Annotated in this window: 96 protein-coding genes, 2 pseudogenes and 1 other annotated feature (1 of these 99 running past the window's edge); of the genes and pseudogenes, 42 read left to right on the top strand and 56 right to left on the bottom strand. The window is 65.5% G+C overall.

Going from position 1 to position 115,343, the window contains the following annotated elements:
• From AB4112_RS24820 to AB4112_RS24795, 6 genes are all read right to left on the bottom strand, one after another.
• A protein-coding gene (locus AB4112_RS24820; protein ID WP_309792206.1) for a lipopolysaccharide biosynthesis protein crosses the window boundary here: on the bottom strand, positions 1 to 1,227 show its 5' portion. 372 nt of this gene lie to the left of the window's left edge; 1,227 of the gene's 1,599 nt are visible here — the first part of the coding sequence; it begins with the start codon at positions 1,225 to 1,227; the stop codon falls past the left edge of the window.
• A 103-nt stretch (positions 1,228 to 1,330) separates the two neighbouring features.
• Positions 1,331 to 2,509 (bottom strand): class I SAM-dependent methyltransferase, encoded by a 1,179-nt coding sequence (locus AB4112_RS24815; protein ID WP_309792205.1) that lies wholly within the window; start codon positions 2,507 to 2,509, stop codon positions 1,331 to 1,333.
• Positions 2,510 to 2,560: 51 nt separating this feature from the next.
• Positions 2,561 to 3,559, bottom strand: coding sequence for a glycosyltransferase family 2 protein (locus AB4112_RS24810; RefSeq protein WP_441723579.1), 999 nt, complete (start codon positions 3,557 to 3,559; stop codon positions 2,561 to 2,563).
• A gap of 213 nt (positions 3,560 to 3,772) precedes the next feature.
• Positions 3,773 to 4,843, bottom strand: a complete 1,071-nt coding sequence (locus AB4112_RS24805) for an NAD-dependent epimerase/dehydratase family protein (protein WP_441723577.1) — start codon at positions 4,841 to 4,843, stop codon at positions 3,773 to 3,775.
• 300 nt (positions 4,844 to 5,143) lie between these two features.
• On the bottom strand, positions 5,144 to 5,881 hold the full coding sequence (locus tag AB4112_RS24800; RefSeq protein ID WP_441723575.1) for a GDSL-type esterase/lipase family protein: 738 nt from the start codon (positions 5,879 to 5,881) through the stop codon (positions 5,144 to 5,146).
• A gap of 70 nt (positions 5,882 to 5,951) precedes the next feature.
• Entirely contained in the window at positions 5,952 to 7,052 is a 1,101-nt protein-coding gene (locus tag AB4112_RS24795) for a LysM peptidoglycan-binding domain-containing protein (RefSeq protein ID WP_441723573.1), read from the bottom strand.
• 707 nt (positions 7,053 to 7,759) lie between these two features.
• On the opposite strand from AB4112_RS24795, the gene AB4112_RS24790 reads away from it, so the two are divergent.
• Both AB4112_RS24790 and AB4112_RS24785 read left to right on the top strand, forming a co-directional pair.
• Entirely contained in the window at positions 7,760 to 9,547 is a 1,788-nt protein-coding gene (locus tag AB4112_RS24790; protein WP_309792199.1) for a calcium-binding protein, read from the top strand.
• 177 nt (positions 9,548 to 9,724) lie between these two features.
• The gene (locus tag AB4112_RS24785; RefSeq protein WP_309792198.1) at positions 9,725 to 11,191 is read left to right on the top strand and encodes a TolC family outer membrane protein; all 1,467 of its coding nucleotides are present in this window, start codon (positions 9,725 to 9,727) and stop codon (positions 11,189 to 11,191) included.
• A gap of 81 nt (positions 11,192 to 11,272) precedes the next feature.
• Here the strand turns inward: AB4112_RS24785 and AB4112_RS24780 are convergent, their stop codons facing one another.
• From AB4112_RS24780 to AB4112_RS24765, 4 genes and pseudogenes are all read right to left on the bottom strand, one after another.
• A complete protein-coding gene (locus AB4112_RS24780; RefSeq protein WP_441723570.1) occupies positions 11,273 to 12,517 on the bottom strand; it encodes a peptidoglycan-binding protein in 1,245 nt (414 codons plus the stop codon).
• Between the two features lie 720 nt (positions 12,518 to 13,237).
• The gene (locus tag AB4112_RS24775; RefSeq protein WP_309792196.1) at positions 13,238 to 14,365 is read right to left on the bottom strand and encodes a calcium-binding protein; all 1,128 of its coding nucleotides are present in this window, start codon (positions 14,363 to 14,365) and stop codon (positions 13,238 to 13,240) included.
• Between the two features lie 517 nt (positions 14,366 to 14,882).
• Positions 14,883 to 15,368: pseudogene (locus tag AB4112_RS24770) on the bottom strand (IS630 family transposase); the annotation flags it as partial.
• Positions 15,369 to 15,418: 50 nt separating this feature from the next.
• On the bottom strand, positions 15,419 to 15,706 hold the full coding sequence (locus tag AB4112_RS24765) for a ribbon-helix-helix domain-containing protein (RefSeq protein ID WP_309792195.1): 288 nt from the start codon (positions 15,704 to 15,706) through the stop codon (positions 15,419 to 15,421).
• A gap of 728 nt (positions 15,707 to 16,434) precedes the next feature.
• Between AB4112_RS24765 and AB4112_RS24760 the strand changes: the two genes are divergently transcribed.
• Together AB4112_RS24760 and AB4112_RS24755 are read left to right on the top strand one after the other, a co-directional pair.
• The gene (locus tag AB4112_RS24760) at positions 16,435 to 17,835 is read left to right on the top strand and encodes a PleD family two-component system response regulator (RefSeq protein WP_309792194.1); all 1,401 of its coding nucleotides are present in this window, start codon (positions 16,435 to 16,437) and stop codon (positions 17,833 to 17,835) included.
• A gap of 805 nt (positions 17,836 to 18,640) precedes the next feature.
• On the top strand, positions 18,641 to 19,837 hold the full coding sequence (locus tag AB4112_RS24755) for a fatty acid desaturase (RefSeq protein WP_309792193.1): 1,197 nt from the start codon (positions 18,641 to 18,643) through the stop codon (positions 19,835 to 19,837).
• Positions 19,838 to 19,846: 9 nt separating this feature from the next.
• On the opposite strand, the gene AB4112_RS24750 is transcribed toward AB4112_RS24755, so the two are convergent.
• The 12 genes from AB4112_RS24750 to AB4112_RS24695 all read right to left on the bottom strand — a co-directional run bounded on the left by AB4112_RS24750 (position 19,847) and on the right by AB4112_RS24695 (position 35,739).
• A complete protein-coding gene (locus AB4112_RS24750; protein ID WP_309792192.1) occupies positions 19,847 to 21,232 on the bottom strand; it encodes a sensor histidine kinase in 1,386 nt (461 codons plus the stop codon).
• Positions 21,229 to 22,425: an FIST signal transduction protein gene (locus AB4112_RS24745; protein WP_309792191.1), complete on the bottom strand. Its 1,197-nt coding sequence runs from the start codon at positions 22,423 to 22,425 to the stop codon at positions 21,229 to 21,231. The genes AB4112_RS24750 and AB4112_RS24745 overlap by 4 nt, the downstream gene beginning before the upstream one ends.
• 520 nt (positions 22,426 to 22,945) lie before the next feature.
• The gene (locus AB4112_RS24740; protein WP_441723566.1) at positions 22,946 to 23,308 is read right to left on the bottom strand and encodes a hypothetical protein; all 363 of its coding nucleotides are present in this window, start codon (positions 23,306 to 23,308) and stop codon (positions 22,946 to 22,948) included.
• A gap of 151 nt (positions 23,309 to 23,459) precedes the next feature.
• Positions 23,460 to 24,665, bottom strand: coding sequence for a class I SAM-dependent methyltransferase (locus AB4112_RS24735; RefSeq protein ID WP_441723564.1), 1,206 nt, complete (start codon positions 24,663 to 24,665; stop codon positions 23,460 to 23,462).
• A 303-nt stretch (positions 24,666 to 24,968) separates the two neighbouring features.
• Positions 24,969 to 25,024, bottom strand: a sequence feature (sul1 is cis-regulatory element that is thought to sense ions involved in sulfur or methionine metabolism; They are found in Alphaproteobacteria).
• A 594-nt stretch (positions 25,025 to 25,618) separates the two neighbouring features.
• On the bottom strand, positions 25,619 to 26,596 hold the full coding sequence (locus tag AB4112_RS24730; RefSeq protein WP_441723599.1) for a DSD1 family PLP-dependent enzyme: 978 nt from the start codon (positions 26,594 to 26,596) through the stop codon (positions 25,619 to 25,621).
• Between the two features lie 84 nt (positions 26,597 to 26,680).
• Positions 26,681 to 28,303: a GMC family oxidoreductase gene (locus AB4112_RS24725; protein WP_441723562.1), complete on the bottom strand. Its 1,623-nt coding sequence runs from the start codon at positions 28,301 to 28,303 to the stop codon at positions 26,681 to 26,683.
• On the bottom strand, positions 28,300 to 28,827 hold the full coding sequence (locus AB4112_RS24720; protein ID WP_309792186.1) for a hypothetical protein: 528 nt from the start codon (positions 28,825 to 28,827) through the stop codon (positions 28,300 to 28,302). Before AB4112_RS24720 ends, AB4112_RS24725 begins: the two co-directional genes overlap by 4 nt.
• Positions 28,824 to 30,278, bottom strand: coding sequence for an aldehyde dehydrogenase family protein (locus AB4112_RS24715; protein WP_441723559.1), 1,455 nt, complete (start codon positions 30,276 to 30,278; stop codon positions 28,824 to 28,826). Before AB4112_RS24715 ends, AB4112_RS24720 begins: the two co-directional genes overlap by 4 nt.
• Positions 30,278 to 31,426 (bottom strand): amidohydrolase/deacetylase family metallohydrolase, encoded by a 1,149-nt coding sequence (locus AB4112_RS24710; protein ID WP_441723557.1) that lies wholly within the window; start codon positions 31,424 to 31,426, stop codon positions 30,278 to 30,280. Before AB4112_RS24710 ends, AB4112_RS24715 begins: the two co-directional genes overlap by 1 nt.
• 23 nt (positions 31,427 to 31,449) lie before the next feature.
• Positions 31,450 to 32,466, bottom strand: a complete 1,017-nt coding sequence (locus tag AB4112_RS24705) for an ABC transporter ATP-binding protein (protein ID WP_309792183.1) — start codon at positions 32,464 to 32,466, stop codon at positions 31,450 to 31,452.
• Between the two features lie 14 nt (positions 32,467 to 32,480).
• On the bottom strand, positions 32,481 to 34,385 hold the full coding sequence (locus AB4112_RS24700) for an ABC transporter permease (protein WP_309792182.1): 1,905 nt from the start codon (positions 34,383 to 34,385) through the stop codon (positions 32,481 to 32,483).
• A 70-nt stretch (positions 34,386 to 34,455) separates the two neighbouring features.
• On the bottom strand, positions 34,456 to 35,739 hold the full coding sequence (locus tag AB4112_RS24695; protein WP_309792181.1) for an ABC transporter substrate-binding protein: 1,284 nt from the start codon (positions 35,737 to 35,739) through the stop codon (positions 34,456 to 34,458).
• A gap of 282 nt (positions 35,740 to 36,021) precedes the next feature.
• Here AB4112_RS24695 and AB4112_RS24690 point away from each other — a divergent pair, with 282 nt between their 5' ends.
• The 6 genes and pseudogenes from AB4112_RS24690 to AB4112_RS24665 form a co-directional block, all read left to right on the top strand.
• Positions 36,022 to 37,269: an ROK family transcriptional regulator gene (locus AB4112_RS24690; protein ID WP_309792180.1), complete on the top strand. Its 1,248-nt coding sequence runs from the start codon at positions 36,022 to 36,024 to the stop codon at positions 37,267 to 37,269.
• A gap of 183 nt (positions 37,270 to 37,452) precedes the next feature.
• Positions 37,453 to 38,600, top strand: a protein-coding gene (locus tag AB4112_RS24685) for an IS3 family transposase (RefSeq protein ID WP_309792179.1) whose coding sequence is annotated in 2 segments (ribosomal slippage) — positions 37,453 to 37,702 and positions 37,702 to 38,600 — 1,149 coding nt in all. Because the reading frame shifts where the segments join, the coding sequence is not laid out codon by codon here.
• A gap of 632 nt (positions 38,601 to 39,232) precedes the next feature.
• Entirely contained in the window at positions 39,233 to 40,057 is an 825-nt protein-coding gene (locus tag AB4112_RS24680) for a pirin family protein (protein WP_441723553.1), read from the top strand.
• Between the two features lie 374 nt (positions 40,058 to 40,431).
• A complete protein-coding gene (locus AB4112_RS24675; RefSeq protein ID WP_309792177.1) occupies positions 40,432 to 41,043 on the top strand; it encodes a 2-hydroxychromene-2-carboxylate isomerase in 612 nt (203 codons plus the stop codon).
• On the top strand, positions 41,040 to 41,747 hold the full coding sequence (locus AB4112_RS24670) for an SDR family NAD(P)-dependent oxidoreductase (protein ID WP_441723551.1): 708 nt from the start codon (positions 41,040 to 41,042) through the stop codon (positions 41,745 to 41,747). The genes AB4112_RS24675 and AB4112_RS24670 overlap by 4 nt, the downstream gene beginning before the upstream one ends.
• A 112-nt stretch (positions 41,748 to 41,859) precedes the next feature.
• Positions 41,860 to 42,429: pseudogene (locus tag AB4112_RS24665) on the top strand (IS3 family transposase); the annotation flags it as partial.
• Between the two features lie 245 nt (positions 42,430 to 42,674).
• Here AB4112_RS24665 and AB4112_RS24660 read toward each other — a convergent pair.
• The 3 genes from AB4112_RS24660 to AB4112_RS24650 form a co-directional block, all read right to left on the bottom strand.
• Positions 42,675 to 43,529: an alpha/beta fold hydrolase gene (locus AB4112_RS24660; protein WP_441723549.1), complete on the bottom strand. Its 855-nt coding sequence runs from the start codon at positions 43,527 to 43,529 to the stop codon at positions 42,675 to 42,677.
• A 481-nt stretch (positions 43,530 to 44,010) separates the two neighbouring features.
• Positions 44,011 to 45,543, bottom strand: coding sequence for a class I adenylate-forming enzyme family protein (locus AB4112_RS24655; RefSeq protein ID WP_441723547.1), 1,533 nt, complete (start codon positions 45,541 to 45,543; stop codon positions 44,011 to 44,013).
• A gap of 173 nt (positions 45,544 to 45,716) precedes the next feature.
• Positions 45,717 to 47,060, bottom strand: coding sequence for an MFS transporter (locus tag AB4112_RS24650; protein ID WP_441723545.1), 1,344 nt, complete (start codon positions 47,058 to 47,060; stop codon positions 45,717 to 45,719).
• A 912-nt stretch (positions 47,061 to 47,972) separates the two neighbouring features.
• Here AB4112_RS24650 and AB4112_RS24645 point away from each other — a divergent pair.
• The gene (locus AB4112_RS24645) at positions 47,973 to 48,134 is read left to right on the top strand and encodes a hypothetical protein (RefSeq protein WP_309792172.1); all 162 of its coding nucleotides are present in this window, start codon (positions 47,973 to 47,975) and stop codon (positions 48,132 to 48,134) included.
• Between the two features lie 233 nt (positions 48,135 to 48,367).
• Here the strand turns inward: AB4112_RS24645 and AB4112_RS24640 are convergent, their stop codons facing one another.
• Positions 48,368 to 49,309 carry an NmrA family NAD(P)-binding protein gene (locus AB4112_RS24640; RefSeq protein ID WP_441723542.1) on the bottom strand — a complete coding sequence of 314 codons (942 nt, stop codon included), beginning with the start codon at positions 49,307 to 49,309 and terminating at the stop codon, positions 48,368 to 48,370.
• Positions 49,310 to 49,360: 51 nt separating this feature from the next.
• Positions 49,361 to 49,837, bottom strand: coding sequence for a MarR family winged helix-turn-helix transcriptional regulator (locus AB4112_RS24635; protein ID WP_441723540.1), 477 nt, complete (start codon positions 49,835 to 49,837; stop codon positions 49,361 to 49,363).
• Positions 49,838 to 50,343: 506 nt separating this feature from the next.
• Here AB4112_RS24635 and AB4112_RS24630 point away from each other — a divergent pair.
• Positions 50,344 to 51,837, top strand: a complete 1,494-nt coding sequence (locus tag AB4112_RS24630; protein ID WP_441723538.1) for a class I adenylate-forming enzyme family protein — start codon at positions 50,344 to 50,346, stop codon at positions 51,835 to 51,837.
• Positions 51,838 to 51,897: 60 nt separating this feature from the next.
• Here AB4112_RS24630 and AB4112_RS24625 read toward each other — a convergent pair whose 3' ends face one another.
• Together AB4112_RS24625 and AB4112_RS24620 are read right to left on the bottom strand one after the other, a co-directional pair.
• Entirely contained in the window at positions 51,898 to 52,296 is a 399-nt protein-coding gene (locus tag AB4112_RS24625; protein ID WP_441723536.1) for an SDR family oxidoreductase, read from the bottom strand.
• Between the two features lie 167 nt (positions 52,297 to 52,463).
• Positions 52,464 to 53,366, bottom strand: coding sequence for a LysR family transcriptional regulator (locus AB4112_RS24620; protein ID WP_441723535.1), 903 nt, complete (start codon positions 53,364 to 53,366; stop codon positions 52,464 to 52,466).
• 237 nt (positions 53,367 to 53,603) lie between these two features.
• Here AB4112_RS24620 and AB4112_RS24615 point away from each other — a divergent pair, with 237 nt between their 5' ends.
• The 4 genes from AB4112_RS24615 to AB4112_RS24600 all read left to right on the top strand — a co-directional run bounded on the left by AB4112_RS24615 (position 53,604) and on the right by AB4112_RS24600 (position 57,442).
• Positions 53,604 to 54,827, top strand: a complete 1,224-nt coding sequence (locus tag AB4112_RS24615; RefSeq protein ID WP_441723534.1) for a serine hydrolase domain-containing protein — start codon at positions 53,604 to 53,606, stop codon at positions 54,825 to 54,827.
• Between the two features lie 32 nt (positions 54,828 to 54,859).
• Positions 54,860 to 55,741 carry an NmrA family NAD(P)-binding protein gene (locus tag AB4112_RS24610; protein ID WP_441723533.1) on the top strand — a complete coding sequence of 294 codons (882 nt, stop codon included), beginning with the start codon at positions 54,860 to 54,862 and terminating at the stop codon, positions 55,739 to 55,741.
• 75 nt (positions 55,742 to 55,816) lie between these two features.
• Complete coding sequence (locus AB4112_RS24605) at positions 55,817 to 56,644, top strand: aldo/keto reductase (RefSeq protein ID WP_441723532.1); 828 nt, start codon at positions 55,817 to 55,819, stop codon at positions 56,642 to 56,644.
• A gap of 489 nt (positions 56,645 to 57,133) precedes the next feature.
• Positions 57,134 to 57,442, top strand: coding sequence for a hypothetical protein (locus AB4112_RS24600; protein WP_441723531.1), 309 nt, complete (start codon positions 57,134 to 57,136; stop codon positions 57,440 to 57,442).
• Positions 57,443 to 57,543: 101 nt separating this feature from the next.
• On the opposite strand, the gene AB4112_RS24595 is transcribed toward AB4112_RS24600, so the two are convergent.
• From AB4112_RS24595 to AB4112_RS24570, 6 genes are all read right to left on the bottom strand, one after another.
• Complete coding sequence (locus AB4112_RS24595) at positions 57,544 to 58,035, bottom strand: CopG family transcriptional regulator (protein WP_441723530.1); 492 nt, start codon at positions 58,033 to 58,035, stop codon at positions 57,544 to 57,546.
• A 26-nt stretch (positions 58,036 to 58,061) separates the two neighbouring features.
• Entirely contained in the window at positions 58,062 to 58,712 is a 651-nt protein-coding gene (locus tag AB4112_RS24590; protein WP_441723597.1) for a type IV secretory system conjugative DNA transfer family protein, read from the bottom strand.
• Between the two features lie 99 nt (positions 58,713 to 58,811).
• Positions 58,812 to 59,366 (bottom strand): cytochrome b, encoded by a 555-nt coding sequence (locus AB4112_RS24585; RefSeq protein WP_309792160.1) that lies wholly within the window; start codon positions 59,364 to 59,366, stop codon positions 58,812 to 58,814.
• Positions 59,367 to 59,580: 214 nt separating this feature from the next.
• Complete coding sequence (gene cydX, locus AB4112_RS24580) at positions 59,581 to 59,721, bottom strand: cytochrome bd-I oxidase subunit CydX (RefSeq protein ID WP_309792159.1); 141 nt, start codon at positions 59,719 to 59,721, stop codon at positions 59,581 to 59,583.
• 16 nt (positions 59,722 to 59,737) lie between these two features.
• The gene (gene cydB, locus AB4112_RS24575) at positions 59,738 to 60,877 is read right to left on the bottom strand and encodes a cytochrome d ubiquinol oxidase subunit II (RefSeq protein WP_441723529.1); all 1,140 of its coding nucleotides are present in this window, start codon (positions 60,875 to 60,877) and stop codon (positions 59,738 to 59,740) included.
• An 18-nt stretch (positions 60,878 to 60,895) separates the two neighbouring features.
• The gene (locus AB4112_RS24570) at positions 60,896 to 62,473 is read right to left on the bottom strand and encodes a cytochrome ubiquinol oxidase subunit I (RefSeq protein ID WP_441723528.1); all 1,578 of its coding nucleotides are present in this window, start codon (positions 62,471 to 62,473) and stop codon (positions 60,896 to 60,898) included.
• Positions 62,474 to 62,625: 152 nt separating this feature from the next.
• Between AB4112_RS24570 and AB4112_RS24565 the strand changes: the two genes are divergently transcribed.
• The 7 genes from AB4112_RS24565 to AB4112_RS24535 all read left to right on the top strand — a co-directional run bounded on the left by AB4112_RS24565 (position 62,626) and on the right by AB4112_RS24535 (position 70,270).
• A complete protein-coding gene (locus AB4112_RS24565; RefSeq protein ID WP_309792156.1) occupies positions 62,626 to 63,915 on the top strand; it encodes an NRAMP family divalent metal transporter in 1,290 nt (429 codons plus the stop codon).
• 116 nt (positions 63,916 to 64,031) lie between these two features.
• Entirely contained in the window at positions 64,032 to 65,627 is a 1,596-nt protein-coding gene (locus tag AB4112_RS24560) for an AAA family ATPase (protein ID WP_441723527.1), read from the top strand.
• Positions 65,628 to 65,633: 6 nt separating this feature from the next.
• Positions 65,634 to 66,089 (top strand): hypothetical protein, encoded by a 456-nt coding sequence (locus tag AB4112_RS24555; protein ID WP_441723526.1) that lies wholly within the window; start codon positions 65,634 to 65,636, stop codon positions 66,087 to 66,089.
• 101 nt (positions 66,090 to 66,190) lie between these two features.
• Positions 66,191 to 67,069, top strand: a complete 879-nt coding sequence (locus AB4112_RS24550; RefSeq protein WP_309792153.1) for a polyphosphate kinase 2 family protein — start codon at positions 66,191 to 66,193, stop codon at positions 67,067 to 67,069.
• A 76-nt stretch (positions 67,070 to 67,145) separates the two neighbouring features.
• Complete coding sequence (locus tag AB4112_RS24545; protein ID WP_309792152.1) at positions 67,146 to 68,147, top strand: zinc-dependent alcohol dehydrogenase family protein; 1,002 nt, start codon at positions 67,146 to 67,148, stop codon at positions 68,145 to 68,147.
• Positions 68,148 to 68,392: 245 nt separating this feature from the next.
• Positions 68,393 to 69,121, top strand: a complete 729-nt coding sequence (locus AB4112_RS24540; RefSeq protein ID WP_441723525.1) for a helix-turn-helix domain-containing protein — start codon at positions 68,393 to 68,395, stop codon at positions 69,119 to 69,121.
• Between the two features lie 180 nt (positions 69,122 to 69,301).
• Entirely contained in the window at positions 69,302 to 70,270 is a 969-nt protein-coding gene (locus AB4112_RS24535; protein ID WP_309792150.1) for an ABC transporter transmembrane domain-containing protein, read from the top strand.
• A gap of 185 nt (positions 70,271 to 70,455) precedes the next feature.
• Here AB4112_RS24535 and AB4112_RS24530 read toward each other — a convergent pair whose 3' ends face one another.
• Positions 70,456 to 70,998 (bottom strand): Hsp20/alpha crystallin family protein, encoded by a 543-nt coding sequence (locus tag AB4112_RS24530; RefSeq protein WP_309792149.1) that lies wholly within the window; start codon positions 70,996 to 70,998, stop codon positions 70,456 to 70,458.
• A gap of 271 nt (positions 70,999 to 71,269) precedes the next feature.
• Between AB4112_RS24530 and AB4112_RS24525 the strand changes: the two genes are divergently transcribed.
• Together AB4112_RS24525 and AB4112_RS24520 are read left to right on the top strand one after the other, a co-directional pair.
• A complete protein-coding gene (locus AB4112_RS24525; RefSeq protein WP_309792148.1) occupies positions 71,270 to 71,935 on the top strand; it encodes a dienelactone hydrolase family protein in 666 nt (221 codons plus the stop codon).
• A 9-nt stretch (positions 71,936 to 71,944) separates the two neighbouring features.
• Positions 71,945 to 73,750: an ABC transporter ATP-binding protein/permease gene (locus AB4112_RS24520; protein ID WP_441723524.1), complete on the top strand. Its 1,806-nt coding sequence runs from the start codon at positions 71,945 to 71,947 to the stop codon at positions 73,748 to 73,750.
• A 15-nt stretch (positions 73,751 to 73,765) separates the two neighbouring features.
• On the opposite strand, the gene AB4112_RS24515 is transcribed toward AB4112_RS24520, so the two are convergent.
• From AB4112_RS24515 to AB4112_RS24505, 3 genes are all read right to left on the bottom strand, one after another.
• Positions 73,766 to 74,194: a universal stress protein gene (locus tag AB4112_RS24515; RefSeq protein WP_309792146.1), complete on the bottom strand. Its 429-nt coding sequence runs from the start codon at positions 74,192 to 74,194 to the stop codon at positions 73,766 to 73,768.
• An 85-nt stretch (positions 74,195 to 74,279) separates the two neighbouring features.
• Positions 74,280 to 74,750: a Spy/CpxP family protein refolding chaperone gene (locus AB4112_RS24510; RefSeq protein ID WP_441723523.1), complete on the bottom strand. Its 471-nt coding sequence runs from the start codon at positions 74,748 to 74,750 to the stop codon at positions 74,280 to 74,282.
• A gap of 288 nt (positions 74,751 to 75,038) precedes the next feature.
• Complete coding sequence (locus AB4112_RS24505) at positions 75,039 to 75,590, bottom strand: YbhB/YbcL family Raf kinase inhibitor-like protein (protein WP_441723522.1); 552 nt, start codon at positions 75,588 to 75,590, stop codon at positions 75,039 to 75,041.
• 345 nt (positions 75,591 to 75,935) lie between these two features.
• On the opposite strand from AB4112_RS24505, the gene ftsH reads away from it, so the two are divergent.
• From ftsH to AB4112_RS24485, 4 genes are all read left to right on the top strand, one after another.
• Entirely contained in the window at positions 75,936 to 77,873 is a 1,938-nt protein-coding gene (ftsH, locus tag AB4112_RS24500) for an ATP-dependent zinc metalloprotease FtsH (protein ID WP_441723521.1), read from the top strand.
• A gap of 12 nt (positions 77,874 to 77,885) precedes the next feature.
• A complete protein-coding gene (locus AB4112_RS24495) occupies positions 77,886 to 78,554 on the top strand; it encodes a BON domain-containing protein (protein ID WP_441723520.1) in 669 nt (222 codons plus the stop codon).
• Positions 78,555 to 78,689: 135 nt separating this feature from the next.
• Positions 78,690 to 79,184, top strand: coding sequence for an NUDIX domain-containing protein (locus AB4112_RS24490; RefSeq protein ID WP_441723519.1), 495 nt, complete (start codon positions 78,690 to 78,692; stop codon positions 79,182 to 79,184).
• Positions 79,171 to 80,028 (top strand): 3'(2'),5'-bisphosphate nucleotidase CysQ family protein, encoded by an 858-nt coding sequence (locus AB4112_RS24485; protein WP_441723518.1) that lies wholly within the window; start codon positions 79,171 to 79,173, stop codon positions 80,026 to 80,028. The genes AB4112_RS24490 and AB4112_RS24485 overlap by 14 nt, the downstream gene beginning before the upstream one ends.
• Before the next feature lie 43 nt (positions 80,029 to 80,071).
• Here AB4112_RS24485 and AB4112_RS24480 read toward each other — a convergent pair whose 3' ends face one another.
• The 6 genes from AB4112_RS24480 to AB4112_RS24455 form a co-directional block, all read right to left on the bottom strand.
• A complete protein-coding gene (locus AB4112_RS24480; protein ID WP_309792138.1) occupies positions 80,072 to 80,404 on the bottom strand; it encodes a DUF1476 domain-containing protein in 333 nt (110 codons plus the stop codon).
• Positions 80,405 to 80,434: 30 nt separating this feature from the next.
• On the bottom strand, positions 80,435 to 81,295 hold the full coding sequence (locus AB4112_RS24475) for a hypothetical protein (protein WP_441723517.1): 861 nt from the start codon (positions 81,293 to 81,295) through the stop codon (positions 80,435 to 80,437).
• A 99-nt stretch (positions 81,296 to 81,394) separates the two neighbouring features.
• Positions 81,395 to 82,984, bottom strand: a complete 1,590-nt coding sequence (locus tag AB4112_RS24470) for an MBL fold metallo-hydrolase (protein ID WP_441723516.1) — start codon at positions 82,982 to 82,984, stop codon at positions 81,395 to 81,397.
• 89 nt (positions 82,985 to 83,073) lie between these two features.
• Positions 83,074 to 83,727 carry a BON domain-containing protein gene (locus AB4112_RS24465; RefSeq protein ID WP_441723515.1) on the bottom strand — a complete coding sequence of 218 codons (654 nt, stop codon included), beginning with the start codon at positions 83,725 to 83,727 and terminating at the stop codon, positions 83,074 to 83,076.
• Positions 83,728 to 83,908: 181 nt separating this feature from the next.
• Positions 83,909 to 84,757: a hypothetical protein gene (locus tag AB4112_RS24460; protein ID WP_441723514.1), complete on the bottom strand. Its 849-nt coding sequence runs from the start codon at positions 84,755 to 84,757 to the stop codon at positions 83,909 to 83,911.
• 106 nt (positions 84,758 to 84,863) lie between these two features.
• Complete coding sequence (locus tag AB4112_RS24455) at positions 84,864 to 87,569, bottom strand: bifunctional acetate--CoA ligase family protein/GNAT family N-acetyltransferase (protein ID WP_441723513.1); 2,706 nt, start codon at positions 87,567 to 87,569, stop codon at positions 84,864 to 84,866.
• A gap of 214 nt (positions 87,570 to 87,783) precedes the next feature.
• Between AB4112_RS24455 and AB4112_RS24450 the strand changes: the two genes are divergently transcribed.
• Positions 87,784 to 90,330: a cation-translocating P-type ATPase gene (locus AB4112_RS24450; RefSeq protein ID WP_309792131.1), complete on the top strand. Its 2,547-nt coding sequence runs from the start codon at positions 87,784 to 87,786 to the stop codon at positions 90,328 to 90,330.
• 43 nt (positions 90,331 to 90,373) lie between these two features.
• On the opposite strand, the gene AB4112_RS24445 is transcribed toward AB4112_RS24450, so the two are convergent.
• The 6 genes from AB4112_RS24445 to AB4112_RS24420 all read right to left on the bottom strand — a co-directional run bounded on the left by AB4112_RS24445 (position 90,374) and on the right by AB4112_RS24420 (position 98,765).
• Positions 90,374 to 91,480, bottom strand: a complete 1,107-nt coding sequence (locus AB4112_RS24445) for an ABC transporter permease (RefSeq protein ID WP_441723512.1) — start codon at positions 91,478 to 91,480, stop codon at positions 90,374 to 90,376.
• A gap of 3 nt (positions 91,481 to 91,483) precedes the next feature.
• Positions 91,484 to 92,605 carry an ABC transporter permease gene (locus AB4112_RS24440; RefSeq protein ID WP_441723511.1) on the bottom strand — a complete coding sequence of 374 codons (1,122 nt, stop codon included), beginning with the start codon at positions 92,603 to 92,605 and terminating at the stop codon, positions 91,484 to 91,486.
• Complete coding sequence (locus tag AB4112_RS24435; protein ID WP_309792127.1) at positions 92,605 to 94,323, bottom strand: ATP-binding cassette domain-containing protein; 1,719 nt, start codon at positions 94,321 to 94,323, stop codon at positions 92,605 to 92,607. Before AB4112_RS24435 ends, AB4112_RS24440 begins: the two co-directional genes overlap by 1 nt.
• Positions 94,320 to 95,333, bottom strand: coding sequence for an efflux RND transporter periplasmic adaptor subunit (locus AB4112_RS24430; RefSeq protein WP_309792126.1), 1,014 nt, complete (start codon positions 95,331 to 95,333; stop codon positions 94,320 to 94,322). The genes AB4112_RS24435 and AB4112_RS24430 overlap by 4 nt, the downstream gene beginning before the upstream one ends.
• Before the next feature lie 147 nt (positions 95,334 to 95,480).
• The gene (gene mgtA, locus AB4112_RS24425; protein ID WP_441723510.1) at positions 95,481 to 98,012 is read right to left on the bottom strand and encodes a magnesium-translocating P-type ATPase; all 2,532 of its coding nucleotides are present in this window, start codon (positions 98,010 to 98,012) and stop codon (positions 95,481 to 95,483) included.
• 33 nt (positions 98,013 to 98,045) lie between these two features.
• On the bottom strand, positions 98,046 to 98,765 hold the full coding sequence (locus AB4112_RS24420) for a CBS domain-containing protein (RefSeq protein ID WP_309792124.1): 720 nt from the start codon (positions 98,763 to 98,765) through the stop codon (positions 98,046 to 98,048).
• Positions 98,766 to 98,919: 154 nt separating this feature from the next.
• Here AB4112_RS24420 and AB4112_RS24415 point away from each other — a divergent pair, with 154 nt between their 5' ends.
• Positions 98,920 to 99,075, top strand: coding sequence for a hypothetical protein (locus tag AB4112_RS24415; protein WP_309792123.1), 156 nt, complete (start codon positions 98,920 to 98,922; stop codon positions 99,073 to 99,075).
• Between the two features lie 618 nt (positions 99,076 to 99,693).
• Here the strand turns inward: AB4112_RS24415 and AB4112_RS24410 are convergent.
• Entirely contained in the window at positions 99,694 to 100,731 is a 1,038-nt protein-coding gene (locus AB4112_RS24410) for a zinc-dependent alcohol dehydrogenase family protein (RefSeq protein WP_309792121.1), read from the bottom strand.
• A 425-nt stretch (positions 100,732 to 101,156) separates the two neighbouring features.
• Between AB4112_RS24410 and AB4112_RS24405 the strand changes: the two genes are divergently transcribed.
• The 4 genes from AB4112_RS24405 (at position 101,157) to AB4112_RS24390 (ending at position 104,628) form a co-directional block, all read left to right on the top strand.
• Positions 101,157 to 102,680 carry a sensor histidine kinase gene (locus AB4112_RS24405; protein WP_309792120.1) on the top strand — a complete coding sequence of 508 codons (1,524 nt, stop codon included), beginning with the start codon at positions 101,157 to 101,159 and terminating at the stop codon, positions 102,678 to 102,680.
• Entirely contained in the window at positions 102,673 to 103,302 is a 630-nt protein-coding gene (gene fixJ / locus AB4112_RS24400; protein WP_309792118.1) for a response regulator FixJ, read from the top strand. The genes AB4112_RS24405 and fixJ overlap by 8 nt, the downstream gene beginning before the upstream one ends.
• A 58-nt stretch (positions 103,303 to 103,360) precedes the next feature.
• The gene (locus AB4112_RS24395) at positions 103,361 to 103,801 is read left to right on the top strand and encodes a response regulator transcription factor (RefSeq protein WP_309792116.1); all 441 of its coding nucleotides are present in this window, start codon (positions 103,361 to 103,363) and stop codon (positions 103,799 to 103,801) included.
• A 191-nt stretch (positions 103,802 to 103,992) separates the two neighbouring features.
• Positions 103,993 to 104,628, top strand: coding sequence for a helix-turn-helix domain-containing protein (locus tag AB4112_RS24390; RefSeq protein ID WP_309792115.1), 636 nt, complete (start codon positions 103,993 to 103,995; stop codon positions 104,626 to 104,628).
• A 46-nt stretch (positions 104,629 to 104,674) separates the two neighbouring features.
• Here the strand turns inward: AB4112_RS24390 and AB4112_RS24385 are convergent, their stop codons facing one another.
• On the bottom strand, positions 104,675 to 105,124 hold the full coding sequence (locus AB4112_RS24385; protein ID WP_309792114.1) for a host attachment protein: 450 nt from the start codon (positions 105,122 to 105,124) through the stop codon (positions 104,675 to 104,677).
• A 311-nt stretch (positions 105,125 to 105,435) separates the two neighbouring features.
• On the opposite strand from AB4112_RS24385, the gene AB4112_RS24380 reads away from it, so the two are divergent.
• On the top strand, positions 105,436 to 106,119 hold the full coding sequence (locus tag AB4112_RS24380; RefSeq protein WP_441723509.1) for a universal stress protein: 684 nt from the start codon (positions 105,436 to 105,438) through the stop codon (positions 106,117 to 106,119).
• A 98-nt stretch (positions 106,120 to 106,217) separates the two neighbouring features.
• Positions 106,218 to 108,608 (top strand): phosphoketolase family protein, encoded by a 2,391-nt coding sequence (locus tag AB4112_RS24375; protein WP_441723508.1) that lies wholly within the window; start codon positions 106,218 to 106,220, stop codon positions 108,606 to 108,608.
• A gap of 552 nt (positions 108,609 to 109,160) precedes the next feature.
• Here the strand turns inward: AB4112_RS24375 and uppS are convergent.
• From uppS to AB4112_RS24360, 3 genes are all read right to left on the bottom strand, one after another.
• On the bottom strand, positions 109,161 to 109,931 hold the full coding sequence (gene uppS / locus AB4112_RS24370; RefSeq protein WP_309792109.1) for a polyprenyl diphosphate synthase: 771 nt from the start codon (positions 109,929 to 109,931) through the stop codon (positions 109,161 to 109,163).
• 357 nt (positions 109,932 to 110,288) lie between these two features.
• Positions 110,289 to 110,846, bottom strand: a complete 558-nt coding sequence (locus AB4112_RS24365; RefSeq protein WP_309792108.1) for a cytochrome b/b6 domain-containing protein — start codon at positions 110,844 to 110,846, stop codon at positions 110,289 to 110,291.
• Complete coding sequence (locus AB4112_RS24360) at positions 110,846 to 111,127, bottom strand: PepSY domain-containing protein (RefSeq protein WP_309792106.1); 282 nt, start codon at positions 111,125 to 111,127, stop codon at positions 110,846 to 110,848. Before AB4112_RS24360 ends, AB4112_RS24365 begins: the two co-directional genes overlap by 1 nt.
• Positions 111,128 to 111,263: 136 nt before the next feature.
• Between AB4112_RS24360 and AB4112_RS24355 the strand changes: the two genes are divergently transcribed.
• From AB4112_RS24355 to AB4112_RS24335, 5 genes are all read left to right on the top strand, one after another.
• Positions 111,264 to 111,554 (top strand): PepSY domain-containing protein, encoded by a 291-nt coding sequence (locus tag AB4112_RS24355; RefSeq protein WP_441723507.1) that lies wholly within the window; start codon positions 111,264 to 111,266, stop codon positions 111,552 to 111,554.
• Entirely contained in the window at positions 111,554 to 112,219 is a 666-nt protein-coding gene (locus AB4112_RS24350) for a response regulator transcription factor (protein ID WP_309792103.1), read from the top strand. The genes AB4112_RS24355 and AB4112_RS24350 overlap by 1 nt, the downstream gene beginning before the upstream one ends.
• Positions 112,216 to 113,574, top strand: a complete 1,359-nt coding sequence (locus AB4112_RS24345) for an ATP-binding protein (RefSeq protein ID WP_441723506.1) — start codon at positions 112,216 to 112,218, stop codon at positions 113,572 to 113,574. Before AB4112_RS24350 ends, AB4112_RS24345 begins: the two co-directional genes overlap by 4 nt.
• Positions 113,575 to 113,580: 6 nt before the next feature.
• A complete protein-coding gene (locus AB4112_RS24340; RefSeq protein ID WP_441723505.1) occupies positions 113,581 to 114,606 on the top strand; it encodes a VIT1/CCC1 transporter family protein in 1,026 nt (341 codons plus the stop codon).
• Positions 114,607 to 115,065: 459 nt separating this feature from the next.
• Positions 115,066 to 115,278, top strand: a complete 213-nt coding sequence (locus AB4112_RS24335) for a hypothetical protein (protein WP_309796765.1) — start codon at positions 115,066 to 115,068, stop codon at positions 115,276 to 115,278.
• The last annotated feature ends 65 nt before the right edge of the window (positions 115,279 to 115,343 follow it).

Below are 115,343 nucleotides of genomic sequence, written 5' to 3'. Positions count from 1 at the left end.
AAGCAGCCCCAGATGCGGCACCAGCTTCCAGGACAGGAAGAGGGCCAGCCCGCCTGCGAGTAGAAAGGGAACGGCGTAGATCTCGTTCTCGGTCGCTCGGGCGAAGGTGAGGATCGCGTTCTGCTGAACGCACAGCACGAACATGACGCCCAGGGCGGTCAGCACCGGAAAGCCCGCGAAATGGTCGGGGCCGACCCACACGCCGATGAGATCCTGACCCACGACTAGAAGCGTCGCCACGCCGGAGACCATCAGGATCAGCGTGATCCGGAGGCTGCGCAGAACGATCTCGTGGATCTCCTCCATCGTGCCGCTATGCCAGAGTTGGCTGACATAGACGCTGGACGTCTGGCCCAGGGCCAGGGCCAGGATCGCGAGGTTGTGCAGCAGCGTGTAGATGGCGTAGTAGGCCGGCACCTGCGCCGTGTCGACATAGAGCGCGATGAAGTACTGGTCCGTCTTGAACAGCACGGCGAAGCCGACGGCCGTGAGCCATGACCGGATCGCCGGCGCCATCATGCCGCGCATCAGCGCCCCATCCCAGCGGCCGGGCACCGAGAACAGGTGCGGCTGCCGGCGCTGGACATAGAGGCGCAGCGAGAGGCGGACGACGACGCCGCCGAGCGCCGAGACGATCGCGAGCCAGAGCAGGCCGCCGCCGGCCAGCACCACCACCATCTGCGCCAGCAGGGTAGCGATCCCGACCGCGGTGGAGGCGATGGTGCCGGCGGCGACGTAGCCCAGGCCGGTGGCCAGCGCCGTCCACAGGCCGGACCAGGCCATGGTTGCGTAGCCGAGGCACAGCAGGATCCAGGCGATCCATGCCGTGGTCGGCGAGACCTGCCGCAGCTCCAGATTCCAGAGATACAGGCTGCCCAGCCCGAAGGTGACGGCGAAGACGCCGATCGACACGAAGCGGTAAGCGATGCGCCCGGATGCCAGCATATCCGAAAGATCGCGCCGCGACTTCTCATCCAGGGGCCGGTCGGGTCCGGACAGGCTCCGACCCGCCACGAAGGCGATCCGCCGGGTGATGGTGGGGGTGAGGCCGGCCTCCATGAGGATGCTGAGGAAGATCGTGCTCTGGCCGAGAACCAGCCATAGCCCGAGCTCCTCGGGGTTCATCGCATGGAACATGATCGGCAGGATCAGCAGGTTGAGCCCGATCCGGATCACCTGGCTGAGCCACGAGGCCGATACGGCGAAGGCGATCTTCCGGCCGATCACGGGCGTTCTCCGGGTGACGACGGCAATGTCCCGGCGGCACGGGACGAGAGGGTGGATGGTCCGGCAGCGCGCTGGCCACCGTCGAACGGGTGGTCGGGCATGGCTAGAGGCACCGGAGCTCGGGGACGCACCCCTGGGCTTGCAGCATCTTCCGGATCTCGTCGCGGTAGACGGAGTTCATCACCACCACCAGGTCGGGCGGCGTCGTAGACAGCTCGTCGGGCGATATGATCTCGTGGCCCGTGGCCGGCAGGTAACGGCCATGGCGGAATGGGTTGATGTCCACGACCGAAGCCACCTCGCCGTCGAGGCCTACGGTGGTCAGGAAGGCGACGGCCTTCGAGCCCGACCCCCAGAGCACCGTCCGCCGGCCCGACGCAGCGGCCTCCATCAGCTGCTCGCGCCAGGCTGCGATCGTGGCCCCGACGCCCTGCCTGAATGCATCGGCCCATTGTCGGGTCTCCGTCACCGCCGCGTGGTCGGCCGGGACCGACACCGGTGCGTTCGCCGGCCGGGCCTCGATCATCAGGTACTGGTCGTCATAGTCGGTCCAGACGCGATCCACAGCGAAGCCGCAGCGTTGGAAGAGGCCCGACAGGCTGTGCGCCGTGAAGTAGGAGCAGTGCTCGTAGTAGACGTCCCAGAACGCCTCGTCCTGCAGGACCAGTTTGGCATTGGGCACCTGGAAAAAGACGCGGGTGCCCTCCTGCCCGTCGAGGGCGCGGCGGACCATGCCAACGAAGCGGCCGACATCCGGGATGTGCTCGAGCGTCATCTTGCAGCACAGGAAATCGCAGGCGATGGGCCCGGTCGTCTCGTCGAAGAGCTCGCGGAGAAACCGGACGCGCCCGGCCGCGGCGTCGTCGAGGCGGCCCGGCACGAAGGTGGGGTCGTAGCCCACCCCTTCATTGTCCCCGAGCCGGCACAGCAGCGCGAGAAACTCGCCCTTGCCGCAGCCAATCTCGATCACGCGCTTGCCGTGCAGGCCATGCCGGTCGATCAGGTGGCGGGCGAGACGCTCATGAAAGGCGTTGAAGGTCGGGGAGAAGCCCTGGGTCTCTTCATAGGCCTCCGAATAAACCGTCCGCGACTCTTCCCAGGCGGCGTTGAAGATGAAACCGCAGCCCGGGCAGAGGCACAGCCGCAGCGGGGCGACCGGAAAGGCCAGCGCCGCCTTCCGATCGTTGATCAGCAGGCAGCTGTTGGTGGGAATCGCGGGCAGGTCGTAGAATGAAGCGCCGACCTCGCCGCCGCAGGCAGGACAAGCGATCTCAACGGTCATGACCGGTTCCTTCAAGCCGGGAGCCCTCTCCGCCGACACGGATGCCGTCCTTCATTTCGGGACTTCGGAGCCGGGCCGGATCCCCGGCGGGCCGAATTCGGGCGTCTTTCGGCCCCGCAGCCAGCCCTTGACCCGTCGCCCCAGGGTCTGGATTCGGGGGTCTGCCGCGGTAAGCGGCTCGATCACTAGCCGAGACAGCGTGTGCCGGGTGAGAACATGGCGCAGCAGCCCGAGATACAGCCCCCGGCGCTCCGTCCGGCTGGTGACATGCTTGCGGATCGCCCGCAGGGAGTGCAACTGAACCTGCCAGGTGGGGCAGAGATCCAGCAGGCGGGCGCGGTCATTGTTGTTCCACCACCGCCAGGATGCGGCCCGGTCGATCAGGACGGCGTGGCTGAAGCGATCAGGATGGTCCCGATTCAGGAACAGCGGCTCGGGCACCAGGGCGAAGCGGCCCAGCAAGCCCAGCTCGATGCAGAGGACGACATCCGAGCAGGAGAACGGAGCCAGCAGGCCGGTCTTGGCCATGATGTCCCGCCGGACGAGCGCGAAGACCTCCCAGCAATAGCGAGGATGGCGGACCAGAGCCGCGAAGCGCTCAGACACGCGCGGCGACGCGGCCGGTTGGAGGCCGTCATCGCTGATGAGCTTGACCGTCCCCTTCGCGTCGATGAGGCCGACCAAGGGTTGGGCCAGGACCGCGTCCGGCTGCTGGTCCAGCGCCGCGACGCAGCGCTCGAGGCATTCCGGAGCCAGCAGGTCGTCATGAGCGAGCCATCGGAAGTACTCTCCCCTGGCCAGTTCGAAGGTGCGGCCGAAATTGGCGCTCGCCCCCAGGTTCTGGGGATTGCGGTGGTATCGGACCCGCGGATCCGCAGCGGCATAACCGCGGCAGATCTCCTCGGTCCGGTCCGTCGACCCGTTGTCGCAGATGATCAGTTCGAAATCCGCAAAGGTCTGAACCAGGACCGAGTCGACAGCTTCGGTCAGGTAGTTCTCGCCATTGTAGACCGGGAGGCCGATCGAGACCCGGCACCTGCTCGTGATCATAGCAATCCCTCGCCTTCACCCATTGAGGGCTGAAGCTGCAGTCGATACATCCTTCATTGCGATATTTTATTGATCTTCTGGTCAAATCATTGAGCAATCTCTTTTGTATTTTTGATGCAAAATATTAGCATCCAAAATCATCCATCCATTCGAAACCCAATGCCTCAGCCCTTCCCAAAGGGAGCGAGGCGGTTTCCGCCCCGCTCGGCCGCGTCACTCGGCGGCGCAAGCGGACGACCCGTGTGCGGCCGTCCGGCCGGCGCGGCGGAGATCGTCACCGATGACCCCATCCGCCATCAGCTTGCGGATATGGCTGATCCGCTGGTAGCGGGGACCCTCGAACTCCTCCAGCGTCAGGCGCGAGCACCGATAGGCGGCATAGAGCTGCTCGGCCCCCCGGTGCACGTCCCATTGCGGCTGGAACTCCGGCAGGACACGGGCGATCTTCTCGAAACTCACCCGGTAGGACCGCTTGTCGGGTCCGGCGTCCGCCGCGATCTCCAGACGGCAGCCGGGGACGACCTCCGCCACGATCTCGGCGATCTCCCGGATGCGGTAGTTGTGTTCGGTGCGGCCGACATTGAACGCTTGGTTGAACACCGCCTCCGCCGGCGCGCGCAGACCTGCCAGGAAGGCGCGCGAGATGTCCTGGATGTGGACGATCGGCCGCCAAGGCGAGCCGTCGGACTTGAGATAGATCAGCCCCTTGGTCACCGCCCAGGCGACCAGATTGTTGAGGACGATGTCGAAGCGCATGCGAGGCGACAGCCCATAAGCCGTGGCCGGGCGGAAATAGACCGGACAGAAGCTGTCGTCGGCCAGGTGGGAGATGTCACGCTCCGCCCACACCTTCGACCGCCCATAGGCCGTCACCGGATTGAGCGCCGCGTTTTCGTCCACCATTTCGTCGCCGGCCAGGCCATAGTTGCTGCACGACGAGGCGAACAGGAAGCGGCCGACGCCCGCCGCCTTCGCAGCCTGGGCAACATGCACGCTGCCGAGGTGGTTGATGCTGTAGGTGATGTCGGGATTGAGGTCGCCCAGCGGATCGTTCGAGAGGGCGGCCAAGTGGATCACGGCCTCGAAGCCCTCCAGGTCGCGCGGCACGATGTCCCGGATGTCCTTGCGGATGTTCGGGACGTCCGCGATGTCGCCCCCGGCCTCGTAGGTGCACCGCTCATAGAGATCGCTGTCGCATCCGGTCACGCTGTGACCCGCTTGCAGCAGCATCGGGATCATCACCGTGCCGATATACCCCCGGTGCCCCGTAACCAGAACTCGCATCCGATGCTCCCTCAGCTTGACGGCGACGGACAGGCCTGTTGCCGGCCAGACGGCCTGAGTTAGAGGCTATGTCATCGGGTGACCCCATTCCGAGAGGTCCGATCGGAGGGCACTTCGCGGCAATCGTTCGTGTTCGCCACCGCCGGATGGAGCGCCCTCCCCCGACAGACAGATGGGGAACCGGTCGGTTGTGAGGACGTCCTCCCCCATCCGGTCGATGCCACCGCAGGTCGACGGCCAAACGGATGAGTAGCTCAGCGGATGGAGGCAGGAGCGGCACCGCCCCGCGCGTCCCGAGCCTCAGCCGCCGGTGGCCTTTACACCAGCCCGGGCGGATCGCAGATAAGCCTCCACCATCGCCGCCCAACGGATATAGGCCGCGGCGCTGAGATGCAGGCCGTCCGTGGTCAGCTCGGCCGGCAGCGCCCCGTTCGGGGCGAGCCCGGCATTGAGATCGAGATAGTCGCTGCCGGTCTCGGTGGCGAGCGCCCTCAAGCCCTCGTTCAGGACGCGGATCTGATCGTTGCGGCGAAAGTCCCAATGGCGCCGGACGTCGGGCCAGGCGTGGTCATCCGTGACGTAGAGGACGGACTGGACGACGACCCCTGCCCCCGTCTTCCGCAGCTCATCGATCAGAGTCCGGAAGGGCTGCAGCAGCGCGGCCGGCGGCGTGCCGTATCCGAGGTCATTGGTCCCGGCCAGCACGAAGACGAGACGCGGCCGCAGCCTGTTGACGGTATTGATCCGCCCCAGGATCTCGCCCACCGTGTCGCCGGATGCTCCCCGGTTGACGACATCGCGGCCGGGCAGCAGTTCGCTCCACTGCGGCGCGGCGGTGATGCTGTCGCCCAGCATCACGATGTCGGCATGGATCGTGGGGTACAGCCGCGACAGCTCCACGGGCAACGGATCCACACGGTGCCGGGGCTGGATGAAGGCGGCATCGGGCAGGAACCGCGCCATGACGCGCTGTGGAAGCTGGGATTCGAGCGCGACTGCGACCACCAGGGCGGCAAGGATCAGGGCCAGGATCTTCATCACCTATCGGCGCGGGATGCCACGTCCCGTGACTGCGACCCCCGCGATTCATCGCGGTGGCGGAGGCCGTTCACGATCTGCTGCCGGTTGCCGCTGACGTCTGGGATGTGGGAACGGTGAGGATCTGGCCCGGATAGATCAGGTCCGGATCGCGGATCTGGACGCGGTTGGCCATGTAGATGATGGTGTAGTGGGTGCCCCGTCCATACGCGCTGTGCGCGATCCGCCATAGGCTGTTGCCCGGCTGGACGACGACCTTGCCCCGGGCCAGGACGAGGTCGGCGGGGGCTGCGCGCCGGAACGGCGTCTCCGTGCGGTCGGTCACCCGGCCGTCGGCATTCAGTTGGTCGGCCCGCAGGCGATAAGTGCCCGGGGCGATCGGCCGGTCCGGCGAGATCCGGAAAGCACCCGCTGCGTCGATCCAGCCTTCGCCGATCGGATCGTCGTCAAGATAGAGCCGGACCAGGGCGGCAGCGGCGCCGTGACCGCTGATGATGACCGCGCCGTCTTCGCCATAATCAATGACATCAATGGACAGGCCGGGCAGCGCCGCGGCGGCCTCATCCGGACCCTGCAGGATGGTGGAGGCACCGCCGGTCTTCGGAACCACGAAGACGAGCGGCTTGCCGTCGCCCTGGCCCGGTCCCGCCGCCATGCCTTCGATGGTGCCGCCGCGTGAAGGGACGATGACCAGCGCGATATCGGTGGACGTCGTCGTGCGACCGTCGCGCGTCGCACTGAGCGAAAGCTGATGGTCGCCGGGCGCGATCGGCGCCTCCGAGACAAAGACCCAGTCGCCATTGGGATCGGCATCGACCGACCCGATCGCCTCTGCGCCATCGAACAGGATGATCTGGGCTCCAGCAGGCCCCTTCCCGGCGATCACCTGGTATCCACTCGAATTGATTCGGATTGCGTCGAACCGCAGGAGGGTCTCGTTCGCCGCATTCACCGCCGCGTCCTGACCGGTCTCGTGCCCGCCCGCAGCCGAAGGCGACGGGAGCTCCAGCGAGGCAACGCCGCCATGACTGCCGGGCAATGGCGGCAGCGGCGGCGTCGACAGTTCGGCCTGTTGCGGATCCGATGACTCGGTCGAAAGCCGGTATAGGATCGTGGATGACGCCGGAAAGACCGCGAGCACGGCGCCATAGATCAGGAGAGCATGTTTCACCTTGGATCCGTCCAGATGAGGCGCCGAACCAGCCGGCTCCGCGCTGCCATTCGATTTCTGCTAAGAAATCCTCAGATCCGGTCTCGCGAGCACCATATTCCCGGTGCCATCTGCAACTACATACGACGAATAACTATCTGACCTTTTCATGATAGAGTGAAAATCGTCAAACACGAGTACCGCTTTTGTATATATTGGCGGCAGGATCGGCGCTTTCTGTTTGATCGGATCAACACCGAGGCGAAGATCACATCAAGGCAGCGGAAAATCACAGCCCTGATACCGGCGGTGCCGGCCATATCCCGACAGGCCCGACATCCCGACAGGCCCGACGCCATCCCTTCTCACAACAGAACAATGGCGAGGAACCTCCGGCAAAGGTCTATCTCGACTTGAAGTCTTCGGCCGATCCTATCCATTCGATGCATGGCCTTCGCAATCCCGCACTCCTCCGGACGCCTGAGGCAGCACATATTTTTAGATTTTCCGCCTTCTTTCTGTCCATTCCGATCGACCCTTATCCGATTTTTGAATGTCATCATACGTCCGAACTGATAAATGGACTAATTCCGTGATTATTTGAGCAAATTGCAATCGATTTGATCTCAGGGCTAGGCCGCCATTCGGATCTGAGATCTTTAGTACCGCGGCATTGGTCTTCTTTCTTAGCCAAATGCGCCGCTCTTATTTCAATCCATGAGGAAACGATGGCAACCTTCCCGACATCAGGCGACGACGTGATCACGGGGTCGAACGGATCCGACACTATTGACGCATTGGCCGGAAACGACATCGTCTCCGGTCTCGACGGAAACGACATATTGGCGGGCAACGATGGCGATGATTTCGTCCACGGCAACGGAGGCGATGACACACTGTCCGGTGGTGCTGGCCTGGACAATCTCGACGGTGGCGACGGCAAGGACACGCTATACGGTGGCGACGACACCGATACCCTGAATGGCGGCGGCGGCAACGACACGCTGGACGGGGGCAGCGGCGACGACCGGATCGATGGCGACGATGGCAATGACTTACTGTATGGCGGTATGGGCGCGGATACGCTCAATGGCGGGACCGGCGATGACCGCATCTGGGGCGGCGGCGACGCCGATGGCCTGAACGGCGACAGCGGAAACGACATCCTCTATGGCGACGCCGGCGACGACGTCCTTTGGGGTGGCACGGGGCTCGACCTCCTGAACGGCGGTGACGGCACCGATCGGCTCCGCGGCGGCGACGATGCGGACCGGCTCAACGGCAATGCAGGCGATGATCATCTGTTTGGCGAGAACGGCGACGATCTCATAGACGGCGGCGACGGCCGTGACGTGATCGACGGCGGCAATGACGACGACACGATCTATGGTGGCCTAGGCGACGACATCATCACTGGCGGCGACGGGCTGGACATCATCGTCGGCGATGCTGGCAACGATAGGCTGGATGGAGGCGCGGGCACCGATCTGCTGAGCGGCTACGAAGGCGATGACCTGATCCTGGGGGGCGCCGGCAACGACGTCCTCGGCGGTGGCCTCGACCAGGACATCCTCGAGGGCGGCGACGGCAAGGACACGATCGACGGCGGCGCTGGCAATGACAAGGCCCACGGCGACGCGGGCGACGACGCGATCTCCGGCAGCCTCGGCGACGACCGTCTGTTCGGCGATGGCGGCCGCGACATCATCCTCGGCGGCGATGGGATCGACGAGATCGACGGCGGCGCCGACAATGACACCATCGACGGCGGCGCCGGAACGGACTGCCTCGACGGCGGTGCCGGCAACGACCTCATCCGCGGCGGAGCCGAGAACGACGCCCTGAAAGGGGGCGATGGCAACGATACGCTCGTCGGCAACAGCGGCGCCGATGTCATGACGGGAGGCGTGGGCGACGATGTCTACTACATCGACAACCGCAGCGACGTGGTGAACGAGAAGGCGGGCGAAGGCAACGACTGGGTTGTGACCTGCTACTCGACGATCCTGGATAGCACGGTGCAGAACGTCGAGAACGTGCAGTTCTTCGGGCTGTGGGGCCTGACCGCCATCGGCAATGCCGGCGCCAACCGCCTCGTCGGCAATGACGGGAACAATGCCCTGGTCGGGCTCGGCGGCGATGACATCCTCAGCGGCGGCCTTGGGAAGGATCTCCTGGACGGCGGCGCCGGCAAGGACATCCTCACAGGCGGGGACGCGGTGGACACCTACCGTTTCATCACCCCGGGCGATTCCGCGGTCGGCGCCAATCGCGACGTGATCACTGACTTCACCGCCGGGCAGGACAAGATCGATCTGTCCTACATCGATGCCGCCGCCGGCGTGTCCGGCAATCAGGCCTTCAGCTTCATCGGCGCCGCCGCCTTCAGCGGCCATGCCGGGGAGCTGCGCTTTGCCGGCGGGATTGTCAGCGGTGACATCAACGGGGACGGGCATGCCGATTTCGAGATCGGAGCGGCTGTGCCGTCGCTGAGCGCAAGCGACTTCGTTCTGTAGCCTCTCGGCACGACGACGGCGCCGGGATGCCGGCGCCGTCCAGCCTCGAACCTCCCGGGATCAGAGAACCATTTCGTCCCGGAGATGCTCGTCCACGAGCTGCTCGGCTTCCCTCGTGATCACCCTGGAATCGACACCTCATGGGCAGGATGGCCTCATGACTGCGGTGTATTGCTGATGACACGATATGGACGGTTCGGACTCTCCACCGCGGTGCTGTCCGCCGCGCTGATGTTGGGCACGGCCTCAGCTTCGGCACAGTCGATGACTGAGGCGCTGGCATCGGCCTATGCCACCAACCCGGACCTCGCTGCCGACATCGCCAATCTGAGGGCAGTCAACGAAGGCGTCGCCCAGGCCCTATCCGGCTACCGGCCGCAAATCACCGCCGATGCCAGCATCGAGAGCCAGTTCACCAACACGACCTCGGATGCCGTCCAGGCCACCGGCCTGATCTCCCAGCTGCAGCCCAGCGGGAAGAGAGGTGATCCCCTGGATTCCGGCGGCCGGGAGGGATACTGGCACGAGGTCAACCCGGCAACGCTTGGCATCACGGTCACCCAGAACATCTACAATGGCGGCCGAACCCAGGCGTCGGTGAACCAGGCCGAGAACACGGTGATGGCAACCCGCGCGGTCGTACAGACCACCGAGCAGACTGTGCTGCTGGACGCCGCCACCGCCTATGCCGATGTGGTCCAGGCCCAGTCGGCGCTCGACGTGCAGCGCAGCAACGAGGCGGTGCTGCGCCGTCAGCTACAAGCGACCCAGGACCGACTCAATGTCGGCGAGGTGACCAGCACCGACCTCAGCCAGTCCGAGGCCAGCCTGGCCAGTGCTGTCGCCGGCCGGATCGAGGCCGAAGGCACCCTTCGCACCAGCCGCGCAACCTTCGAGCGCTTCATCGGCCAGCCGCCGGGAACGCTGAAGACGCCGACGGTGCCGGCCGGCCTGCCGTCCTCGATGCAGGCCGCGATCCAGCAGGCCCAGGCGAACTATCCGGGCATCGTCGCGGCAGTTTTCACCGAGCGCGCCGCGGCCGACAACATCGACCTGCAGTTCGGCGCGCTGCTGCCGTCGATCGACGTGCAGGCGCGGATCCAGCGGCAGTATTCGACGATCTCCCATCCGCGATCGAGCGGAGGGGCGCAGTCGCGTGTCGATTCCGCGGCGATCGTGGCCCAGCTGACCATCCCGCTGTACTCGCAGGGCAACCAGGAATCGCTGGTGCGTCAGGCCCGGTACACACATGGCCAGCGGCGGATCCAGATCGAATCACAGCGCCGCACGGCGATCCAGGGCGCAGTCCAGTCCTGGCAGGCGCTGGTGACGGCCCGGGCGGCGATCAAGTCGTTCCAGGCCGCGGTCGAGGCCGAGCAGCTGGCTGTGGAAGGCCTGCAGCAGGAAGCCCAGGTCGGGTCGCGCACCGTCCTCGACGTGCTGACCGAGCAGCAGAACCTGCTCAACGCCCAGCTCAACCTGGTGCAGGCTCGGCGCAACGAGGTGGTCGCCGGTTACCAGTTGCGTAACGCCGTTGGCACCCTGACGGCCCAGGACATGGGCCTGCCGGTCAAGGTCTACGATCCGGAGCCGGACTATCAGAAGACCCGGGGCCGCTGGTGGGGCACGTCGGTCGACGAGTGAGGGCTCCTGGGACGAAGGCATCGGCGATCGATCAGCGTAGCGATCCTCGTCAAGGCTGTCGGCGGGCTGGATCTTATCCAGTCACTCGCTCTGGGCGACGAGCGTGGCGGCGCGAAGAGCCTCCAGCAGCGTCGCCGAGGGCCGGCGCGTCACCGGCAGGTCGTGGCCCCGTTGGAACGAGGCGATGGCGGATCGCGTCCTACGCCCCATCCGGCCGTCGATCCGACCGACGTCGAGATTCATCTGCTTCAGCAACCGCTGGATCTCGGCGATTCCGGCAGGCGTGACCGGCGGTTCCGGCATCGCTGCAGGCTTTGCTCCGGAGACGCCCACCCCAGATGCCATTCCGGCCTGGGCATGGCTCCGCGGCGCCGATGCCGCCAGCTGTTCGGCCAAGCCGTCCAGAATCCGGTCCGGGTCGTCACCGGTCGTGCCGGCCCGACCCAATGCGAGCAGGTTCGGTCCAAGAACCAAGCCGACAAACCCGATGCGCGGGGCGGGGGAGGCATTGACGCCGGCGAGCGCCTGCAGCTTCGCCAGCGCCTCTTTTGCCTGCTCGTCTCCGGCATCGGCCGCGACGCCGTACCAGCCGGCGGCGGTCCGGGGATCGGACGTCCCGAGTTCACCGCTCTCGTAGAGTCGGCCCACGTTATAGGCGCCGCGTGGATTGCCGGCCTTGCTGGCTCGTAGAAACCAGACCAGTGCCTCCGCCGGATCGCGCACCATGCCGGAACCGTTGAGGTAAGCGAGGCCCAGGGCGTTCAGCGCACCGCCATGTCCGGCCGCTGCGGCGCTGCGGAAGCGGGCCACCGCCGCCTCGGAATCGCGCGGCACGCCGAGCCCCCGCTCCAGCAGCACCCCGAGATTGTAGGAAGCGCCGGCGACGCCCTGGTCGGCGGCCCGCCGGTACCAATAGGCGGCGTGCTCGAAACTTCGCGGCACCTCGATGCCGAGGGCGAAGAATGTGCCGAGATCGTTCTCGGCGTCCGCCTGTCCGGCGGCGGCGTCGCGCGCCAGGCGGCGCAGCTCGGCGGAAGCCTTGTCCGGCAGGCGGAATTCCGCTCCCACCCCCGGAGCCGGAACGGCGGCACCCGGGACCGCGGGCGCGGATCGTGACGGCGAAGCCGTCGCGACGGACATCCGCGGACCGCCGATGATCTCGGCGAGAGGAGCAGCTTCGGCCCGGCGGCTTGCGAACCCTTCCGCGACGAGACAGCCGCACCCGGCCAGGATGAGCAGTGTCGCGACCGCCTGGCGGGCGGCCGGGCTGTAAGCCCCTCTCGCCCCTCGGCCGAGCCTCGCATGGCGATCGCCCGGAGACTTCATCTGACCTCCCTGCCCGCCTGAATTGCGGCCTGCCGGCGGGATCGGTTGGGCATAGGACCGAGCAGACTGCTTCCGTGCGGATGACTGCCTGCCCGGCCCCATGTGGGGGAGCCGCGAGGCTGATCAGCGGGAGACGCCCAGCCCCTTCAATTCCCGAGTGAGATCCTAGTCACCATGGCCTGCTTCGACCTAGATGCACTTCCGGCGGTGCCGCCCACCCGCAACCCATCCTAGGAGGGAGGCGAGCCCATCTGCCGATCAGCGCGCTACCACTTTCCCCCGCTACTCCAGCACCCAGCCTTCGATGGCTTCGGTACCTCTCGCCATGGCTGATGCGAGCGGGCGCCGCGAGTATTGCGGGACCGCGCGAGTTCGGCCGCTGCGCGCCCCGCCTTCAGCGGTATTTATCCGGCCTCACATTCAATTCTCTGGGTCACAAAACAGCAATCGTCACACCGTCGGCCGTGACAGTGCCGCTGTCGACGAGCCGACATCCGCGGCCATCGCGAAGTCGGGCGGCCGTCCAGGCGAGGCACGTTCCCCTTGTGAACAGCCCCATTGAGACGGCGCTCAGATCGTTTGGAGATCTGAATTCAAGCGTGCGACATCGCTCCGCTATTTCTGGTATCGGGGGCCGGCAGACAGCCGGCCCCCGATGACGTTTTTAGCGAAGGAAAGCCTCTCCGTCCGGCCACCGTTGAGCGGTGGGTTTCCTCCGGATCAGAGCACGAAGTCCGAGGCTGACAGATTCGACGTTCCATACAGTTCGATATGGAAGTCGGACAAGCCGTCGCCGTTCACGTCCCCGGCGATCGCCGGATGTCCGTCGCCGTGATCGGCATAGCGCAATTCCCCCGCGTGGTGGCTATAGGGGGCCGTCCCGATGAAGGTGAAGGCCTGGTTGCCCGCCACCCCCGTGTTGGCGTCGATCGCCGACAGACCGATCTTGTCGCCCTGGGCCCGGCTGAAGTCGCGGATCGTGTCGGGCTCGCTAAAGGTCATATGCTGGATCGACGAGAAGCTGAACCGGTCGGCGCCTCCCCCACCGGTCAGCACGTCGGCGCCGGCCCAGCCGTCAAGCACATTCGCCCCGCCATTGCCGACGAGGGTGTCCCGGCCGGCAGAACCGGCGACATTTTCCACCGAGGTGTAGACGTCGTTCGCAGCGTCCCCGCCTGAACCCTTACCGGTCGCGAGGTTGACCGTTACGCCGACGTTGCTGTCGGTATAGGTCACCGCATCGATGCCGTTGCCACCGTCGAAGGTGTCACCGATATAGGTCGACCCTGCGCCACCACGCATGATGTCGTTGCCATCCTGGCCGTAGAGATAGTCGTAGTCGGCTCCGCTGCTGAGCGTGTCGTTGCCCGCCCCGCCATACAGCATGTTGGTACCGCTGTTTCCGGTCAGGGTGTCGTTGTGGGCGCTGCCGTCGATGTTCTGGAAGTTGGAGAAGCGGTCGCCGGTCGCTTCGCCGCCGTTGGCCGTATGGGCGGCCAGGTCGATGGCGACGCCGGCGGGAGAGTTGCGGTAGCTGAGATAGTTCAGAGTGCCCGTGTCGCCGCCATCCATGACGTCGGCGCCGGCGCCGCCTTCGATGTAGTCCTGACCGGCGCCGCCGTTCAGATAATCATCGCCCTTCGCACCGACCAGATGATCGGTTTCGCTGCCGCCGAAAATCGTATCGTTACCGTCCTCGCCCGTCAGATAGTCCTTACCGGCGCCACCATCGATCCTGTCGTTTCCGTCCTGGCCATAGATATGATCGCCGCCTTCCAGGCCGGTGATCGTATCTGCCCCCATCGAGCCCCATAGATCGTCGATACTGTTCGTTCCATTGATGATCATTGCGATCATTCTCCTTGCGAATCACTTAGCGGCGCCCGTCAACAAACGAAGTTCAGAACCCCTCTGCAAATGAATTAAGAATGAGCGCAATTTTCGTCGAATAACTATTTATGCTCTTATGTTGAATAAAATCTTGACGAAGCGAGGCGGCATATATTTTTTCCTCAGCCAAGAGCTGCAGCGGATTATTATCTTTTTCGATTCATGATTCAGGTCTAATTGTCGCATCACTCCGACCGGCAGCCGATGACTGGCTAGATTCCGACCACCGATGTCAGCGACCACAGCTTGTCGCGAAGCCTGCACGGCCTTCGGAGCCGCCGCGGAAAGAAGCCCCCATGGATCTCGGCGCTGCCGCGGCACGTCCCTTCGAGCGCCGTGCCAGGCCAGGTCCGGGTCCGCAACTGTCGGAGGCTAGGCTCTCACGCCGGACACGATCCAGCCGCGCCACGTCTCTGGCGGCGATGATGGCGTCCGGATCGGCGCGCCAGGGGAAGGGCTTCGGCGCGTTGTGCTAGGCGATGAAGCGATCGACGGCGGCCTGGAGATCGGCGGGGGATCGGAACACCCCGCGCTTCAGGCACCTCTTGGCGAACTCGGCGAAGAAGCCTTCGACCGCGTTAAGCCAGGAGCCGAGGTCGGGGCGAAGTGGAAGGCCAGCGCGGATGATGTTGGAGCCATTGCCGCGCCGTGGGGTGCTTTTTGAGCGGCATAGTTGTCCATGATGGCATGGACGATCTTACCGGCTCGTACCGCAGCCTCGACGACGTTGAGGAAGAGGATGAACCCCTGATACCGGTCGCGCCGCATGTTACGGCCGATCACGGCGCCATCGAGCATGTTGAGGGCGGCGAACAGCGTTGTCGTGCCGTGGCGGATATGGTCGTTGGTCATGGTCCCGGTGCCCAGGCTCCATCGCCAAGTCCGGCTGAGTGCGGTCGAGCGCCTGGATCCGGCACTTCTCCTCTGCCGACAGCACCAACCGCATGGCGGGAGGATCGACTTAGAACCCGACCCACGGATGCCCTGCAGCGATCCCTCAGGTGGTCGCCTTCAAGCGTAGCCCCTAGGGACTGTCGGGCGGCGCTTGTGGGCCAATGCGAAAAAGTAGGCCTGGATGAACACGCGGACCGCGCTGGACAGACTGCCGTCACTTCGCTGGGAAGCGCGGATCCGCCCGACAAGGGCGTTCACGGAGATGCCCTCTCGCATCACGATCTCCTCCAGCCCGCGCCAGAACTGCTGCTCCAGGCGGATGCTGGTGCGGCTTCCACCAATTGTGACGTTCCGCGTCCGAGGTTCGAGCGGATTCAGTATCTGGAAATTCGCGGATTGGCCCATTATCGTCGCCATTTCAAATGTTGATGGCGATATTCCTCTCGACTAGCAAAATCACTGAAGCTCGGAATTCGGCTGTTGACTTATCCATTTCGCGGATCGGGGTACTCCTTCTGTTGCAAGCGACCGATATCGACCAGCCTTGGAGGTGGTGCATGACCCGATGGATCACCGCCATCCGTCCGCGATCTTTGGAATGGCCGGGCGGACCAGCTTTGATGCGGGACAAACGGTTGTGGACGTCCATCACCGCCGCGACAGCGATCCCGAGCCCAGCCAGACCGAAACCTTCCCAAACCGACAGGCCCTCCAGCGTCAGTAGGTCCCGCGGCGACGCGAGGGGTCGCGACCGGCAGAGCCTGGGCCACGATGCCCCCCATCAGCGGGATGCAGAAGGCGGACTGCGTCTCCCTACCGGCTGTTGGCCTGTATAAACACGCGCGCGACGATCGAGAGATTGATGCGCTTCCGAAAAAATTACCTAGCGCCCAGGCAAATTTCATTTGGCATAACACAATATGCGGACCCGACGCAGACACACCTAACGATCCTGTACGAGACCGACAATTGTACGGCCAGTCACGAGATAGCTGCATCCCTATGTATGATCCCGATCTAGCATGATATTGTTTGTGGGTGTCAGCGAGCCGGGTGACGAACCCGCACCAACCCAGTGTCCGTCGAGCATAAGAGATATAAGTATCGTTTAAGCGTGGAATTGAGTTGAACTCATGACAGCGCAAGTACTAATTGTTGATGACATTGAGGCAAACGCCCACATCTTGAGCGTAATCGCTTCGGATCAGTACTATACCGTCATTACAGCGGACAGCGGCGCCGGCGCGATCGAGCTTGCACAAAGCTGGCATCCTGACGTCATTGTTCTTGACGTGATGATGCCTGAATTGGATGGATATGAGACCTGCCGCCGTCTGAAAGCGGACGAGCGCACCATGCACATTCCAGTCGTCATGGTTACCGCGCTCAATGGCAGCGCCGACAAGCTTCGCGGACTCGAATGCGGAGCCGACGATTTCCTCACCCGACCTATCGACACGGAGACATTCCTCGCCAGGATCAAAGGCCTAGTTCGTCTCAAGCAGCTCTTCGATGAATGGCGAACTCGACATGAGACGACTCGAGCCCTGGGGCTAGTCTCCGAACCGCTCGGCAGAGTCGAGGTGAGCGGGGCCAGCGCCCTGATCGTCGATGACTGGGATCTCGGCGCCGCGAGCGTGGAAAGCGCCCTAGCCGAGGACGGGATCCTGGCTGTGCGGGCCTCCAGCGAGGAGGAGGCCATTGCCATCAGTGCGGTCCAGGAGTTGAGCCTGATCGTCATCAATCTCTCGATGCCGAATGTCGAGCCGCTCCGCCTGGCGTCGCGATTGCGGGCCAATGTGGCCAGCCGCGACATTCCCCTGCTCCTGATCGCCGAGGTCGATCATCGGGACCTGGTCCTGCGGGGTTTCGATCTCGGCGTGAACGACTGGATCTCCCGGCCATTCAACCCGAACGAGTTCCGCGTTCGGGCGCGCAACCAGATCCGGCGCAAGCTCTATCAGGAACGGTTGCGCAGCGCGCTTGACGGGGCACTGAAGATGGCACTGACCGACCCGTTAACCGGTCTCTATAATCGACGCTACTTCATCCGTCACATGGAAGGAGTTCTGGGGGGAAAGCAACCGACGAATGTCGCCTTGCTCATGATCGACGTCGACAGCTTCAAGATCGTCAACGACCGGTTCGGCCATCAAGCAGGCGACACCGCGCTAGAGCTGCTGGGAGAAAGGCTGCGCCTTGAGGTTCGGCCGGCCGATCTCGTTGCCCGCCTAGGTGGCGAGGAGTTCGCTGTGGTCATGATCGGAGCCGGATTCGACGAGGTCGCCGCCACCGCGGAGCGGGTGCGACGCAACCTCGCAGAGCGGGAATTCAATCCCACCGGAGAGAGTGTCGTTCCGTTGACCGTTAGCATTGGGGGGGCAGTGGCTTTGGCCAGTGATCTCAGCCTGGACGCATTGATGCGGGTTGCCGACCGGGCGCTGTACCTCGCCAAGGCGCGCGGCCGCAATCGCGTTGAAATCACGGATTTGGCAAGCAACGACCTCCAGACGACCTTGAGGGGGCTCAAGTAACTTCGATTAGCTCCGGTCAAGTCCCGCTGCTTCGAGGCGTTATCGGGAACCAGCGGCCAATATCTGGTCAACGCCGCTGGCGATAGTGACCCAAAGCTGCTGACGGTGCGGCAGTGGCTTGCGTCGATGGTCCACCTTGAGAAATCAGGATACAACGCGGCAGAGAGACCTCGCCGGCGCCGAGGCTATGGATTGCGTCGCGGGCTGGATCAGCAGCAACGGCCCCCGCACGATTGGCGGCCAGACGAACCTGCCCGTCTCCAGCTCTTGGCGAACAGGCACAGTTCGGTGAACAGCCGGTTTGCATTCACCCGGCGCCGGCGCGCCACCTCCGAAGCCCACGCGCCAGGAGCACGCGCCCCCTCCAGGAGCAACCGCTTCTCTTCTCGGACCCAACGCCGACGCGCCGATCCCGTCGACTTCACCTTCTTCCCTTCGGGTATCCACCCAATTGGTGGATACCCGAAGGGAAGCCTGACCCTTGCCGACAACAGGCCGCCAGATCACGCGTAGGGTCAGCCGAAGGGGTGACCGGTACACCCGCGTCATAGGCGCCGAGGCAGGGTCGGCGGGAGGATCGTTGACCGTTTGATAACCGTCACTCCGGCGATCGATGGCCGATCAATCCAAAGAATACGTCACATCCTGCACGGGAAGTCCCATTTATACCGGGACGCACTGTGGCCTTCGCAATCCCATGAGTATAAGGCTACTTTTTAGGCAATTTTGATCCTTTGAACCGACCTACGATCCTTCTAAAGCTGATGATAAATCACTGCCACGGCGATGCGGAGGGGAGCGTTCCATGTCTGGCCTTGCTGCCGAAATCGACGATACTGGTGCGCGGGAAGCCTCGGTCACCGTGCGACGCGATCCTCGCCAGGAGATGGCAGCGCGATTGCCCGCCGTCATCCAGCCTTTCCTGTCATGGCTGACCGCCAGGCCGGCGCCGGACGAGAAGGAGATCGTGCGTTCCCCGACACACTTCGTGCATCAGGGCTGTCTTTTGATCGTGGCGGGGCTCACGGCCGGCGTGCTCGCGACCTTGGCTCCGACGATCCAGGCCGACCTTCTCCTGTTCGTCTCTCTGACGCTCACCACTTCCGGCCTCGGGATTTTCCAGGTTGTGGTGTTCCACCACTGCGGCCATGGCACCGTGTTTCGCACCTGGGAGCGCAACCGGCTGGTTGGACGGCTGGTCTCGGCCCTCTTCCTGTTCAAGCATTTCGATCACTATCGAAAGGAGCACATGTATCACCACAGCGCCCGCAAGCTGCTGACGGAGGAGGATGAGTTCGCCGACTTCGTCCTCGGGATGTGCCGTCTCGAGCCGGAGCTCTCGAAACGCGAGCTGTGGCGGCGTGTGCTGGTCAATGTTGTCTTTTCGCCCGGATTCCATCTCCGATTCCTGCTCCGCCGAATGGGCGCCGCAATGCGTTCACACGACCGGGAACACAATGCGGTGGCCGTGGCTGCCCTGGTGCTGCCAGCGGCGGTTTCGGCTATCGCCGGCCATTTTCTCGCCTATCTCCTCATCTGGTTCCTGCCGCTGACCGTCCTCCTGCAATGGGCGACGATCGGGCGGATTCTGTGCGAGCACCGCTTTCCCGCACCGGAGTTGATCGTTGCCCGGGACAAGGAGTTCATTTGTCTGGCGACCGCGGGCGTATTCCCTGGCGTCGTCCCGCCGAGAGAGCAGGCGTGGTCGCCATCGGGCTTCGCCGCCTGGAGCCTGTGGTGGCTGAACATGCTCACGGTCCAGTTGCTGGTCCGCATCATCGTTTTGGTCGGGGACGCGCCCTGCCACGACTTCCATCATCGCCGCCCGTCGACCAAGCTCTGGACTGACTACATCCATGCTCGGCAGAAGGACGTCGACGCCGGGTGCCCGGGCTTTCCGTTGAACTACGGCGAGACCTGGGGCCTGTTCCGCGCCATCGACGAGAACCTCGCGACCTTAACTGCGACCCCCAGGGGCGCCATACCGACATGGCCACGCTGACAGTCCGGTTCAGCGCTTTGCCGTCGGTCTCCCCGCTCGCCCCGGGCTTCCCAGCGAAGCTGGAAAGACGATGCGGACGGTCGTTCCCCGGCCGGGCTCGCTCTCGATCATGACGGCACCGCCATGGGCCTCGACAAGGCCCTTTGTGATCGGCAGGCCCAATCCAGTGCCCGCGATCTTGCGGGTCAGAGCGTTATCGAGCTGACGAAACGGCTCCATCGCGATCGCGATGTCCTCGGATCGCATGCCGATCCCGGTGTCACTGACCGAGATTTGGATCGAGCTTTCCGCTCCGAACTCGATATCGACAGCGATCTGGCCGTCCGGCGGCGTGAACTTGATCGCGTTGCCGATCAGGTTGTCGAGGATCTGGCGGAAGCGGACCGAGTCGACGAGAAGCCCGAAGGCGGGATCGATGGGCGACACCGACAGAGTAATGCCTCGTTCCTCCGCCATCCCTTGTGCCGCCCGGATGGCGCCTCCCACGGCATGTTCCAGGCGGATCCACTCGGGCTGGATGGCCAGATGTCCCCGGGCGATGCTCGAATAGTCCAGAATATCGTTGATGAGGCGGAGAAGGTGACGCCCCGAGCTGGCAATTTCGGCCGCATATGTGCCGGACCGTTCCTCAGTCAGGGCGGAGGATCGCTTCGAGGACATAATGTCGGCTAGGCCGATGATGGCGTTCAGTGGAGTCCGCAATTCATGGCTGAGCGTCGCGAGAAAGGCGGCCTTCGCCTCGTCGGCCTGCTCTGCCGCATGCATCGCCCGCCGCAGTTCCTGCTCCGCCTGCTTGCGCGCCAGCACGTCGATAAAGACCGAGAGGCCGCCCTCGATGAGCTCCTGGTCGCCGGCCTCGAAAGCGCGGCTCACATTCGCCTCGGACCGGTTGCCGATCATGAGGGCATGGCCGGTCGTCCGGTCATACGCCCAGAGCACATAGGGCAGTTGCAGGATGCCGGTGAGCTCATATGCCGGTGGCTCGATGCGACTCTGGGCGGTGGTGAAGAAAAACTCAGGCACGCTCGGAAGCGTGATCGGCGATGCTGCCTTCTCGCGCAACCCGATCGCATGTGTCACGCGGAAGACGCGGCTCCCAGGAACCTCCTCGACTAGAAGAGCTGCGCGATCGCACATCGAGTTGTCGATGACGATCTCCAAGATCCGGTCACCGAGATCCTCCGCTCCGATCACGGTGTCGGCAAGACGGTGGGCCTCGCGGATCAGCTTGGCCAACGTTCGGCTACGCCTCGCCTCGCGAAAGGCTTGGCTCTGCTCTTCCTGCAATCGCAGCAGGCGGGCGCCGAGATCGTTGCATTCCCGCTGATAGTAGGCGAGCTCGCGCTCCAATTGACCGGGCGAAACGCCGACGGCTCCCCGCGAACCGGTGATCATCGGGCGGACAGCACAGTCAACAGACCCGTCCAGTCGAGAGGACGGCTGTAGCCGTTGAAGGGTGCGATCTCGACGCCTGAGTAGAATCCAAGGAACGGGATCGTCGGGCTGAGGCCGTCTGCCACCAGCCGTGCCTCTTCGACCGCGGCGCCGCTGCGAGCACTGGCGCGGCCGGCACAATCGATATAAATCGCCAGAAGTGGCTGTCCGCCGCTTTGTGCGTGGTTGATCTTGCTGATCCCGCTCCGGACACTGTCGAGCATGAGCGCGTTGTCTCGGGACATGATCTGAACTCGCGTGCCGAGATGGAAGTCCTTCTCGAACAAGGTGATCGAGCCTGTGGTCCGATTGGCCCGCAGGATCAGGCGATTGACATAGCTGTTTTCGTCGTAGGGAGCGTAGGGGTCGCCTTGCTTCTCGCCCAGCGTTGCGATCAACGACAGGTCCTGCGACGACGTGTTACCGAGGGTGACGCCCAGCATCTGTTCGATCACGCCCAATGCGGAGCGGCCGTCGAGTTCGAAGACCTCTGCCCCTTCGATGCGCGTGATCTCCATGAAAGTGCTCACCGGTCGACAGCCATGCAGGATGACGGTTTCGTCCTTCAGTTCCGGCGGGAAGACGAGGGCGACGGCGGCATGCTTGGCAACGCTCCTGCCGTCGAGCACCCAGGCGTCAGACAGATTCATGTCGGTCAAAGTTCCGCCGCCGATCAGGCGAATCCGATGTCCCGCGAGCCCCGATTGTATGCCCGCGACGAGATCGCTCGCCGGATGAAGACGGAGCGGTGACTGGTTGGCGACGCTGTCGTAGAATAGCAGGGTGACTGCGTCCTCCGCCGCTCTCTCCCTGAGCTGCTGCCCAAGCGCAAGGCCCGCGGCATACTCGCCCTGCAGCAAATCCCGGTTGACCACGACTTCGGGCAGGAATTCGCCCTCGCCGAAGGCGATGAGCCCCACCTCCAACCCGCTATAGCCGAGGCCGTCCCGCCAGATGACGCCGGCAGCCGAACCGCCCACGATCGGCACATCTTCGCCGAAAGCGGCCCGAAGTGCCTTCACGATCTCGGTGCCGTCGTGCTTGCCGCCACAGAAGACCAGGAGGAGGTGGGGGACCATATCGCCCACCGCCGCGCGACACTGCTCAATCGCTGCCGTGGCCGAGACGCTTCTTCCATGACCAATCGCGACCATCGAGTCCCCCGAGATCATCGGCGCCCGTCACTTGGCGCCAGCAAAATGTCCATTCAACGGCAGGACGATTGCCATCACTCGCCCAAGTGGATGACCAAACCGAATATCTCGGCGACCGGCATGAAAATGCTCGGCGGCATCTCACCGTGATCCGAATGCTGCCTATCCTGGTACGACGTCAGGAAATCCACCTTCTCGGCAGCCCTCCATTCATCCGGGGCGCAAGCGCGTGATCATCCATCTCCTCAAATCCATATCAGCGTCGTCTGCGAGATGCGGTTACAGAAAGCTGCCTGCTGCCGGCGGAGCATACTGGAATATTTCGGAGCAGAGTTGGAGAGCCTGTATCAGAAGTATAATTCAGAAGCGCTGTGGCCGAGAAGCTCCAAATTCTAACACCTGTCGCTCGAGTTGCCGCAATGAGGACGTGCCCCGAGGGCCCACACCTGTGCCCATCTCCGGGCACGTCCCAATGATTACGGTCGATTGCTATCGGGAAATTCTTATCGGCTCGCGACAATCAAGTTCTCGACAGAGGGTTGCCGACACCAACCTGGACCGAGAAACCGAAGATGACCGGGGACATCATGGCCCTGCGCGTGCTGATGAAGAACAGCGCCGAGACCGATCTGCTGCCGAGATGATCGGGTTCGCTGCCCGGCGGCCGATGGGGATTGAGGTGACGGCGAAGACCCGCGCGGCGTTGGACGAGAAGCGCCCGGAGCGGCTGACGCGGCGCGACGGCAACCGCAACTGGGAGAGCCAGTGCGGTTGGAATCGGTAGGGATTTCGTCGCCGCGCTGACGATCAGCAGCTCGCCGTCCAGATCGAGCCGGCCGTGCCGATCGAGTGCCGGCAGCAGCACCGGGATCAACGGCTTCAAGCGCTCGAGCAGAGGCGGCCAGATGCCTCCCACAGCACCAACAGCGCCTCGCGGACCGCACCGCAGTAGCAGACGCTCACCGCTCGGATGGCGGCTTCGTCGGCGTCAGAGAGCACTCAGAACGCCGCTGCACCAGGCGGCTATTTGACCATCATGCTGTAGCCGGCGGCGGCAGGTATCCCGACACGGGAATCAGCTGCACGGCGATATTCAGGTCGCGCAGGGCTCGACGCACCTCTGTTTCGTATTCCGGGTTCATCAGCAGGATCGCATCGGGCGGACTGTCCTTCAGGGCCGCTGGTGGCACGATCTGATGGCCAGTACCGGCCGTAAAGGTTCCCGTCTTCAGTGGATTGATGTCAATGACGTGCTGGACGACATGCTGACCATTCCGATCCAGCAGGTTCAGGAAGGTGATCCCTTTCGACCCACCTCCCCAGAGCGCCAGGCGCTTTCCTTGTCGCCGGGCGAGGTCCATCCACTCACGCCAGGCCGTGACGGTCGCAGTGTAGCGGGCGCCAAACGTGTGAAAATTCTCAGCCACCGCGGGCGAAGACGCAGGATGGCGCGCATCGTGTGGCCCACAGATCGCCTCCGCGATCAGCAAATACCCCCCGAACGCGGGCTCGATCCGTTCGATACCCAAACCTGCCAGCCTCAACATATTGGCGAGCGACGAGGGGGTGAAATAGGACAGCTCCTCATAGAGGAACTCCCAGATACCGAGTTGATCCAGCATGAAGCCGCCGTTCGGAACCTCGATGAATAAAACCTGGGCCGGGCATGAAGCGTAGGCCTTGCGGATGGCACGGAGCAGATCCACGGGGCGGGGCAGGTGCTCCAGCACGTGACGAGTGCAGACGGCATCGGCATGCGGCGCCAGAGCCGGGTCGAAGACAGAGCTGATGAATCTCATCATGGCCCCGTCAACGGAGACGGTTTCACTGGGGCGGCTGGGTTCGAAGCCAATCCCGGTGCGGATCCCCCGCTGGCATAGTATGTGCCGGAACTCGCCCCGGCCACAGCCGATCTCCACGACCGTACGGCCTTTCAGATCATAGGCGGCGAAGAGCCGCTCGATGATGGCGTCTGTGAATTGCCGATAGCGTGGCGACGCCATCAACGAATTTTCGTAGTTCGCCTCATATGTGATCCGAGCCGGATCGAAAACCGCGTTGAAGACGTGTCCGCATCCGCGGCATCCGACCAGATCGATGTCTGCTCTGGCGACCTTCCTGGCCTCACTGGCGCTACGCCAAAGCTGGGTGCAGATGACAGGCACGGAGATGAGCTGAATCAGTCCGACAACATCCGCTCCACCACAGACGATGCAGAACAATTGGCTACGGCTTGGCATTTCTCCTCCACTGCTTTGAGGGAGCAAATATCTGAATAGACTGCGGCAAGGCCGAGCCCGGCAGTGGGATCGCAAGAAATCAGGAGAGTGGTCACAATATCCTGAAGACGGATACTCTGATCTCTATCTACACTTCCGGATCTTGTTCTGATATAGCGTCATCGACGCCGGTTGCGAAGCAACCCAATCGCAGAAGCGAGCACTCTCGCTGGGCCGCATCAGATGCATCCGGTGAACGGGTTCATTCTCATCGCGCCCTCGATCGAGAGCACAATCGATCTGACCGTCGCCACTGCGTCTTAGCGTTGTCCGGCGGATCAGCGGCCGGAATAGCCACCCGGAATCTCACCGGGTCCATGCGAATGTTCTTAGAGTAAGCATCTGCGGCGGGTCTGCAATCCCGTCCGCCCCGCCCAGCACCATCAATTTGTATGCTCCACTGCGGCCACTGGCCTATTCAAAGGATGAAAATACAACAATGGGTTTATTGCGTACCACTGATGGCACCGACTTCGGACTTCCGCTTTCCGCCCTTCACGGATGGTTTGCCCACGAGGATCGCGCCAAACGCTACGCCTGACCTCGCACAGGAGCTGCCAGAACGGGACCGATCCGGCGCTCCGGTGCGCATGGGAACGGCTTCTGCCGAGGTGCTGATGTCGCGAGGGAAATAAGCCTTGGCGACCCCTGGTGGATGAAGATGAGAACTACGTCTTCGCCATAGCCCTATGATCCGCCCGCTGGCGATGGTGATCGCCGCTGGGGATTCTCACCGATGCGACAGATTGCTATTCCACGCTGCCGGTGGTTGCTTTTGCAAGCCATGCTCGCGATTTCACCGTCGCTCTCGCAGTTCAAATCGGGGACACGCAACCACCTACGCTCATGTACGCGACGTGCGATCGTGCACGCCATCGTGACGGTGGATTTGACGAGACCGGAAGACATACCGTTCAAGCCATGGTGCCGCGGGCGGCGACGGGCCACAGGCACTCGGCCCTGCCGTTGCGGATGCCGACATACCAGCCGTAGCGGTCGACGGTCGGGTCACAATGGCCCGGCACCAGGCGCAGCCGCTCGCCGAGCTTCGGCCGGGCGGCGCCGGGCTCGAGCACCAGCCGGCCATGTTCGTCCGACGGACCCTCGTAGCGTATGCCGTCGCGGCCCCAGACCAGGCGCATGCCGCTGTCGGTCGGCAGCGCCTTGTGGCCGGCATCGACCACGGCGGCACCGTCGCGCGGCACGCTCATCACCGCCGCCAGCACGAACAGCGCGTGGCGGAAGGGCGGCGGCGGGTCGTTGCGGGCATAGTCCGCATCCATGAAGGCGTAGGAGCCGACCTGCAGCTCGGTGAAGACGCCACTCACCGCCTCCAGCGCGAAGGTGCCGGTGCCGGCACCGCCGACGATCGGGCAGTCAAGGCCGGCCCGGCGCAAGCCCTCCACCGTTCGACCGGCCGCCTGTGCCGCTTCGGCGATGGCGGCGGCGCGCTCCTCCGGCGACCGGCGGTGCTGGGCCCGGCCGTGATACGCCTGCAGCCCGCCGAAGGCGAGGTGCCGGCTGGCGGCGATGCGCCGGGCCAGCGCCACCGCCGCCTCCCCCGGCGCCACGCCGCAGCGGCCGGTGCCGACATCGATCACGACCAGGACGGCGATCCGCGCGATCCGGGTCAGCGCCCCCAGCCGCGCCAGCTTGCGCGGAGACACCACCTTGTTGCTGACCAGGATGTCCGGCACGCCGCCCCAAGCCAGCACCTCGGCCTCCGCCACCTTCTGGGTGCATTGGCCGACCGCGCCGCGCGCCAGCTGCAGATGGGCGCTCACCGGCGATTTGTGGGTCTTGGCGTGCGGCCGCAGCTTCACCCCGGCCTGCGCCGCCAGCCCAGCCATATCGTCGAGATTGGCCTCGAAGGCGTCGAGGTCAAGGATCAGGGCCGGGTGTCGACCTCCTCCTCGCGCATGCCCGGCTCGGCCGGCGGCAGCTGCAGCGTCGATCAGACTCCTTGAGGCTCGGGCCTAGGCCGCCATCGGTCGGGTCGCGCCCTTCAGCTCGCGGAAATTGTCGCGGATATGGGTCGCCGCCCGCAAGGCCAGGGCCGAGATCGTCGGGGTCGGGTTGACCACGCCGCCGGTGGCCAGGACGCTGCCGTCGACGATGAAGAGGTTCGGCACGTCCCAGCTCTGCTGCCATTTGTTGACCACGGAGGTCTCGGGGTCGCTGCCCATGCGGCAGGTGCCGATCATGTGCCAGGCCGGAGTGCGGTAGACGCCGTCCTTGTCGCGGTAGTCCTGCAGCTTGACCTCGAAGGCGCCGGCGGCGCTGCCGATGTCGACCAGCCGGTCGAGCATGTAGTTCATCATCCGCCGGTCGTTCTCACCCGGCGCGTAATGCATGGTCGCGACCGGGATGCCGTCAGCGTCGCGCTTCACCGGGTCGAGGGCGACGCGGTTCTCCGGGTTCGGCAGGTCGTCGCCGATGGCGTAGACGCCGATGCCGTGGCCGAAATGGCGCTCGAACCAGCGGTGGTGGTCGCGGCCCCAGGGCGCCCGGGTCTCGGTGATCCAGCCGGCGGCGACCTCGGCGGCGGCGGAGGTGCTGGTCAGGCAGTTGAAGTTGAAGCCGTTGACGAAGCCGCGGCTGACATCGGTCTCGGCGAATTGCCGGCTGATCAGCGAGGCGACATAGCCCATATGGCCGTCGATCGGCTCGTCGACCCAGATCTCGGCACCCACCAGCGTGTGGTGCAGCAGGTTGCGGCCGACCTGGTCCGACTGGTTGGCGAGGTTGTCCGACGCCAGCAGCAGCCGCGGCGTGCCGACGCCGTTGGCGGCGACGACCACGATCTCGGCCGGCTGGAACTCGGTGCGGCCGGTCTCGCGGTCGATGTAGACCGCGCCGGTGGCCCGCCCGTCCCTGCCCTTCTCGATCCGCAGCACCCGGGCGTGGATGCGCAGCTCGGTCCCGGCCGACAGGGCCTTGGGCCAGATCGACAGCGAATACTTGCTCATCGACCCGCGCGGGCAGCCGTTGCAGATGCCGCAGCCATTGCAGCCCGGCCGGCCATCATAGTCCTCGGAGATCACCCCGGCCTCGGCCGGCCACCAGTGCCAGCCGAGATGGTCGAAGGCCTGGGACAGGCGGTGCGCCGCCTTGGTGAAGGGCAGTGGCCCGGTCGGGCAGGAATCGCGCGGCGGCATCGCCGGGTCGCCGGCCAGGCCGCTGACGCCGATCATGCGGTCCGCCACCTCGTAGAACGGGGCGATATCCTCATAGGCGATCGGCCAGTTCGGCTGCAGCCCGTGCTCGTCGCCCTTGCGGAAATCGGACGGGCGATAGCGCGGCCAGATCGCGCCGTAGACATTGGTCGACCCGCCGACGCCGTTCCACATCAGCACCTGCGAGCTGTCGGAGACCACCGGATAGTCGTCCGGATGGTGGCGGCGGTTGACGTCGGCGTTCCACCGGGTCTTTCGCTGCCATGACCAGTCGGAGCTGTAATGCGGATGGTCGCCGGCCTCGACCCAGGAGCCCTGTTCGAGGCAGACCACGCTCAGCCCGGCCTGGGCCAGCACCACGGCGGCGAGCGAGCCGGTGGCGCCGGCGCCGATGATCAGGACGTCGCAGGATGGCTTGGTCATCGCTTCAGGCCCCAGGCTTGCGTGCGGTCGTTGTCGAGATCGAGGGTGGAAATGTCGACCGGGCGCACGTCCCCGGTCGCCTGCCAGCGGCCGCGGCCATGCTTCGGCGCGTCGCGTGCCGGGTCGAAACGCTGCAGCGGATAGCCCTTCACATGCGGCCGCAGCCGGTACGGATGGCCCTGGGCGTTGATCACCGCGACCACATAGGGGCTTTCGTAATAGGCGAAGTAGGCGGCGTCGCGGACCCAGCCGAACAGCTCCGGCTCCGCCGCCTCCAAGGCCCGGGCGATAGCGATGCGCCGCTCCTCCGGATGATCGGCGAACGGGCCGCCCGCCTTCAGGATCGCCTGGGCCAGCCGGGTCAGGTCCGGCTCGCCGCGCTCCTCGACCAGGCGGATCGCCAGGGTCGACTGGACGCCGACTGTCCCGCCGGAGGGCCAGTCGGCATCGCCCGGCAGCAGTAGCTCGACGAGGTCGGCCAGCAGCCGCGCCGCGACGGCGGATGAAGGTGTGGTTGTGGTCATTTCCCGGTCCGGGTGATCGAGATCATCTTGAGTTCGGTCATCGCCTCGAGCGTATGGCGGCCGCCGAGCCGGCCGATGCCGCTCTTGGTGCCGGAGCCGCCGCCGAAGGGCAGGTGCAGCTCCCAATAGGTGCTGCCGGCGTTGACGTTGACGATACCGGCCGGGATCGCCTCGCCGAAGCGCAGCGCCCGGTCCAGGTCGGCGGTGAACAGGCCGACGCTGAGCCCGTGTTCGGTGTCCAGCGCCAGGTCCAGCGCCTCGGCATCGTCGTCGAAGGCCAGCACCGGCACCACCGGGCCGAACGTCTCCTCCCGGTTGATCCGCATGTCACGGGTGACCCCGGTGATCACGGTCGGCTCGAAGAACAGGTCGCTGCCCAGGTCCGGACGCGGCTTGCCGCCGGCCAGCACCGTGGCGCCGCGGGCGACGGCGTCGTCGACATGCTCGCGCACCTTGGCCGCGACCTTGGGGTTGTTCAGCGGCCCCATGGTCGTGCCCTGCTGCAGTGGGTCGCCGAGCTTGTGCGACCGGGCGATCTCGACCAGCCGCTGCGCCAGCGGCTCGACGATGCTGCGATGGGCCAGGACCCGGCCGGTGGCGGCGCAGACCTGGCCGGCGTTGAAGAAGGCGCCGCCGGCGGCGGCCACGGCAGCACGGTCGAGATCGGCGTCCGCGAACACCAGCACCGGCCCGTTGCCGCCCAGCTCCAGCAGCATCGGCTTGCCGGCGCCGCGCTCAGCGATGCGCTGACCGGTGGCCGGGCTGCCGGTGAAGCCGATGCCGTTGGTATCAGGGTGGGCGACGATCTCGTCGCCGACCACCGCCCCCTCCCCGATCACCAGGTTGACCACGCCGGGCGGCAGCCCCGCCTCCTCGATCACCCGCATCAGCTCGACCGCGGCCATCGATGTGGTCGGCGCCGGCACCCAGACGATGGTGTTGCCGGTGGCGATGCCGGGGGCGAGGTATTCGACCGGGATGTTGACCGGGAAGTTCCAGGGCGTAATCACGGCGTAGACGCCGCGCGGCTGGCGCAGGGTCAGCACCAGCTTGCCCGGGTCCTCCGCCGGCAGCGTCTCGCCGCCCAGCTGCTTGACCAGTTCGGCCGCCAGCCGGAACCCGTCCGCCGCCTTGCCGACCTCGCCATGGGCCTCCTTGAACGGCTTGCCCTGCTCCAGGCTCAGGGTGCGGGCGATGCGGTCGCGGGCGGCGTCGATCTGGGCGGCGATGGCGAGGCAGGCCTTGGCCCGCTGCCACACCGGCGTCGCGGCCCAGCCGGGCTGCGCCGCCCGCGCGGCGGCGATGGCACGCCGCGCCGTCTCGCGGCTGCTGCGCGGCAGCCGGCCGATCGGCTCGCCGGTGGCCGGGTTGGTCGCCGGCATCCATTCCGGCTCCGCCTCCCAGCGCCCGCCGATGTGGTTGGCGAAGGTCTCGATGTCGTCGCGCTGCATCACTTCGTTCCTTCCGCCGGGTGCCACCAGCGCCCGTTGACCACCACGCCCTCGGCGAAGATCCGCCGGTCGGCGGTCACGATTTCACCGCGCACGTCCTCCAGCGGGAAGGCGCCGTCCTTGAGCGACAGGATGCTGGCGTCGCCGACACTGCCCGGCCGCAGTGTGCCCAGCTCCGGCCGGTTCAGCGCCTTGGCGGCATTCACCGTCGAGGCGGCGATGACCTCGTCGAGCGGCATGCCCAGCTCCAGGAACTTCGACAGCGTCGTCACCTGGTCATAGGCGGGGCCGTTGATGCACAGCGCATGGACGTCGGAGGAGATGGTGTCTGGCTTGAAGCCCTGGGCCAGCATCGCCCGGCCGGTCTTCCAGGAGAACGACCCCTTGCCGTGGCCGATGTCGAACAGCACGCCGCGCTGCCGCGCCGCCAGCACCTCGGGCTTGATCTTGCCGTCGCGGGTGACCGGAGCGTTCGGAAAGGGCCGGAAGCAATGGGTCAGCACGTCGCCCGGCCGCAGCCGGTCCACCACCGCCTCATAGGAGGGCGGCGGCTCGTCGATATGGACCATCAGCGGCAGCCCGGTCTCGTCCGCCACCTGCAGGGCGACGTCGAGCGGGGCGATGCCGGCCGGGCCGCTGGCGATGCGGCCGATCCGCACCTTGATGCCGATGATGACGTCGCGGTTGGCGTCGGCGACCTCCACGGCATCCCGCGCGGCCATCAGCCGGATGTCATGGCTTTCCCCGACCATCACCCGCTCGGAGAAGGCGAAGATCCCGGCGAAGGAGACGTGCAGATAGACCAGGATGCGGATCTGGCTGGGGTCGATCACATGCTTGCGGAAACCCGGGAAGTTGCCGGGCCCGGCGCTGCCGGTGTCGACGCAGGTGGTGACCGCGCTCTGCCGCGCGAAGTCCTCGGCATCGATGCCGAGCGAGGTGCCGCCCCAATAGACATGGGTGTGCAGGTCGATCAGCCCCGGCGTCACGATCAGGCCGGAGAGGTCGCGGACGGCGCCGCCGCCGGGATCCAGGCCGGCGCCGACCGCCGCCACCTTGCCGCCGGCGAAGGCGACGTCGGCGACGCGGTCGATGCCCTGCGACGGGTCGATCACCCGACCGTTCCGGAGCACGAGATCGAAGGCCATGGGATGCACGCTTCCTTGTGGGATCAGACCCGGGCGCCGCTGGCGCGGTCGAACAGGTGGATGCTGCGGTCGGCGGCGGTCAGGGTCAGGCTGGCGCCGGGGCGCAAGCCCCCGGGGTCGCCGCAGGTGGCCTTGACCATGCGGTCGCCGATCAGGACGTCGAGGAAATGGATCGGACCGGCGGGCTCGATCAGCGCCAGCTCCCCGGTCAGGGACAGCGCCCCGTCCTCCCGCCCGGCGGAGGGTGTCAAATCGTGCGGGCGGATGCCGACCACCCGGCTGTCGTCCTGGCCGCCGGAGACGGCGGAGCCCGGCAGGAAGTTCATCTGCGGGCTGCCGATGAAGCCGGCGACGAACTGGTTGGCGGGCTCGCGATACACCGCCATCGGGTCGGCGAATTGCTGCAGCACGCCGTCATGCATCACGGCGATCCGATCCGACAGGACCATCGCCTCCTCCTGGTCATGGGTGACGAAGATGGTCGTCACCGCCAGCTCGCGCTGCAGCCGCTTGATCTCGGTCCGCATCCGCACCCGCAGGCTGGCATCGAGGTTGGACAGCGGCTCGTCCATCAGCAGCGCCGCCGGGTTGCGGACGATGGCGCGGCCGACCGCGACGCGCTGGCGCTGGCCGCCGGACAGCTCGGCCGGCGACCGATCGAGCAGCTCCTCAAGCCCCAGCAGCTCCGCCGCCCAGGCGACCTGCCGCTTGATGGCGTCGGCGCCGACCCTTTGCTGGCGCAGCGGGAAGGCCATGTTGTCGCGCACCGCCATGTGCGGATAGAGCGCGTAGTCCTGGAACACCAGGGCGATGTTGCGGTCGCGCGGCGCCAGGCCGCTGATGTCGCGGCCGTCGAACAGGATGCTGCCGGTCGAGATCTCCTCCAGCCCGGCGATGCAGTAGAGCAGCGTGCTCTTGCCGCAGCCGGAGGGGCCGAGGAAGGAGATGAACTCGCCGTCGGCGATGTCGAGGTCGAGCCCCTTCAGCACCCGGTGCTGGGAGTAGCTCTTGGACACGGCGCGGATGTTGATCGAGGTCATGCGGGCCTCCCGGCTCAGCCCTTGACGGCGCCGGAGAGCGCGCCCTGGACGAGGTAGCGTTGGAACAGGAAGGCGACGAGCACCGGCGGCGCGATCGACAGCACGCTGGCGGCGAACATCGGCCCGTATTCGTAGAAGCGCGCCTGGCTGAGGAAGCCCGACAGCACCACCGGGATGGTCTGCGCGTTGGGCGTCGAGGTCAGGATCAGCGCGAACAGGAACTCGTTCCAGCTGACCAGGAAGCAGAAGATCGCGGCGGCGATGATGCCCGGCCGGGCCACCGGCAGCAGGATCTTCCACAGCATCTTCAGCCGCGAGCAGCCGTCGATCAGCGCCGCCCGGTCCAGGCTGACCGGGATGCCCTCGAAATAGCTCTTCATCATCCAGGCGCTGAGCGGCAGCAGGATGCTGCTGTAGGCGATGACCAGCCCGGTGCGGGTGTCGATCAGCCCCAGCGTCCGGAAGATGACGAAGAACGGCAGCACCAGGGTCAGCGCCGGCGTCATCCGGGTCAGCAGCAGGCCCCACAGGCTGATCCGGAAAAAGCGGGCCTTGCCGTGCCGGGCGAAGGCGTAGCCGGCCAGGGTGCCCAGGGCGACGCTGATTGTGACCACGACCACGCCGACGATGAAGCTGTTCAGCAGCGACAGCGGCACCCGCTTGGCCTGGACGCTGGTCTCGTTGCCGGCCGCCAGCTCCGGCGCCAGCACCGCGGTGAAGTTCTGCAGGGTGAAGCCGCTGGGGATCATGGTGGGCGGTGTCCGGATCAGGTCCGAGGCCGGGGTGATGCTCATCAGCACCAGCGCGATCACCGGCAGCGCCGACCACAGGAAGATCAGCAGCGCGGCAAGGGCGAAGCCGAAGCGGGCCAGGACGGCCTCGACCGGCCGGGGCAGCCGTAGCCGCGGCCGGTAGGGCGGCAGCGTCACCATGGCGTGCCGCCGGCCGGTCCCGACCCGGCCGCTGTCCGGGACGATGCCGCTGGAGGCAGCGGCCGCCCGGCGCTGCCGCGGCCCGAGCACCAGGAAGTAGAGGATCGCCAGGACGAAGCTGAGGATGGTGAGGCCGTACAGGATCGCCGCCCCTTCCCCGAACTTCAGGAACTGGAAGGAGTAGAGGTAGCCGAGCCAGGCGAAGACCGTGGTGGCGGCACCCGGCCCACCGCGGGTCATGATCCACAGGATGTCGAAGGCCATCAGCGAGTTGATCGTGGCGATGATGGCGATGAACAGCAGGTTGGGCTTCAGCCAGGGCAGCGTGATGGCGAAGAAGCGGGCGACCGGCCCGGCGCCGTCCAGCATCGCCGCCCGGTGCAGGTTCCCCGGCATCGACTGCAGCCCGGCCAGCAGCAAGAGGGCGGTCAACGGCGCCTGGTTCCAGACCTGGGTCAGGGCGACCAGGTTGAGCGCGCGGAAGCCGTCGCCGAGCCAGGGCGTGGCCAGGAACCCCAACCCGAGATCGTTGAGCAGCCCGTTCAGCGCGCCATAGTCACCGGCATAGACGAAGGACCAGAGCACGCCGACCGAGACCGGCGCCATGGCCCAGGGCACCAGCATGACGCTGCGCAGGAAGCCGCGGCCGGCGAAGCGCTCGTTCAGCACCAGCGCCATGGCCATGCCGATCACGGTGGTGCCGATCACCGAGAAGGCGGCGAAATAGCCGGTGCGGCCCAGCGCGGCCCAAAACTCGGCGTTGCCGAGCATGCCGGCGTAGTTGTCGAGCCCGACGAAGATCCAGCGCTTGGTGATCGGGTTGGTGCGGTGGAGGCTGAGATACAGGCTGTAGGCCAGCGGCAGGCCGACCACGGCGATCACGATCACCAGCGTCGGCGCCACCGCGCCATAGGCGAAGCCCGGGATCCGGCCGATGCGGCGGCGCGGACGGTCGATGGCAGGTGCTTGCGGAATGGTGATCGTCACCGGGCAGCCCCTCAGACGAATGGCGCGCAAAGGGCGATCACGGCATGGCCGCGACCGCCATTCCTGCTGGCTACTGGTACTGCTGCTTCAGCTCGGCCACCTTCTTGCCGAGTTCGTCGACGATCTGGTCGGTCGACATGGAGCCGCGGATGTATTCCTGCACCCGCTGCATCATGAACAGGTCCCATTCCGGGAACCAGATCTGCTTGGCGATGTCGCGGGAAGTGGCGAGTTCGAGCTGCTTGTTGGTGACGGCGAGGTCGCGCCACTTGCCGAAGCTGGCGACGACTTCGGGATCGGCCATCACTTCCTTGTAGGCGGAGCCGAGGCCGAAATCGAGCGCCCAGCGCTTGATCACATGGTACTGGCCGTCCTTGGACTTGCCGCCGAAGAAGCGCAGCAGGGTCCAGGTCCGGTCGATATCGGTCGGCTGCGCCCCCATCATGTAGACAGCGGTCCAGGCGAAGGTCGACTTGGTCTTGCCCGGCATCAGGGCGTTCTTCACCTTGCCGGCCGCCTTCGAGAGCTTGGGATCGTTGGCGACCTTCTGGTCGTAGTCGTGCAGCACCATGAAGGTGTGGCGGCCGGTGGCGTAGCTGGGCACTCCCTCATTGGGCAGCGTCATGATGTCGGCCGCCACCAGTTGCTCCTTGTACAGGGCCTGGTGCGTCTCCAGCACCTTGCGCAGCGCGGCGTCGTCGACGAAGTCGTTCTTCGCGTCGAAGACCGGCGCGCCTTCCGCGTACCAGCAGGAGAAGATGCTCCAGGACAGCTCCGGCCATTTCTGGCCCCAGGCGCTGTTGTAGGGCGCGTCCGAGATGCCGTCCTTCTTCAGCTTGCGGCAGGCGTCGAGCAGCGAATCCCAGCTGTCCGGCACCTGGAGGCCGGCCTTCTGCAGATGCTCCTCATTGTAGATGAAGGCGTTGTGCCCGGCGTAATAGGGCAGCCCCGCCAGCTTGCCGTTCGGCAGCGACATCGACTTGACGCTGACCGGGAACATGCCGGCCTTCATCTCGTCGACCCCGTCCAGCCCCTCGAGGTCCCGGGTCCACTCCGCCGTGCACCAGCGGGCGATGTGGTCCTCCTCGGCATACAGCATGTCGATGCGCTGGCCGCCGGTCAGCTTGGTCTCGACCACCGGGTGGTAGTCGCCGGTCACCAGCTCGTAATTGACGGCCTCGTCGTACAGCGACTTGAAGGTGTTGACGTTCTCTTCGACGATCTGCGGCTGGAACTGCCAGCCGATGAAGCTCAGGGGCGTGGCCGGCGCGGCGTGGGCAAACCGGCTGCCGAGCCCCGCGAAGGCGGCGCCCGACCCCAGGGCCGCGCCCTGCAGCAGACGACGGCGGGACATCAGATAATGACCCAATAGATCCTTATCCATTCGCCTCTCCTGTGATTTTTTGGGCTTGCTTCCATCCGGCATGGCCGCCGGCGCGGGCTCGCTTCATAGTATGTTTGTTCTAGCTCCAAACATACTTGCCGTCAACGCGGAAACCGTGCAGAGAGCGTTTAAACGGAAGGACGGGGCGAGGAGCGTTCCGCATCGCGCGCCGCCGCCGATAGACTGTCGGGAGGCCGGGCCCTACCCGCGCCCATGGAAGAGCAGGATATGTCGATTGGAAAGATGTCAGGAATGGCGGGCGGCACTGCCGAGGAGGCCGCCCCGCCGTCGGCCGGCGCGCCGAGCGACGGGGTGAAACCAAGGCCCCCGTCCCTGCTGTCCCCATCCAGGATGGGCGACCTCAACCGCGGCCGCTTGCTGCAGTCGCTATTCGACCTCGGCCCGACCAGCCGCGCCGACCTGGCCCGCCATATCGGGGTGAACCGGGCCACCATCACCGGCATCGTCCAGCCATTGATCGACGATGGCATCCTGGTGGAGGGCGAGCCCGCCTCGTCCGGCGGCACCGGCGGCAAGCCGGCCCGGCCGCTGCAGTTCTCGCGCGATGCGCCGCAGATCGGGGCGGTGGCGCTGAGCCACGGCTCGGTCCGCACCGCGCTGGTGTCCTGGTCCGGCGAGATCACGGCCCTCGAACGCGCCGAGTTCCCCACGGATGGCGGCGCCCCCGGCCAGGCGGTCGCGGCCATCGCCGAGAGCCTGGCGCGCACCCTGTCGACCGCCCGGCAGCCACCGCTCGGCATTGGCGTCGGCGCCACCGGCATGATCGATACGGACCGAGGTGTCATCGTCAAGGTCAACCTGGCGCCGGTCCTCTCCGGCCTCGCCCTCGGCGCGGTCCTGGAGGAGCAGACAGGCCTGCCAGTCTATCTCGACCATCACCCGCGGGCGCTGCTGCTGGCCGACCGCTGGTTTGGCATCGGCCGCAGCCTGCGCACCTTCGCTGTGCTGTACCTGTCCGACGTGATCGGCGGCGCCCTGCAACTGGACGGGCACCTGCAAAGCGGGCCGGCCGGCGCGGGCGGCGAACTGGGCCACACCTTCGTTCAGATCGATGGCGAGATCTGCGCCTGTGGCCGCCGCGGCTGCTGGGAGACGGTCGCGACCATCGGCTGGCTGCGGCGCCAAGCGCGGGCCGCCGGCCTGGCTGGGGCCGAGGAGATGACCCCTGCCCTGCTCGCCGGGCAGGCCGACGCCGGCTCCGAGGCGGCCGGGCGGCTCCTGGACTTATATGCGCGCAACATTGCCGTCGGCATCGCCAACCTCCAGCAGACACTGGCCCCCAACCATTTCGTGCTGCATGGCGAAGTGGTCGAGGCCGGCGAGCCGCTGCGGGCCGCAATCGAGGCACATGTCAGCCGCTTGGTCCCGCCGCGCCCCGGCAGTGATCCCCGCGTGCTGCTGACCGACCAGAGGGGCCTGGCCACCCTGAGAGGAGCGGCGGGCATCGTGCTGTCGCGCCGACTGCAGTTCCAACTATAGCGGCGGCCTGACAACCGATCTGGCGTTCCAGATTGACCTTCAAGGGCCGTTCCGACATCCCAACTCGGCTGGCGAGCTTGGAGAGGCTGCAATCCCCGACCGGGTTTCCAACGAGCTCGGTGTGGCCTGCTGCCGGTTTCGTGGACACCGAGATTGGTTGTTTCATGAAGCCGGAGGTGGCGTATGAGGCGAAGACAGTTTGGGCGTGAGTTCAAGATCGAGGCTGTGCGACTGATCAAGGATCGCGGGGTTAGTGTGGCGCAGGCGTCTCGGGATTTGGATGTCCATGAGAACCAGCTGCGCAAATGGGTGAAGCTCTTCTCGGCCGATCCTGTGCAGGCCTTTCCCGGCCACGGTCAGATGAAGCCGGAGCAGCTTGAGATCGAGAAGCTGCGGCGAGAGGTGGCCAAGCTCAAGACGGAGCGCGACATCCTAAAAAAGGCCGCAGCCTACTTCGCGAAGGACGTGACATGAGGTTCACGTTCATTGCGAAGCACCGGGGGATCTGGCCGGTGGCATGGCTTTGCGAAGCGCTGGATGTGTCGCGCTCGGGCTTCCATGCCTGGCTCAACCGGTCACCGAGCCGTCGAGCACGCGACGACGAGGAGATTGGCAACAGGGTCCGGGCGAGCTTTCTTGGTTCGGATCGGACCTATGGTGCCAGGCGTGTCTGGCGGGACGTGCTGGCGGAAGGCATCGATTGCGGCCTGCATCGCATCGAGCGGCTGATGCGTGCCCAGGCTTTGCGCGCCAGGCCGCGTCGGCGCAGCCTGCCCAGGGATGATGGCCAGCGATCGGCCATCGCGCCGAATACGCTCGGCCGGGAGTTCCATGCCGAGCGTCCGAACCAGCGCTGGATCGCCGACTTCACATATATCTGGACCGCAGAGGGTTGGCTTTACGTTGCAGCCGTCATCGACCTCTTCTCCCGGCGTGTGGTGGGCTGGTCGATGAAGGCCGAAATGACCGCCGGGCTCGTGACCGATGCGCTGATGATGGCGATCTGGCGTCGGGGAAAGCCTGACGCCCTGCTGCACCATTCGGACCAGGGCAGCCAGTATGCCAGCGAGCAGTTCCAGAAGCTCATGACCGACAACGGCGTCACCTGCTCGATGAGCCGCTCTGGCAATGTCTGGGACAATGCCGCGATGGACAGCTTCTTCTCGTCGCTGAAGACCGAGCGGATCAGAGGCAGGGTTTACCGGACACGCGACGATGCTCGTGCCGACGTGTTCGATTACATCGAGCGCTTCTACAATGCCGTTCGCAGGCACTCGACCATCGGCTACATCACCCCGGTCGAGTTCGAAAAGAAGGTCGGATTAGCCTAACCGACTGTCCACAGAACCGGCAGCAGGCCACACTGCAGCGCTTGTCGGCGGACTGGTTCTTGCCCGAGCCGTTGACGATGAAGCGCTGTCCGAGGAGATCCTTCGCGAGGTCGCCGAGGGCCTTCGAGCCGGCTTCCGCGACAGGTAGCGTTCCATCTTCATCGGAGTCCGTCCGTCTCTGACTGTGAAAGTTGACCTCCGCGATGCGCGTGCCACGCTCGGTCGGCGATTCCCCTGCCCCGTCAAGCAGGTGACCTTGCTTGCCGCTTGAGCGAGAGCGCCTGAATGCTCATGACAACTTAATGAATTTACAACGATTTGTCGCAAAAATGCGAGTGCCGTCGCCAGTTGTTCAGTTTCACAATTGCAGACGCAACCAAATTGCGCGAGATCTGTCTCGAAAGCGTAACATATCTTCGTGATGCTAATGATACTTCGCGTGGCCGGCGTTGCTTACAAAAGAAGGGCCAGCCGCGTTGCCTTCGAAGGTGCCAAGACCAATTGAGCCGCTTCAGTCATCTGGCCTTAGCATCTAACTCTTCACCTGCGATGGCACTGGGAAATTTCTTTGCCGCAAGATCGTGCTGGAACACATCTAGTTGAAGAATTATCAGGGACACGGGGACGAATCCATGACAATCCGCGGCATCGTTAAGCGATTACATAGTCAGAAGAATGGAAGAATTACTCGCCTTTTTAGCCCGTCCAGTGAGGGCGAGCTTCTAAAGCCGTTTGTATTTCTCGATCACGTCGACAGCGGAGGCCCGGTGGGCGAGGGGACTGGTTTTCCCCTGCATCCGCACTCGGGAATTGTGACATTGGGCTATCTATTTGGAGGCTCCGCGCACGTAGAAGACACGACCGGTGTCGCGCATTGTATTGAGCCCGGCGGAATCGAGTGGATGAAGGCGGGCAAGGGTGTTTGGCACAAGACAACTCCCGATGTCGGCTCACACGTAAGGGGATTCCAACTTTGGATTGCGCTTTCTCCCGACCAGGAACTCGATCCACCCCAAAGCGAGACTTTCCCTGCGGCCGACGTGCAGAGGCGTGGCCCAGTGAGTGTACTACTTGGATGTTATGAGGACGCGCTTAGTCCCATCCCACCATTCGGACCGGTTGATTATTTCGCTGTTGAACTGCGAAAAGGCGAGCAGTGGCGCCATCAGCCGCCTCCGGGGCATGATGTCGCTTGGCTAGCGGTTGCGGAGGGGGAATTAGGGATGCAACCAGTTCTACGAAATGGAGAGGTGGCTGTCTTTGATCGTAGTGACAACGCGATCGCGGTTACCGCAACCAGGAATACAACCTTCATGTTCGGATCCGCGCCCGCACACCCTCACAGTCTCTTCGTGGGAAAGCACTCGGTGCATTGCAGCGCAGAAGCCCTGCATATCGCTGAAGCGGAGATTGAACGCCAACGCCCTGCCGTCACTCACCCCGGTCAGCCTGTTTGATCTGGGACTTCGGAATTCTTGCATGCGGCGGCAGTGCCCCTGGCGTTGAATACGTCCAGGGGCCACCGTCAGTCCGAGCTGCGGACAGATTCTGTTGCACAGACGGTGCTTGGACTCATGCAGCGCGGCCGAGGCCCCCGACCTGGTTCGATATCAGGAGCGCTCTGGTACGAGCGGAGCGGAAGTCAGCGGCGGTGGAGTGATCTCGGCGGCGGGGAAAGAGGTTGGCCATGGGATCTCGCACTGACAGGAAGCGCTTGCCATTTGTAACGGGCGTAGCCTTTCCCCTGTTTTTTGACATCGCCCTGAAATACCGATCGGTCCTGGTTATTCCCGCAAATCTCTCCTCGTCGTAAATGGTCAGGACCAATACCATGTCTCTCGAGTTCTTCTACGACTATCGGAGCCCCTATGCTTATCTCGCCGACTTCCAGTTGCGCGGTGTGCCGATCGCAGCGAAATACAAGCCTCTTGACGCATATCGGGTAATGAAGGCCCTGAACAATCACCCGACTCCGGCATGTCCGGCCAAGCTGAAATATGCGATACTTGATTCAACACGCAATGCAAGGCGTCTCGGCGTTCTATTCACGCCTAATCTCGACCTGTATCAGGCATTGGGAAGCGGCGTGGTCGATCCATCCTTCCTCTCGCGACTGGCGCTGGCCGCGATGGACACCGGCACATTCGATACCGCGCACGGGGCGCTCTTCGAGGCGATGTGGGCAGGGGAGGCCGATCTCGTAACGCCTGAGGGGCGCCAAGACTTTCTGAGCAAGCATGGCCTACCCCGCGATCTGTTCGCGATGGCGGAGAGCGAAGCGATCACTCGGCGCCTTAAGGATCTCGATGATGAGGCGATCGAGCGAGGGGTGTTCGGGGTGCCGATCATTTTCGTCGGAGATGAGATGTTCTTCGGCAATGACCGAATGGATGCGGTGCGCGAGAGCGTTGCCGCCGGCCGGATCGGAGGGGCGGGAGCATGAAGACGGACCGCAAGCTCGCCATAATCTCAGGTGTAGGCCCCGGCACGGGCACCTCCCTCGCCCGGCGCTTTACCTCAGGCGGTTACAGAGTGGCCATGCTCGCGCGCGGGGAGGATCGGCTGCAAGCGCTCGAGCAGGAACTGCCGGACGCGCGGGGATATGCCGTCGATGTGACGCACGCTGGGGAGATCCTTGCCACACTGGATCGCATCGAGGCGGATCTCGGCCCGGCCGAGGTCCTGATCCACAACGCGGTGAGCGCCGTATTCGGCACGTTCCAGGAGATCAATCCGGCCGACCTGGAGCGCAATTTCCAGACCAACGTGATGGCGTTTCTGACATTGGCCCGACGTCTGGCCCCTGGCATGATCCAGCGAGGCCGAGGCGCGATCGTTGCGACAGGAAACACATCGGCGCTGCGCGGCAAATCCAATTTCGCCGGCTTTGCCCCCACCAAGGCTGCGCAACGGATCCTTGCGGAATCGATGGCGCGCGAACTTGGTCCCAAGGGCGTCCACGTCGCCTACGTTGTGATCGACGCCGTGATCGATCTTGAGTGGACACGCCAGCGCCTGCCGGACGCGCCGGATGACCATTTCATCCAGCCCGATGAGATCGCGGACGAGGTGTGGCACGTTGTGCACCAACCGCGAAGTGCCTGGTCATTCAACGTTGAGATCAGGCCCTTCAAGGAGACCTGGTAAGACGGAGGCATGTCCATAGGGCACTCGCAAGCCCAGAAGATCTGCACACGAACGACTTGTCGGCTCGAACCGCCCCGGGTTTGCCGGAGACTAGTGCTGCGACCGCGTCACCATGGCTCGCTGCAACGGCGAGCGGCCAATGTGCCGGATGGGCCTAGCTATCGGGGTGCGCGGCCAGACGATGAAGACCGCCGTCTCCAATGCAGCGGCGCCCTGCCCAGCGGACCGGCTTAACCGGCAGTTCCAGGCTGACCGGCCAAACCGGCTTTGGGTCTCGGACTTCGCCTATGTCTGGACCTGGCAGGGTTTTCTCTACGTCGGTTTCGTCATCTACGTCTTCGCTCGGCGCCCGATCGGCCGGGCCGGCCCCATCCACCACAGCCTCCGCGATGCGCAGTACGTCGGCGAGCGCGTGGTCGAGGTCTGCGTCGAGCCGTCCGCCGGCAGCATCGGCGACAGCCAGGGCAACGCCCTGGCCGAGACCATCAACGGCCTCTACAAGGCCGAGCTGACCTGGCACCGCGGCTCCTGGCGCAACGCCGAGGCGGTCAAGTTGGCCACCCTCGAATGAGTCGATTGGTTCAACAACAGCCGCCGTCGCGAGCCGATCGGAGACATCCCTCCCGCTGAAGCCGAAGCGGGCTACTACACGCGAACCGAGGCACCCACTCTGGCACCGTGACCCAAGCACAATGGCCCTCGACAAACCCGGGGCGGTTCAGGTAGTGGCGCGCCCGATCCCCTGGCCGACACCGATGTCGATGGCGACGGAACTCGTCATGGTGTGTCTGCTCACGATGGTGATGGCAAGCTGGGGGCATGCCCGAGCGGCGACAGTCGGATGATCCCGGTCGCGCGAGCCAGGTGGGTTGGCTCGACGCAGAGGGACGCGAGGCTTAAGGCTCAAGCATAGAGCCATCGGTTGCGTCAGCGGGCGAAAAAGACCCGGATCGCACCGGCGATCTCGGCGGAATGGGTCTCCAGGGCGAAGTGCCCGGTGTTGAGGAAGCGGACCTCGGCATCGGGCAGGTCGCGCTTGAACGCCTCGGCGCCAGCCGGCAAGAAGAAAGGGTCGTTGCGTCCCCAGACTGCCAGGAGCGGCGGGCGCCGGTCGCGGAAATACGCTTGGAATTTCGGGTAAAGCGCAACGTTACTGGCGAAGTCGAGGAATAGGTCAAGTTGCACGTCGTCCGCCCCTGGTCGAGCCAGATAGAAGCTGTCGAGCGAGAACCCGTCAGGGGAGACTACATTGTCGTTAGCCACGCCATTCATGTATTGCCAACGGGTGGCCTCAGGTGTCAGAAACGCGCGCAGGGCCTGGCGACTGGTGCCGCACGGGTCCTGCCAATAAGCCCGGATTGGGTTCCAGCTCTCGCTCAGACCCTCCTCGTAGGCGTTGCCGTTCTGCGAGATGATCGCGGTGATCCGATCGGGATGCCAGAGCGCCAGTCGGAATCCGATGGGTGCGCCGTAGTCGAAGAGATAGATCGCAAAGCAGTTAAAGCCAATGGCTTCAGTGAATCGTTCCATGACCTGGGCGATTCCGTCGAAGCTGTACCGGAAGGTTTCGCGGCGCGGCATCTCCGACCGTCCGAAGCCCGGGAGGTCGGGCGCCACCAAGTGGAACCGGTCTGTCAAAAGCGGGATCAGGTCTCGGAACATGTGGCTTGAGGAGGGAAACCCGTGCAGCAGGAGCAGCTTTGGCGCGCCAGTCGATCCGGCCTCCCGGTAGAAGATGCGGACGCCATGGATATCAACGGTGCGGTATTTGATGTCGCACATTACGAACCACTCTCCCTGTAGATAAGCTGTGTCTGCGTTCAGATTTGCCTGACACACTTCTGTAATCATGCAGATATCAGAAGTATAATCAAATATTGGTAATGTTCAATTCGCGATTTACAATAGAAATTCGCCGGAACCAGCGGAGTACCAGCCCGTTATAAGGTTGTAATACCTATGCAAATCTGAGGAACAGTGATATTCTATTCTAAACAGAAACTCCCAATCGGCCGGGACGCGCGGTGTCGGTCACGCGATCTTCTGCCCGCAATCTCCTTGCGCCCAGGCCCGCAGCTTTGAAGTTCCGGTGCGACCGGCGCGGCAATGTGGAGTTGGTCGCCAGGCAGAAGCGGGAGCATCAGTTCGAAGTCTGGTACCACTTCTAAGCATCTCTTGCGGTGACGGTGGAGCCGCCATTGTAGTGCGAGCGGTGTCTTGCTCGCGCACATGCACGTCGGCGATTGTTGAGCCGTGTCTGGTGTCAGCCCTGCACCATGGCCGAGGCAGCACGGCGGTCGACCTTGCCGAGCGTGTTGCGTGGGATGGCGACCACGATCAAGAGCTTCTCGGGAACCTTGTAGTCGGCCAGCCTTGCGGTTGCGTGATCGAGGATATCCGGCAGGTCCGCTTGGCCGTAGCCGGCCGCCAGCTGCACCAGCGCGCACATGCGCTGGCCGAGAACGGCGTCCGGTACTCCAACGACAGCGGCGTCCCGCACCGCCGGATTGGATTTCAGGACCTGCTCGACCTCCACCGGCGAGATGTTCGATCCGCCGCGGATGATCAGCTCTTTCCTGCGCGAGATGAACCACAGGTTTCCCCTGTCGTCCTGCCGCATCAGGTCGCCGGTGTGGAACCATCCGTTCGATCGGGCACTGTCGATGGTCCCAGGCGCGATCCAGTAGCCGGGGGTGACGTTGGGCCCGCGCAGCAGCAACTCGCCGACCTGACCGGGCCGGACGGGCTCGCCATGGTTGTCGACGAGCCGGTACTCCGCCCGCGGCGAGGGGGTGCTGACCGGACCGTCGACCGGGCCGGGCGCCAGCGAGCCCACCGCCTCCGTCGCCGCCCAGACAGAATGCAGCCGGACGCCGAACACCTCCCTGAACCGGCGCTGCAGCTCGATCGACACGGCATCCCCGGTCGAGACGAAAATGCGGCTCGGGCCGATGTCGTGCTGCCGCGCCTTTTGCGCCTCGACCAGTTCGCTGAACATATAGGCGATGCCGGTCATGTAGGTGCTGCGATGGCGCGCGATCGCATCAAGCACCTCGTCGGCATCGAACCGCCGCATCAGCACGAAGGGCATGGCGACCGACAGAGACCTCACCACTGCCATCAAGCCGGACATGTGCATCATGGGACTGGGCGCCAGCATCCACATCTCGCTGTCCAGGGGCGTTGCCACAAGCATCGCCACGGCGTGGGCCAGCGTGTTCTGGGATTGGACGACGAATTTCGGCTCCGCCGTCGTGCCGGAGGTGCAGAGCATGACAGCCGGCGCGTCGAGGTCGACCGAATTCGCCAGTCCGCCGGCGGTGGCAGGCCTGGTCGCCCAGGCCCGGAGTTCGGCCGCGGAATTGATTGCCAGTCGACGCTTGGGTGCAAGGATCTCGTCATCGATGCCGACGACCTTGCCGTGCAGATCCGGGTGTCCGATGTACAGAGCGGGCCGGAGCCGTCGGAACAGGGCCTCCAGTTCGGCGGTCTTCAGCTCCGCCTTCATCGGCACCGCGACGATCCCCGTGGCGAAGCACGCGTAGTAGCCGATCGCCAGCTCCGGGCTGCTCCTCATGTGAAAGACGATACGGTCGCCAGCTTGCAGGCCAATCGCCAACAGGGCCCTCGCCATATGCTCGACCTCGGCCGCGAGGCGGCCGCGGGTCCAGATTTCGTCGCCGAACTCGAAGGCGACCGCGTCGGGGGCCGCGGCCGCCCTGGCGAACAGAAGCCCGGACAGCCCGCGCGCGTCGGTTCCGGCAGCCAGCGCTGCCCAGATGGTATGATCTGTCATTGTCTTTTTCCTTGGGGCTGCGCCGCAGGGGTCTCACGACCCGCCGCCGGCGGCCGCCGCACGTTACTTGGATGTGGGGCCGTCCCTCAGCGGCTCGACAGTCGATGGCTGCCGGCTGTAAGGGGCCCGGGTTCTAGATCGTGGCGAGGCAGGCTTAGAGACATGGCCTGAATCTAAAGTCGGCCCTTCGATCTCCCCAGCAGCACCAGTCCGACTGTAGTGGCCAAAGCACACGCAAATATCAGGTAATGCATGTGTGCCATTCGATCGATTCGCAGACCATAGGTCACGATGATTGGCGTCATCCCTCCAAATATCGCGGATGCCATGTTATATGACAGCGCGACGCCCGTGTATCTGACAGAAGGTGGGAAGCTATTAATCATCAGATAGGGAACCGCGACAAACACCGAAGAACAGAATCCGGCCAGGGCATACAGAACAAGCAACCAATTCGGATGGTAGAGCATTCCTTCGAACAACACGCATACCGACACACCAAAGCCGATACTGCCAACGACAAGAAACCACTCGCCCCCGACCCGATCGACCACAAACCCCGCGGCGATCGTTGATGCAATGACGACACCGGTTGCCAGAAGGTTGGCTTGCAGAGCAGCGAGTGGGGTGATCGCATAAAGGGTTTGCAGCAGGGTGGGGGTCATCAAGTACAGGACAACCAGGCCGGCTGTCAGAAACGAACCCAAGGCGAAAGAGATCGCGACACCGAACAAATGGCGCTTGAGCACTATCCGAAGCGGCCATTCAGTCGCCAGAGCCCGTTTCCGTTTCAATTCTTCGAATGCCGGCGTCTCGGCAAGGTATCGCCGGACGAACATGGATAGCGCCCCGGCGCATCCGCTCACCAGAAATGGCAACCGCCAAGCAAAGCTCTGCACATCGCTCACTGAAAACCATGAATTTATCGCGATAGCCGTCAGAGACCCGAGAAAAATCCCCATGACGACACTGCTCGACATCATCGCACAGGCAAGCCCCACCCGATGGCGCGGTACATGCTCAGCCACGAAGGTCCAGGCGCCCGGAACTTCCCCACCGACGGCCGCGCTCTGCAGCAATCGAAAGACAAGAAGCACAATCGGCGCCGCGATCCCGATACCGGCGTAGGTCGGCATTGCTGCAATGCCCAACGAGGATGACGTCATGATCGCGATGGTGAGGACGAACATCCTCTTCCGGCCCAGCAGATCGCCATAGTGGGCGAGCACAATTCCACCGAACGGACGCGCCAGATAACCGGCGGCAAAAATTCCGAAAGCCGCAACCTGCGTTACCCAATCGGGAATAGACGGCGGAAAGAATATCTGGCCGATAGTCTTCACGAAAAATACAAATATGATATAGTCATAGTACTCCAGCACCGTCCCGAGGCTCGATATGGCGATCGTTCGATACGGCCTTTCGCCGCGCGAGCGCTTGTGATTCGATCGCTTATTCTCTTGGTCAGACGCATATAGTTCTCGAGGCGAAGGAAGGCTCTGTTCAAGATGTCGCATTTGATACACCTGATGTGGGCGAGCGGGCAGGATGAGCGCGAGAAGGCCGAAGCGAAGATACCGCCACCGCAGGCCAAAGCTCTCTCGGACAAGCCGAGATTTCCCGGTTACCCGTAAGTTTTGGACCTTAGGAGATCGGGGGTGGATCTGCGCAAGGTCACTCGAACTCGGAAACGACTGTTTAGTCATTTCCTTCCTGCCTGACGATCGATGGTTAATATTATTGTATGGCTATTTCAAAAGCATTACTTAACTATATGCTTGAAGCTACGCTTGAAATATTTCCAATATTTAATCAAATTTGATTTTTATTTCTACGGGCCAGCAACATAAGTTCATAGAATTTAGATCGGTGCGACCTTATCGGCCTGCCGATGTGTCATCACGGGGTTTCACCATTTTTGCGAACAATGAAGTGTATATTTAGAATTCGTGTGAATCTGCTGAAAGGCGGTCACGGCTTTGTCTGTGCTTTGCTGGCTTCCCTCCGGGCGAGCTGTAGAAAAGCAAACCGGTCATCACGTCCTCGCCGAACAATGCGAGGCATTGTATCCCCACGACGGCGGGGTCGCCGACACCCGCGAGATGTTCAGATTGGGCGTGCCCGAGCAGGCAGGTGAGTGCGCGCTGACCACCTGTCCGGACACACTGCAGTTCCAGATCTACCTCGGTCGCATGCTCGGCCTCAGATATTCACAGCCGAAACATCGCGACCACGGCCGGCGGCGCGGACTCCATCAGCAGGCTTGCGGCCAACACCGTAAGAGTGGATGCCGGTATTTCGAGACCGCGCGGCCCGGGTACCCCCGCAAGCATCCGTATCTTCATCAACGCTGAAAGCACGAGGCCAACATCGATGCCTTGCGGGAGCAATTGGACCGGGCGCCGAATGCCATACCTGTCCGAGGCAAGATGGCCGAGCATCCATTCGGCGCCCCAAAGGCCTGGACGGGAGCCACCCACTTCCTGACCCGGGTTAGCATCGAGATGAGCCTCCAACTCCTCACCTCCAACTTCAAGCCCGTCGTGTCCATCCTGGGTCTGGCGGGCTTGCTGCAGGCCATCCGCCCGTGACATTCGAACTGCCGAGCCAGTTTCAACGGCCGCACGACGATGAAACCTGGCGGCACCTACCAAACGCGCGTTTCCGCACGACCTCGGAAGATAGCGGATAGGCGAGCGGTGAAGCGGACGGGTGAGCAACGCTGGTTTAACCTCGCATGGCTCACATGGATGCCACCCGACGCCCTCGGCGGTCATGGGCTCCAGCAGCGTCAGTTGCATTGCCGCATGGCTGGCCGGGGCTCTTAGGCCTCGAGGACAAAGTGCGTCCGGTTCGCGTTGATGAAGTCCTCGACGGTCATCAGCGGGCCGCCAATGATCTTCACGCCGATGTCGTCAAGGCCGGCCAGGCGCCCCTCCTGCTGGTCGATGGCCACCGCCTCGAAATGACGACGCAGAGCGGTCTGATTTTCCAGGCCGAGGCGTTCCAGGAAGACCGACACCGTCACGTGTTCGTATGGCAGGTCGACGCCCAGCACGCGGCTGACTTCCGCGGCCAACTCTTCGTGGCTGTATTCCTTCGGACCGTGCAGTTGGTAGGCTTGGCCGCCGTGTCCTTTCGGCTTTTCCAGGATATTGGCGACGATCTTGGCTATGTCCGCTGCGGCCAGCGGCGCGAAACGGCTTTCCCTGTTGTACGGCATTGCGTAGCGCCCACGCTGAATCTGCGAGGAGATGTAAAGCAGCCACTCGGCGAAAAAGGTGATGCGCAGATGCGTGGTCGGGGTGCCCGACCAGTCGAAGACCTGCTCCGACAGCCAGTGGTTCTGGGTCGCCTTGCTGCGCGCATGGGAGCGCGACTGCTTGTGCGACAAGTTCACGATGTGCTCGACATGCTGCTCCCTGGCCGCTTGCGCGAAGATCACGCCGGCTTCCACAAGGCCTTCCGCGAGCGGGAAGCAGAAATAAGCGCGCCGGACGCCGTCCATGGCCAGCCGGATGTCGCGCAGGCTCATCATGTCGCCGTAGACGATCTCGGCGCCCAAGGCAGCCAACTCCTGGGAACGGTCGTCTTCACGGCGAGCCAGGGCCCGGGTCTTGAATCCCTTCTTGAGGAGCTCTTTCACCGTGGGGCGGCCAGTGTCCCCCGTCGCGCCGGTCACGAGAATGGTTGTCATCGGATCGCCCTGGTTGGTTGCGCCGCCGGCGATCGATCTCGCGATCAGCTCGCCATGTTGCATATGCATCATATAATTCCTGATGATGCATATGCAACAGCGGAAGGCGCTTTTTTTGCGTCAGCTGCTCAGAATTTCGTCCGCGACCTGCTTGATTGCGTCCATGCCGGCCTGGCCAAGCACCTTGGCCGCGCGGGCCTGACCCGCCCGCCACGCCGCGATCGATGAGAACAGCAGTTCCTCTCCGAGCCGACTGAGACGCAAGGGACGCTGGCGACCATGGGCCTGTTCGGCAACCTCTTCGATCCAACCCGCCTCAAGCATCACCTTGAGGTTCCGCGTAAGGGTCGAGCGATCAAGGTGGTTGGCGCGGCCGATTTCCGCGCGCGTCGCCGAGCCTTTCCGCATGATCGAGTTGAGCAGAATGTGTTGCGAGGACTGCAGGCCGAGCGGCCGCAATTCCTCGTCGAAGATATTGGTGATCACTCGCGAGATCAGCCTCGTTCGCGCGATCATGCAGGTTTCTTTCACTTCCCGCACCAGCGCCTGCCGCTCGAGCGAGAGAGTCCGCGTGTCCATAACGACAAGGTGGTGCATATACAACACTTCGTCAAGAGGGCGCGAACCCGTGGGGTAACGGTGCCAGGCGATGAGCCGGCTCGTATCAGCGAGCACCATTGGAAAAGCGCACGAGTGGCGCTGTGAATTCGGCGCCGGTCTGATCCTGCCTTCTAGCGACCGTTACGGCATCGAAGCGTTCTGACGGACCCGACCTATGACGTCCTAGGGCTGCCAACAATTCGTTCCGTCGCGCGAACTCGGAAGTGCCCCAGTATTGCGTTCGTCGCCGTTTGATCCCGACTTCGTAACGCTCCGGTAGCGCGCGGCTCCCATCCTGACTCCACTGTCGCGATGTTGGGCACATGAGACACAGGGTTCGGATTGGTCCGTGTAAGCGACCCCGAAACTCACCTCGACTCGGTGCGATAATTCTCGGCCCGGGGCTGAAAACGTCAGATCAACGCTCTTCAGCTTCCGGCGAAGGGATAGCGCGACATTGACGAATATCCGGCCTTGACATCAAGCCAAAAGGAAGATCTGCGATGTTAACTGATGGACTTTATTCGCGGGCAAAAACCTGCCCTGAATCCGTGGCATTTATTTCCAGGAACAATCACTACAGCTATGATTGGTTCGCGTTGAAAGTTAACCGACTTGCGGTCGGGTTGCGGGCTCATGGTATTTGTGCAGGCGATCGCGTTGCGCTGCATATGACCAACATCCCAGAACTACTGGTTTCATACTATGCCTGCTTCCGTATAGGTGCGATCGCAGCACCGCTGAACATCAGGTGCAAGACAGCGGAACTGCGGTCGCTCCTGGAGCGGCTGCGGCCGGCGATCTACCTTGGCGAAGCACAGCTCTACCCTCAGGTTGCGACAGTGGAATCCGAGATTTTGGCAGATGGCGCGCGCTTTGTCGTCGGTATTGGCGAGAATGCGGGCGCTCAAGACTGGGACAGGCTGTTAGATGACACGGGGCTAGGGATGGATTTCAATCATCCTGATGCCGGTGAGCTTGCTGTACTGCTCGCGACCTCCGGCACCACCGGCGAACCCAAGTTCGTGGTACATACGCATGCGACCCTATCAGCATTCAGCAAGATCACTGGACATCTTGGGGTTGATCGAGAAGATGTTGCCATCATCGCCATGCCGTTGGTCCACATCGCCGCTCTTGTCTCCTCCATATTCTGCATCGAGAGTGGCGCTCCGATTGCGCTCTTCGAGCGCTTTGATGCGGATACCGTATTGGCCGCAATTTCGGTACACCACTGCAGTTGGATGATCGGCACGCCCGCGATGTTCGCTCAAATGTTGATTCGTCAGCGCGCTGACAGTCGTGACGTGTCGACGTTACGGAGTTGCCGGAGCGTCGGAGACGTTTGTTCCCTCGAGATACAGCGGGCGTTTTCCGAGGTTTTCGGACTTCCCTTGCGCACTTTTTGGGGGTCGACTGAGACAGGCGCGTTTGCCTACGGTCTTGAACTGGGGCCGGTCAGCCGCATCCCACCGGAATTGGAAGTCCGCGTGGTTGACGACTGTGGCATGACGGTCCCCGATGGAGAGGTCGGAGAGATGTTGGTGCTGGGACCAAGCGTTACTCCCGGATACTGGATCGAACCGGGCCGCATCCAGGATCCTAAGTCGGACGGCTGGTTCCCGACCGGCGATTTAGTGCGGAAGGGTGACGGCGACGACGTGTGGTTCGTGGGCCGCAAGAAGGACCTAATCGTCCGAGCGGGATCGAACATCTCGCCGGTTGAGGTCGAGCAGGTTCTGTTGGGCCACCCGGCCATACGCGATGCCGCCGTATTTGGAATCCCGGACGAGATCGAGGGCCAGAAAGTGGCTGCGCTCATTCATCTCGCCAGCGATGCGCGTGAAAATGCGATCGATGATATCGAGGAATATGCAAGGCGGTCTTTGGCCGACTATAAAATTCCCGAGAGTATTCATATAGTTCACGAGATTCCACGAAACGCTTTGGGCAAGGTCGACCGGAAGGCGCTGCAGACATTGGTTTTGAGCTCCTGATAAGGCAATACCCGGTGCCAGCCAGAATTCCGCGTGACCGATCCGGTCGGATCCGCACTATCAAGTCATTGCAATGCCGCTCCTCCCTTTTCGTGTGTCGTTGGGAAGACGATGCGGTTGAGGTATCTGCGTAGCTGAATCAATCTCCATCGCGGCGTGTCGACAGCGCCCCCTTGATGAAGGCGGTGACGATCGACAGAGACAGGCGGCAGCACCACGCGTAAGCCCAATGCGCCGTTTTGGGATCGAGGCAGCGGATCGCTGCGAAGGTATGCCGAAGGGGATGCGCTGCTCGAACTTGGCCACGAGCACCTCGTCCTGCAGCATGCCCTTGATCTTGCTGGTGTGCGTCAGGCTCGGGCAGACGGAGTTCACGCGGATGTCCCTCCGGGCGAGGCCGAGCGCCAGGGTTCGCGTCAGGTTCACCATGGCGCCCTCGGCGGCGTTATGGGGCCTCATGCCTCAGTCGCCACCCGTGCCGCACCCCGAAGCGGTGTTGACGATCGCGCCCCCGGTCTTCTCCGGATGCGAGATCGTCGCCCGGTAGCCGAAGATCACGCCGTGGCTTTTAAAGATCCGGTTGATTTATTCGCCCAAGATTTCTTGCCACGCGAAAATCAAGCAGATCACAATCCGGTCGCGACCTCCTGGACGAAGTCCAGAAAAACTCTGACCTTTGCCGGGGGAAGATGGCGCGAGGGGTGGTATGTATAGAGCGGATAAAGCTCCTCCGACCAATCCGGCAAAATCCGCACCAGTTCGCCGCGTTCCAAGAAGGGCGCAAGACCCACGGCGACGCTCTGGAACACCCCTTGGCCCGCCACGCAGGCGGAGACTGCGACGGAAGGATCGTCGAGCACCAGGCGGCTTGAAATCTTGACCTCGACGATCTCGCCGCCGCGGTGGAACTCCCACGGGAACGGCAGTCCAGTCTGTGGATCGCGGAAGAGAAGTGCCTCGTGATGGACGAGGTCATGGGGCGAGCGCGGCTCGCCATGGCGGTTGAGATACGCTGGCGCGGCGACCGTCAGGATCGGTGTTTCGAGGAGCTTGCGCACGATGAGCGATGATCCGTCCGGCGGGCCGAAGCGTACCGCGACGTCGACGCCCGCCATCATCTCCTCGCGATAGTTGCTGGTGGACAGATCGACCTGGAGCATTGGATAGCGCGCCAGGAATTGCTTAAGCGTCGGCGCAAGGACCATGCGGGCGAACCAGGGGTCGACCGACACGCGCAGCCGCCCGCGCACGACGGCCGCGGCGCCGGCCACTTCGGCCACCGCCTCGTCGAGACCGGCAAGCAGCGGCATCACCTGCGCATAGAGGCGCCGCCCTTCCTCAGTGAGGCTCACCTCTCGTGGATTGCGGTCGAAGAGGCGAACGCCGACCCGCGCCTCCAGGCGCGCCACCGCCCGGCTCACGCCCGAGGGCGTCAGGCCGAGCGTTTCGGCCGCCCGGGCGAAATTCCCGGCCTCCGTGACCGCCGCAAGGACGCCGACGCCGGTGAGAAGCCGTGTGTCGAAGCCCATTTCATCTCCTCCGTGGCACCGCCGGCGGCCACTCTGCAGCATGGTGATTATAAGTCACAGTAACATTGATCTTAATGCGCATGAATCACGATATGGCGCGGCTTACAACGGCGTCATCGCAACGCCATCGCGGGCAAGCAGCCACATCGCCCTTCCTGCGACCGTCCAAAGGGGCCAGCCATGAACCAGGCGTCACGCAGAACCATTCTCCAGCGCGGAGGCTTACTGACCGCCCTCTTGACGCTCGACGCGGCCGGCCCCGCCTTTGCCGCTAAGAGACCTGCCACGTCCTTGCGGAGCGCGGGAGCGATCGATTCTGCCTTGCGCGGCGGCGTTGCCCGCAACGACGTCGCCGGGGTCGTTGCCATGGGAGCCACCCGCGACGGCCTTGTTTACGAGGGCACCTTCGGCAAGTCGAACGTCGCAACCGGTGCGCCGATGTCGGTCGACACTGTGTTCTGGCTGCTGTCGATGACCAAGGCGTTCACGGCCACCGCCTGCATGCAACTGATCGAGCAGGGCCGCATCAACCTCGATGACGATGCGGCCAAGTATCTGCCCGAACTCTCCGCGCCGCAGGTCCTCGAAGGCTTCGCCGCCGACGGCACGCCGCGCCTGCGACCGGCCAAAGGCGTCATCAAGGTGCGGCACCTGCTCACCCACACCTCCGGCTTCACCTATTCGATCTGGAGCGAGGTGCTGACCCGCTACGAGCAGGTCACCGGCATGCCCGACATTGCCACCTGCAGGAACGCCGCCTTCACGGCGCCGCTCGAATTCGAGCCGGGCGAGCGGTGGCAGTATGGCATCAGCATGGATTGGGTTGGCAAGCTGGTGGAAGCCGTCTCCGACCAGTCGTTGGAAGTCTATTTCCGCGAGAACATCTTTGCCCCGCTCAACATGAAGGATTCCGGCTTTCTGATCGGCAGCGCGCAGAAGAAGCGCGTCGCCACCTTCCACAGCCGGCGCCCCGATGGCAGCCTGGAGCCGGCGCCTTTCGAGATGCCTCAGCGGCCGGAGTTCTTCATGGGCGGCGGCGGCGCCTTCTCGACGCCGCGCGACTACATAACCTTCCTGCAGGCGCTGCTGAACGGCGGCGCGCTGGGCGGTAAGCGCATCCTGCGTCCGGAGACGGTCGCGCTGATGATGCAGAACCAGATCGGCGAATTGAACGTCCACGAGATGCCCTCGGCGCAGGCGCCCTATTCGCGCAGCTTCGACCAGTTCCCCGGCCAGCCGCACAAATGGGGCCTGTCCTTCGACATCAACACGCAGCCCGGGCCGAACGGCCGCTCGGCGGGCAGCATCTCATGGGCGGGCCTTCTCAACTGCTACTTCTGGCTCGATCCGGTCAAGCACGTTACCGGGGCGCTCTTCACGCAGGTTCTGCCCTTCTACGACGAGCGGATCGTTGCCCTCTACGGCGCCTTCGAGCGCGAGCTTTATGCCGGGCTCGCCTGAACCCGCGCGTGCCCCAACTTAGGAGAACCGAAATGTATGCAATCACCGGAATCACCGGCAAGGTCGGCGGTGCCCTGGCGCGCGCCCTGCTTGCCGACAGGCAGCCTGTCCGCGCCGTTCTACGCGACGAGGCCAAGGCTGGACCATGGATCGCACAGGGCTGTGAGATCGCCCTTGCTGAGATGGACGATGCGACGGGCCTCGCGTCCGCCTTCCGCGATGCCGAGGGCGTCTTTATCTTGCCGCCGTCGGAATTCGATCCCGAACCTGGCTTTCCGGAAGCGCGGCGCGTGATCGAGGCGCTGGCCGCGGCCCTCTCGGAGGCGCGGCCAGCCAAGGTGGTGTGCCTGTCGACCATCGGCGCCGACGCCCCGTACGAGAACCTGCTGACACAGCGCACCTTGTTGGAACAAGCCCTGGGTGATCTCGGCCTGCCGGTCACCTTCCTCCGGCCCTGCTGGTTTATGGAGAATGCGGTATGGGACGTTCCCGCCGCGCGTGACGAAGGCGTGCTGCGAAGCTTCCTTCAGCCCGCTGACAAGGCCTTCCCGATGGTCGCGACGCAGGATGTTGGCAGCACGGCGGCGGCGTTGTTGCGGGAGGTTTGGAGCGGAACGCGGATCGTCGAGTTGGAAGGTCCGCAGCGCATATCGCCGAACGACCTCGCTCGGGCCTTCGCCGAGGTGCTGGGACAGCCGGTACGGGTCGAGATCGTGGTGCGCAACGATTGGGAGGCTATCTTCCGCGGACAGGGCACCCGCAATCCGCTGCCCCGGATCCGCATGATCGACGGATTCAACGAGGGCTGGATCGCGTTCCGGGACAGCGGTCGGTCGGCGAAGAAAGGCACCGTGACACTCGAAAACGTCGTTGCGGAACTTGTCGGCCAGAGCCGCTCCACAGCGGCCGGCTGACATCTGCAGCCTGCGCCCGCGAAGCACCGGCGGGGCTGCGTCCCGCCGCAACGTCATCTATGAAAGGACGATATCATGGACGCCATCATCACCAGGGGCGTTGCAATCCCTCGCCTCGGCTTCGGCACCTTCCGCATGCCGGGGGCCGACGCCCAGCCCGTGGTCGAGAGTGCGCTCGCAATCGGCTACCGGCACATCGACACCGCCGCGATGTACGAGAACGAAGCCGCGGTCGGCGCCGCCATCGCCGCGTCCGGCATCCGGCGCGACGACCTCTTCATCACCACCAAGGTCTGGCACGACCAACTGGCGCCGGATGCGTTGCATCGGGCCTTCGACGCCAGCCTGCGTAAGCTCGGGCTTGGTCATGTCGATCTCTACATGATCCACTGGCCGTCGCGGGACATGGACATGGCGGCGACGCTCATGGCGCTGACCTCGCTACAGGAGCGCGGCCTTACGCGCGCCGTCGGCGTCTGCAACTTCAACCTGCCGATGATCCGTCGCGCGGTGGAAGAGATCGGTGCGCCGATCGCCAGCGTCCAGCTGGAATACCATCCCTTCCTGTCGCAGACGTCCATGCTGGGCTATTTGCGCGAGAAGGGCATTCCGCTGACCGCGTATGCTCCGCTCGCGCAGGGTCGGGCGGCGAGCGACCCGACGCTGGCCGCGCTCGGCCGCAAGCACGGCGCCAGCGCCGCGCAGATGGCGGTCGCCTGGCTGCTGGACCAGGAGGGCGTCATCGTCATCCCGAAAGCCAGCCGGTCGGAAAGCCAGAAGGCCAATCTCGAAGCGCGCAGCATCGGATTGGACGACGACGATCGTACCGCGATCGGGGCGCTGCCGAAGGATCAGCGCTTCGTACGGCCACCGTTCGCTCCGGATTGGAATGCTATTGGTTGAGCGCCCACGTGGGCGAACCGCACCGCCGAATATCCATCCATATTAGTCGTTCTTAGTGTCTGACCCGATAAGAGTTGAGTGATATCAGTCGGTTGTGATTCGGTCGCGGTTGCGAGCTACGACGACTGTGAAATAGGGGGGCCTCGAGAAACTGATGCCGGTGACCCGGACGCCACTCGGGAGCGGGATCATCGCCGATCCAGCAAATTCAGGGTAACCACCCGATGAGGACCGCCTTGTGTGACGGCGGTGAAGATCGGAGGTCATAGGGTAATCCTAGGAGTAGCGCTATGACGATGCCGCGAGCTGAGGTGCTGCCTCTGGTGGAACGCCGCCGGCGCTGGTCGCGGGAGGAGAAGGAGCAGATCGTCGCCGCCCAGTCACACTTGTGTCCATAACCGCCCTTGTGGACACTTCTCACCCTCATCTGATCAACGATCCAATCAGGGTCGGTGAAATAAGGCGGTCGAGGAAGGCGGCCTTGCCCGGATGCGTACCATTCAGGACCCGACGCAGCGCCGCGGCATCGACCTCCCGGTCGACCCGCAGTCGGCGCCCGTCTCCGAAATCGATCTCGATCAGGCCGGCCTTCCGCTGCTGACGAAGCGGTGGCCGCGGTTCGAGCCCCGCTGCCGCCTCGACAACCATCGGAGGCGTAATCTCGACTGGTACAAGCCGCTGCTCCGCGACATCGGCCCGCTCGCAAAGCTCCTTCCGGTGAAGGCCCAGTATCGAGACGCCAACACTATGACCGCTTTGGGCGCCGTTCAGTTCGGCCGATTCGGCAGCAAGGCATAGAGAATCGTGGATTCGACGGATGTCCGGTGTCGAGGCGGCGATGCTGTGTCGTCTTTTGGCGCGTTGCGGAAGACTTTCCGAACCAGGGAGCGCCGTAGGGGCTATCTCTGACCGAGCGCCTCTGGAGAAGTTGGGTCGTGATCGTCCGCCGTTGGCTCATCGCCACTCGAAGCCCCGGTATTGCAGCTGGGCGTAAGAATGTCGTTCGGGATCTCCTGCAACAGGCCTTTTCCCTTCGCGAGTCGCCGCCCGAGCGCCTCGACAAATCCCTGATACCGTTCCCGCTCCTTGGCCTGTGCTGCCGATTGGGCGTCGTTCGGCAGGGGCGGCGTGACCGTAAGCCAGAACCGAACGAAGAGTGCGAGTGCTTCGACTGAAATCCCGACATCACGTTCCAGCCGTTCGATCTGCCGAGACAGCCGGTCGAGACGACGGGTAAAAGCCGCCTCGCGCTGATCCGACCCGTCCGGCGACAGGAAGGACGCGACCGCGGCCTCGACGATCGAGGAGCGCGACAGCCGCCTGCGGTCAGCGAGTTCCTCGATCCGCCGCAGCAGGTCGGGCGAGAAGTAGACGTTCAGCCTGGTTTTCATCAGCCGCTCACAGCGCGATGCCATCATCAGGATCCATCGCCGCCTGCCGGGCAACGGTCCGCATTCTCCGCCGCACCGCTCTCGCCTTGACGGCCTCGTCGTCCGGCGTCCTCGAGATCGGCGAACTCCTTGGTCGGCATGGCCGTCTCCGGCGCAATGGCTTCGTGCTCTGGCAGCATGGGCTCGCGCCGGATGCCGCCGTTTACAGGATCCTCTGCGTCCTCCTCGGCTTGCTCGGCGGCCGCCGAATCGCCTTGCGGCAGTATGGCGATCCAGTCGTCGGCGCCGGGAGCGGCCCCTCCTCCGTCCGGCAGCAATGAGAGCTCCGCAGGCGGCGGCAGAACTCTGCGGGTAAAACGCGCATCGTCGTAGTAGCGAACCTTTCTGGCCCGGATCGGCGACATGCCGGAAACAAGCACGAGTTCCTCCGAAGGCGGCAATTGCATCACCTCCCCCGGCGTCAGCAGCGGTCGCGCCGTCTCCTGGCGCGACACCATGAGTTGACCGAGCCAGGGCGAGAGCCGATGCCCGGCATCATTCTTCATCGCCCGGAGCTCGGTTGCCGTGCCCAGTGCATCGGAAACTCGCCGCGCCGTCCGCTCGTCATTGGTGGCGAAGGCGACGCGGACATGGCAGTTGTCGAGGATCGAGTTGTTGGGCCCATAGGCCTTCTCGATCTGGTTGAGCGACTGGGCGATCAGGAAGCTCTTCAGGCAACCCTCCAGTGCTCGAACGTCGCGACTGCGTTCAAGGCATGGCTGAACTGCTGCGGTCGATCAGATCGAGCGGCGCGACACCGGCAGCATTCTTTGCATGACCCCGTCGCGCCGGAAGAATGCGTGATACAGGGCCCCAAGGACATGGAGGCCCACCAAAGCCAGCAACACATTGGACAGCAGACCGTGGAGATCGCCGGCGAACCGGCCGAAGGACGATCCCTTGGCCACCAGATCCGGCAGCGTCATGAGACCGAACGGATTGACCACCCATCCGCGCTCGCCTGCCCAGAGCCATCCGAGCACGGGAAGAGCCAGCAGCAGCACGTAGAGGAGGATCTGGATCGTCTGCGATCCGAGGCGTTGCCACGCCGGCAGATCGTCTGGCAGCGGCGGCGCTGGGCGCAGCAGACGCCAGGACAGGCGCATCAGGACGACAATGAAGATCACGATCCCGAAAGAAAGGTGCAGGCTGATCAGCGTATCCGGCGAGGACAGGCGTTCAGGCGCTGCCCACGCCAAGCCGAACTGGAGGATCAGGAGTGCCAGGGTCAGCCAGTGCAACGCCTGGGTGACCGCGTCATAGTTGGATCGATCGCACTCGGCATCGCGCATGGCGGCCCCCTCATTGGCGGATAGATCAGGCTGTCGCCCGTGATGGTCAGTGGATGCGGTTCGTAAAAGCGCATCCAGTTACAAATCGACAACCAGGTTCGGCGGATGTGCGCAGTGGATCCGAGCGTCAGGCACGCCACGCAGCGCGGGAGATAAACCACCAGCAGCATGCAAAGCAGCCCGGCCGCAGGGAGGTCGAGACTCCTGCCGTCCCTCAATACCGACTGGATCGCCGCAGCTCCGCGTCGACCGGCGCCTTCGCCGCGCTGACTTCGTGCAGCTCGAGCCACATGGCGTTGAGGATGGAGAAGGCGCAGGCGAAGCCGACGCCGAGGATCCAGGCGAAATACCACATCGGTCATCTCCTCCGTTCAGTAGGTGCTGGTGGGATTGTCGGAGACGTAGGCGAGGGTCACGCGGCCCCGCAGCACGCGGTAGACCCAGGCCGTGTAGGTGATGATGAGCGGCAGGAAGACCACGGTTGCGCCCAGCATGATGGCGAGAGTCAGGCGGCTCGACGAGGCGTCCCAGACCGTCAGGCTGGCGTTCGGGTTGAGTGAGGACGGCAACAGGAACGGAAACACGCTGAGCCCCGCCGTCGCGATCACGCCCGCCACGCCCAGCGCACTCGCCAGGAGCGTGAGGCCGGGCCGCCGCAGGCCGGACAGCGCAATCACGCCGAGCGCACCGAGGAAGGCGAGTACGGGCGCGGCCAAGGTCCAGGGCTGCGTCCCATAGTTTGCCATCCAGGCCCCGGGGGCACGCGCCACCTGCTTCAGCAGGGGGTTCGACGGCCCGTCATGCGCCACCGCGCCGACGATGGCATAGCCGTCGATGCCGATTGCCACCCAGAGGCCAGCGACGGCGAACAGCGCAATGAGGACGATCGCGGCCAGACGCATGAAGGTGACCGCGCGGGCTGCCACCGGCTCCGCCGCCTTCAGCGCCAGCCAGGCGCCACCGTGCATGACCAGCATGGCGACGCTGACGAGGCCGCAGAGCAGCGCGAACGGGTTGAGCAGCCCGAACAGGGTGCCCTCGTAGGTCATGCGCAGCGTCTCGTCGAACCGGAAGGGCACGCCCTCCAGGACGTTGCCGAAGGCGACGCCGAAGACGAGCGACGGCACCAGGCCACCAACGAACAGAGCCCAGTCCCAGGTCCGGCGCCAAGTCGGATGATCGATCTTCGATCGGAACTTGAAGGCCACGGGCCGCAGGATCAATGCGCACAGCACCAGGAACATGGCGAGGTAGAAGCCGGAGAAGGCGACCGCGTAGAGCGGCGGCCAGGCGGCGAAGATCGCGCCGCCGCCGAGGATGAACCAGACTTGGTTGCCCTCCCACACCGGGCCGACGGTGTTGATCACGACCCGCCGCTCCGCGTCGGTCCGGCCGACGAAGGGCAGCAATATTGCGGCCCCGAGGTCGAAGCCGTCCATCACAGCGAAGCCGATCAGGAGCGTGCCAAGCAGCGCCCACCAGATCAGGCGCAGGGTTTCGTAATCGAGCATGATGCGGTCCTCCCGGAACTATTCCGCCGCGGCCGGAACTGCGGCCAGATCGGGCTCAGCCGTAAGATCCGATCCGGCCGCCGCGGGACCGACACGGATGGCCTTGACCATCAGGGTGACGTCGATCGCGAAGAGGATCGAATAGAGGGCGATGAACCCCAGCAGCGTGGCCAGGACATTGCCGGCCGTCAGGTTCGACACCGCCAGGTAGGTCGGCAGCACACCTTCGATCACCCAGGGCTGGCGCCCCACCTCCGCCACGAACCAGCCGAGTTCGGCGGCGATCCACGGGAGCGGAAGCGCGCCCACGGCAATCCACAGGAACATCGGGGACGCCTGCAGCCGTCGGCGTGATGCCAGGACGAAGGCGATGGCGAAGAGGCCGATGAAGAGGAAGCCGAGCGCGACCATCAGCCGGAAGCTCCAGAACAGCGGGGAAACCTGCGGCACCGCGGTCCAGGCAGCCTTTTCCACATCGGCATCGGTGGCGGCCAGGATGTCCGGCCGGATCGGCTTGAGCAGGAAGGCGTAGCCGAGGTCTTCGGCATGGGCCGCCAGCCTCGCCCTGGCGTCGGCATCGTTGCGATCGGCCTGCAGCCGCTCGAGCCCGCCATAGGCGATCAGGCCGGAGCGGATGCGCGCCTGCGCCCGCGCCACCAGCTCGTTGATGCCCGGCACCTCACCGTCGATCGACCGGGTGGCAATCAGCCCCAGCATCCAAGGCACCTTGATCTCGTAGTCGGTGCGATGCGTCTCCTGGTTCGGCAGACCGAACAGGGTGAAGGAAGCCGGCGCCGGCTCGGTGTCCCACATCGCCTCGATCGCGGCGATCTTCATCTTCTGGTTCTCGCCGGCGGTGTAGCCGCTCTCGTCGCCGAGCACGACGACGGACAGCGCGGCCGCGAGGCCGAAGCTGGCGGCCACGGTCAGCGATCGCTTGGCCAGGTCGACATGCCGGCCGCGCAAGAGGTAGAGGGCGCTGATCGAGAGCACGAACATCGCCCCCGTCACATAGCCGGCACTGACCGTGTGCACGAATTTCGCCTGCGCCACCGGGTTGAAGATGACGGCCATGAAGTCCGTCACTTCCATGCGCATCGTGTCGGGGTTGAACCGCGCCCCGACCGGATGCTGCATCCAGCCATTCGCGATCAGGATCCACAGCGCCGACAGGTTCGACCCCAGCGCCACCAGCCAGGTGACGATCAGGTGGCCGACCTTCGACAACCGGTCCCAGCCGAAGAAGAACAGGCCGATGAACGTCGCCTCGAGGAAGAAGGCCATCAGCCCTTCGATGGCCAGCGGCGCGCCGAAGATGTCGCCGACATACTGGCTGTAATAGGCCCAGTTCATGCCGAACTGGAACTCCATGGTGATGCCGGTGGCGACCCCCATGGCGAAGTTGATGCCGAACAGCACACCCCAGAACTTCGTCATTCGGCGCCAGACCTCGCGGCCGGTCATGACATAGACGCTCTCCATGATGCCGAGCAGCACCGCGAGGCCGAGTGTCAAAGGCACGAACAGGAAGTGGTACATGGCCGTCAGGCCGAACTGCAGCCGCGACAGCTGCACGACATCCATGGCGATGGTCATGGCGCGGTATCCCCTGGATAGGCGCCGGCATTGGACGCCCCGAAGCGCTGGTATCAACCACGGTGGCCGCGGGCACCTTGATCTGGATCAAAGCCCGGCCGCGGCGGCGTCTGCCATAGGAAAGGCCTTCGAAGCGCAGTCCGGGACGGAAAATGGCCAGCCTCATCGAGACGGACGGTGGCAGGAAGGCCAGGCGGCGATCGCGACCTGGCCTGCTCAGGACTCTGGGCCCCGGCCTGGTCACCGGCGCCGCGGATGACGACCCGAGCGGCATCGCCACCTACAGCCAAGCCGGCGCGCAGTTCGGCTACGGCATGGCCTGGGTCATGCTGTTCAGCTATCCGCTGATGTCCGTCACTCAGTCGATCAGCGCCCGCATCGGCTGCGTCACTGGCCGCGGCATCGCGCAGAATCTGCGCCGGCACCATTCGCGGTGGCTGCTGCGGACCGTCGTGCTGGCGCTGCTGGTGGCGAACATCGCCAATCTCGGGGCGGACCTCGGTGCCATGGCGGCAGCGGCGCAGTTGCTCATTCCCGGCCCTGCCCTGCTGTACGGCATCGGCTTCGCGGCGCTGTGCATCGTCCTGGAGGTCTTTCTCAGCTACGCGCGGTACGCCGCCGTCCTGAAATGGCTCACCCTGTCCCTGCTGGCCTATGCCGCGGCGGTCTTTGTCGTTCATGTGCCGTGGAGCGAGGCGTTGCTGCGGACGTTCGTGCCGCATCTGGTTTTCGATGCCGACCATGCCGAGGTGCTGGTGGCGCTGCTGGGCACCACCATCAGCCCCTACCTCTTCTTCTGGCAGGCGTCGCAGGAGGTCGAGGAGCGGCTCCGGCGCAAATCGCAGCCGCTCTATGTGACGCCCGCCCAGGCAGGTCCGGAACTGGATCGGGTCCGGATCGATACCTGGGTCGGCATGGGCTATTCGAACCTGATCTCGCTGTTCATCATTTTCGCCACGGCGGCAACGCTGCACGCCAACGGCATCACGGATATCCAGAGCTCGGCGCAGGCGGCCGAGGCGCTGAGGCCGATCGCAGGCCCCCTTGCCTTCGCGGTCTTCGCCTGTGGCATCATCGGCACCGGCCTGCTGGCCGTTCCCGTGCTGGCTGGCTCCGCCGCCTACGCCGTCTGCGAGACGTTCGACTGGGTGGAGGGCCTCGACCACAAGCCGAAGGAGGCGAAGGCCTTCTACGGCGTGATCGTCCTGGCGACGGTGCTCGGCCTGGGGGTGGGCTTCACCGGAATCGATCCGATCAGGGCCCTATACTGGAGTGCTGTGCTCAACGGCCTCCTGGCCGCGCCCCTGATGGCGACGATGCTCCTGATCGCGACCGATCGTCGGATCATGGGGTCGTTCATCCTGCCCCGATCGATGGTCGCCGTCGGGTGGCTGGCCACAGTGGCGATGGCGGCCGCATCCATCGCCCTCCTGATCCTTTGAAAGATCAGCAGGGTGCAGCGCTTCGCGCGTCGTCCCACGGATGCTGCGTTTGATCCAGCGCAAGGCCGGCCCCGCCGAATGCCGGCACCATCGTCCTCACCAAGGAGGAGGCATCGATGGTCGACACACCGCAGCAGGACGTGATCGCATTTCTTTCGCAGCCGGAGGCCTATGGCGTGGATTCGGTGCAAAGGGTGGAAACGCACGCTTCCGTCGTCTTCCTCGCCGGCGGACATGCCTACAAGCTCAAGAAGGCGGTGCGGTTCAGCTATCTCGACTATTCCACGCCCGAGCTCAGGCATGCGGCCTGCGAGAAGGAGCTCGCGATCAATCGCCGGACCGCACCGGGTCTCTATCTCCGGGTCCTGCCGGTCTGCCGTGCGGCCTCCGGCGGCCTCACCCTCGGCGGGGACGGGACGATCGTCGACTGGCTCCTGGTGATGCTTCGCTTCGACGGATCGGGCCAACTCGACCAATTGGCCAAGCACGGCTTGCTCACGACCCAGATCATGCGCCGGCTGGCGGACCGCATCGCCGAGTTCCACCAGTCGCTGGCGGGCGAGCCGGACTTCGGCGGTCCGGCGGCAATCGCCGACATCATCGTCGAGAACGACGGCAACCTCTCCCGTTACGGCGCGGATCTGTTCGAGGCGGCAGCGGTCACCGGTCTCACGCGCCGGTCCCTGGATCAAGCTTCCCGACACGAGGCGCTGCTCCATCGCCGGCAGCGTTCCGATCATGTCCGCCGCTGCCACGGCGATCTTCACCTTGCCAACATCGCCACGTGGCATGACGAGCCGACACTGTTCGACGCCATCGAGTTTTCGGACCGCCTGGCCTGTGTCGACGTCCTCTACGATCTGTCCTTCCTACTGATGGATCTTCTGGACCGGTCGCATCGGGATTTCGCGAACGCTGTGTTCAACCGCTACCTCGACCGCATGCCGGACGAGGCCGATGGTGTCGCCCTGCTTCCCCTCTTCATGTCGATCCACGCCGCCATCCGCGCGCATGTCCAGGCAGCAACGGCCAATGGCACGAGCGATGCAGCGGCCGGCTTGGAGGCGCGCAGGCGGGCCACAGCGTATTTCGCCCTGGCCGACGAGTTGTTCCGAAGCCCCGAACCGCGATTGCTGGCCATCGGCGGCGTCAGCGGTACCGGCAAATCGACCCTCGCCGCTTTCCTCGCCCCCTATGTCGGCCCGCATCTGGGGGCCCGGGTGCTGCGGTCCGATGTCATCCGGAAACAGCTTCACGGAGTGGCGCCCGAAGCGCCTCTTCCCGACGGTGCCTATGGCCCGGAGCAGACGGCACGGGTCTACGAGACCCTTCTCACCGAGGCCGATCGCCTGCTGGCGGCTGGCTGCACGGTCATCGTCGACGCCACCTTCCTCGATCACGCCGAGCAGGACGCAGTCAGAGTCGTGGCGCAGCGTCGGGGCGTACCGTTCGCCGCCCTCTGGCTCGAGGCCGCGGATGCGATCCTGGTTCCCCGGCTTTCGGCGAGGGTCGGCGACGCGTCGGACGCAACACCAACCGTGCTCGCTCGGCAGCGTCGAGATGAGATGGGGGCACCGGGATGGGCCGCCTTCACCTCCGATTGTTCGATCCCGACCCTCGCTTTCCGAACCCTTCGATATCTGGGACGGCTCGGCTGGCCGGTGCAGACGCCAGCGGAAACGCCGCTGCTGCAGGCGATGGCCCGCGCCTGAACAGGCTTGCGCCAGATCAAGGTGGCCGTCGCCACGGCGAGCAAAAATAACTGGATCAAGTGTCGATCGCAGGAGAGCAAGATGAGCCTGAGCCGAGTGCGAATGGAACTGGCGCGAACGCCGGAGGCGCCCGCGGGGGCGCCGGATTGCGGCTACGAGCTGATCGCTCCGCTGGATCCGGATGGACATCTCAACCCCGACGCCTGGCGTGCCCAGCGCGCCGAGTGCACCGTCCGTCGCTTCTGGCAGGGAACGGATGACGAACACGGGCAGCTGATCCACACGCGCCAACGGCGCTGGGCCTTCTCTTATGCGCCGGGCGAAGATGACGACGAGCCGATCTGGCGGCTCGACACCCATCGCTTCGTCGAAGGCGAATATGTCTCGGTGACCGAGCACGACGGCGTCACCCGGCCCTTCCGCGTCGTCCGGGTGAGACCCTGGCCAGCGGCCTTTGGGTGATTGACTGCAACAACCAGCGGGATTGCGATGCCGCCGCCCGAAGGGCGGGGCAACTCCGACCGCGGCAATGCCGCCGGGGCGTTCACGGGATGGAGGCGACAGTGCTCAAGCTCGACAAACTCGCTGCATGCTATCGGCTCGAAGACGGAGCCGGCTTCCGCCTGCAGGATTGGGATCCGGGCGACACCGGCGGGCTGAGCAGCGGAGAGGCGGCTCAGGCAGGCCTGGCCCAGAGCGTCGAACAGCTCGCCGAGATGCAGGAGAAGCTCTACGCCCAGGACCACTGGTCTGTGCTGCTGATCCTCCAGGGAATGGACGCGGCTGGCAAGGACGGCACGATCAAGCACGTCATGTCGGGTGTGAATCCCCAGGGCTGTCAGGTCACGCCGTTCAGGCAACCCTCGGCGGAGGAACTCGACCACGACTTCATGTGGCGCACCACCAGGCATCTGCCCGAGCGCGGGCGGATCGGCATCTTCAACCGCTCCTATTACGAGGAGGTGCTGGTCGTCCGGGTGCATCTGGATACCCTCGCCAACCAGCGGCTGCCGCCGAGGCTGGTGGACAAATCGATCTGGACGCAGCGCTACGAGGACATCAACGCCTTCGAACGCTACCTCTCCCGCAATGGCACCCTGATCCTGAAATTCTTTCTCAACCTCTCGAAGGACGAGCAGAAGCGGCGCTTCCTGGCGCGGCTCGACGACCCCGAAAAATCCTGGAAATTCGCCCCCGGGGACGTGGCGGAACGCCAGCGGTGGGACGACTACGCATCCGCCTACGAGGAGATGATCCGGGCGACGGCGACGCCGCACGCCCCGTGGCACGTGATTCCCGCTGACAACAAATGGTTCACCCGCCTGGCCGTCGCCGCTGCCACGGTGAATGCCATGGAGGGGCTCGGCCTCTCATACCCGGCCGTCGGACCGGAGTTGCAGAGCCAGCTGCTGTCGGCGCGGGCTCTGCTGGAGAACGAGTAGCCACGGGCCGTTGCCGCACATACAGCGTGATCGACCGACGACCGTCGTCCCGTGGTCAGGCGAAGGGAAGTGCATCATGAAGGCGATGATCCTGACGCAGCCGGGTGCACCGCTGGAGCCGGCCGATCTGCCTTGCCCCAGCCCAGGACCGACCGAAATCCTGATCCGTGTGTCGGCCTGCGGCGTCTGCAGGACCGACCTCCACGTCGTCGACGGTGAGTTGGCCTCACCGAAGCCTCGGCTGGTCCCGGGGCACGAGATCGTGGGCCGGGTGACGGCAGCGGGAAGCGAAGCCACCCGCTTCAAGATTGGCGACCGTATTGGCGTCCCATGGCTCGGATGGGCTTGCGGCAATTGCGAATTCTGCCGCCGCAGCCAGGAGAACCTCTGCGAAAGCGCGCGTTTCACCGGTTATCAGCTCGACGGCGGCTATGCCGAATTCGTCAAGGCGGATGAACGGTTCTGCGTGCCGATCCCGGAGCGCTACGGCGACGTCGAGGCGGCCCCTCTCCTCTGCGCCGGGCTGATCGGCTACCGCGCCCTCCGACTGGCTGGGGACGGGCCGCGGCTCGGCCTCTACGGCTTCGGCGCCTCCGCGCATATCGTTATCCAGATCGCCCGCCACCGCGGCCAGGAGGCCTTCGTCTTCACCGTGCCGGGCGACGCCGAAGCGCAGGCCTTCGCACGACGCCTGGGCGCGGCCTGGGTCGGCGGCTCCGACGAAATGCCGCCGGCGCCGCTCGACGCCGCCATCATCTTCGCCCCGGTGGGTGATCTCGTCCCCGCCGCACTGAGGGCGATCCGGAAGGGGGGCACGGTGATCTGCGCCGGCATCCACATGTCGGACATCCCGCGCTTCCCCTATGCCCTGCTATGGCCGGAACGGACCATCCACGCGATCGCCAACCTGACGCGCCAGGACGCCGAGGCCTTCATGGCCGTCGCCGCGGAGGTGCCGATCCACACCGAGACCCTGGCGATACCGCTCGATCAGGCGAATGAGGCCCTGGCTCGGCTTCGCGGAGGTCAGCTGACCGGAGCGGCGGTGCTGGTCCCGCCCCGCGACCCCGCCGTTTGACCCCTCAGCTGTACCGGCTCGCCAGCGCCACGCTGGCCGCGAACACGCCGAATGCGGCGAGGATCAGCGCTCCAGGCGCAATCATGATGCCCTCCGATGCATCAAGGGCATCGACAGCAACTCGCCTGCCCTTGCCGGGTTCTTTTTTTCGCTAAGTAGTTTCCCGTACGTATCCTTCACAATGATGCGGCGCATGGCCGAGGCGTAAGACAGCTGCACGTCCACCCGACGGCAGCGAGATCAACATGCAGACGCAGCACGCTTTCTCCGCATCCCGGCCGGCGCCGGGCTTCATCCCCGCCCTGGCCCCCCACCCCAACGACGGCACCGATGACGCCCCGGCCGGCCTCACCGCCCTCGGCGCGGTGGCCACGCTTCGCCGCGGCACCGCCGCCTACCGCGAGGGTGATCTCGCCTCGCACTGGTACCGCGTCGTCTCCGGCACCGGCTGCACCAGCAAGCTGTTGCCCGATGGCCGCCGCCAGATCGGCGCCTTCCTCCACGCTGGCGACTTCTTCGGCTTCGAGGCGCTCCAAGAGCACGGCTTCGCCGCCGAAGCCCTCACCGACATGGTTGTCATCCGTTACCCGCGGCAACGCGCCGAGAGCGCAGGCGACGCCGACCCGACCCTGAATGCTTTCTTGCGCGAGATCGCGTGCCGCTCCCTCACCTGCGCCTATGAGCGCCTTCTGACCCTGGGCCGGAGGACGGCGACAGAACGCGTCGCCAGCTTCCTGCTCGAACTGGCCAGCACCGCGCCGGACGGCAGGACGGTCAGCTTGGCGATGTCCCGCAGCGACATCGGCGACTATCTCGGCCTGACGCTCGAGACCGTCAGCCGGACCCTCGCGGCCCTCAAGCATGACGATCTGATCGACATGGCCGGCCCGCATAGCCTGGTACTGCTCGACCGCCCTGCGCTGGAGGAGATGACCGAAGGCGACGAGCCCGCAGTCCGGTTCGGGCGCGCCTGATCCCGCAGGGTCCCAGTCGCCGATCCAAGGAGCGCGGGAACGCCGGCACCGCAGGTCAGCCAGCTTCGGCCGCGGGACAGGTGCGGCGCTCACACGATGGCCTTGCACCCACGCTGTGATCTTGGCCCGGCGACGGGCCCCACAGCAGACGTCGTGGACAGGCTTGAAAGGCGTGAGGGCATGGGCTTCACCACACCAACACTCGCCGGCGGCTCGACGGTCGACCTTCCGGATACGCTGCTCGGCTTCATCCTGCGGGCCAGCCGCTGGCATCAGCTCGCCCTTGCGGTGTTGTCCACCGGCGTATTCCTGCTGACGATCGCACCGATCGAGCTGCAGCGCCGGATCGTAGACGATACCCTCTACGAGCATGACTTTCGCCCGGTCCTGCTCCTTGCACTGGCCTATGGCGGCGTGGCCATCCTCGAAGGGCTGGTCAAGCTGCTCACGAACATCTATCGCGGGTGGGTCGGGGAAAGCGCGGTGCGGCTGCTGCGGGAGAAGGTCCGGCTTGGGTTGCACGATCTCCCGGCGGCCCGGCATGACAGCATGGCAGACGGCATCGGGCTCTCCATGATGGTCGCCGAGAGCGACGATATCGGCGGTTTCGTCGGCAACAGCTTGTCGGAACCGGTCCTGCAGGGCGGTATCCTGCTGAGCGCCTTTGCATACATGCTCTACATCCAGCCGTTCATGGCGCTTGCCAGCTTTGCCGTCTTCGTGCCGCAACTGGTGCTCGTGCCGATGATCCAGGGCCGGATCAACCGGCGCGTATCGCGGCGCATCACGATGCTCCGGCAGGTCAGCATCGCCGTCACCTCCTCCCCCGTCAGCGCCGGCAGCGAAGAGCAGACCCGCCGGTTCGATTCCATCTTCACGCTGAATGTCGGAGTGTTCGTCCTCAAATTCTCCATGAACTTCCTGATGAACATCTTCTATCACCTGGGCGTGACATGCGCCTTCGGCCTCGGCGGCTGGTACGTCGTCCATGGCGAGGCCGGGATCGGCACCGTCGTGGCCATCATTTCCGGGCTTTCCAAGATCAATGACCCGTGGGGCGATCTCGTGACCTGGTACCGGGACCTGACCGTCACGCAGGTGAAGTACCGCTTGATCGCAGACGCCCTGAGAGCGATCCCAGCGGCATGATCGCCGCGGCAGCAGGCAGGCGATCGGGGCGGCGGGATCCGTGGTCTCACCGGAGCGCCGCCCCGCCTGACTCTCGATGCCGACGACCAATCGATGCGAGGGGCCATCGAACGCGTCGGGCACCCGACCGCGACAGGCGCGGAGGGCCTGCGGACGATGACCACAGGCCCGGGCGTCTCAGGCGTTCACGCCGCCTTCACATCGATCTTCTTCTCGGATTTGATCGCTTCCACCGTCTTCGGAAGAACGACGGTCAGCACACCATTCTTGAAGCTCGCCTCGATCTTGTCCGTGTCGACGTCGGCAGGCAGCGGGAACGCGCGCTGGAAGGAGCCATACCGCCGCTCGGACAGATGATAATCCTGCTTCTGTTCTTCCTTCTCTTCGGCCTTCTCGCCCCTGATCGTCAGCGTCCCATTCGACAGCTTGACCTCGATATTGCGCTCGGCCAGGCCCGGCAGCTCGGCCGTGAGCTGGTACCCCTTTTCACCCTCCGCAATATCCATGGCCGGGACCATGCCCTGCGTCATCGCGCGGGGCCATGTCGGCTCGTCGCCGACCATCGGGCGCCCGAGCGGGAACAGCCGCAGGCCTCGATTGAAGCTCTCGAAGACGTGATCGATCTCATGGCGCAGGATCTGAAGCGAATCCCAGGCGCGCGTGGGCGCCGGCGTTGAGCCAGCAGCGGGCTCGGACTTGACCGGCACCTTGGTCACGACTTGTGTCATCGTCATTCCTCCTTGCTGACGAGGGGTGGATGGCCGGACGAATTCCGAGCTCCACCGCCACTCGTGGGTGAACGCCTTGGCCCGGGCCCCTGAGATCCGAGGCGAGGTCGGCAAGACGCTCCACTACCCTGACGGACTTTTGCTTCGCTGCGCCTTGACCTGAGTCAAATCTGACCTTACGGGCCACGCCGAACCAGGATTGATCCTGATCAACACCCGATCGGAACGGGCTGGATAGGGTGCTGCGGAAAACGCTTACCCGGGACCCGCCATGGATCTCAGCAATATCCGCATCCCACCCGCCGGACTGACTGGCACGCTGCGGCTTCCGCGCCCCACGAAGGCTCTCATCGTCTTCGTGCAAGGCAGCGGTTCGAGCCGTTTCAGCCCACGCACGACGCTCATGGCTGAGGCGTTCCACAGGCGGGGGTTCGCGACCCTGGTGTTCGATCTCCTGACCACGGCGGAGGAGCGCCAGCCGGCCAATGCGTTCGATATCCCGCTGCTGTCGGCCCGGCTCGCCGCTGCACTGCGGTGGATCGCCCACGAACCTGCTGTCGCCTGCCTCCCGCTCGGGCTGCTCGGCACCGGAACCGGAGCCGCAGCGGCGCTGGTCGCCGCGGCGGACGGGCCGCGCATCGGAGCGGTGGTTTCATATGGAGGCCGTCCGGACCTCGCTGGCCAGACCATCGATGAGATCCGGGTGCCGGCCCTCCTGATCGTCGGCGGAGCCGATGACGGCATTCTCGCGCACAACCGGCATGTCTACGCCAGGCTGAGGGGTCGGAAAGACCTCCGGGTCATCGAAGGCGCCGGCCGCTGGTTCTCGGAGCCCGGCGCGCTCGCGGAGGTGGTCGACCACGCCGCGCTCTGGTTCAGCCGATACCTGTGCCCTGAAATGATCGGCACCCAGGACATCATCCCTTCCGACGGCTAGGAGCTTGCCATGCCGCTTCCGCGAGCGACCACAGCAGTTGAGGCCGCTCCGCGACCGAGCCTCGGGGAGCACAGGCCGGCGCAGTTCGGGGTTTTCTTCGACGCGCTGAAGACGTCGGCCGATAGGACGGCGTTGGCCTGCCTTGCCACGGGGATCCTCCTCGTGGTCGTCGCCACGACCCTCGCCCAGATCAGGCTGAACGCGTGGAACCAGCCATTCTACGACGCGCTGGCCCAGAGGAGCGTCGATGCCTTCGTCCGGCAGTTGATGGTCTTTGCCGCCATCGCCGGGACTCTTCTGGTGCTGAACGTGATGCAAAGCTGGCTCCACGAGATGATCAAGGTGCGGCTGCGGGGGTGGCTCACGGGCGATCTGATCGCCCGTTGGCTCGAACCGGGACGAGCGTATCGGCTGGTCTGGGCGGGGGAGGCCGGGGTCAACCCCGACCAGCGCGTCCACGAGGATGCCAGGCACCTGACGGAACTGTCAGCCGACCTCTGTGTCGGGCTTCTCCAGTCAGGGCTGCTGCTCGCCAGCTTCGCCGGGGTTCTCTGGGTGCTGTCGGAAGACGTCGTCTTCTCGCTGCAGGGCCGGCCCCTCGCGATTCCCGGCTACATGGTGTGGTGCGCGCTGTTCTATGCCGCGACCGCTTCCTGGTTCAGCTGGCGTGTCGGCCGTCCCCTGGTGAATCTCAATGCCGAGCGCTATGCCCGCGAGGCCGAGCTGAGATTCGCACTCGTTCGCGTCAACGAGAATGCCGACGGCATCGCACTCGGCGGCGGAGAGGCCGATGAGCGGCAACGCCTCGATCATGAGTTGGGCCAAGTCGTCGCGGTCACGCGCCAACTGGTCAATGCCGGAGCCAGGCTCACCTGGATCACCTCCGGCTATGGCTGGTTCGCGATCGTCGCCCCGATCCTGGTCGCCGCCCCCGGGTACTTCGCCGGCAACCTGTCCTTCGGCAACCTGATGATGGCAGTCGGCGCCTTCCTCCAGGTACAGCAGGCGCTGCGCTGGTTCGTCGACAACTACAGCCGCATCGCTGACTGGCGCGCGACGCTGACCCGCGTCTCCGCCTTCCGCCAGGCGCTGGCAACTGTTGAAGGCCTCGGCGGCCAGTCCGCACGCATCGAGGTTGCGGATCATCCCGCCGCCGGCTTGGCCTTCGACCATCTTGCGGTCACGACCGCTGCGGGCCGGGCGGCGATGACGGAGGAGCAGATCGAGATCGCGCCCGGCAGCCGCGTCCTGATCGTCGGCCGGCCTGGTTCCGGCAAGAGCACCCTGTTTCGGGCATTCGCAAGGCTGTGGCCCTGGGGCACGGGGCGGCTTCTCCTGCCGCCGCGGCACAGCACAATGTTTCTGCCGCAACGGCCCTACATGCCGCTCGGACCACTGCGCGCCGCCCTGACCTATCCCGCCGCCCCGTCCAGCTTCGGAGACAATGCCCTGGTGGCAGCTCTTGAGCGGACCGGGCTGGGTCACCTCGCCCCGCAGCTCGACAGTTCCCAGCGCTGGGATAAGGACCTCTCGATGGACGAGCAGCAGCGGATCGCGTTCGCCCGCCTGCTGCTGCACAAGCCAAAGTGGGTCTTCATCGATGAGGCCATCGACATGCTCGACGAAGACCATCGCCGGATCGTGCTGTCGATCTTCAGGAAGGAGCTGTCCGACGCCGCGGTGATCAGCATCGGCCGCCGCGCCGTCCGCAGCGGTTTCTATGAGCGGATCCTGCATCTGAACCGATATCCGCTAAGCAGGCTGCACACATCGTCATCCGACGCCGCCGTTCCAACGGGAAACGGTACAGGCTGATCCGGATCGGCCCTGTCAGCGGAGGACCAGAACCGGAATCCGAGAATGAGTCAGGACTTTCTGCGTCTCGCTGCCGAGCACGACCGCGGAGATGCCCCGCCGCCCATGCGAGGCCATCGCCACCAGATCACAATCCTGGCTCGTCGCCACATCGATGATGGCGGCGTAGGGCTGCTCGTGTTCGATCGCGATCGCCTCGCATGGCACACCGAAGGTCCTCGCGATCTCGATGCCTGGGGCCAGGAGTTCGCGTCCGTGCTGCTCCGCGTACTGGGCGTATTCGTCAGCTCCCACCAGCGGCCAACTGCTGGCGACATGGAACGGTTGCGTGACCGTGAGCAAGGTCACCTGGGCATGGATCTCCGCCGCGAAGTGAAGGCCCCGGTCGACCGCCTTGTCCGCGAGGGGCGACCCGTCCGTCGGAATCAAGATGTGCTTGAACATCCCTCTGCACTCCCCTGCATGGGCCGCCCGGTGCCCCATCCGAACGCGTCGCAACGGTCCGAAGCGGCAGGCGGCGGTCTCATCATCATCCGCCTGCGTGCCGCAGAGCGGAATCGAGGCGGTGTTTCTGATCGTCGCTCAGCACCCGGTACAGCGCATCATAGGCCGGGCAGATGATCTCGGCCGCCTGCAACATCGCCTCGATCTGCCGATGGATCGCGTCGAGCTCCGTGGGCGATCCCTCGGCGCACGCGCTCCGAACGGTCTCCCGGGCGCGACCAGCGGCCGAGACCAACGCATCGAACGAGCTGCGCTGTGCTTCATTCGGCCTGATGACTCCCCTCATCCAGGCGAGATCCTCCATAACGCCGTCGCCGAGCCAGGAACTGCACGGTGCCCAGCCATGGGGGTCAACGCGGTCGAACGGAACGGCAGTGCCCGATGGCGCTCCGTCCCGCAGCGCTTGAACGGTAGGGGCGGCCGCCGACGCTCCCGCCAGTCCGAGCGCCAACGCCACTGTCAGCAGTGCTCCGCGGGTGCTGTTCGCGTGGCTCATCGTGACGACCTTCGCGTCCCGGCCGCGGGTCCCCGATACCCGATCGGTGCCCCCGCGACGGTCTCAGCCCGGAGTGGCATCCGGATGGCACGGAGCCGCCCGTCCCGCAGCCTGGCAAACAGAGTGACATCGTGGCCGAGCGACCGGCAGAATGCAGCATCATGGCCTGCCAGGCGCAACGCTTCACGGCGCGTCTCGAACCTTCCGGCGGCCATGTGCCCGGACACCACGGTCCAGCCGGCCAACCGGGGCTCAACCACATAGGCGACATGGACGATCTGGGACATGTCAATTCTCGCTGCCTGCGGCGCCCTGCCGGACGCTGGCCGGACGCCGCAGCCCACCCTCGGCGATAGCCGGGTCAGCGGCGTTTGGATGGTTGCGGCCCCCATGGACGCCGATGACCTCGGCCTCGGCGATGGCCAGCCGTCGTGCGGCTCGCTCGACATCGCGGCAACTGGGTTCGCGTGATAGCGGAAGCCGCTCGACCTGGAGGGCGAACAGTCGGAAATGATAGTGGTGGGCCGATCGCGCCGCGCCAAGGCAGGGGCCACCATAGCCGAGATGGCCGAGGTCGTTCATGGCCTGACGCACACCCCGCACGGCATTCACCTGGGGCAGCCCTTCGCAGAGGGCCGCCTGTTCGCGCGGGATATCGTAGACCGCCCAGTGATGGCACGGATGTTCGGCCGCATCGGGATCAGCACAGACCAGCGCGAAGCTTCGTGTTTCCCGAGGCGCATCCCGCCAGGCCAATGGCGGCGAGAGATTTTCGCCATCGCGCGTGCACTCCAGCGGCATCTCGGCGCCATCCGAAAACCAGGCTGAACTGATCTGCATGTGAACCTCCCGGCCTGCCAGGCCGATACAGTGTGGGGCACCTGGACTGCGCGGCCGATCGTGACCTGCAGTTCCAAGGCATGAAATCGAGCCTTGGCGCGGCGCGATCGAGCACCCGGCCCGCGAGAACATCCCTGCCCGATCTTCCGCTGGCCGGGAGTAGCCTCGACCGCGCCGCAACTTGAACGGTATGGCCGGGCAGCCCCTCGCGCATTGACGCAGATCAAGCCTTCGATCGGGAGCCAGATGTCATCGCTGCCTTTTGCGCTGGATCAAGGCCGACTGGGCCCGCACCGGCGATGGTCCCGGCGGCGAGATGCGCCGATGAGGGATCGGAGACGGGTTATGGAGATCAGGAAGGAACATCACATCAATTTCTGGTATATCATCAGCTCGGTCCTCGCGATCCTGCTGCTCCAGGATCTGCTGTTTCCTTCAGGCCGCAGCGAAGTCATCCCGTACAGCACCTTCCTGGAGCTCGTGCGCGATGGGAAGGTGGCCGATCTGGTTGTCGGCCCGGCGAGAATCTCAGGCGCCTATCGCGAGGCGCGCGCCGGGAAGCCGCAGGAATTCTCGACCATACGCGTGGAACCGGGAATCGCGGATGCACTCACCAAGGCCAATGTCGGCTTTTCCGGCGAGGCTGAACCCGGCCTTCTGCAGACGATTCTGGGCTGGTTGCTGCCCACGATCGGCTTCGTCGTCCTCTGGCTCATCCTGGTGCGCCCCTTCATCAGCGGCCAGGGCGCCGGCGGCCTGCTGTCGATCGGCAAGAGCAGGGCCAGGGTCTATGCGGAGCAGGATGTGGGAGTCCACTTTGCCGATGTCGCCGGTGTCGATGAGGCCAAGGAGGAGCTCAAGGAAGTTGTCGCCTTCCTGAAGGACCCGGCCGGCCACGGCCGACTGGGGGCTCGCGTACCGAAAGGTGTGTTGCTGGTCGGGCCACCCGGGACGGGCAAGACCCTGCTGGCCCGCGCCGTCGCCGGCGAGGCGGGAGTTCCTTTCTTCTCGATCTCGGGTTCCGAGTTCGTTGAGATGTTCGTCGGCGTCGGCGCCGCAAGGGTCCGGGACCTGTTCGACCAGGCGCGCCGGAACGCTCCCGCCATCGTCTTCATCGACGAGCTGGACGCACTCGGCCGTGCCCGGGGGGCATTCCTGCCCGGAGGAGGCGGCCATGACGAGAAGGAGCAGACGCTCAACCAGCTCCTCTCCGAGCTCGACGGCTTCGACTCGAGCGTCGGCGTCGTGCTTCTGGCAGCCACCAATCGACCGGAGATCCTGGACCCCGCGCTTCTTCGCGCCGGGCGGTTCGACCGGCAGATCCTGGTGGACCGCCCGGACAAGAAGGGCCGCGTCGACATCCTCCAGGTGCATCTGAGGAAAGTCAAAATCGCCTCCGACGTTCCGGTCGAGGCGGTTGCCGCGTTGACGCCAGGCTTCACCGGTGCCGACCTGGCCAATCTCGTCAACGAGGCCGCCCTTCTGGCAACCCGCCGCGGCGCCGCGTGCGTCACCTTCGACGACTTCACCCAGGCGATCGAGCGCATCGTCGCCGGGCTGGAGAAGCGTAACCGGCTGCTGAATCCGCACGAGCGGACCGTGGTCGCGCATCATGAGATGGGCCACGCCATCGCCGCCATGGCCCTACCCGGAATCGACCCCGTCCAGAAAGTCTCGATCATCCCGCGCGGTGTCACCGCCCTCGGCTACACGATGCAGCGGCCGATCGAGGACCGGTTCCTGATGGACCGGTCGGAACTGACCAACCGGATGACGGTCCTGCTCGGTGGCCGGGCCGCGGAGAGCTTGGTGTTCGGCGAGATCTCGACCGGAGCTGCCGATGATCTGGCCAAGGCAACGGACATCGCCCGGAGCATGGTCGCGCGCTTCGGAATGGACATCGGCTTGGGGCAGGTCGCCTACGAACCGGAGGCTCCATCATTCCTGTCCGGCCCGACCGTGCCGGAGTGGCAGCCCCGCCGCTACAGCGACGCGACGGCTGCAGCGATCGATACGGCGATCCGGGATCTCATCGATACAGCGTTCCGGCAAGCCACAACCATCCTGGTCGGGAATCGTGCCCTGCTCGTCACGGCCGCTGCCGAGCTTCTGGTCAAGGAGACGCTTGCGGGGGACAGCTTGCAGGCGATCGCAACCGCGGTCGTCAAGCCGCATGCGGACGAGCAGCCGCACGCGGATCTTAGCAACGCCGACCGCGGCTTGGTTCGGTTTGATCCGGATCACGGTCACCGGCCGCGCCGGGACGTCGTAACAGCAGCCTAAGGAGTGACGCCGATGGACATCGACAAGCAGTTGAAGCGGATGGTCATGGAGGAGCTCGACTACGAGCCGAGCGTTGACGCCACGGCGGTCGGCGTCTCGGTCACCGACGGTGTGGTCACGCTGTCCGGCCATGTCGCAAGCTACGCCCAGAAGCTGGCGGCCACCGATGCCGCCCAGCGGATCAAGGGAGTGAGCGCAGTCGTGCAGGACATCGTTGTCCGGCCGCCCGGCGACGCGAAGCCTTCCGACGAGGAGATCGGGATGCGGGCGGCGGCGGCCTTGAGGTGGCACCGCAGCCTTCCTGGCGACCGCATCCGCATCGCGGTCGGGCATGGTATCGTTCGTCTGACCGGCGACCTCGACTGGCAGCACCAGAAGCGCGAAGCCGAGCACGTGGTGCAGGGGCTGAAGGGCGTCATCACCGTGATCAATGCCATTCACGTCAAGCCGGCGCACCACATGGCCTCGGTGCCGGAGGTGCGGAACGAGATCGAGGCTGCCCTGAAGCGGAGCGCCGGCATCGACGCCTCGCGCGTCATCGTGGCGGCGTCGGATGGGAGGATCACCCTGTCAGGCACCGTACGCGCGAGCTTCGAGCGCGATGTCGCCGAGATCGCGGCCTGGTCGGTTCCCGGCGTGATCGATGTCGAGAATCGCATCGCCCTGCAGCAGGCGCCATGACCACGGCAACCCCGGGCGCGTGGTGGCGCAGAGCGGGTCGATGAGGACATGCACCAGCTTCCAGCTCAAATGGGCTTGATGCAGTGTCTTGCGATCGGTGGCCTCGCCCGGCCACCTGCTGGAGCAGCCACGCGCATGGCCACGGAAAGTACCGGGATCCTGATGCACAAGCGGCTGGGCGGACGGTTGCTCGTCCTGCTCGTGCATCCCGGCGGGCCGTTCTGGCGCCGTAAGGATCTCGGCGCCTGGTCGATCCCGAAGGGGGAACTGGCTGAAGGTGAGGGCGCCGAGGCCGCGGCCCGGCGTGAATTCTCCGAGGAGCTCGGCGTCGAGATCCCAGGGCCGTTGCGGCCGCTCGGCCGGATCCGCCAGCGCGGCGGCAAGCAGGTTTCGACCTTCACGCTCGAGGGCGATCTTGACGTCGATCAGATCCGGAGCAGCGAGTTCCAGTTGGAATGGCCGCCGCACAGCGGGCGGATTCAGTCTTTCCCGGAAGTCGATCGGGCCGAATGGTTCGACCTGCCAACCGCCCGCGAGAAGATCCTGGCCAGCCAGCGTCCTCTGCTCGACCGCCTGGAGGAGATCAATGTCGCGAATCCTTTCGCCGGATCACTTGATGCCCATCAATGAGAACCTGCTCCCGGCCATCGAGCACCCGGTCTGCCCGGCCGAATTTTCGAGCCCGCGGTTCCTCGACGAGTTGACCGCCCTCGCCTCGCACGCTGCAACCACGATCCTCTCGTTTGATCGATCCCATATCGGTTGGCGAAGCAAACCTGATTCTTCCCCAGTGACCGCTGCCGATGAAGCGGCCGAGGACGTGATCCTTGCCGGGCTGTCGTGTCTTCTGCCGGGAATGCGGGTGGTGTCCGAGGAGTCGTGGGATCCCGCCGGGACGGATTCGGGCGAGGCAGATTTCATCCTCGTCGATCCCCTGGACGGCACCCGAGAGTACCTGGCCGGCCGGAGCGAGTTCACGGTGAACATCGGCCTCATCATCGGCCATGTCGCGACGGTCGGCGTGATCGCCGCGCCTGATCTGGGCAAGATCTGGCGGGGCGTCCTCGGCAAAGGAAGCGATCGGCTCCGTCTTTCGCCGGGCGCCGGCCCGACCCATGGAGGCACGCCCGTTCCGATCCGCACACGGAAGCCCCAGCCGGGGCGCGTCGTCGCCATGGTCAGCCGCTCGCATTTCGACCCCAGGACCGATGCCTTCCTCAGTTCGCGATCGGTGACCGGACGCGTTGCCTGTGGATCATCCCTGAAGTTCTGCCGAATTGCCGAAGGCCGAGCCGACCTCTATGCGCGGTTGGGACCCACATCGCAATGGGACATCGCCGCTGGCCACGCCATCCTGGCCGCGGCAGGGGGCGCAGTGACGACACCGGATAGCGGTCTTCTCAACTATGGGTTCGGGCCCGCCGGTTTTGCCGTCCCAGGCTTTGTCGCCTGGGGACATCAGCCCGCTGGATGAAGGGGAACCATTATCCAAACTAAGCGGATAGTCTGGCTTCTGCCTAGGCCTTATCGGTCTCGCCAACGAGCTGATGGCCGGCGAGCCGTTCCAGGTTATCCAGCTTGTGGTTCAGGCGATAGGTCGACAGCTTGATACCGTGGGCCAGGAGATCCTCCTGAACTTTGCGGACGACATCCCGTTTCTGTGGTTGTTCAACACCTATCGTCACGAGTTCTGCGGCATAGGCATCGGCTGCGGCTCCGACCAGGCCGATCAGTTCGGCCACCCACAAGCCGAGCAGGCGGTTCCGACGCGTCCGAATGCGGAACGCCAGATCCTGGTCGTGCCGGAAGGCCGCCTCGATCGCCTGTTCCCGCGATCCAAAAATCGTCATGGTCGTCTCCATCAGCGTCGTGGCGGCCGGTCAGCTCGACCACAGGACAAGCGTGCGCGCATCCCGCATCACCTCGCGCGTCGTGCCGCCGAAGATCCTCTCCCGCGTCCGGTCATGCGAGTAGGCACCCATGATGAGCAGATCGGCATGGGCCTCGTCCGCCGCCATGATCAAGGTTTCGCCGATGGTCAGGTCGTCCGCCTTGCGAACTTCCACATCCGCCCGAAGCCCATGGAGCGCGAGATAGGCCTGGAGCGGCTGGAGCGGGGGAGCCACACCGTCCTCCTGGACCGCGAGCAGCTTGATCTTCCAGCACCCCTTGAGAAGAGGGAGGGCGCCGGCGACCGCCCTCGCCGCCTGGGGACTGTTGTTCCAGGCGATTACGGCGGACGCGCAATGGTTCATGACATTCCGGCCGGGAACGAGGAGAACGGGCCGCCCTGTCGTCAACAGAGCGGTCTCGAAGATCCGGTCGGCGACCGAGGGTCGTCCCCGTTCCGCCTTCGCCACCACGATCAGGTCGGCGGCGCGGCCGGCTGGCCCAACGGCTTCGCCGAAGGGCAGCGGACACTCCGTCCAGCGGACGGGCCCCGGCGCCGCCGGGTCGTGGCTGTGCCGGCACCGGATCCGGTCCCGTTCGCGCCACTCCTCGAACCAGATCCGGGCGCGGTCGGCCGACGCACGCATCTCCTTGCTCAGGGTCTCAGTGAAATCCTCCGTCCATCCCGGCGCGAAGATTTCGCCGAAAAAGCGGTCGGACCAGTCTGCCGGCCGGCAGAAGTAGAGGCACTCGAGTTCCGCCTCATGCCGACGGGCGATCGCCGCCGCGACATCCAGCATATCGTCCCGCGGCATGCCCGCGAAGGGACACAGTATCTGGCGGATCGACATGGCAGGTCTTCTCCTGTTTGGGCGAGGTGTCGTGGTTCGCCGCTCTCCTCAATTCACCATCTCGCCCCAGCCGGAGCGTTGATCCAGATCAACCGGACCTCAGCTTTCGTCCAAGGCATTCCGGAGATGGCGGAGGACTGCGCTTCGGGCGCGATCGTGGTTGGCCGCCTCGAGGCGGGCATCGATGTCGAGCAGGAGCCGGGCGCGTTCATTGTGCCAATCGAGGCTCGATACAGCCTCCGGCAGGATCCGCGGCCGCTGGGACATGGGAATCAACTCGGGGCCACCGGGCTGCAGCCGATAACCGTCGTCAAGCTGTGGCAGCAGCACCGTCGGCGGCGGATCCACGCCTTCCACGACCCGTTCCTTCATGGCCGCCAGGGCCAGACGCTCCCCGTGCACGAGGAAGACAGCTTGGTGGATCGGTTGGCGATCGAGGATCCAGCGGGCGAGTTCTGGCCCGTCGGTATGGCCGGAATAGTCTTCGATCATGCGGATCCGCGCGCGGACCTGGAAATCCTCGCCCTGGATTCGAACTGCCTTGGCGCCGTCCTGCAGCAATCGGCCAAGGGTCCCCTGGGCCTGAAAGCCAGTCAGGAGGATCGTGGCGGCCGGGTTCCAAAGGTGACGCTTCAAGTGATGCCGGATGCGCCCCGCGTCGCACATGCCGCTCGCGGCGATGACGATCCTGAATCCGTCGATGTCGTTGATCGCACGGCTCTGGTCCGGCGTCTCGGCGAAGTGGATTTGCCTCGACTTCAGCGCCCGGGCGAAGTCTGGGCCGTCCTCCAGCGCCAGATGGTTGCGCAGGAAGACGTCAGTGGCCCGGATCGCGAGCGGCGAGTCGACATAGATCGGTGACTTCGGGACGATGCCCTGGTCCATGAGGCGCACCAAGTCGAGGATGAGCTCTTGCGTCCGCTCGACCGCGAAGGCGGGAATGATCAGCACGCCCTGGGGCGTCATGGCCTTCCTGACTTCGGAAGCAAGATGCTCGCGCCGCGCCTCCGGCGTGATCGCCGGCCGGTCCACGTCGCCATAGGTCGCTTCGCAGACCAGGATGTCGATATCCGCAGGCGAGCGCCGATCGGTCTGGAGCATTCCGACGTCCGGCCCCAGGTCGCCGGAGACGAGCAGGCGGAGCGGTTTGCCGTCTTCGCCGGCCAGCTCGATCTCGATCGAAGCCGACCCCAGGATGTGGCCCGCGTTCCAGTACCGCGCGCGGACGCCGGGCAGCGGCTCGAACCACGTCTCATAGTCGACGGCGCGGAAGGCTGCGAGGGTCGCCTGCGCATCCGCCACCGTGTAGATCGGCGTCACCTTCGGCCGGCCGCGGCGCTGGTTCCGCTGATTGAGCGTGAGCACCTCCGATTCCTGGATGTGCCCTGAATCCGGCAACATCACCCCGCACAAATCGATCGTGCCGCGGGTGGCATAGACCGGACCGCGGAAGCCGTCGCGAGCAAGCTTCGGAATCAGGCCGCTGTGGTCGATGTGGGCATGGGTCAGCAAGACGCAGTCCACCTGGGCCGGCCGGAACGGAAAGCCGATGTAGTTGAGGCCCTTGAGGGTCTTCGACCCCTGGAAGAGGCCGCAGTCGACCAGCATCCGGCCGCGACTGGTCTCCAGCAGCAGGCAGGATCCAGTAACGGTGCCGGCGGCGCCGTGGAAGTGTAGGGCGGGAGCCATGGCAGCAGCCTCGATAGGGGATGCGGGGACGCGCCGATCGCGACTTGGGGACAATCGGCGCGTCGTTGCGGTTGTCGGGATCGCCGCACCTACCCGATCAGCAGATGGTCTTCGACGGCGGTGACACCGGCCGCGGACCAGGCGGCCCGTTCCGCGGCGTTGCGCTCCGCCCAGTTCCGGACGCGGCCGTTCAACAGGACGGTGCCGTCAGCTGCGGAGATCTTGATCTCGCTGGCGTCGAGCGCCGCATTCCGCCGGAACGCATCCTCGATCTTCTGCCGCACATCCGCGGCGCGAACCGCCGGCTTGATCACAATGAGGTTGGTCAGGCCGACGACGCCGCTGAGCTTCTGGACATCGGCCGCCGCCGCACCCCGCTGGTAGTTCCAGTCGACGGTACCGGTGAGGGTCACCCAGCCCTTCTCGACCTTGACCGTGACGCGATCTGCCGGCACCGAGACATCCCATTGCAAGATGCGAACGGCCCGTTCGGCGATCTCGTCGTCCTTCGTCTTCTTGGCAGTGGCCGGCCGCACCTCGATCTCCTCGGCGATGCCATGCACGCCGACGACGCGCTTGGCCGCCCGCTCAGCCGCGATCTTCTCCGCGTAGGTTGCGACGTGCCCGGTGAGGGTCACCACACCCTGGTCGGCCGCGACGCCGATGTGGGTCGCGTCAAACGTCGGATCCCACGCCAGCTCGTTCAGCACGTTCCGACGAAGCTCTTCATTCTTGCCGGTCATCACCAGCCTCCTGTGCAAGGGTTGACAGGAGATTCCTAGGGCCTCCGGCGCGCTTCAGCCTTGACCCAGATCAATAGGATCTCCAGCGAATGGGGGCTTCCGTTCCGGCTCGCTCTCCATGCGAAACGGGCCCTGCGCCGGTCGGCACAGGGCCCGTTCACGGATCGGTCCGCCGGATAAATCAATGTGCCAGGACAACCCCGATCCGGGATTGCTCGAGAATGTCCCGGGTGGTGCCCCCGAAGACCATCTCCCGCACTTTGCTGTGGGTGTAGGCGCCCATCACCAGCAGACCGGCCTGCATGCGGTCCACCTCGTCCAGGATCGCCTGGCCGACGAGACGGCCGTCGAGCGGCTTCGCCTCGGTCTCGACCATGATCCCGTGCCGCTGGAAATAGGCCTTGATCGGATCGAGCTTCACCTCCTGCCCAATCTCGTCCAGGAAGGTGACGATCTTGATCCATTTCCGATCGCTCAGCAGCGGCAGGGCCCCCGCCACCGCCCGCGCCGACTGGACGCTGTCGTTCCAGGCGATCAGGACCGTATCGGTGCGGCTGAGGAACGGCGTGTCGGGCACCATCAGGACCGGCCGGCCGGAGGCCAGCAGCGCGCCCTCGAAGACCTCACGCGCCCAGGCCGTGGCGGTGTTCTCGGGACCGCGGGTGACGATGAGGTCGCACACCCGGCCGGCCGCGCCGATCAGATCGGCGTCGATGCCGGTCTGCTCCCGCCAGGCGAGCGCTGGCGCATCGGACTCGCCACCGAGATGATTTCGGTGACGCCAGCCATCGAAGTAGCGGTGCGCGGCGGTGGTGGCCTCCTGCACCGAAGCTTCGATCGAGGCCTGGTACTCCTCGCTCCAGGCCCCGTAGTCGAATTCCCAGCCGGGAAAGTTGCCCACAACGGAGGGACGCAGATAGAGCAACTCGATTGCCGCGGACTGCTCCCGCGCCATCGCCAACGCGGCATCGAGCAGACTGTCGTCGTTCAGCTTGCCCGTGACGGGCACCAGGATCTTGCGGATCGGCATGGCCATCTCCCGAATTCCAAGCAATGCGCCGCACGGTCTGCCGCAGAGGTGCCGCCGGTCGCAAAGGCATCCTGCCCCGCGCCGAACGGCCGGGCCTTGAGATGGATCAAGCGTCGAGGACAATGGTCACACGCACCAGCCCGGGTTCCTCCGGCACGTCTTCGCGAGCGAAGCCAAGCTCCTCGACCATGCGGAGCATGGTGGTGTTCTCGCGCAGGACCTCGCCGAAGATGCGCGCCAGCCCCCGGCTGCGAGCATAGGCGATGATCTCGGTCATCAGCCGGTAGCCCAGCCCCTGCCCCTTCAGGTCGGAGCGCACCATGATGCCGTACTCGGCGGATATGTTGTCCGGGTCGGCAATGATGCGGACCGCCCCGAGGAGCACGGCGCGACCACCCTCCTCCGCCTCGGCCACCAGCGCCATCTCGCGATCGTAGTCGATCTGGGTCAGCCGGGCGGCGAATTCATGGTCGAATGTCCGCATAGGGCCGAAGAAGCGCAGCCGAATGTCGTCCGGGCTGGACCGCTGCAGCATCTCGCGCATCGCCGACTCATCCTCCGGCCGGACCGGACGCAGCGTGACCGCCAGCCCGTCGTGAAGGGCGAAGCACTGCACCAGGTGCTGCGGATAGGGGCGGATGGCGAAGCGCGGCGTGCCGGGCGGCAGCGGCGGCTGCACCCGGATTCGGGCGTCGAGCGCCAAAACCCCATCGCCGTCGGCGAGCAGCGGATTGATGTCGAGCTCCACCACCTCGGACAGGTCGGCGGCGAGCTGCGACAGCTTCATCAACGTCAGGACCACAGCATCGAGATCGGCCTTAGGTCGGGACCGGTAGCCTTGGAGCAGGCGCCACACCCTGGTGCGCGCCACCAGGTCGTGGGCCAGCACGCCGTTCAGGGGCGGCAGGGCCACGGCGCTGTCGCGCAGCACCTCGACCGCGGTGCCGCCATGGCCGAACAGGATGGTCGGACCGAACAGGCGATCCTGGCCGATTCCGAGGATCAGCTCATGCGCGTCGGGCTTGCGCGCCATCTCCTGCACGGTGAATCCGAGCAGCCGGGCATCGGGCGCGGCCTTTCCGATCGTCGCAAGCATCTCACGCGCGGCAATGCAGACCTGCTCTGCCCCCTGCAGATTCAGCCGGACCCCGCCGAGATCGGATTTGTGAGTGATGTCGGGCGACAGGATCTTCAGCGCCACCGGGCCTGAAAAACTACTCGCGGCCTCTGCGGCTGCCGCCGGGTCCGCCGCGACGCTCCGGGTCCGGATCACCGGGATTCGATAGGCCTCCAGCACCTGCTTGGACTCGGGCTCGGTCAGCATCGTCCGCCCCCCGGCCAGGGCCGCGGCAATCACCGCCCTGGCGGCCGCCGGATCGGGTGCGAAGTCCTGCGGCAACGCCGGCGGCGTCTCCATCAACAGCTTCTGGTTCCGCCGATAGCGGGCGAGGTGCATGAAGGCCCGCGCCGCCTGTCCGGGCGTGGCGTAGCTGGGGATCCGGTGCTCGGCGAATAGCCGTCGCGCGGCTGCGGCGGCACCCTCGCCGAGCCAGCAGGTCAGCACCGGCGGCCGCGCCCCATCGCGCGTCGCTGCGTTGTTCACCGACTGGACCACCGCCCGCGCCGCATCGATCGGGTCGGCCACCGCGGTCGGGCAGTTCATCACCAGCACCGCGTCCTTGCCGGGATCGGCCAGCATTGCATCGAGCGCGTGGGCATAGCGCTCGCCCGTCGCATCTCCGACGATGTCGACCGGGTTGCCGTGACTCCAGGTCGGCGGCAGCACCGCATCCAGCCGAGCCATGGTCCCGGCCGCCAGCTCCGCCATGGTGCCGCCGGACTCTCCCAGCGCCTCCGTCGCCAGCACACCGGCACCGCCGCCATTGGTCATGACCGCCAGCCGATCGCCATCAACATGCAGGCGGCTGGCCAGAGTCTCGACCGCGTCGAACAGCTCGGCCAGGTCGAACACCCGCAGCATGCCGGCGCGGCGGAAGGCAGCGTCGTAGACCGCATCCGATCCGGCCAGGGCGCCGGTGTGGCTGGCGGCGGCCCGCGCCGCGGCCTCGGTGCGGCCGGCCTTGATCGCCACCACCGGCTTGGTCCGGGCGGCGATGCGACCGGCCGACATGAACTTGCGGGCATGAGTCACGGCTTCGACGTAGAGCAGGATCGCCCGGGTGCGGCCATCGGCGGCCAGCCAGTCCAGCAGGTCGCCGAAATCGACATCGGCCATATCACCGAGCGAGACGATATGGCTGAACCCGATGCCCCGATGGGTGGCCCAGTCCAGCACCGCCGTTGCGATCGCGCCCGACTGGCTGACGAAGGCCAGGTCACCCGGCAGCGGCGAGATATGGGCGAAGCTGGCGTTGACGCCGTGGTGCGGTGCCATGAGCCCCAGGCAATTCGGCCCGAGGACGCGCAGCAAATGCGGCCGGGCCGCGTCCAGCACCGCCTGACGCAGCGCCACACCATCTGTCTGACCAGGGCCTGCGCCGAAGCCGGCGGTCACGACCACGGCGGCGCGGGTGCCCCGGGCGCCGAGTTCGGCGATCAGGCCGGGCACGGTCGCCGGCGGCGTAGCGATCACCGCCAGATCCGGCGTCACCGGCAGGTCGGCGACCGACGCATAGGCCAGCGCACTGCCGATCGACCGCGCCTGCGGATTGACCGGCATCACCGGCCCGTCGAAGCCACCGGCGAACAGGTTGCGGGCCAGCACCGCGCCGACAGTGCCCGGGCGCCGGCTGGCCCCGATCAGGGCGATCGAGCTTGGGCGGAACAGGGCATCCAGATTGCGGATCGACATCGCATCCTCTCGTCAGCTGCCGTGCTGAGCCGGGCTTCGGGCAAGATCCCGCGGACCCTCGCCGGCGGGATCCTCACGGTCGCCACCCCGTCCGGCCTTGATGCAGATCAAACACGAAGGTCCCAGGCCGAACGGCTCGCTTGATCTGAATCAGAGCGGTGGGCGCCCCGGCGAACGACAATCCGGCATCATGATCCAGCGAATGGAAGCCGTCATGAGCACCGCCGAATCCGTCGTAGCCGAAGGCCTCACGGCAGCCGAGGCGAAGGCCCGCCTCGAGACGGAGGGTCCGAACGCCTTGCCCTGTGGTCCGCGCCGCACGTTGTTTCGGATCGCGCTCGATGTCGGCCGCGAGCCGATGTTCCTGCTGCTCATCGCCGCCGGCGCCCTGTATCTGGTGCTGGGCGAGCGGACCGAGGCCTGGGCCCTGCTGAGCTGCGTCATCGTCACCATCGGCATGGCTATCGCCCAAGAGAACCGGACCGAGAGGGCGGTCCAGGCGCTCGAGACCCTCGCCACGCCGAAGGTCGACGTGCTGCGCTCCGGCCGGCGCCAGCGCATCGACAGCCGCGACCTGGTGCGCGGCGACGTCTTCAGTCTCACCGAGGGCGAGCGTGTGGCAGCCGATGCCGTGCTGGTCTCGGGCCAGGACCTCCTGCTCGACGAGTCCCATCTGACGGGTGAGTCCGTCCCCGTGCGCAAGCGCCACGCCGATCGGCCGATGCCCATGGGCGAGCCCGGCGGTGACGACACGCCGTTCGTCTTCTCCGGCAGCATGGTCGTGCGCGGCAGCGGGCTGGCGGAAGCCGCCGCGACCGGCATCCGCAGCCGGATCGGGCGCATCGGGCAGGCCCTGACCACATTGGAGGCCGGCACCAGCCCGCTGGCCCGCCAGACGCGCCGCCTCGTGCAGGTCTTCGCGATCGGCGGACTGAGCCTCAGCATCACGGCCGCCCTCCTGTACGGGATCCTGCGCGGGTCCTGGCTGGAGGCGGCGCTGGCTGGAATCACGCTGGCCATGGCAATGCTGCCGGAGGAGTTTCCGCTGGTCCTGACGGTGTTCCTGATCATGGGGGCCTGGCGCATTGCCCGGGTGCATGTGCTGACCCGACGGGCTCCGGCGATCGAGACTCTCGGCGCCGCAACCGTCCTCTGCACGGACAAGACGGGAACGCTCACCCTCAACCGGATGTCGGTCGGCGAGCTTCGTGCCGCTGGCGAGACCTTCCGGCCTCGCGAGGACGATGGAGAAGTCTTGCCCGATGGGCTGCGCCTGGTCCTCGAGACCGCGGTCCTGGCCAGCGACCGCCACCCCTTCGATCCGATGGAACAGGCACTGCAGCGGGCGGAAGGCCGATATCTCCCGCAAGCCGCGGCCGGCCACGAAGGCTGGCAGCCGGCGCACCACTACGGCTTGCGGCCCGACCTCCTCGCTGTGACCCGCGTGTGGCGCGTTCCCGGCGAGCCAGCCTGTCTCGTCGCCACCAAGGGTGCACCAGAGGCCATCATCCAGCTTTGCCGGACCGATCCATCCCTGGCAGCTCGAATCCGGCGGGATGCCGAGGCCATGGCGGCCCGGGGCATGCGGGTCCTGGGTGTCGCCCGGGCCTTGTCCGGCGGTTCGGACTGGCCGCCGACGCCGCAAGGCTTCGCGTTCGAGTTCGTCGGGCTGGTCGGCCTTGCCGACCCTGTCCGCCCGGGCGTCCCCGAAGCCATCCGTGAGTGCCGGCGGGCAGGAATCAAGGTCGCGATGATCACCGGCGACCATCCGGTCACGGCGCAGGCGATCGCCCGTGAGGCCGGGTTCGACGACACCCTCGGCGTGATGACGGGGCAGATGATCGACGATCTGTCCGATGCCGACCTCGCCGGCCGGATCGCCAATGCCGGGATCTTCGCCCGGATCATGCCCGAGCAGAAGCTGCGCCTGGTCCAGGCCTTCAAGGCACGCGGCGAGATCGTCGCCATGACAGGCGACGGGGTCAACGATGCCCCGGCGCTGAAGGCGGCCCATATCGGAATTGCCATGGGTGGCCGGGGCACAGACGTGGCGCGGGAGGCCTCTGCCATCGTCCTGCTCGACGACGATTTCGGCTCGATCGTCCAGGCGATCCGTCTCGGCCGGCGGATCTACGACAATCTGCGCAAGGCGATGGGCTTCATCCTGGCGGTCCACATCCCGATCGCGGGGCTCGCCCTGCTGCCGCTGCTGTTCGGCTGGCCGATCGTGCTCGAGCCACTCCACATCGCCTTCCTGGAGCTCGTCATCGACCCTGTCTGCGCCCTGGTCTTCGAAAGCGAGTCCGAGGAAGAGGACGTGATGGCGCGTCCGCCCCGGCCGGCAGCGGCCCCGCTGCTGTCTCGCGACCTCCTCGCCTGGGGCGTGCTCGACGGCCTCACCGCGCTGCTGCTGGTCGGCGCGATCTACCTGATCGGACTGCACAACGGGCTGGCCACGGCAGACCTCCGGGCGCTGACCTTCGCCTCACTGGTCCTGGCCAATTTCGGGCTGATCCTCGTCAACCGCTCCTTCAGCCCCACTCTCCGCTCCCTGCTACGGCCGAACGTGGCTTTCCGCTGGGTTGTGGGTATCACCATGATGATGCTCGGCCTGGCCGTCTACCTGCCATTCGCCCGCGACCTCTTCGACTTCGGCACGCTGCACCTCGACGATCTGGCCCTCGTCGCTGCTGCAGGCGCCGCTACCGTCGTGGTGCTTCAGTTCGTCAAATCCACCCGGCTGCTCGATCTCAGGCGCTGAACGCAGTGACTGGCGCCCCAATCCGGGGGCAGCCCCCGCTGAGCTACTCGAGCCGCCCACGAAACAGCCAGGTCGCGGTGATGAGCGTGGCAAGGCCGATCGCGGCCATCGGCCAGATCTGGCCGGCCGCGACATCCCAGGCCATGTCTTGCAGGAATACGCCCCTCGCCACGACCAGCATGTAGCGAATCGGGTCGAGCAGCGTGAGTGCCCGGCACCAGCCGGGCATGTTCTCGACCGGGGTGGCGAAGCCGGACAGGATCATCGCCGGCGCCAGGAACAGGAAGACGCCGAGGATCGCCTGCTGCTGGGTCTTGGCGACCGACGAGATCGCCAGCCCGATGCCGATGCCGGAGAGGAGGAAGATGGCAAGCGACAGGACCAGCAGGGCAGCACTGCCGACGAAGGGGACACCGTAGGCGACGACCACCACCGCGACCAGCAGGGCGGCCTCGGAGACACCGATTGCGAAGGTCGGAACGGTCTTGCCGATGACGATCTCCATCGGCCTCATCGGTGTGACCAGCAGTTGATCGAACGTGCCGAGTTCGCGCTCGCGGGCGACCGAAAGCGCAGTCGTCAGCACCACGGTGACAAAGCTGAGCAGCACGACGAGGCCGGGAAGGATGAACCAGCGGCTCGACAGGTTCGGGTTGAACCAGGCCCTCGATACCACCGCAACGCCTCCCGGTCGCCGGGCGAGGGTGGCAAGGTCCTGGGTGTAGCCGTCGATGATGGACTGGGCGTAACTCCCAACGATCATCGCCGTGTTCGACCGCCTGGCGTCGATTATTAGTTGGAGATCGGCGGCCTGACCTGAGAGCAGATCGGCCGAGAAGCGCTGGCCGAGATGCAGGACGGCAGTGACGTGCTGCTCGGTGATGCCGGCGGCGACCTCCTCCGGCTGGTCGTACACCGCAGTGAGATCAAAGGCCGGCGACCGGGCGAAGCGGTCGATCAGTTCGGCTGCCGGCCGGCTGCCGTCTTCGTCCCAGATTCCGAGGGAGACGCCGGCGATCTCGAAGGTTGCGGCGTTGGCGAACAGCACCAGCTGCAGCAGCGGCGGCACGATCAGAACCAGCCGCATCCTGCGGTCCTGCAGCAGAGCCCGAAATTCCTTGACGATCAGCGCGCGGATTCGACCACACATGGCTCAGTCCAGCCGGCGGCGAGTGTTGATGAGCGTGACGGCGAAGAAAAAGGCGGCGAAGCCGCCCATTGCTGCGAGATCCGGCAGCAGCACGGGCCAGACGTCGCCGGCCAGGAACAGTGTCTGCAGGGCATCGACGTAGTAGCGTGCGGCGACCACCCGGGTGACGGCCTGGACCCATCCGGGCATGGAGGCGATGTCGAACAGCAGCCCCGACAGGATCACCGCCGGCATATAGGTGACGATGAAGGCGATCTGTGCGGCGACGAATTGGTTGCGCGCCCAGGTCGAGATCAACAGTCCCATGCCGAGTGCAGACAGCAGGAACACGGCAGAGACCAGGAGAAGGGCACCGAAGGAGCCACGGAACGGCACCTGGAACAGGAAAATGGCGAGCGCGAGCGAGACAGCCAGCCCAGCCAGGCCGAGGCCGAAATACGCGATCAGCTTGCCCAGCTGCAACTCGATGGTGCGCACCGGGGTAACCAATAGCGCCTCCATCGTTCCCCGCTCCCACTCGCGCGAAACCACCAGCGCCGTCAGGAGCGCGCCGATCAGCGTCATGATCAGCGCGATCAGCCCGGGAACGATGAAGTCCGTGCTGCGCAGCTGCGGATTGAACCAGTTGCGCAGCTCCAGGATCAGGGGTGCCGCTGCGGCCCGGCGGCCCTCCAGCCCGCCCAGCCACACCCGGATCGCGCCGCCGGCATAGCCTTCGACCAGCCGCGCCGTGTTGGCGTCCACCCCGTCGACGATGAGCTGGATCCGGGCCGGCTCCTGCAGGGCGACGGCCTGGCGGCTGAAATCCCCTCTCAGCACTGCAAAGCCTCGGATCTCCCGCGACGTCAGCGCCGTTTCCGCCTCTCCGGCAGAGCGGTAAGCCGTCGCGCGCAGGTAGCCGGAATTCGCAAAGGCAGCGTAGAGCCCGGCCGTGTCCGGCGAGGGGCTCTCGATCACCACCCCGAAGGGCACGTCGCGCGCGTCGAGCGACAGGCCGAAGCCGTTCAGGAGCAGCAGTACCACCGGCATCACCAGTGCGATCATCACCGAGGATGGATCGCGCAGGATCTGCAACACCTCCTTGCGCACCAGGCCGGCCAGACGCTGGACGGACAGCCCGGCCATCACGCCGCGACCGCCTGGTCCTGGGCCGTGATCAGCCGGATGAAGGCCTCTTCCAGCGTCGGATCCGGCTGCTCGACCGTCGCGTTCGCCGCCTTGATCGCATCCGGCGACCCCAGGGCCGCGATCCGCCCGCGGTAGATCACCGCCAGGCGGTCGCAATACTCCGCCTCCTCCATGAAATGGGAGGTCACCAGAACTGTGACACCCTGATCGGCCAGGCCCCCGATCCGGCTCCAGAATTCGCGCCGGGTCAGCGGATCGACGCCGCTGGTCGGCTCATCCAGGAACAGGATCTGCGGATCGTGGATCAGCGCGGCCGCGAGGGCGAGCCGCTGCTTGAAGCCGAGCGGCAGCTCCGAGGGCCGGTCATTCGCCGCGGCGGCAAGATCGAAGCCGGAGAGGGACCGATCGATGGCAGCAGCGAGACGCACCCCGGACAGGCCATAGGCTCCGCCGAAGAATTCCAGATTCTGCCGCACGGTGAGGTCGCCATAGAGCGAGAAGCGCTGGGCCATGTAGCCCAGGCGACCCCGCGCCTCCGCCCGCCCACGGCTCAGGTCCATTCCCGCAACCTTCGCAACTCCCTCCGAAGCAGCCAGGAGCCCACAGAGGATGCGGAAGATGGTAGATTTCCCGGCCCCGTTCGGCCCCAGGAGGCCGAAGATCTCGCCGCGCGCCACGGCAAAGCTGACGTTGTCCACCGCACGAAAGTTGCCGAACCGGCGGACCAGGCCCGATGTCACGATCGCCGGCTCGGCGTCCGCGGCCAGGGCTTCGGCCGGCGCCTCGGCGGCAGGCATCGGCCCTCGGTCCCGTTGCCTTAGCACTGTAACGAAGGCGTCCTCGAACCGCGGTGCGACCGGCGCGGCGGCGATGCCATCGGGCAAGATGGCTTCGGGCGCAAGGAGCAGCCGGACATTGCCGCCCTGAATCACTGCATCGAGCACCCCAGGCGCGCGCAGCAGGCGCCGCTGGAGGGCACGCCGTCCCGTCGCCTCGGCCTTGATCAGGAAGCTCCGTCCGACGATCGATGCAGTAAACGATTCCGGGGTTCCAGCCCCGACCAGATGGCCTCCGTCGAGCAGAAGCACCTCGTCGCAGCGTTCTGCCTCGTCGAGATAGGCGGTGCTCCACAGCACCGGCACGCCATCGTCGACCAGCCTGCGGACAATCTGCCAAAGCTCCCGTCGGGAGACCGGATCCACACCGACGGACGGCTCATCCAGCAGCAGCAGGCGTGGCCGCGAGAGGAGGCAGCAGGCCAGCCCCAGCTTCTGCTTCATCCCGCCCGAAAGCTGACCGGCCAAGCGGCTGCCGAAACGTGCCAGATCGGTGAAGCGGAGCAGTTCCTGCACCCGGCCCTCCCGGACCTCCGCGGACAGCCGGTGCAGATCGGCATAGAGCCGCAGGTTCTCATCGACCGTGAGATCCTCATACAGGCCGAAGCGCTGCGGCATATAGCCGATCTCGGCCTGGTTCTCCGCCGCTTGTCGGACACCGTCCCGTCCGAGCACGGTGATCTGTCCGCCATCCAGGCGGATCAGTCCGGCCACCAGCCGCATAAGGGTCGTCTTGCCGGCGCCGTCCGGACCGACGAGACCGGTGAGCCGACGATCCGGGATCCGGGCGGACACCTGGTCGAGCGCGACCACCGCATTACGACCGCGAGAGAAGCGCTTGACCACGGCATCCAGGGTGATGACCGGAGTGTCGTTCACGGCGCGTCCTCCTTTGCGGGATCGAGCCGGATCGTCACCGGCATGCCCTGCCGCAGGCCATCGTCAGGTGCCGTGACGAAGATCCGCAGGCGATAGACAAGCTGGGTGCGGAGTTCGGGTGTCTCGATGCTTTTCGGGGTAAATTCCGCTGTTGGCGCGACGTAGCCGATCCAGCCGTGATAAGCGGTGCCGGGCCGGCTGTCCGTGTGGACGCTCACGCTCCGGCCGGGCACCGCCTGACCAAGCGCAGCCTCCGGCACATAACTGCGCACCCAGACGCGATCGGTCATCGCCAGCGTGTAGACCGGAGAGGTCGGTGCGAGGATCGCCCCAGGTTCTGCGATGCGTGAGAGAATGACTCCATCTGCTGGGGCATGGAGCTTGGTCCGCGCCAGCCGGTTCTCGGCCAGGGCCAGCGCTGCCCGATCGGCCTGCAATGCCGCCCGGGCGCCGTCGATGTCCTCCTGCCGGCTGCCGAGACGCATCACCTCCGCCGCCTTGTCGACGGCCAGTGTCCGGGCCGTCGCTTCATCGAACGCCGCCTTGGCGTCGTCATAGGCCTGGCGCGACCCGCTGGCGGTGCTCAGCAGCTCGGCCTTCCGTTGGAAGGTGATGCGGTCATTCTCCATCGTCGCCCGCGCCGCCGCGGCATCGGCCTGGGCCCGCTCGATATCCTCCTTGCGGTTCCCCGCGAGGGCCTTGTCGAGCGCGGCTTGCTGCGCGTCGACCCGCGCCGAGGCCAGGGAGACGAGGTTCTCGTAAACGTCGGGTTCGAGCTCGGCCAGGAGCTCGCCCGCGCGCACGACGTCTCCCTCCTCCTTCTCGAGCTTGAGCAGCGGTCCTTCTGCGTTGAAGGCAAGGTCGACCTGACGGATGTCCACGTTGCCGTAAAGGATCAGCTCTTGGGCACCACCGCGGTGTTGTGCGAAATACCAGGCGCCGCCGGCGGCAAGGCCGGCGAGCAGAATGCCCACGATCGTTGTGCTTCGGTGTGCCAACTGGCTCTCCATGCCTTGCCATCGAGCACAGGGAGCCAGAAACCCGGCGGGAATGCCCTGATCTGGATCAACGTCGTTGGCGCTGGGGACTGAGGCCGTCGGCCAAGGGTGCAAGCTCGCCACCCTGTGCCGCGAGGGCATGGGCAGCCTTCACACCGATCAGCCCGCCGGATCGCGAAGCAGCAGCCGCTTCGCAATTTCCACGATCCCGAGATAGGCCGGCACGACCACGGCCAGGAACAGATAGAAGACCGATGGCAGGGGCGTCATGCCGAGTATGGCGCCGAGCCCCGTGAATGGCAGGAGGGTCGCCAGGCCGGCGACGCCGAGGGACAGCGCCGAGAGCAGCGGATGTGGCCGGTTCGCCCAGGGCGCGCCACGGGTCCGGATCACGAARATCACCAGCACCTGGGTGAGCAGGGATTCGACGAACCAGCCGGTCTGGAAGGCGGCCTCGTCGCCACTGAAGAGGGCAAGCAGGACGCCAAATGTCAGGAAGTCGAACAGCGAGCTGATCGGGCCGAGCACGAGCATGAACCGGACGACCCGGGCCAAGTCCCAGCGCACAGGGCGTCGCAGGGCCTCAGGGTCCACCCGGTCGAAGGGAAGCCCGAGCTCTGACAGGTCGTAGAGCAGGTTGTTGAGCAGCACCTGGACCGGCAACATCGGCAGGAACGGCAGCAGGAACGCGGCCCCGGCCATGCTCGCCATGTTGCCGAGGTTCGAGCTGCTGCCCATCAGGATGTATTTCGTGACGTTGGCGACGGTGCGGCGTCCCTCCAGCGCGCCCGCATGGATGACGGAGAGGTCGCGGTCCAGCAGCACCAGATCGGCCGCCTCCTTCGCGACATCCGTCGCGGTCTGCACCGAGATTCCGACATCGGCCTCGTGCAGCGCGGACGCGTCGTTCGCCCCGTCGCCGAGAAAGCCGACCACGTGCCCGAGCCGCCGGAATGCCGCGAGGACGCGGCGCTTCTGCTGCGGGTTCACGCGGCAAAACAGATTGACCGTCGCCAGACGCCCCAGCAGCGCCTCGTCCGACATCCCGGCGATCTCGGCGCCGGTCAGCATGCCGATGACGGGAATACCCAGCTCGGCGCAGACATGCTGCGTGACCCGCTCGTTGTCGCCGGTCAAGATCTTGACGGAGATGCCGGCCTCGCCGAGGGCATGGATCGCGGCCGCGGCGTCCGGTTTCGGCGGATCGACGAAGGTGACGAAACCGGCAAAAGCCAGTTCGCCTTCATCTTGGAGGGCCGCATGATCCTGAGTGAGGGCGACCTCCCGGAAGGCGATACCCAGGGCCCGCTGACCATCGGCGCCAATCCCCTCGAACATCGCCGCGAGCCGCCCACGCTCGGCAGCATCCAGCGGACGCGTCTCTCCCGAGGCGGTCACGGCGGTGGTGGAGATCTGCAGGATGTCCTCCGGGGCACCTTTGACCACGAGAAGGCGGGCGCCGCCGCCCACCGGCTCGACCAGGACCGAAACCCGGCGACGCTCGAAGTCGAAGGGCACCTCGTCGAGCTTGCGCCAGGCCGAGACGTCCGGGCGTCCGTGCTCGAGGATGGCATCGTCCAGCGGGCTGCGGATGCCGCTCTCGAAGACGCTGTTGAGGCCGGCCAGGCGCAGCACCTCCTCGCTTTCGGCGCCGGTCGGATCGATGTGCCCGACGAGGCGGATCCTGGCTTCGGTGAGGGAGCCGGTCTTGTCGGCGCACAGGATGTCCATCGCCCCCAGGTCGTGGATCGCGGCGAGGCGCTTCACGATGACACGCCGGGCGGCCATGCGCCGGGCGCCCCGTGCCAGGGTCACGGTGACGATCATGGGCAGCAGCTCCGGCGTCAGCCCGACCGCCAGCGCCAGAGCGAACATCAGGGCTTCTAACCAGGGCCGGTGGAAGGCGAGGTTCACTGCCAGCACGAACAGGACGAGGAACACGGTGAGCCGGAGCATCAGGAAGCCGAAGCGCCGCACGCCGATCTCGAAGGCGTCGGGCGGGCGCCGCCGGCCGAGGCTGGCCGCCACCGTGCCGAGCATCGCCTCCCGGCCCGTCCGGCAGACGAGGGCCGTCGCCGAGCCGCTGACGATCGAGCTGCCCATCGCGACCGCATCCGCCGCCCCTGCTGGACCCTCACCCGTGATCGTCCGATCGCCGGCGTTCTTCTCCACGGGATAGGATTCCCCGGTCAGCAGGGCCTGGTTGACGAAGAGGTCGCGGCTCTCGATCAGCCGGCAATCGGCCGGGACGATGTCGCCGGCTGAGAAGCGCACGATGTCGCCGGGCACGAGCTCGTCGACCGGGATTTCTCGGTCCGACCCATCACGCCGCACTCTCGCCCGCAGCGCGACCGAGCGCTGCAGCGCCTCGACCGTCCGGTGCGCCTGGAATTCCTGCGCGAAGTCGATCGCCACGCTGATCGACAGGATCCCGAGGACGATGACGAAACTGCGCGTCTCCCCCGCCGCGAGGGACAGGCCGCTCGCCAGAAGCAGCAGCAGGATCAGCGGATTCCGCAGACGGTCGAGCAGGAGCGCGGTCACCGAGGCGCGGCGATGCGCCAGCACGTCGTTGGTTCCCCAGCGCTGCCGGGCCGTGGATGCCTGATCGGAGCTCAGCCCGGACGGCGTGACGGCGAGGCGCCCGAGCACTCCTTCAAGCGAGCCCGACCAGTCCTCGGCGCGATCCAACGTCCGCACAGTCCGCGTCCTGCTCACGCTGGATCAGAGCTGCCGTTGGTACACCGGGTCGAGCACCGTTCCGGTGAGCGGCTCAATCAGGAGCATGTCGTCCTTGACCCCCTTCACGCCGGGCACGTTCTCCACGGCCACCCTCAGGGCGTCGCGCACCCATTCGTCGGTGATGACGCCGCCGATCGTCACCCGCCCGTCCTGGCACTCGATCCGCATTCCCTCCACCCGGGCCCACAGCTGCTCGGTCAGTTCGGCGAAGATCCGTTCGCGGATGGCCTTGTCGTCGTGGCCGTTCTCTGCCCGGACATCAAGCAGCCCAGCCAGGAGCCGCAACAGGCTGGCGCGACTGACGAGGCCGACCAGCTTGGTACCACGCAGCACCGGAATGCGCTTGATCCGACGGTCCAGCATCAAGCGCACGATCTCATCGAGTGAGGCGTCCTCGGAGACCGAAACGACGTCCCGCGTCATCAAGTCGGCGACGTTGCGGCTGTGCGACCTCACATACTCCCTGGCAAGCCGGTCGGTTCCAGTGAAGAAGGCAAGCCAGTCCGGCCGGCGCTTCTCGGTGCCGATTTCGGCCCGGCGCAGCAGGTCGCCTTCGGTGATCATGCCGACCATGTCGCCCTCCAGATCGACCACCGGCAGGCCGCTGATCCCGCGGCCAAGCATGATGCGGATGGCGGCCAGGATCGGCAGATCGGACCGCACGGTCACCGGATTTCTGGTCATGACGTCTGCGGCGTTCATCGTCTTTCTCCTCCTTGGTGTGGAGGGAGGATGGCGAGGACAGGCGCCTGCCGCTTTGATCCGGATCAATTCCACAGCCGGATGAGGTTTGAGCTGAATCAAGGAGCGACGCTGCCGATCGCGAGAGGCTGGCCAGGAAACAAGGGAGGTGGGGATGTCGCTTCTGATCCGTCTGGTGCTGGTGGCCGCAGGGCTGATCGCGGCGCTGTTCGTGGCGCAAGAGGCGCCGAACTTCGGCGTGCTCCAGGCCTTTATCGGAATGTTGCTGATCGTCGCGTTGGTCGGCGTCCTCGCCTGGCTGCGGCGCTAGCGGGATCGGATAGGACAGCATGTGGACCTGCGCCTGGATATTGAGCACGGCCGTGCTCTTCCTCTTCTCCCTCGTCGTCGCGACATGGCTGGTGCCGGAGGTGGATCACGCCGGAGAGGATGGTTCCCCGCGATCGGCGCCCGGAGCCGATGGCCGATCGCTGCCCCCCTGAAGCAATGCCGCCGCTGGTTTCCCGGCGACGGCGCTACATCTCCCAGACCTTCGAATTTGCAGGCCAGACGGCCCAGCGACCGCAGGCCTCAGCCCGCTCGCCGACTGCGCGGACGCCCGGCCGGCGTCACGCCTGCCGTAGAAGACTGCTCGGCCTTTGCCGGGCGGGGAATGGACGAATTCCTGCCGTGCCGAGGCTTCTTCGGCATGCGGCATCCAGCCCCGGGGAGCGGCACGTCGACAAAAGGTTGGCCCGGATCGACCGTCCTCGTGTCCGGGCTGTTGGGGTTGCTTTTGGGGATCGACATTGTGTCCTCCTTGTCGGCGGAGGCTGGGCCGCTGACCCACCCGCCGGGTTCATCGGAATGAAAACTGCCGTCGTCGTGCCGGTCGCGGTGCGTCCCGGTTTGTGTTCCTGGTCGGCCTGAGCCTCGACGCCCCCGATCCTCACATCGCGATGATCACCTTCAGCGCCTTGGTGTCGGCGGCGCGGCCGAAGGTTGCATAGGCGTCGAGGATCCGATCGAAGGGAAAGCGGTGGGTGACGAGGCGGGCAGGGTCGATCTTCCCGGACTGCACCGTCTTCAGGAGCATGGGCGTCGTGACCGTGTCCACCAGCCGTGTCGTGATCGTGATGTTCTCCGACCAAAGCCGCTCCAGATGGAGATCGACCTTCTGGCCATGCACGCCGACATTGGCGATGGTGCCTCCAGCGCCGACGATGTCCTGGCAGAGCAGGAAGGTAGCGGGCACGCCGACCGCCTCGATCGCGGTATCGACGCCGCGGCCACCAGTCAGAACCCTGACGTCCTCGGCAACGCCGCCGCCGCGGCTGTTGACAACATGGGTGGCGCCGAACTGCTTGGCGACAGCGAGCCGGTTGTCGTCGAGGTCGATCATGATGATCTGGGCAGGTGAGTAGAACTGAGCCGTTAGCAGGGCGGCGAGTCCGATCGGGCCGGCCCCGACGATCGCGACGGTCGAGCCCGGCGCGAGCTTGCCGTTGAGCACGCCGCATTCGAAACCGGTCGGCAGGATGTCGCTCAGCATGACGAGCGCCTCCTCATCCGCACCGTCCGGGATCGGATAGAGGCTGGTGTCTGCATGCGGGGTGCGAACGTATTCGGCCTGCGTGCCGTCGATCCGGTTGCCGAGGATCCACCCGCCGGTCGTGCAATGCGAATACATGCCGCGGCGGCAGTTCTCGCATGTGCCACAGGACGAAATGCATGAGATGAGGACCCGGTCGCCCGGGCGGAAGTTGGTGACACCGGGACCGACGGAGTCGATGACGCCGACGCCCTCGTGGCCCAGGATCCGGCCTGGGGCGCAAGTCGCGACATCGCCTTTGAGAATGTGAAGATCGGTGCCGCAGATCGTCGTCTTGACCATCCGCACGATCGCGTCGCCCGGGGCCTGGATCTCGGGCTTGGGCCGGTCTTCGACCGCCTTGGACCCCGGCCCGCGGTAAACGAATGCTCTCATGGAATTCCCCTGCAATTCATTGCCCTTGAGGGCATGGCTCGGCTCGACACTCGATGCGCATGTCGGTCGCGCCGGTTCAGAGCAGAAAGAGCCACCAACCCGGCTGCCGCTTTGATTTGGATCAAGCGACTGTTGGGCTTCGGAATTCACGGGGGATCGGAGATGGAGACCGCCCCCTATGATCGGAGTACGAGCGGGCTCATCGATGTCTGCAAATCATCTGATTGCAGCCTTCCGGGTATCCGGCGGCCTCGTCCCGCCACCGCGCCTCCCAATTGCCCGGCCACCGACCCGCTGCTACCCTTGGGATGCACTGGCCCAGGCGGTGGTCGAACGCCTGCCCAAATGGCTGGCGCTGGTCCCGCAGAAAGGCGAAATGAATTGGCGGCCGGCTCTGATGAGCGGGCTTTTTGAGGGGCTGTGTGATGAAATCGTCGCCCGACTTCAAATACCATGGGGCGATCCTCGATGCCCTTCCGGGGCAGATCGCCCTCCTCGACGAGGACGGCACAATCGTCGCGGCCAACCACAGCTGGTCTGTCAACGCGCCACGGAATGCCGTCACGGGAGCAGCGGTCGGCGCCGACTATGTGGCGATGTGCAAGATCGAGGCCGACAGGGGCAATCCGGATGCCGGACGCCTGTTGGACAGGCTCCGATCGATGCTCGACCGCCGCAGCGACAGCTTCGTACTGGAATACTCTTTCGATGGCTCCGAAGGGAAACAGTGGATCCGTTGCACCGCTGCTCGCCCCTCAGATAGCTCGCTGAAAGGCGTCGTCATCCTACATGCCGACATCACCGCCGCACGAATCGCGCAGGCCACGGCGGAAGCCGGCGAGGCCCATCTCCGCTCGATCCTCGAGACTGTCCCGGACGCAATGATCGTCATCGATGCGCAGGGCATCATCCAATCCTTCAGTACCGCGGCCGAGCGCCTGTTTGGTTACACTTCCGAGGAGGTCCAAGGCCATAACGTCAACATGCTGATGCCCTCTCCCTACCGGGGAGAGCACGACGGCTATCTCGGGCGGTATCTGGCAACAGGGGAGCGCCGTATCATCGGCATCGGCCGCGTGGTCGTCGGACAGCGCAAGGATGGCGGCACCTTTCCGATGGAGCTCTCGGTGGGAGAGGTCTCGCCTGCGGGCCATCGGCTGTTCACCGGCTTCATTCGAGACCTGACGGAGCGGCAGGAGACCGAGGGGCGCCTGCAGGAGCTGCAGTCCGAATTGCTGCACGTCTCGCGCCTCAGCGCGATGGGTCAGATGGCGGCCACTCTGGCCCACGAGCTCAATCAACCCCTGACGGCGGTGACGAACTACTGCCAGGCCATGCGGCGCATGCTCAGCGCCGGCGACGCGCCAGACCTATCTCGGCTTCGCGAAGCGGTTGACCTGGGTGCCGAACAGGCCCTGCGAGCCGGACAAATCATCCGGCGCCTGCGCGACTTCGTGGCGCGAGGCGAGACTGAAAAGCATGTCGAGAGCGTCGCCAAGATGGTGGAAGAGGCCAGCGCCCTGGCTCTCGTCGGCGCCAAGGAACATGGCGTTAAGGTGCGTTTGGCGATCGACGCCCGGGCACGGCACATCATCGTCGACAAGATCCAGATCCAACAGGTGCTTCTGAACCTGATGCGCAACGCGATGGAGGCCATGGAGGGCAGCGCCAGGCGCGAGCTGGGGATCGCCGCCGCAGCGCGCAGCGATGCGATCGAATTTTCCGTGATCGACACGGGTCCGGGCCTCACCCCGGAGGTCGAAGAGCATCTGTTCCAACCCTTCATCACGACCAAACGTCACGGCATGGGCGTGGGCCTTTCGATCTGCCGTACGATCGTCGAGGCCCATGGCGGACGGCTCTGGGCGGAGCCGACGCCGGGCGGCGGCGCAACATTCCGGTTCACGGTTCCCTCGGCCGCCACGGATGAGAGCAACGGCAATGGCTGAAGCAGCGATCGTCCACGTCATCGACGACGATGAAGCCATTCGCCTGTCGCTGTCCTTCCTCCTGGAGACAGCTGGTTTCCAGGTCAAAGTGTACGATTCCGCTCTCGCCTTCCTCGACCGTCCCGATCTGCCCCGGTCCGGTTGTGTGGTGACAGACGTGCGGATGCCGGACATGGACGGCCTGACCCTGCAGCGAACGATGATCGAGCGGAAGGTGATGCTTCCGGTGATCGTCATGACCGGCCACGGCGACGTCCCCGTTGCGGTCCAGGCGCTGAAGGCGGGCGCCGCAGACTTCATCGAGAAGCCGTTCGATGACGAGCTTTTGATCCGTGCGATCCACGCGGCCCTGGAGCGAAACAGGCGGGAACGGGAGGAGCACGACGAGGCGGCGGCCGTTGCGGCCCGGCTGTCGGTGCTCACGCCGCGAGAGCTCGAAGTCCTGGCTGGCCTGGTCAAGGGGCACCCGAACAAGACGGTCGCTTACGATCTGGGAATCAGCGCCAGAACCGTCGAGGTTCACCGTGCCCGGGTGATGGACAAGATGCAGGCCAGAAACTTGTCGGAGCTGGTGCGGATGTGGTTGTCGCACCGGGCCCGAAGCGGCGATTCCGGCGACTAGCCGAGGCAAACTTGCGCTTTGATTCAGATCAAGTCGGACATGGCATCGCCAGGATAGCGTGATCGGCCCCACGTCCAACCGACTGGCGCCGCCCGTGCCCACGACCACATTAACGCATCCCCGTCCGACGATCCTTGTCGTCGACGACGATTCGGCCGTGCGCCTTTCGTTGGGCTTTCTGCTGGAGACGGCTTCGTTCCCGGTGCGCCTTTTTGCGTCTGGACAGGAGCTGCTGGCGGCTTCGCCGCTTCCGGAGTCCGGCTGCATCCTGATCGACTATGACATGCCGGGGCTGGGCGGCATGGAGCTGCTGCTGCAGCTTCGGCAGCGTCGAGTTGCGCTTCCCCGCATTCTGATCACCGGCAAGCTTGACGACGGCATCCGACGGGCCGCGATCGCCGCCGAGGCTTCCGCTGTGCTGGGAAAGCCGTTCGACAGCGAGGATCTGATCCACGCAATCCATGCGGCGCTAGCGCCGCTATCGTGGCCGGATACGTAGAGTCCCGTACGTATCCTTCACAATGATGCCGGGGATGGCCGAAGCGTAAGACCACTGCACGTCCAACGACGAAACGACGAGCAGGCAGGGCCATCATGCAGACGCAACACGCCACCAACCGCCCCATGCTTCGGTCCGCATTGGCTCAGCCCCCTGCCGTGGCGATACGCAGCCATGGCGCCGACGATGGGATGATCGAGCTGGCCGCGCTCGGCACCGTTGTCACGCTCGGTCGGGGAACGGCCGTCTATCGTGAGGGGGACGAGGCCCCGCACTGGTATCGGGTGCTCTCGGGAACCGGCTGCACCAGCAAGCTGCTGCCCGACGGCCGGCGCCAGATTGCGGCCTTCCTTCATGCCGGCGACTATTTCGGATTCGAGGCGCTTGGCGAGCATGGCTTCGCCGCGGAAGCCATCACCGACATGGTCGTCGTCCGCTATCCGAAGCTCCGGACCGAGGCCCTGGCCCGTACGGACGGCACGGTCAGCCGCCGCTTCCGCGAGATCGCCTGTCGCTCCCTACTCGCCGCCTATGAACGTCTGATCACGCTCGGGCGGAAGACCGCCGGCGAGCGCGTCGCCACATTCCTGCTCGAACTGGCCCGCACAGCGCCGGACGGCAAGACGATCGGCCTGACCATGTCCCGCACCGACATCGGCGACTATCTGGGCCTGACCCTCGAAACCGTCAGCCGGACCCTCGCCGCCATGAAACATGACGGGCTGATCGAGATGGCGGGTCCGCACCACGTGCTGCTGCTCGACCGTCCCGCGCTGGAAGAGATGACCGAGGGCGACGAACCCGCCCTCCGGGTCGGGCGCGCCTGATCCCGATGCCGCCCGACGGTGTCCTCCGTCGGGCGGCTTCCCCTCGTCACCCGGCCGCCAACAGTCGCTCGATCTCGTGGACCGGATGCTTTGTCAGGTCCTTGCCGATCTCCGCCACCACCGCAGCCGATGCCATCGGGCACAGTGCCCGGCGCAACGCGCCAAGGATGCGAGGCGGGGCGACGAGGATGACAGACTGCGCCGGGTTCTCCCGGGTCAGCCCGTCGATCTTCCGGGCGATCTGCATTGCGAAATTCTGCTTTTCCAGGCGATGCCAGTCGGTCTGCTCGATCGCGCTGGCAGGGCCGGATCGGTTCTGCAGCCGTCCCGGCCGATCGGTTCCCAGATCCGAACTCCGATCGGTGCCGGGGGCCTCGATCTGCTCGACCAGGCGCAGGTCGGGGAAGAACTGGTCGCCGCTGTTTTTCAGGAACAGTGCCTTGGTCGCATCGCAAACGACGACCCAGGCATCATGGGGCAGGCGATATGCGGTCATGGTTTGTCCTCATCTTGAAGACCTCCACCGCACCACAGCCGAGCGGCATCGGCCTTGATCTGGATCAGGACGCCGATGGCCGCGCCGCACTTGATCAGGATCAAAGCCCCGGCGGTGCCGTCCGATCACCATACGGATGCGAGGCCACGGCCCCGGCATTTTCCAGGAAAGGCCAAGACGATGTCCTATAAAGATGTTCTCGTTCATGTCGGTGCCGCCGAGACGCCGGCACTCGCCGCGGCCATCGGCTTGGCCCGCCGCCACGATGCAAGGCTGATTGGCCTTGGTGTCGAGAGCTTTGCGTATCGGGCATGTACGGCGTCGAACCCGTCCCGCCATCGATCGTCGAAGCTTTCGAGGACGCGGCGGCTGCAGAACTGGAGGCGGCCAAATCACGCTTCGACAAGACCGTCGAGCAATACGGCTATGCCGGCAGATCGGAATGGCGCTCCGAGCGCGGCATCCTGGTGGAGAGCATCGGGTTCAACGGGCGCTACGCGGATGTGATCGTCGTCGACCAGACCGATCCCAGCCATAGCCATCCGCCGTTCGGGCTTCCGGCGGAGCTCGCACTCGGCAGCGGCCGTCCAGTCATGATCATCCCGTTCATCGGGACGCGGAGCCCGATCGGCGATCATGTCGCGGTCGCGTGGAACGCCAGCCGCGAGGCCGCGCGGGCGGTCGCGGATGCGATGCCGATCCTCGTAAAGGCCCAGCGGGTCGACGTTCTGGCGGTCGACCATCATCGAGCCGACCGCATGCCCGGCCTCGACATCGCCCGCCACCTGGCGGCCCACGGCGTGACCGCGAACGTCGTCATGCGGGAGAAGGTCCTGGATCCGGCGACGGAGATCCTGAATTTCCTGGCGGAAAATGGCTCCGACCTCCTGGTCATGGGCTGCTATGGCCATGCCCGTCTGCGCGAAGTGATCTTCGGCGGCGTCTCACAGGCCATGCTCAAGTCGATGACGGTGCCCGTCCTGATGTCGCACTGAGCTTGCGGCCCTGCTCGGACAGCGCCTTTGCCCCAAGTCGAACGCCCGAAGATCTGCGGCGTCGCCTGTTTGTCATACAGCAGCCATAGGCTCGAACAATGCCCCAGCATTCCCAGGCCACGGATCAGGACCTGCGCCTCCTTGACGCCTATTGGCGTGCAGCGAACTATCTGTCGGTCGGGCAGATCTACCTGCTCGACAACCCGCTGCTCGAGCAGCCGCTGACGATCCAGCACGTCAAGCCCAGGCTGCTCGGCCATTGGGGCACGACGCCCGGGTTGAACTTCATCTATGCCCATCTCAACCGGGTCATCGCCCGCGACGATCTCGACATGATCTTCATCTGCGGCCCCGGCCATGGCGGGCCGGGCGTGGTTGCCAACACCTATCTCGAAGGCACCTATTCCGAGATCTATCCGGAGATCGCGCGGGACCGCGACGGCATCCGCCGGCTGTTCCGCCAGTTCTCCTTCCCCGGCGGTATCCCCAGCCATGCGGCGCCGGAGACCCCGGGATCGATCCATGAGGGCGGCGAGCTCGGCTACGCCGTGGCCCATGCCTACGGCGCCGCCTTCGACAACCCCGACCTGATCGTCGCCTGCGTGGTCGGTGACGGCGAGGCGGAGACCGGGCCGCTGGCGGCGTCCTGGCATTCGAACAAGTTCCTCAGCCCCCGGATCGACGGCGCCGTGCTGCCGATCCTGCACCTCAACGGCTACAAGATCGCCAACCCGACCATCCTCGGCCGCATGACCGATGAGGAGCTCCTGCGCCTGTTCGAGGGCTATGGCTACGAACCGCATTTCGTCGAGGGATCCGACCCGGCGCTGATGCACAAGGCGATGGCGTCCACCCTCGACATCGTCATCGACCGCATCCAGGAGATCCGGCGGGCGTCGCGCGAAGACGGTGCTGCCTCACGCCCGCGCTGGCCGATGATCATCCTGCGCAGCCCCAAGGGCTGGACCGGGCCGAAGGAGGTCGACGGGCTGAAGACTGAAGGCTTCTGGCGCTCGCACCAGGTGCCGCTGTCGGGTCTGGCCCAAAATCCGGCCCATCTCGCCCTGCTCGAGACCTGGATGCGCAGCTACCGGCCGCAGGAGCTGTTCGATGAATCCGGGCAGCTGATCCCTGAGCTGCAGGCCCTGGCACCCAAAGGCACCCTGCGCATGGGGGCGAACCCGCACGCCAATGGCGGGCTGCTGCGGCAGGAGCTGGTGCTGCCCGATTATCGCGACTTCGCGCTCGACGTGCCCCACCCCGGCGGCAGCAACGGCGAGGCCACGCGGGCGATGGGCGAGCTGCTGCGCGACGTGATCCGGCTGAATGCGGATGCCCGCAACTTCCGCCTGATGGGGCCTGACGAGACCGCCTCCAACCGCCTGGATGCCGTGTTCGAGGTGACCGAGCGGGTGTGGATGGAGGACATCCTGCCCGAGGATGTGCATCTGGCTGCCGAAGGCCGGGTCATGGAGGTGCTGAGCGAGCATCTCTGCCAGGGCTGGCTCGAAGGCTACCTGCTGACCGGCCGGCACGGTCTGTTCTCGTGTTACGAGGCCTTCATCCACATCGTCGATTCCATGGTGAACCAGCACGCGAAGTGGCTGAAGGTCAGCCGCGACCTGCCGTGGCGGCAGCCGATCTCATCCCTGAACTACCTGCTGACCTCCCATGTCTGGCGCCAGGACCACAACGGCTTCAGCCACCAGGACCCGGGCTTCATCGACCATATGGTGAACAAGAAGGCCGACATCGTCCGGATCTACCTGCCGCCGGACGCCAACACGCTGCTGGTGGTGACCGACCACTGCCTGCGGACCTATGACCGCATCAACGTCATCGTCGCCGGCAAGCAGCCGGCGCCGCAGTGGCTGGACATCGACCAGGCCATGGCCCATTGCGCCGCCGGCATCGGCCGCTGGGACTGGGCCAGCACCGAGGGCGACGAGGAGCCGGAGGTGGTGATGGCCTGCGCCGGCGATGTGCCGACGCTGGAGGCGGTTGCGGCGGTCGAACTGCTGCTGGCCCATCTGCCCCGCCTGCGCATTCGCTTCGTTAACGTCGTCGACCTCATGACGCTGCAGTCGAAGACCGAGCATCCGCACGGGATCGAGGACGATCACTTCGCGGCGCTGTTCACACGGGACAAGCCGGTGATCTTCGCCTTCCACGGCTATCCCCAGCTGATCCACCGCCTGACTTACAAGCGGCCGAACCACGACAACTTCCATGTCCACGGCTATCGCGAGGAGGGCACCACCACCACGCCGTTCGACATGGTGGTGCTGAACGAGCTCGACCGATTCCACCTCGCCATCGCCGCGATCGACCGGCTGCCGCAACTCGGCGCCGCGGGCGACCGGGCCCGCCGGCTGCTCCAGGGGCGGCTGGCGGAGCATCGTGATTACATCCGGCAGCACGGCGCCGACATACCCGATGTCGCCGACTGGAGCTGGCCCAGCCGCGGCGCCGCCGCATCCTTCGACTGAGGTCGCGCGATGACGCGGACTCTCCTGGCCCTCAACGCCGTCCTCGATCAAGATCGGCCTGCGTCACGCTCCAGGACCGCCGAGCAGCGAGGCACGCCAGGCCGGTATCGACCTGAGCCGATCCCACCCAGCCTACGGATCGGGCCGTGGCGCATCGTGGCATGCGGCCGTCGACACCCATAACGGCAAAGCCGTGCATGAGGTGTTCGATGGCTGCCTACAGACTCCGGACAGTCGCTTCGGCTGCCCGACATCGCCCTGGCGCAGCATCGGGGGTGCATGGCGGCGACCTGTTCAAGCTCGATCAGCTGGGCCGCGACCGTGGCGCAGTGGCAACCGGCGATCGGGTCGGCGGCGAGATAGGCCGGGGTAACTTCACTTTCCCGTCCAGATGCCGCCAGCGATCAGGACGAATGCGCTCCCGGTGGCAGGAATCGAGGACGCGCAGGACCGGCAGGACGAGGAGCCCGCCAGCATGCCATTCCTTAGGCACTTAAATGGATCGGCTTTCGTGCCGCATGCGGACGTCCCGGTGACGCATGTAGGCGGCCGTCAATGCCCGAAGCGGCGCGATCGTTGCTGAAATGCGCGGACCGCTCGCAGGAAATCGACCTTGCGGAACTCCGGCCAGTTGACGTCCGAGAAATAGAACTCGCTGTGGGCGCTCTGCCACAGCAGGAAGCCGGATAGGCGGATCTCGCCACTCGTCCGGATGATGAGGTCTAGCTCGGGTAGCCCGGCCGTATACAAGTGCTCGTCAATGGCCGACGGGGTGATCGCCTCGACGATGGCGTCGATGCCAGCCCCGCGCCGCGCTCGGTCGCGGATCAGATTGCGAACGGCATCGGCGATCTCCTCGCGCCCGCCATAGGCAATCGCGATGGTAAGTGTCAGGGCATCGTGGCCGGCAGTGATCTCCTCGGCGCGACGGATCACGGCGGCGGTCGAGGACGGCAGAAGATCGAGGCGCCCGGCAGCCTTGACCCGGATGCGGTGCCTGTGGATTGTGGGATCCTGAGCCAGAGCCCCGATCTTTGCCTCGACGGCCGCCAGGATGGCCGCCACCTCGACCTGCGGCCGCCTCAGATTGTCGATTGAGCAGACCCAGAGCGTGACGGCCGGAATCTCGAGTTCGGTGCACCAGGCGAGCACGTCGTCGAGCTTCCCGGCACCCAGGTCGTAGGCCTTGCGCGGGTCGACGACCCCGAGCTTGCGGGCATGCCTACGATTGCCGTCGAGGATGATGCCGACATGGCCAGGAACCGATTGCCGCCGGATCTGGCGCCGCAACCGGCGTTCATACAGCCTGTAGAGCAGGCGCAAGATCTATCGCCCGGATCAAATCATCGCACCAGTCACGCCAACATATCATGATGATGCTCCACAGGTTTTGGTGCGGTCCAGTCAACTCCGCTCCTCGGCCCGAGCGCAGCGATAGGAATGCTGTCGATCTCATTCAGAACGCGGCATTGCCTGCGCCGCCCGACCGGGAACTCATCGGCGCCAAGTCGGTCATCTGAGTCTCCAGCATACAGCGAACCCGGTCCATCGCATCTGGGCGAACGATCTCGATGGCATGATCATCTCTGCCGTGGCGGAACATGATCGAGGTGCGCGACCCGCTGAGGGCCGGGAAGGCGGCAACCCCGCCGGGTCAGAACGCCCGGCGGGGTTCGGCGCCTATAGCCGTTTCCGGCCGGTGATCATGGCCTTCACCAGGTTCTCCCGGTGTTCGAAGCTGGCCACGGCGACGCCGGCGAGATGCAGCCCGACCAGCAGGATCAGGATGTTGGCGGCCGCCTCATGGACATCCTCCACCCACTCGACTCCCCAATAGGCGTCGGTCGTCATCATGAACCCCGTGGCGCAGGCGACCACCAGCCCGGAAAGCAGCACCAGGATCATGGCGCCACCCGCCGGATTGTGGCCGAGGTAGCGTCTCGCCCTCAGTCTCACGATATCGCGCAGGTAGGCCGCCACCGTCGAAGGCCGGTAGATGAAGTCGGTGAAGCGGGCGTGCTTCGTGCCGACGAGGCCCCAGAGAAGCCGGACCGACAGCAGGCCGATGATGACGTAGCCGCTGGCCAGGTGGACGCTCTTCACCTCGTCCCCGGTCAGCCAGGAGATGGCGAAGGCGACCACCAGGGTCCAGTGGAAGATCCTGATCACCGGATCCCAGACCCGGGTTGTGGCAGGCTGGACTTCGGACTCCGCTGCCACGTCGTCGATGGCCGTCATCAGTCCTCCTTGGAGGTGCCGACGACCTCGCCGCTGACCGGGTGGAGGAAGACCTCGACCTTCGCCCCGGTCTTGTCGACGGCGTAGGCCTCGTAGCAGCCATTCTCCGGCTTGACCCGCCGGACCTCGTAGCCGAGGTCCTTCAGCTTCGTCTTGGCCGCGTCCTGGCTCATCCACTGAGCGCGGGGCGCATCGCCGCAACTCGGATCATTGTCGGCGAAGGCCGGGGCAGTGCCCACCAGGCAGAATGCGATCAGGCCGGCCGTCATCAGAAAGCGCATGGTTTTGATCTCCAGCAAGGCGCCGGGCGATCGCCCGGCTACGATGGCAACCGTAGAGGAGTGGTGCTGACCGAACCCTGACGGGTCGTGTCAGCGAGTTGTCAGCCTGGAAAGGGCAAGCTCGCGTGCGATGATTTTGATTCGCTCCATCCTGGTTCTGTTCATCGTCTTGGCGCTGCCTCCGGCCGGCTTCGGCGACGACCATGATCGCGCGCGGGCGGCGCGCGAGCGCGGCGAGATCCGGCCGCTGGAGGACATCCTGCCGTCCGTGCGGCAACGCTTCCCCGGCGACGTGGTGCGGATCGAGCTCGAGAACGAGCACGATCGCTGGATCTACGAGATCAAGCTGATCTCCCCGGACGGCCGGCTCGTGGAATTGGACGTCGACGCCGGCAGCGGCGACGTGATCGAGGTCGAGGGGGAGTGATGCGTGTCCTTCTGGTCGAAGACGACGATCGGATCGCGGGCGACATCACGGGAAGCCTAGTCAGGGCCGGCTACGCGGTGCAGCGGGCGACGGATGGAGAGGAGGCGTGGTTCCGCGGCGAGACGGAAGACTTCGACGCGGCGATCCTGGACCTCGGACTGCCGAAGCTGGACGGCCTGACCGTCCTGAAGCGCTGGCGCGCAGCCGGACGCGGCATGCCGATCCTGGTCCTGTCCGCCCGCGGCACCTGGGCCGAACGGGTCGACGGCATCGATGCCGGCGCCGACGACTACCTGCCGAAGCCATTCCGGATCGAAGAATTGCTGGCGCGCTTGCGGGCGATCATCCGGCGGTCCGCCGGACGGCCGGGCCCGGTCCTCGAGAACGGCCCCGTCGTGTTGGACCCTCGGCAGATGAAGGTGACGGTCGACGGCGTTCCGATCGCCCTATCGCCGCAGGAATATCGCCTGCTGTCCTACCTCATGCACCACGCGGGGCGGGTCGTCCCGCAGCTCGAGCTGACCGAGCATCTGTATGCCCAGGACTACGAGCGGGACTCGAATGCGATTGAGGTGCTGGTCGGACGCCTCCGGCGCAAGCTCGGGATCGACTTCATCGAGACCCGCCGCGGTTTCGGCTATCTGGTTCCCGAGCCCACCGAATGACCCGCAGCTCGCTTCGCCTGCGGCTGCTCGTGGCCGCCGCCCTGTCCATCAGTGCGGCCCTCGTGGTGGCGGGCTTCGGGCTGGTGCTGCTCTTCGAGCGGCATGTCGAGCGCCGGATCGACGCCGAACTGGACAATGATCTCCGCCAGTTGGCCGGCGCGATCGGCTTCGATGCCGCCGGCAGCCTCGTGCTTGCGCAACGCCCTGCCGATCCGCGTTTCGACCAGCCGCTGAGCGGGCTCTACTGGCAGATAGCCGACGAGACGACGAGGCTGGACCTCCGCTCGCGCTCCCTCTGGGACACCTCGCTCAGCCTGCCGGCGGACAGTCCCGATCTGACGACCGTGCATCGCCATGTCCTGCAAGGGCCGGCTCGCGCCTCACTGATCCTGCGCGAACGTCGCGTGGCGATCCTCCAGAGCGGCCTCCAGCACATCTTGCGGATCGCTGTCGGCATCGATCAGGCCGATGTCATCCAGGCCAGCCATGACTTCGCCGGCGACATCACGCCCTCCCTCGCACTGCTCGGGCTGGCCCTGCTGGCGGCAGCCTGGGTCCAGATCCGGATCGGGCTGCGTCCGCTCGAAGCGGTGCGACGGGGTGTCGAAGCGGTCCATGCCGGCCGGCAATCCCGCCTGCCGGCGACCTATCCGGACGAAGTCCTGCCGCTGGCGAACGAGATCAACGACCTCCTCGACGCGCAGGATCGGGCAATCGCCCGGTCCCGCTCGAGCGCGGCTGACCTCGCGCACGGGCTGCGCACACCGCTCACCGTTCTGAGCGCCGACGCACGCAGGCTGCGGGAGCGCGGCCAGGAAGATGTCGCTTATGAGATCGAGGCGCTGGTCGAAACCATGCGTCGGCACATCGAACGGGCGATCGCCAAGGCCCGGCTCCACCCCCATCGCGGCGCAGCGGCCTCCCCTCGGGTGCTGGTCGATCGTATCGTAGGCATCGTCCGGCGGGCTCCGCGAGCGGCCACACTAGCTTGGGAAAACGAGGTCCCGGAAGGCCTCAAGGTCGCTTTGGACGCGGACGATCTCGCGGAACTCCTGGGGAACCTGATCGAGAACGCCGCCAAATGGGCGCATAGACGAGTCCGCGTTTCGGCGACGGCGCGGGACGGAAGCCTCGAACTCGCCGTCGAGGACGACGGACCTGGCATACCGGCGTCGCAGCGGACTTCGGTGCTCCGCCGGGGAGTTCGCTTCGACGCCGATCGAACAGGACATGGACTCGGCCTCGCGATCGTCGGCGACATCGTCGAGACCTACCGGGGAGCGCTGCGGCTGGACGACAGCGCTATGGGAGGGCTGCGCGTCACGGCGACGTTGCCAATGCGCGAAAGGGGATGAGCGGGGATGGACAAGAATGCACGGACTCGATGGACGGAGGAGATGACCTCCGCCTGGCTCTACGGAGCGGTGGCGGAAGCGGAAGGAGATCCGCGCCAACGCGCCCTGTTCGATGCGCTTCGAACGGCGGCCGAGCGACAGGCCGCCGTCATCGCCGATGGCGGGTTCCCTCCCGCGTTCGAGCCGAGCCGGCGTGCCCGCATCGTCGCCTCGCTGGTGCGGCTCTTCGGTCCGCGCCGCATGCTCCCGGTTCTGGCTGCGATGAAGATCCGCGGCCTTTCCGCATATGCCAACCGCGGGCAGGCCGACGGGCACGCAATGCCCATCTCGGTCGCCGACGTCGGGCGCAGCCACGGAGGCACCGGCGGAGGCACGTTGCGGGCTGCGGTTTTCGGGGTCAATGACGGCCTTGTCTCGAACACCTGTCTGATTATGGGCGTCGCCGGAGCGGCCTCCGACCCGTCCTTCATTCTGCTGTCCGGCGTCGCCGGCCTCCTCGCCGGAGCGTTCTCGATGGCGGCCGGCGAGTATATCTCGGTCCGGTCGCAGCGCGAGATGTACGAATACCAGATCGCACAGGAGCGAGATGAGCTGGCGCGGTATCCGACCGAGGAGGCCGAGGAACTCGCGCTGATTTATGCGGCGCGCGGCATCCCGGCCGACGACGCGAGACGCATGGCCCGGGCGCTCGTGAGCCGGCCGTCCCAGGCGCTCGACACGCTGGCGCGTGAAGAGCTCGGTCTGAACCCCGACGACCTGGGATCGCCGCTCGGTGCGGCGCTCTCTTCCTTTGCGGCATTCGCCATTGGCGCGACGCTGCCCCTAGCGCCCTTCTTGTTCGGCCTAGCCACTCGCGGCGTGCCGATCGCGGCCGGGCTTGCGGGAATTGCGCTCTTCGCCATCGGCGCCGTCCTGAGCCTGTTCTCGGGCCGCGGCGCATTTGCAGGCGGCCTCCGAATGCTGGTGATCGGAGCGGGCGCCGCAGTAGCAACATACATCATTGGAACTGTATTCGGGGCGAGCATTGGCTAGTGGGATGACGAGCCGGTCTGCCTTCCTCGGCGCCTTCCGCCCGCTTCGCACAGGTCCATCCAACATTCGGGCCTGATCCGGTCATACTGATTTTGTGTTCTCAGATGTCGGAGGTCTACGCCCAGCTCGTGTGGACGACGAAGCGCTTCGATTCATCCAGCGACGGCAGCCTTGGGATCGGCGTCTCTAATCGCAGACCTATGATCCCGCGGACGCGGGACGATTGAGGGGGCCAGCCACCCTCGGCGCAAGGGTCCGCGGCCTCACGGCCGCCAGGGCACCGGGCCTCCCCAGGTTTCGGCCGCGTCCGCGGCCTGCAACGCTCCGCTGCGCTTCGCCCCTTCGCAAGCGACGGACTGGGCGATCCCCCTCCCGCCGCCCTGCCCTTGCGCCTTCACCCCCGCGCCTCGCCGACGGGGCGTCTTCGGTCGCATGCGCAACCGAAGCAGGATGAAGGACGTGAAACAGATCCCGTTGGACAAGCTGCAGGCATCGACGCCCGCCGAGCGCAAGCATGGCGTCATCGTGGTCCACGAGCGGCCGGACGGCAGCTACGGCGTCGTCATCGGCAAGCGCTGCCTCAGGCTGCTACAAGAGCTTCACGGACGCGACCTGATCCCAGCCGACACCCCGGTTCAGTGCCTGGTCCTGGACGAAGGCGGGGATCGGTGACCGGTGTCCGGCCAGAAGTCCGCCACTCCGAGCAGAAGTCCGCCACTCCGAGCTGTCGTTCGGAC

Source organism: Inquilinus sp. 2KB_23 (assembly GCF_052115705.1).
GTDB classification, from domain to species: Bacteria; Pseudomonadota; Alphaproteobacteria; order DSM-16000; family Inquilinaceae; genus Inquilinus; species Inquilinus ginsengisoli_A.
The sequence above is the reverse complement of the archived record's forward strand: the minus strand, read 5'-3'. Positions and strand labels throughout refer to the sequence as shown.

What these genes read in the sequence shown, in the direction of transcription:
- AB4112_RS24645 (WP_309792172.1), top strand. Translation starts at nt 47,973, where the DNA reads ATGGCCGAGCATCCATTCGGCGCCCCAAAGGCCTGGACGGGAGCCACC.
- AB4112_RS24420 (WP_309792124.1), bottom strand. Translation starts at nt 98,765, where the DNA reads ATGAACGCCGCAGACGTCATGACCAGAAATCCGGTGACCGTGCGGTCC.
- AB4112_RS24535 (WP_309792150.1), top strand. Translation starts at nt 69,302, where the DNA reads ATGGGCTTCACCACACCAACACTCGCCGGCGGCTCGACGGTCGACCTT.
- AB4112_RS24720 (WP_309792186.1), bottom strand. Translation starts at nt 28,827, where the DNA reads ATGACCACAACCACACCTTCATCCGCCGTCGCGGCGCGGCTGCTGGCC.
- AB4112_RS24375 (WP_441723508.1), top strand. Translation starts at nt 106,218, where the DNA reads ATGCCCCAGCATTCCCAGGCCACGGATCAGGACCTGCGCCTCCTTGAC.
- AB4112_RS24585 (WP_309792160.1), bottom strand. Translation starts at nt 59,366, where the DNA reads ATGCGCGATGCCGAGTGCGATCGATCCAACTATGACGCGGTCACCCAG.
- AB4112_RS24675 (WP_309792177.1), top strand. Translation starts at nt 40,432, where the DNA reads ATGTCTCTCGAGTTCTTCTACGACTATCGGAGCCCCTATGCTTATCTC.
- AB4112_RS24340 (WP_441723505.1), top strand. Translation starts at nt 113,581, where the DNA reads ATGGACAAGAATGCACGGACTCGATGGACGGAGGAGATGACCTCCGCC.
- AB4112_RS24485 (WP_441723518.1), top strand. Translation starts at nt 79,171, where the DNA reads ATGCCCATCAATGAGAACCTGCTCCCGGCCATCGAGCACCCGGTCTGC.
- AB4112_RS24350 (WP_309792103.1), top strand. Translation starts at nt 111,554, where the DNA reads ATGCGTGTCCTTCTGGTCGAAGACGACGATCGGATCGCGGGCGACATC.
- AB4112_RS24765 (WP_309792195.1), bottom strand. Translation starts at nt 15,706, where the DNA reads ATGGGCCAATCCGCGAATTTCCAGATACTGAATCCGCTCGAACCTCGG.
- AB4112_RS24380 (WP_441723509.1), top strand. Translation starts at nt 105,436, where the DNA reads ATGTACGGCGTCGAACCCGTCCCGCCATCGATCGTCGAAGCTTTCGAG.
- AB4112_RS24670 (WP_441723551.1), top strand. Translation starts at nt 41,040, where the DNA reads ATGAAGACGGACCGCAAGCTCGCCATAATCTCAGGTGTAGGCCCCGGC.
- AB4112_RS24360 (WP_309792106.1), bottom strand. Translation starts at nt 111,127, where the DNA reads ATGCGCTTTCTGATGACGGCCGGCCTGATCGCATTCTGCCTGGTGGGC.
- AB4112_RS24750 (WP_309792192.1), bottom strand. Translation starts at nt 21,232, where the DNA reads ATGATCACCGGTTCGCGGGGAGCCGTCGGCGTTTCGCCCGGTCAATTG.
- AB4112_RS24365 (WP_309792108.1), bottom strand. Translation starts at nt 110,846, where the DNA reads ATGACGGCCATCGACGACGTGGCAGCGGAGTCCGAAGTCCAGCCTGCC.
- AB4112_RS24405 (WP_309792120.1), top strand. Translation starts at nt 101,157, where the DNA reads ATGAAATCGTCGCCCGACTTCAAATACCATGGGGCGATCCTCGATGCC.
- AB4112_RS24445 (WP_441723512.1), bottom strand. Translation starts at nt 91,480, where the DNA reads ATGTGTGGTCGAATCCGCGCGCTGATCGTCAAGGAATTTCGGGCTCTG.
- AB4112_RS24450 (WP_309792131.1), top strand. Translation starts at nt 87,784, where the DNA reads ATGAGCACCGCCGAATCCGTCGTAGCCGAAGGCCTCACGGCAGCCGAG.
- AB4112_RS24735 (WP_441723564.1), bottom strand. Translation starts at nt 24,665, where the DNA reads ATGCCAAGCCGTAGCCAATTGTTCTGCATCGTCTGTGGTGGAGCGGAT.
- AB4112_RS24755 (WP_309792193.1), top strand. Translation starts at nt 18,641, where the DNA reads ATGTCTGGCCTTGCTGCCGAAATCGACGATACTGGTGCGCGGGAAGCC.
- AB4112_RS24515 (WP_309792146.1), bottom strand. Translation starts at nt 74,194, where the DNA reads ATGTTCAAGCACATCTTGATTCCGACGGACGGGTCGCCCCTCGCGGAC.
- AB4112_RS24705 (WP_309792183.1), bottom strand. Translation starts at nt 32,466, where the DNA reads ATGACCTCGATCAACATCCGCGCCGTGTCCAAGAGCTACTCCCAGCAC.
- AB4112_RS24565 (WP_309792156.1), top strand. Translation starts at nt 62,626, where the DNA reads ATGGCCAGCCTCATCGAGACGGACGGTGGCAGGAAGGCCAGGCGGCGA.
- AB4112_RS24410 (WP_309792121.1), bottom strand. Translation starts at nt 100,731, where the DNA reads ATGAGAGCATTCGTTTACCGCGGGCCGGGGTCCAAGGCGGTCGAAGAC.
- AB4112_RS24660 (WP_441723549.1), bottom strand. Translation starts at nt 43,529, where the DNA reads ATGTGCGACATCAAATACCGCACCGTTGATATCCATGGCGTCCGCATC.
- AB4112_RS24570 (WP_441723528.1), bottom strand. Translation starts at nt 62,473, where the DNA reads ATGACCATCGCCATGGATGTCGTGCAGCTGTCGCGGCTGCAGTTCGGC.
- AB4112_RS24560 (WP_441723527.1), top strand. Translation starts at nt 64,032, where the DNA reads ATGGTCGACACACCGCAGCAGGACGTGATCGCATTTCTTTCGCAGCCG.
- AB4112_RS24655 (WP_441723547.1), bottom strand. Translation starts at nt 45,543, where the DNA reads ATGACAGATCATACCATCTGGGCAGCGCTGGCTGCCGGAACCGACGCG.
- AB4112_RS24525 (WP_309792148.1), top strand. Translation starts at nt 71,270, where the DNA reads ATGGATCTCAGCAATATCCGCATCCCACCCGCCGGACTGACTGGCACG.
- AB4112_RS24620 (WP_441723535.1), bottom strand. Translation starts at nt 53,366, where the DNA reads ATGGGCTTCGACACACGGCTTCTCACCGGCGTCGGCGTCCTTGCGGCG.
- AB4112_RS24470 (WP_441723516.1), bottom strand. Translation starts at nt 82,984, where the DNA reads ATGGCTCCCGCCCTACACTTCCACGGCGCCGCCGGCACCGTTACTGGA.
- fixJ (WP_309792118.1), top strand. Translation starts at nt 102,673, where the DNA reads ATGGCTGAAGCAGCGATCGTCCACGTCATCGACGACGATGAAGCCATT.
- AB4112_RS24345 (WP_441723506.1), top strand. Translation starts at nt 112,216, where the DNA reads ATGACCCGCAGCTCGCTTCGCCTGCGGCTGCTCGTGGCCGCCGCCCTG.
- AB4112_RS24715 (WP_441723559.1), bottom strand. Translation starts at nt 30,278, where the DNA reads ATGCAGCGCGACGACATCGAGACCTTCGCCAACCACATCGGCGGGCGC.
- AB4112_RS24810 (WP_441723579.1), bottom strand. Translation starts at nt 3,559, where the DNA reads ATGATCACGAGCAGGTGCCGGGTCTCGATCGGCCTCCCGGTCTACAAT.
- AB4112_RS24455 (WP_441723513.1), bottom strand. Translation starts at nt 87,569, where the DNA reads ATGTCGATCCGCAATCTGGATGCCCTGTTCCGCCCAAGCTCGATCGCC.
- AB4112_RS24605 (WP_441723532.1), top strand. Translation starts at nt 55,817, where the DNA reads ATGGACGCCATCATCACCAGGGGCGTTGCAATCCCTCGCCTCGGCTTC.
- AB4112_RS24415 (WP_309792123.1), top strand. Translation starts at nt 98,920, where the DNA reads ATGTCGCTTCTGATCCGTCTGGTGCTGGTGGCCGCAGGGCTGATCGCG.
- AB4112_RS24710 (WP_441723557.1), bottom strand. Translation starts at nt 31,426, where the DNA reads ATGGCCTTCGATCTCGTGCTCCGGAACGGTCGGGTGATCGACCCGTCG.
- ftsH (WP_441723521.1), top strand. Translation starts at nt 75,936, where the DNA reads ATGGAGATCAGGAAGGAACATCACATCAATTTCTGGTATATCATCAGC.
- AB4112_RS24725 (WP_441723562.1), bottom strand. Translation starts at nt 28,303, where the DNA reads ATGACCAAGCCATCCTGCGACGTCCTGATCATCGGCGCCGGCGCCACC.
- AB4112_RS24780 (WP_441723570.1), bottom strand. Translation starts at nt 12,517, where the DNA reads ATGAAGTCTCCGGGCGATCGCCATGCGAGGCTCGGCCGAGGGGCGAGA.
- AB4112_RS24510 (WP_441723523.1), bottom strand. Translation starts at nt 74,750, where the DNA reads ATGAGCCACGCGAACAGCACCCGCGGAGCACTGCTGACAGTGGCGTTG.
- AB4112_RS24745 (WP_309792191.1), bottom strand. Translation starts at nt 22,425, where the DNA reads ATGGTCGCGATTGGTCATGGAAGAAGCGTCTCGGCCACGGCAGCGATT.
- AB4112_RS24760 (WP_309792194.1), top strand. Translation starts at nt 16,435, where the DNA reads ATGACAGCGCAAGTACTAATTGTTGATGACATTGAGGCAAACGCCCAC.
- AB4112_RS24650 (WP_441723545.1), bottom strand. Translation starts at nt 47,060, where the DNA reads ATGCGACATCTTGAACAGAGCCTTCCTTCGCCTCGAGAACTATATGCG.
- AB4112_RS24635 (WP_441723540.1), bottom strand. Translation starts at nt 49,837, where the DNA reads ATGCACCACCTTGTCGTTATGGACACGCGGACTCTCTCGCTCGAGCGG.
- AB4112_RS24480 (WP_309792138.1), bottom strand. Translation starts at nt 80,404, where the DNA reads ATGACGATTTTTGGATCGCGGGAACAGGCGATCGAGGCGGCCTTCCGG.
- AB4112_RS24640 (WP_441723542.1), bottom strand. Translation starts at nt 49,309, where the DNA reads ATGCATATGCAACATGGCGAGCTGATCGCGAGATCGATCGCCGGCGGC.
- AB4112_RS24465 (WP_441723515.1), bottom strand. Translation starts at nt 83,727, where the DNA reads ATGACCGGCAAGAATGAAGAGCTTCGTCGGAACGTGCTGAACGAGCTG.
- AB4112_RS24520 (WP_441723524.1), top strand. Translation starts at nt 71,945, where the DNA reads ATGCCGCTTCCGCGAGCGACCACAGCAGTTGAGGCCGCTCCGCGACCG.
- AB4112_RS24490 (WP_441723519.1), top strand. Translation starts at nt 78,690, where the DNA reads ATGGCCACGGAAAGTACCGGGATCCTGATGCACAAGCGGCTGGGCGGA.
- AB4112_RS24805 (WP_441723577.1), bottom strand. Translation starts at nt 4,843, where the DNA reads ATGCGAGTTCTGGTTACGGGGCACCGGGGGTATATCGGCACGGTGATG.
- AB4112_RS24600 (WP_441723531.1), top strand. Translation starts at nt 57,134, where the DNA reads ATGCGTACCATTCAGGACCCGACGCAGCGCCGCGGCATCGACCTCCCG.
- AB4112_RS24430 (WP_309792126.1), bottom strand. Translation starts at nt 95,333, where the DNA reads ATGGAGAGCCAGTTGGCACACCGAAGCACAACGATCGTGGGCATTCTG.
- AB4112_RS24595 (WP_441723530.1), bottom strand. Translation starts at nt 58,035, where the DNA reads ATGAAAACCAGGCTGAACGTCTACTTCTCGCCCGACCTGCTGCGGCGG.
- AB4112_RS24790 (WP_309792199.1), top strand. Translation starts at nt 7,760, where the DNA reads ATGGCAACCTTCCCGACATCAGGCGACGACGTGATCACGGGGTCGAAC.
- AB4112_RS24540 (WP_441723525.1), top strand. Translation starts at nt 68,393, where the DNA reads ATGCAGACGCAGCACGCTTTCTCCGCATCCCGGCCGGCGCCGGGCTTC.
- AB4112_RS24475 (WP_441723517.1), bottom strand. Translation starts at nt 81,295, where the DNA reads ATGTCGATCCGCCAGATACTGTGTCCCTTCGCGGGCATGCCGCGGGAC.
- AB4112_RS24460 (WP_441723514.1), bottom strand. Translation starts at nt 84,757, where the DNA reads ATGCCGATCCGCAAGATCCTGGTGCCCGTCACGGGCAAGCTGAACGAC.
- AB4112_RS24680 (WP_441723553.1), top strand. Translation starts at nt 39,233, where the DNA reads ATGACAATCCGCGGCATCGTTAAGCGATTACATAGTCAGAAGAATGGA.
- AB4112_RS24505 (WP_441723522.1), bottom strand. Translation starts at nt 75,590, where the DNA reads ATGCAGATCAGTTCAGCCTGGTTTTCGGATGGCGCCGAGATGCCGCTG.
- AB4112_RS24495 (WP_441723520.1), top strand. Translation starts at nt 77,886, where the DNA reads ATGGACATCGACAAGCAGTTGAAGCGGATGGTCATGGAGGAGCTCGAC.
- AB4112_RS24385 (WP_309792114.1), bottom strand. Translation starts at nt 105,124, where the DNA reads ATGACCGCATATCGCCTGCCCCATGATGCCTGGGTCGTCGTTTGCGAT.
- AB4112_RS24815 (WP_309792205.1), bottom strand. Translation starts at nt 2,509, where the DNA reads ATGACCGTTGAGATCGCTTGTCCTGCCTGCGGCGGCGAGGTCGGCGCT.
- cydB (WP_441723529.1), bottom strand. Translation starts at nt 60,877, where the DNA reads ATGCTCGATTACGAAACCCTGCGCCTGATCTGGTGGGCGCTGCTTGGC.
- AB4112_RS24630 (WP_441723538.1), top strand. Translation starts at nt 50,344, where the DNA reads ATGTTAACTGATGGACTTTATTCGCGGGCAAAAACCTGCCCTGAATCC.
- cydX (WP_309792159.1), bottom strand. Translation starts at nt 59,721, where the DNA reads ATGTGGTATTTCGCCTGGATCCTCGGCGTCGGCTTCGCCTGCGCCTTC.
- AB4112_RS24390 (WP_309792115.1), top strand. Translation starts at nt 103,993, where the DNA reads ATGATCGAGCTGGCCGCGCTCGGCACCGTTGTCACGCTCGGTCGGGGA.
- AB4112_RS24775 (WP_309792196.1), bottom strand. Translation starts at nt 14,365, where the DNA reads ATGATCATCAATGGAACGAACAGTATCGACGATCTATGGGGCTCGATG.
- AB4112_RS24800 (WP_441723575.1), bottom strand. Translation starts at nt 5,881, where the DNA reads ATGAAGATCCTGGCCCTGATCCTTGCCGCCCTGGTGGTCGCAGTCGCG.
- AB4112_RS24785 (WP_309792198.1), top strand. Translation starts at nt 9,725, where the DNA reads ATGACACGATATGGACGGTTCGGACTCTCCACCGCGGTGCTGTCCGCC.
- AB4112_RS24690 (WP_309792180.1), top strand. Translation starts at nt 36,022, where the DNA reads ATGGCGGGCGGCACTGCCGAGGAGGCCGCCCCGCCGTCGGCCGGCGCG.
- AB4112_RS24695 (WP_309792181.1), bottom strand. Translation starts at nt 35,739, where the DNA reads ATGTCCCGCCGTCGTCTGCTGCAGGGCGCGGCCCTGGGGTCGGGCGCC.
- AB4112_RS24610 (WP_441723533.1), top strand. Translation starts at nt 54,860, where the DNA reads ATGTATGCAATCACCGGAATCACCGGCAAGGTCGGCGGTGCCCTGGCG.
- AB4112_RS24440 (WP_441723511.1), bottom strand. Translation starts at nt 92,605, where the DNA reads ATGGCCGGGCTGTCCGTCCAGCGTCTGGCCGGCCTGGTGCGCAAGGAG.
- AB4112_RS24625 (WP_441723536.1), bottom strand. Translation starts at nt 52,296, where the DNA reads ATGAGGCCCCATAACGCCGCCGAGGGCGCCATGGTGAACCTGACGCGA.
- AB4112_RS24530 (WP_309792149.1), bottom strand. Translation starts at nt 70,998, where the DNA reads ATGACACAAGTCGTGACCAAGGTGCCGGTCAAGTCCGAGCCCGCTGCT.
- AB4112_RS24545 (WP_309792152.1), top strand. Translation starts at nt 67,146, where the DNA reads ATGAAGGCGATGATCCTGACGCAGCCGGGTGCACCGCTGGAGCCGGCC.